At 75.3% G+C, this 112,913-nt stretch carries 107 protein-coding genes, 3 pseudogenes and 2 riboswitches (2 of these 112 cut by a window edge); of the genes and pseudogenes, 60 read left to right on the plus strand and 50 right to left on the minus strand.

The window, feature by feature from the left end; genetic code table 11:
• The 5 genes from RMN56_RS23735 to RMN56_RS23755 form a co-directional block, all read right to left on the minus strand.
• Positions 1 to 305, minus strand: partial view of an amino acid ABC transporter ATP-binding protein gene (locus tag RMN56_RS23735; protein ID WP_313719748.1) — the 5' portion only. Its footprint begins 439 nt before the window's first position; only the first 305 of its 744 coding nucleotides appear in the window; it begins with the start codon at positions 303 to 305; the stop codon falls past the left edge of the window.
• Positions 302 to 1,081 (minus strand): amino acid ABC transporter permease, encoded by a 780-nt coding sequence (locus RMN56_RS23740; protein WP_313719749.1) that lies wholly within the window; start codon positions 1,079 to 1,081, stop codon positions 302 to 304. The genes RMN56_RS23735 and RMN56_RS23740 overlap by 4 nt, the downstream gene beginning before the upstream one ends.
• A gap of 37 nt (positions 1,082 to 1,118) precedes the next feature.
• Entirely contained in the window at positions 1,119 to 1,976 is an 858-nt protein-coding gene (locus RMN56_RS23745; RefSeq protein ID WP_313719750.1) for an ABC transporter substrate-binding protein, read from the minus strand.
• Positions 1,977 to 2,076: 100 nt separating this feature from the next.
• Complete coding sequence (locus RMN56_RS23750) at positions 2,077 to 2,208, minus strand: hypothetical protein (RefSeq protein WP_255474577.1); 132 nt, start codon at positions 2,206 to 2,208, stop codon at positions 2,077 to 2,079.
• A 32-nt stretch (positions 2,209 to 2,240) separates the two neighbouring features.
• A riboswitch (SAM riboswitch) is annotated at positions 2,241 to 2,351 on the minus strand.
• A 68-nt stretch (positions 2,352 to 2,419) separates the two neighbouring features.
• Complete coding sequence (locus RMN56_RS23755) at positions 2,420 to 3,895, minus strand: NAD(P)/FAD-dependent oxidoreductase (RefSeq protein ID WP_313719751.1); 1,476 nt, start codon at positions 3,893 to 3,895, stop codon at positions 2,420 to 2,422.
• A gap of 200 nt (positions 3,896 to 4,095) precedes the next feature.
• Here RMN56_RS23755 and RMN56_RS23760 point away from each other — a divergent pair, with 200 nt between their 5' ends.
• From RMN56_RS23760 to RMN56_RS23790, 7 genes are all read left to right on the plus strand, one after another.
• Positions 4,096 to 5,367 carry a hypothetical protein gene (locus RMN56_RS23760; protein ID WP_313719752.1) on the plus strand — a complete coding sequence of 424 codons (1,272 nt, stop codon included), beginning with the start codon at positions 4,096 to 4,098 and terminating at the stop codon, positions 5,365 to 5,367.
• Positions 5,368 to 5,410: 43 nt separating this feature from the next.
• Entirely contained in the window at positions 5,411 to 5,875 is a 465-nt protein-coding gene (locus RMN56_RS23765; protein WP_313719753.1) for a hypothetical protein, read from the plus strand.
• A 32-nt stretch (positions 5,876 to 5,907) separates the two neighbouring features.
• A complete protein-coding gene (hflX, locus tag RMN56_RS23770; RefSeq protein WP_313719754.1) occupies positions 5,908 to 7,056 on the plus strand; it encodes a GTPase HflX in 1,149 nt (382 codons plus the stop codon).
• A gap of 48 nt (positions 7,057 to 7,104) precedes the next feature.
• Positions 7,105 to 7,680, plus strand: a complete 576-nt coding sequence (locus RMN56_RS23775; RefSeq protein ID WP_313719755.1) for a PadR family transcriptional regulator — start codon at positions 7,105 to 7,107, stop codon at positions 7,678 to 7,680.
• A complete protein-coding gene (locus RMN56_RS23780; RefSeq protein WP_313719756.1) occupies positions 7,677 to 9,398 on the plus strand; it encodes an acyl-CoA dehydrogenase family protein in 1,722 nt (573 codons plus the stop codon). Before RMN56_RS23775 ends, RMN56_RS23780 begins: the two co-directional genes overlap by 4 nt.
• A gap of 51 nt (positions 9,399 to 9,449) precedes the next feature.
• Positions 9,450 to 9,998 carry a GNAT family N-acetyltransferase gene (locus RMN56_RS23785; RefSeq protein ID WP_313719757.1) on the plus strand — a complete coding sequence of 183 codons (549 nt, stop codon included), beginning with the start codon at positions 9,450 to 9,452 and terminating at the stop codon, positions 9,996 to 9,998.
• 66 nt (positions 9,999 to 10,064) lie between these two features.
• A complete protein-coding gene (locus RMN56_RS23790) occupies positions 10,065 to 10,475 on the plus strand; it encodes a type II toxin-antitoxin system Phd/YefM family antitoxin (RefSeq protein ID WP_313719758.1) in 411 nt (136 codons plus the stop codon).
• 43 nt (positions 10,476 to 10,518) lie between these two features.
• Here RMN56_RS23790 and pgi read toward each other — a convergent pair whose 3' ends face one another.
• Positions 10,519 to 12,153: a glucose-6-phosphate isomerase gene (pgi, locus tag RMN56_RS23795; protein ID WP_313724843.1), complete on the minus strand. Its 1,635-nt coding sequence runs from the start codon at positions 12,151 to 12,153 to the stop codon at positions 10,519 to 10,521.
• Between the two features lie 249 nt (positions 12,154 to 12,402).
• Between pgi and RMN56_RS23800 the strand changes: the two genes are divergently transcribed.
• The 4 genes from RMN56_RS23800 (at position 12,403) to RMN56_RS23815 (ending at position 17,281) form a co-directional block, all read left to right on the plus strand.
• Positions 12,403 to 14,340: an ABC transporter ATP-binding protein gene (locus RMN56_RS23800; protein ID WP_313719759.1), complete on the plus strand. Its 1,938-nt coding sequence runs from the start codon at positions 12,403 to 12,405 to the stop codon at positions 14,338 to 14,340.
• Between the two features lie 87 nt (positions 14,341 to 14,427).
• The gene (locus RMN56_RS23805; RefSeq protein ID WP_313719760.1) at positions 14,428 to 15,477 is read left to right on the plus strand and encodes an aldo/keto reductase; all 1,050 of its coding nucleotides are present in this window, start codon (positions 14,428 to 14,430) and stop codon (positions 15,475 to 15,477) included.
• Between the two features lie 145 nt (positions 15,478 to 15,622).
• Entirely contained in the window at positions 15,623 to 16,690 is a 1,068-nt protein-coding gene (locus RMN56_RS23810; RefSeq protein WP_313719761.1) for a hypothetical protein, read from the plus strand.
• A gap of 42 nt (positions 16,691 to 16,732) precedes the next feature.
• Positions 16,733 to 17,281 (plus strand): RNA 2'-phosphotransferase, encoded by a 549-nt coding sequence (locus tag RMN56_RS23815; protein ID WP_313719762.1) that lies wholly within the window; start codon positions 16,733 to 16,735, stop codon positions 17,279 to 17,281.
• A 73-nt stretch (positions 17,282 to 17,354) separates the two neighbouring features.
• On the opposite strand, the gene RMN56_RS23820 is transcribed toward RMN56_RS23815, so the two are convergent.
• The 3 genes from RMN56_RS23820 to ybiA form a co-directional block, all read right to left on the minus strand.
• Positions 17,355 to 18,626, minus strand: a complete 1,272-nt coding sequence (locus RMN56_RS23820; protein ID WP_313719763.1) for a sulfite oxidase — start codon at positions 18,624 to 18,626, stop codon at positions 17,355 to 17,357.
• A gap of 175 nt (positions 18,627 to 18,801) precedes the next feature.
• Positions 18,802 to 19,317 (minus strand): NUDIX domain-containing protein, encoded by a 516-nt coding sequence (locus RMN56_RS23825; RefSeq protein ID WP_313719764.1) that lies wholly within the window; start codon positions 19,315 to 19,317, stop codon positions 18,802 to 18,804.
• A 40-nt stretch (positions 19,318 to 19,357) separates the two neighbouring features.
• Entirely contained in the window at positions 19,358 to 19,915 is a 558-nt protein-coding gene (ybiA, locus tag RMN56_RS23830; RefSeq protein ID WP_512699739.1) for a riboflavin biosynthesis intermediates N-glycosidase, read from the minus strand.
• 121 nt (positions 19,916 to 20,036) lie between these two features.
• Between ybiA and RMN56_RS23835 the strand changes: the two genes are divergently transcribed.
• Positions 20,037 to 20,384 carry an ADP-ribosylation/crystallin J1 gene (locus RMN56_RS23835; protein ID WP_313719765.1) on the plus strand — a complete coding sequence of 116 codons (348 nt, stop codon included), beginning with the start codon at positions 20,037 to 20,039 and terminating at the stop codon, positions 20,382 to 20,384.
• A 48-nt stretch (positions 20,385 to 20,432) separates the two neighbouring features.
• Here the strand turns inward: RMN56_RS23835 and RMN56_RS23840 are convergent, their stop codons facing one another.
• The 5 genes from RMN56_RS23840 to RMN56_RS23860 form a co-directional block, all read right to left on the minus strand.
• Entirely contained in the window at positions 20,433 to 21,074 is a 642-nt protein-coding gene (locus RMN56_RS23840; RefSeq protein WP_313719766.1) for an SRPBCC family protein, read from the minus strand.
• Positions 21,071 to 21,433 (minus strand): ArsR/SmtB family transcription factor, encoded by a 363-nt coding sequence (locus tag RMN56_RS23845; protein WP_262285596.1) that lies wholly within the window; start codon positions 21,431 to 21,433, stop codon positions 21,071 to 21,073. The genes RMN56_RS23840 and RMN56_RS23845 overlap by 4 nt, the downstream gene beginning before the upstream one ends.
• A 119-nt stretch (positions 21,434 to 21,552) precedes the next feature.
• On the minus strand, positions 21,553 to 22,227 hold the full coding sequence (locus tag RMN56_RS23850) for a peptidoglycan recognition protein family protein (protein ID WP_313719767.1): 675 nt from the start codon (positions 22,225 to 22,227) through the stop codon (positions 21,553 to 21,555).
• 98 nt (positions 22,228 to 22,325) lie between these two features.
• A complete protein-coding gene (locus RMN56_RS23855) occupies positions 22,326 to 23,072 on the minus strand; it encodes a lysozyme (protein ID WP_262285598.1) in 747 nt (248 codons plus the stop codon).
• Positions 23,073 to 23,184: 112 nt separating this feature from the next.
• The gene (locus RMN56_RS23860; RefSeq protein WP_313719768.1) at positions 23,185 to 24,510 is read right to left on the minus strand and encodes a flavin monoamine oxidase family protein; all 1,326 of its coding nucleotides are present in this window, start codon (positions 24,508 to 24,510) and stop codon (positions 23,185 to 23,187) included.
• A gap of 122 nt (positions 24,511 to 24,632) precedes the next feature.
• Between RMN56_RS23860 and RMN56_RS23865 the strand changes: the two genes are divergently transcribed.
• The 8 genes from RMN56_RS23865 to RMN56_RS23900 all read left to right on the plus strand — a co-directional run bounded on the left by RMN56_RS23865 (position 24,633) and on the right by RMN56_RS23900 (position 32,112).
• Positions 24,633 to 24,983, plus strand: coding sequence for a YciI family protein (locus RMN56_RS23865; RefSeq protein ID WP_313719769.1), 351 nt, complete (start codon positions 24,633 to 24,635; stop codon positions 24,981 to 24,983).
• The gene (locus RMN56_RS23870) at positions 24,980 to 26,200 is read left to right on the plus strand and encodes an RNA polymerase sigma factor (RefSeq protein WP_313719770.1); all 1,221 of its coding nucleotides are present in this window, start codon (positions 24,980 to 24,982) and stop codon (positions 26,198 to 26,200) included. The genes RMN56_RS23865 and RMN56_RS23870 overlap by 4 nt, the downstream gene beginning before the upstream one ends.
• Positions 26,201 to 26,448: 248 nt before the next feature.
• A complete protein-coding gene (locus RMN56_RS23875; RefSeq protein WP_313719771.1) occupies positions 26,449 to 27,270 on the plus strand; it encodes an ABC transporter ATP-binding protein in 822 nt (273 codons plus the stop codon).
• The gene (locus RMN56_RS23880; protein ID WP_313719772.1) at positions 27,267 to 27,983 is read left to right on the plus strand and encodes an ABC transporter ATP-binding protein; all 717 of its coding nucleotides are present in this window, start codon (positions 27,267 to 27,269) and stop codon (positions 27,981 to 27,983) included. The genes RMN56_RS23875 and RMN56_RS23880 overlap by 4 nt, the downstream gene beginning before the upstream one ends.
• Before the next feature lie 27 nt (positions 27,984 to 28,010).
• Entirely contained in the window at positions 28,011 to 28,889 is an 879-nt protein-coding gene (locus tag RMN56_RS23885) for a branched-chain amino acid ABC transporter permease (protein WP_262285604.1), read from the plus strand.
• The gene (locus RMN56_RS23890; RefSeq protein ID WP_313719773.1) at positions 28,886 to 30,025 is read left to right on the plus strand and encodes a branched-chain amino acid ABC transporter permease; all 1,140 of its coding nucleotides are present in this window, start codon (positions 28,886 to 28,888) and stop codon (positions 30,023 to 30,025) included. Before RMN56_RS23885 ends, RMN56_RS23890 begins: the two co-directional genes overlap by 4 nt.
• A 52-nt stretch (positions 30,026 to 30,077) precedes the next feature.
• A complete protein-coding gene (locus RMN56_RS23895) occupies positions 30,078 to 31,349 on the plus strand; it encodes an ABC transporter substrate-binding protein (RefSeq protein ID WP_313719774.1) in 1,272 nt (423 codons plus the stop codon).
• Between the two features lie 136 nt (positions 31,350 to 31,485).
• Entirely contained in the window at positions 31,486 to 32,112 is a 627-nt protein-coding gene (locus RMN56_RS23900; protein ID WP_313719775.1) for a TetR/AcrR family transcriptional regulator, read from the plus strand.
• 60 nt (positions 32,113 to 32,172) lie between these two features.
• On the opposite strand, the gene RMN56_RS23905 is transcribed toward RMN56_RS23900, so the two are convergent.
• Positions 32,173 to 32,592 (minus strand): MarR family winged helix-turn-helix transcriptional regulator, encoded by a 420-nt coding sequence (locus tag RMN56_RS23905; RefSeq protein ID WP_313719776.1) that lies wholly within the window; start codon positions 32,590 to 32,592, stop codon positions 32,173 to 32,175.
• 84 nt (positions 32,593 to 32,676) lie between these two features.
• Between RMN56_RS23905 and RMN56_RS23910 the strand changes: the two genes are divergently transcribed.
• Positions 32,677 to 34,470 carry an ABC transporter ATP-binding protein gene (locus tag RMN56_RS23910; protein WP_313719777.1) on the plus strand — a complete coding sequence of 598 codons (1,794 nt, stop codon included), beginning with the start codon at positions 32,677 to 32,679 and terminating at the stop codon, positions 34,468 to 34,470.
• Positions 34,471 to 34,497: 27 nt separating this feature from the next.
• Here RMN56_RS23910 and RMN56_RS23915 read toward each other — a convergent pair whose 3' ends face one another.
• Positions 34,498 to 37,248, minus strand: coding sequence for an AAA domain-containing protein (locus RMN56_RS23915; RefSeq protein WP_313719778.1), 2,751 nt, complete (start codon positions 37,246 to 37,248; stop codon positions 34,498 to 34,500).
• A 158-nt stretch (positions 37,249 to 37,406) separates the two neighbouring features.
• Between RMN56_RS23915 and RMN56_RS23920 the strand changes: the two genes are divergently transcribed.
• Entirely contained in the window at positions 37,407 to 37,964 is a 558-nt protein-coding gene (locus RMN56_RS23920; protein WP_313719779.1) for a M23 family metallopeptidase, read from the plus strand.
• A gap of 571 nt (positions 37,965 to 38,535) precedes the next feature.
• Positions 38,536 to 38,676: a hypothetical protein gene (locus tag RMN56_RS23925; protein WP_313719780.1), complete on the plus strand. Its 141-nt coding sequence runs from the start codon at positions 38,536 to 38,538 to the stop codon at positions 38,674 to 38,676.
• 724 nt (positions 38,677 to 39,400) lie between these two features.
• On the opposite strand, the gene RMN56_RS23930 is transcribed toward RMN56_RS23925, so the two are convergent.
• Positions 39,401 to 39,679 (minus strand): DivIVA domain-containing protein, encoded by a 279-nt coding sequence (locus tag RMN56_RS23930; RefSeq protein ID WP_313719782.1) that lies wholly within the window; start codon positions 39,677 to 39,679, stop codon positions 39,401 to 39,403.
• A gap of 314 nt (positions 39,680 to 39,993) precedes the next feature.
• Here RMN56_RS23930 and RMN56_RS23935 point away from each other — a divergent pair, with 314 nt between their 5' ends.
• From RMN56_RS23935 to RMN56_RS23960, 6 genes are all read left to right on the plus strand, one after another.
• Complete coding sequence (locus RMN56_RS23935) at positions 39,994 to 40,233, plus strand: winged helix-turn-helix domain-containing protein (protein ID WP_313719783.1); 240 nt, start codon at positions 39,994 to 39,996, stop codon at positions 40,231 to 40,233.
• Between the two features lie 71 nt (positions 40,234 to 40,304).
• Positions 40,305 to 41,237: an HNH endonuclease gene (locus tag RMN56_RS23940; protein WP_313719784.1), complete on the plus strand. Its 933-nt coding sequence runs from the start codon at positions 40,305 to 40,307 to the stop codon at positions 41,235 to 41,237.
• A 146-nt stretch (positions 41,238 to 41,383) separates the two neighbouring features.
• Positions 41,384 to 44,314 carry a M36 family metallopeptidase gene (locus RMN56_RS23945; RefSeq protein WP_313719786.1) on the plus strand — a complete coding sequence of 977 codons (2,931 nt, stop codon included), beginning with the start codon at positions 41,384 to 41,386 and terminating at the stop codon, positions 44,312 to 44,314.
• A 213-nt stretch (positions 44,315 to 44,527) separates the two neighbouring features.
• Positions 44,528 to 45,754 (plus strand): cellulose-binding domain-containing protein, encoded by a 1,227-nt coding sequence (locus RMN56_RS23950; protein WP_313719787.1) that lies wholly within the window; start codon positions 44,528 to 44,530, stop codon positions 45,752 to 45,754.
• 179 nt (positions 45,755 to 45,933) lie between these two features.
• Positions 45,934 to 46,386: a ribonuclease domain-containing protein gene (locus tag RMN56_RS23955; protein WP_313719788.1), complete on the plus strand. Its 453-nt coding sequence runs from the start codon at positions 45,934 to 45,936 to the stop codon at positions 46,384 to 46,386.
• 61 nt (positions 46,387 to 46,447) lie between these two features.
• Positions 46,448 to 46,879, plus strand: coding sequence for a barstar family protein (locus tag RMN56_RS23960; RefSeq protein WP_313719789.1), 432 nt, complete (start codon positions 46,448 to 46,450; stop codon positions 46,877 to 46,879).
• A 71-nt stretch (positions 46,880 to 46,950) separates the two neighbouring features.
• On the opposite strand, the gene RMN56_RS23965 is transcribed toward RMN56_RS23960, so the two are convergent.
• Positions 46,951 to 47,676 (minus strand): HD domain-containing protein, encoded by a 726-nt coding sequence (locus RMN56_RS23965; protein ID WP_313719790.1) that lies wholly within the window; start codon positions 47,674 to 47,676, stop codon positions 46,951 to 46,953.
• Between the two features lie 64 nt (positions 47,677 to 47,740).
• The gene (locus RMN56_RS23970; protein ID WP_313719791.1) at positions 47,741 to 48,184 is read right to left on the minus strand and encodes an ATP-binding protein; all 444 of its coding nucleotides are present in this window, start codon (positions 48,182 to 48,184) and stop codon (positions 47,741 to 47,743) included.
• Between the two features lie 181 nt (positions 48,185 to 48,365).
• On the opposite strand from RMN56_RS23970, the gene RMN56_RS23975 reads away from it, so the two are divergent.
• Complete coding sequence (locus RMN56_RS23975) at positions 48,366 to 48,995, plus strand: DedA family protein (RefSeq protein WP_313719792.1); 630 nt, start codon at positions 48,366 to 48,368, stop codon at positions 48,993 to 48,995.
• Positions 48,996 to 49,055: 60 nt separating this feature from the next.
• On the opposite strand, the gene RMN56_RS23980 is transcribed toward RMN56_RS23975, so the two are convergent.
• The 7 genes from RMN56_RS23980 to RMN56_RS24010 form a co-directional block, all read right to left on the minus strand.
• Entirely contained in the window at positions 49,056 to 50,660 is a 1,605-nt protein-coding gene (locus tag RMN56_RS23980; protein WP_313719793.1) for a pectate lyase family protein, read from the minus strand.
• Positions 50,661 to 50,734: 74 nt separating this feature from the next.
• Positions 50,735 to 52,072: a pectate lyase family protein gene (locus RMN56_RS23985; protein ID WP_313719794.1), complete on the minus strand. Its 1,338-nt coding sequence runs from the start codon at positions 52,070 to 52,072 to the stop codon at positions 50,735 to 50,737.
• Positions 52,073 to 52,255: 183 nt separating this feature from the next.
• Complete coding sequence (locus RMN56_RS23990) at positions 52,256 to 53,434, minus strand: Gfo/Idh/MocA family oxidoreductase (protein WP_313719795.1); 1,179 nt, start codon at positions 53,432 to 53,434, stop codon at positions 52,256 to 52,258.
• Positions 53,431 to 54,915, minus strand: coding sequence for a mannitol dehydrogenase family protein (locus tag RMN56_RS23995; RefSeq protein WP_313719796.1), 1,485 nt, complete (start codon positions 54,913 to 54,915; stop codon positions 53,431 to 53,433). The genes RMN56_RS23990 and RMN56_RS23995 overlap by 4 nt, the downstream gene beginning before the upstream one ends.
• Entirely contained in the window at positions 54,906 to 56,207 is a 1,302-nt protein-coding gene (locus tag RMN56_RS24000; protein WP_313719797.1) for an enolase C-terminal domain-like protein, read from the minus strand. Before RMN56_RS24000 ends, RMN56_RS23995 begins: the two co-directional genes overlap by 10 nt.
• Entirely contained in the window at positions 56,204 to 57,634 is a 1,431-nt protein-coding gene (uxaC, locus tag RMN56_RS24005; protein WP_313719799.1) for a glucuronate isomerase, read from the minus strand. The genes RMN56_RS24000 and uxaC overlap by 4 nt, the downstream gene beginning before the upstream one ends.
• 15 nt (positions 57,635 to 57,649) lie before the next feature.
• Entirely contained in the window at positions 57,650 to 58,978 is a 1,329-nt protein-coding gene (locus tag RMN56_RS24010; RefSeq protein ID WP_313719800.1) for a Gfo/Idh/MocA family protein, read from the minus strand.
• A 240-nt stretch (positions 58,979 to 59,218) separates the two neighbouring features.
• On the opposite strand from RMN56_RS24010, the gene RMN56_RS24015 reads away from it, so the two are divergent.
• The 8 genes from RMN56_RS24015 to RMN56_RS24050 all read left to right on the plus strand — a co-directional run bounded on the left by RMN56_RS24015 (position 59,219) and on the right by RMN56_RS24050 (position 66,666).
• Positions 59,219 to 60,265, plus strand: a complete 1,047-nt coding sequence (locus RMN56_RS24015) for a LacI family DNA-binding transcriptional regulator (RefSeq protein WP_313719801.1) — start codon at positions 59,219 to 59,221, stop codon at positions 60,263 to 60,265.
• A gap of 97 nt (positions 60,266 to 60,362) precedes the next feature.
• Positions 60,363 to 61,703 (plus strand): ABC transporter substrate-binding protein, encoded by a 1,341-nt coding sequence (locus RMN56_RS24020; protein WP_313719802.1) that lies wholly within the window; start codon positions 60,363 to 60,365, stop codon positions 61,701 to 61,703.
• Between the two features lie 27 nt (positions 61,704 to 61,730).
• Positions 61,731 to 62,711, plus strand: a complete 981-nt coding sequence (locus RMN56_RS24025; RefSeq protein ID WP_313719804.1) for a carbohydrate ABC transporter permease — start codon at positions 61,731 to 61,733, stop codon at positions 62,709 to 62,711.
• Entirely contained in the window at positions 62,708 to 63,577 is an 870-nt protein-coding gene (locus RMN56_RS24030; protein WP_313719805.1) for a carbohydrate ABC transporter permease, read from the plus strand. Before RMN56_RS24025 ends, RMN56_RS24030 begins: the two co-directional genes overlap by 4 nt.
• Complete coding sequence (locus RMN56_RS24035; protein WP_313719806.1) at positions 63,574 to 64,182, plus strand: hypothetical protein; 609 nt, start codon at positions 63,574 to 63,576, stop codon at positions 64,180 to 64,182. Before RMN56_RS24030 ends, RMN56_RS24035 begins: the two co-directional genes overlap by 4 nt.
• A complete protein-coding gene (locus tag RMN56_RS24040; protein WP_313719808.1) occupies positions 64,179 to 65,018 on the plus strand; it encodes a DUF6807 domain-containing protein in 840 nt (279 codons plus the stop codon). Before RMN56_RS24035 ends, RMN56_RS24040 begins: the two co-directional genes overlap by 4 nt.
• A 20-nt stretch (positions 65,019 to 65,038) precedes the next feature.
• A complete protein-coding gene (locus tag RMN56_RS24045) occupies positions 65,039 to 66,061 on the plus strand; it encodes a sugar kinase (protein WP_313719809.1) in 1,023 nt (340 codons plus the stop codon).
• Positions 66,058 to 66,666 (plus strand): bifunctional 4-hydroxy-2-oxoglutarate aldolase/2-dehydro-3-deoxy-phosphogluconate aldolase, encoded by a 609-nt coding sequence (locus tag RMN56_RS24050; RefSeq protein WP_313719810.1) that lies wholly within the window; start codon positions 66,058 to 66,060, stop codon positions 66,664 to 66,666. Before RMN56_RS24045 ends, RMN56_RS24050 begins: the two co-directional genes overlap by 4 nt.
• Before the next feature lie 63 nt (positions 66,667 to 66,729).
• Here the strand turns inward: RMN56_RS24050 and RMN56_RS24055 are convergent, their stop codons facing one another.
• From RMN56_RS24055 to RMN56_RS24070, 4 genes are all read right to left on the minus strand, one after another.
• Positions 66,730 to 67,737 carry a LacI family DNA-binding transcriptional regulator gene (locus RMN56_RS24055; protein ID WP_313719811.1) on the minus strand — a complete coding sequence of 336 codons (1,008 nt, stop codon included), beginning with the start codon at positions 67,735 to 67,737 and terminating at the stop codon, positions 66,730 to 66,732.
• An 84-nt stretch (positions 67,738 to 67,821) separates the two neighbouring features.
• Positions 67,822 to 68,592, minus strand: a complete 771-nt coding sequence (locus tag RMN56_RS24060) for a hypothetical protein (RefSeq protein ID WP_313719812.1) — start codon at positions 68,590 to 68,592, stop codon at positions 67,822 to 67,824.
• A 48-nt stretch (positions 68,593 to 68,640) separates the two neighbouring features.
• Positions 68,641 to 69,117: a hypothetical protein gene (locus tag RMN56_RS24065; protein WP_313719813.1), complete on the minus strand. Its 477-nt coding sequence runs from the start codon at positions 69,115 to 69,117 to the stop codon at positions 68,641 to 68,643.
• The gene (locus tag RMN56_RS24070) at positions 69,114 to 70,034 is read right to left on the minus strand and encodes a carbohydrate-binding protein (protein ID WP_313719814.1); all 921 of its coding nucleotides are present in this window, start codon (positions 70,032 to 70,034) and stop codon (positions 69,114 to 69,116) included. Before RMN56_RS24070 ends, RMN56_RS24065 begins: the two co-directional genes overlap by 4 nt.
• A gap of 110 nt (positions 70,035 to 70,144) precedes the next feature.
• On the opposite strand from RMN56_RS24070, the gene RMN56_RS24075 reads away from it, so the two are divergent.
• Entirely contained in the window at positions 70,145 to 71,356 is a 1,212-nt protein-coding gene (locus tag RMN56_RS24075; protein WP_313719815.1) for an RNA-guided endonuclease InsQ/TnpB family protein, read from the plus strand.
• 14 nt (positions 71,357 to 71,370) lie between these two features.
• On the opposite strand, the gene RMN56_RS24080 is transcribed toward RMN56_RS24075, so the two are convergent.
• The 14 genes from RMN56_RS24080 to RMN56_RS24145 form a co-directional block, all read right to left on the minus strand.
• Entirely contained in the window at positions 71,371 to 71,916 is a 546-nt protein-coding gene (locus RMN56_RS24080) for a phage tail protein (RefSeq protein WP_313719816.1), read from the minus strand.
• Positions 71,897 to 74,515, minus strand: coding sequence for a putative baseplate assembly protein (locus RMN56_RS24085; RefSeq protein ID WP_313719817.1), 2,619 nt, complete (start codon positions 74,513 to 74,515; stop codon positions 71,897 to 71,899). The genes RMN56_RS24080 and RMN56_RS24085 overlap by 20 nt, the downstream gene beginning before the upstream one ends.
• Complete coding sequence (locus RMN56_RS24090) at positions 74,512 to 74,949, minus strand: GPW/gp25 family protein (protein WP_151465564.1); 438 nt, start codon at positions 74,947 to 74,949, stop codon at positions 74,512 to 74,514. The genes RMN56_RS24085 and RMN56_RS24090 overlap by 4 nt, the downstream gene beginning before the upstream one ends.
• Positions 74,946 to 75,284, minus strand: a complete 339-nt coding sequence (locus RMN56_RS24095) for a hypothetical protein (protein ID WP_313719818.1) — start codon at positions 75,282 to 75,284, stop codon at positions 74,946 to 74,948. Before RMN56_RS24095 ends, RMN56_RS24090 begins: the two co-directional genes overlap by 4 nt.
• Entirely contained in the window at positions 75,284 to 76,855 is a 1,572-nt protein-coding gene (locus RMN56_RS24100; protein WP_313719819.1) for a contractile injection system protein, VgrG/Pvc8 family, read from the minus strand. Before RMN56_RS24100 ends, RMN56_RS24095 begins: the two co-directional genes overlap by 1 nt.
• On the minus strand, positions 76,852 to 77,601 hold the full coding sequence (locus RMN56_RS24105; protein ID WP_313719820.1) for a CIS tube protein: 750 nt from the start codon (positions 77,599 to 77,601) through the stop codon (positions 76,852 to 76,854). The genes RMN56_RS24100 and RMN56_RS24105 overlap by 4 nt, the downstream gene beginning before the upstream one ends.
• Positions 77,601 to 77,795 (minus strand): hypothetical protein, encoded by a 195-nt coding sequence (locus RMN56_RS24110; RefSeq protein ID WP_313719822.1) that lies wholly within the window; start codon positions 77,793 to 77,795, stop codon positions 77,601 to 77,603. Before RMN56_RS24110 ends, RMN56_RS24105 begins: the two co-directional genes overlap by 1 nt.
• A gap of 1,441 nt (positions 77,796 to 79,236) precedes the next feature.
• On the minus strand, positions 79,237 to 79,719 hold the full coding sequence (locus RMN56_RS24115; RefSeq protein ID WP_313719823.1) for a phage tail protein: 483 nt from the start codon (positions 79,717 to 79,719) through the stop codon (positions 79,237 to 79,239).
• Position 79,720: 1 nt separating this feature from the next.
• A complete protein-coding gene (locus tag RMN56_RS24120; RefSeq protein WP_313719824.1) occupies positions 79,721 to 80,938 on the minus strand; it encodes a phage tail sheath family protein in 1,218 nt (405 codons plus the stop codon).
• Between the two features lie 17 nt (positions 80,939 to 80,955).
• Positions 80,956 to 81,636: a carboxypeptidase-like regulatory domain-containing protein gene (locus tag RMN56_RS24125; protein WP_313719826.1), complete on the minus strand. Its 681-nt coding sequence runs from the start codon at positions 81,634 to 81,636 to the stop codon at positions 80,956 to 80,958.
• A complete protein-coding gene (locus RMN56_RS24130) occupies positions 81,633 to 82,241 on the minus strand; it encodes a glycine zipper family protein (protein WP_313719827.1) in 609 nt (202 codons plus the stop codon). The genes RMN56_RS24125 and RMN56_RS24130 overlap by 4 nt, the downstream gene beginning before the upstream one ends.
• A 14-nt stretch (positions 82,242 to 82,255) precedes the next feature.
• The gene (locus tag RMN56_RS24135; RefSeq protein WP_313719828.1) at positions 82,256 to 82,600 is read right to left on the minus strand and encodes a hypothetical protein; all 345 of its coding nucleotides are present in this window, start codon (positions 82,598 to 82,600) and stop codon (positions 82,256 to 82,258) included.
• A gap of 110 nt (positions 82,601 to 82,710) precedes the next feature.
• Positions 82,711 to 83,484, minus strand: coding sequence for an LppM family (lipo)protein (locus tag RMN56_RS24140; RefSeq protein ID WP_313719829.1), 774 nt, complete (start codon positions 83,482 to 83,484; stop codon positions 82,711 to 82,713).
• A gap of 152 nt (positions 83,485 to 83,636) precedes the next feature.
• Positions 83,637 to 84,791, minus strand: a complete 1,155-nt coding sequence (locus tag RMN56_RS24145) for an FAD-dependent monooxygenase (protein ID WP_313719830.1) — start codon at positions 84,789 to 84,791, stop codon at positions 83,637 to 83,639.
• 71 nt (positions 84,792 to 84,862) lie between these two features.
• Here RMN56_RS24145 and RMN56_RS24150 point away from each other — a divergent pair, with 71 nt between their 5' ends.
• Positions 84,863 to 85,486, plus strand: coding sequence for a TetR/AcrR family transcriptional regulator (locus tag RMN56_RS24150; RefSeq protein ID WP_313719831.1), 624 nt, complete (start codon positions 84,863 to 84,865; stop codon positions 85,484 to 85,486).
• Between the two features lie 110 nt (positions 85,487 to 85,596).
• Positions 85,597 to 86,775: an FUSC family protein gene (locus RMN56_RS24155; protein ID WP_313719832.1), complete on the plus strand. Its 1,179-nt coding sequence runs from the start codon at positions 85,597 to 85,599 to the stop codon at positions 86,773 to 86,775.
• A gap of 6 nt (positions 86,776 to 86,781) precedes the next feature.
• Here the strand turns inward: RMN56_RS24155 and RMN56_RS24160 are convergent, their stop codons facing one another.
• Positions 86,782 to 87,477, minus strand: coding sequence for an alpha/beta hydrolase (locus tag RMN56_RS24160; protein WP_262285656.1), 696 nt, complete (start codon positions 87,475 to 87,477; stop codon positions 86,782 to 86,784).
• Positions 87,478 to 87,545: 68 nt separating this feature from the next.
• Positions 87,546 to 88,535: a LacI family DNA-binding transcriptional regulator gene (locus RMN56_RS24165; protein ID WP_313719833.1), complete on the minus strand. Its 990-nt coding sequence runs from the start codon at positions 88,533 to 88,535 to the stop codon at positions 87,546 to 87,548.
• 145 nt (positions 88,536 to 88,680) lie between these two features.
• Between RMN56_RS24165 and RMN56_RS24170 the strand changes: the two genes are divergently transcribed.
• Together RMN56_RS24170 and RMN56_RS24175 are read left to right on the plus strand one after the other, a co-directional pair.
• The gene (locus RMN56_RS24170; RefSeq protein ID WP_313719835.1) at positions 88,681 to 89,898 is read left to right on the plus strand and encodes an MFS transporter; all 1,218 of its coding nucleotides are present in this window, start codon (positions 88,681 to 88,683) and stop codon (positions 89,896 to 89,898) included.
• Positions 89,899 to 90,005: 107 nt separating this feature from the next.
• Complete coding sequence (locus tag RMN56_RS24175; protein WP_313719836.1) at positions 90,006 to 90,338, plus strand: hypothetical protein; 333 nt, start codon at positions 90,006 to 90,008, stop codon at positions 90,336 to 90,338.
• 12 nt (positions 90,339 to 90,350) lie between these two features.
• Here RMN56_RS24175 and RMN56_RS24180 read toward each other — a convergent pair whose 3' ends face one another.
• Positions 90,351 to 91,061, minus strand: a complete 711-nt coding sequence (locus RMN56_RS24180) for an MBL fold metallo-hydrolase (RefSeq protein WP_313719837.1) — start codon at positions 91,059 to 91,061, stop codon at positions 90,351 to 90,353.
• Between the two features lie 308 nt (positions 91,062 to 91,369).
• Positions 91,370 to 91,499, plus strand: a riboswitch (cobalamin riboswitch).
• 45 nt (positions 91,500 to 91,544) lie between these two features.
• Here RMN56_RS24180 and RMN56_RS24185 point away from each other — a divergent pair.
• The 14 genes and pseudogenes from RMN56_RS24185 to cobA all read left to right on the plus strand — a co-directional run bounded on the left by RMN56_RS24185 (position 91,545) and on the right by cobA (position 109,154).
• The gene (locus tag RMN56_RS24185) at positions 91,545 to 91,679 is read left to right on the plus strand and encodes a hypothetical protein (RefSeq protein ID WP_313719838.1); all 135 of its coding nucleotides are present in this window, start codon (positions 91,545 to 91,547) and stop codon (positions 91,677 to 91,679) included.
• Positions 91,680 to 91,831: 152 nt separating this feature from the next.
• Positions 91,832 to 95,500: a cobaltochelatase subunit CobN gene (gene cobN / locus RMN56_RS24190; RefSeq protein ID WP_313719839.1), complete on the plus strand. Its 3,669-nt coding sequence runs from the start codon at positions 91,832 to 91,834 to the stop codon at positions 95,498 to 95,500.
• Positions 95,497 to 97,820 (plus strand): annotated as a pseudogene (locus RMN56_RS24195) (VWA domain-containing protein). The gene cobN and the pseudogene RMN56_RS24195 overlap by 4 nt, the downstream one beginning before the upstream one ends.
• Positions 97,820 to 98,431 carry a cob(I)yrinic acid a,c-diamide adenosyltransferase gene (gene cobO, locus RMN56_RS24200; protein ID WP_313719840.1) on the plus strand — a complete coding sequence of 204 codons (612 nt, stop codon included), beginning with the start codon at positions 97,820 to 97,822 and terminating at the stop codon, positions 98,429 to 98,431. Before RMN56_RS24195 ends, cobO begins: the two are co-directional and overlap by 1 nt.
• Positions 98,425 to 99,779: pseudogene (locus RMN56_RS24205) on the plus strand (cobyrinic acid a,c-diamide synthase CobB). Before cobO ends, RMN56_RS24205 begins: the two are co-directional and overlap by 7 nt.
• The gene (gene cobI, locus RMN56_RS24210; RefSeq protein WP_313719841.1) at positions 99,776 to 100,534 is read left to right on the plus strand and encodes a precorrin-2 C(20)-methyltransferase; all 759 of its coding nucleotides are present in this window, start codon (positions 99,776 to 99,778) and stop codon (positions 100,532 to 100,534) included. The pseudogene RMN56_RS24205 and the gene cobI overlap by 4 nt, the downstream one beginning before the upstream one ends.
• Positions 100,531 to 101,385, plus strand: coding sequence for a precorrin-4 C(11)-methyltransferase (gene cobM, locus RMN56_RS24215; RefSeq protein WP_376787223.1), 855 nt, complete (start codon positions 100,531 to 100,533; stop codon positions 101,383 to 101,385). The genes cobI and cobM overlap by 4 nt, the downstream gene beginning before the upstream one ends.
• On the plus strand, positions 101,382 to 102,527 hold the full coding sequence (locus tag RMN56_RS24220; protein ID WP_313719842.1) for a cobalt-precorrin-5B (C(1))-methyltransferase: 1,146 nt from the start codon (positions 101,382 to 101,384) through the stop codon (positions 102,525 to 102,527). The genes cobM and RMN56_RS24220 overlap by 4 nt, the downstream gene beginning before the upstream one ends.
• A complete protein-coding gene (gene cbiE, locus RMN56_RS24225) occupies positions 102,515 to 103,729 on the plus strand; it encodes a precorrin-6y C5,15-methyltransferase (decarboxylating) subunit CbiE (protein ID WP_376787224.1) in 1,215 nt (404 codons plus the stop codon). Before RMN56_RS24220 ends, cbiE begins: the two co-directional genes overlap by 13 nt.
• Before the next feature lie 83 nt (positions 103,730 to 103,812).
• A complete protein-coding gene (gene cobJ / locus RMN56_RS24230; protein ID WP_313724847.1) occupies positions 103,813 to 105,597 on the plus strand; it encodes a precorrin-3B C(17)-methyltransferase in 1,785 nt (594 codons plus the stop codon).
• Positions 105,585 to 105,743: pseudogene (locus RMN56_RS24235) on the plus strand (4Fe-4S binding protein); the annotation flags it as partial. The gene cobJ and the pseudogene RMN56_RS24235, both read left to right, overlap by 13 nt.
• A 26-nt stretch (positions 105,744 to 105,769) precedes the next feature.
• Positions 105,770 to 106,846 carry a HoxN/HupN/NixA family nickel/cobalt transporter gene (locus RMN56_RS24240; RefSeq protein ID WP_313719843.1) on the plus strand — a complete coding sequence of 359 codons (1,077 nt, stop codon included), beginning with the start codon at positions 105,770 to 105,772 and terminating at the stop codon, positions 106,844 to 106,846.
• Positions 106,843 to 107,436: a precorrin-8X methylmutase gene (locus RMN56_RS24245; protein WP_313719844.1), complete on the plus strand. Its 594-nt coding sequence runs from the start codon at positions 106,843 to 106,845 to the stop codon at positions 107,434 to 107,436. The genes RMN56_RS24240 and RMN56_RS24245 overlap by 4 nt, the downstream gene beginning before the upstream one ends.
• On the plus strand, positions 107,433 to 109,154 hold the full coding sequence (gene cobA / locus RMN56_RS24250; protein WP_313719845.1) for a uroporphyrinogen-III C-methyltransferase: 1,722 nt from the start codon (positions 107,433 to 107,435) through the stop codon (positions 109,152 to 109,154). The genes RMN56_RS24245 and cobA overlap by 4 nt, the downstream gene beginning before the upstream one ends.
• An 18-nt stretch (positions 109,155 to 109,172) precedes the next feature.
• Here the strand turns inward: cobA and crcB are convergent, their stop codons facing one another.
• The 3 genes from crcB to RMN56_RS24265 all read right to left on the minus strand — a co-directional run bounded on the left by crcB (position 109,173) and on the right by RMN56_RS24265 (position 111,457).
• On the minus strand, positions 109,173 to 109,535 hold the full coding sequence (gene crcB / locus RMN56_RS24255) for a fluoride efflux transporter CrcB (protein WP_313719846.1): 363 nt from the start codon (positions 109,533 to 109,535) through the stop codon (positions 109,173 to 109,175).
• On the minus strand, positions 109,532 to 110,026 hold the full coding sequence (locus tag RMN56_RS24260) for a FluC/FEX family fluoride channel (protein ID WP_313724848.1): 495 nt from the start codon (positions 110,024 to 110,026) through the stop codon (positions 109,532 to 109,534). The genes crcB and RMN56_RS24260 overlap by 4 nt, the downstream gene beginning before the upstream one ends.
• Before the next feature lie 207 nt (positions 110,027 to 110,233).
• On the minus strand, positions 110,234 to 111,457 hold the full coding sequence (locus tag RMN56_RS24265; RefSeq protein ID WP_313719847.1) for an MFS transporter: 1,224 nt from the start codon (positions 111,455 to 111,457) through the stop codon (positions 110,234 to 110,236).
• Between the two features lie 137 nt (positions 111,458 to 111,594).
• Here RMN56_RS24265 and RMN56_RS24270 point away from each other — a divergent pair, with 137 nt between their 5' ends.
• The 3 genes from RMN56_RS24270 to paaK all read left to right on the plus strand — a co-directional run.
• Positions 111,595 to 112,044, plus strand: coding sequence for a MarR family winged helix-turn-helix transcriptional regulator (locus RMN56_RS24270; RefSeq protein ID WP_151465640.1), 450 nt, complete (start codon positions 111,595 to 111,597; stop codon positions 112,042 to 112,044).
• 128 nt (positions 112,045 to 112,172) lie between these two features.
• On the plus strand, positions 112,173 to 112,610 hold the full coding sequence (locus RMN56_RS24275; protein WP_313719848.1) for a DUF6766 family protein: 438 nt from the start codon (positions 112,173 to 112,175) through the stop codon (positions 112,608 to 112,610).
• 108 nt (positions 112,611 to 112,718) lie between these two features.
• Positions 112,719 to 112,913: the 5' end (the start) of a phenylacetate--CoA ligase PaaK gene (gene paaK, locus RMN56_RS24280; protein WP_313719849.1), read on the plus strand. It continues 1,113 nt past the right edge of the window; the window shows 195 of its 1,308 coding nt (coding positions 1-195); its start codon is at positions 112,719 to 112,721; the stop codon falls past the right edge of the window.

Below are 112,913 nucleotides of genomic sequence, written 5' to 3' on the forward strand. Positions count from 1 at the left end.
AGCACGGTCATGTGCGGGAACAGGTTGAACTGCTGGAACACCATGCCGATCCGCTGGCGCAGCGCGTCCGGGTCGTCGCCCAGCACGCTGCGCCCGTCCAGCAGCACGTCACCCCGGTCCGGCTCGATGAGCCGGTTGATCGTCCGCAGCAGCGTCGACTTGCCGGAGCCGGACGGGCCGATCACGCAGGCCGTCCCGCCCCGGGCCACGTCCAGGTCGGCGCCGCGCAGCACCTGGTGCGGCCCGAAGGCCAGGTGCACGTCGCGGACGGCCAGGCTGACCGAGGTGGCGGTGGCGGTGCTCATCGCGGGTCCTTTCCGGTCGGCGCGGGCGCGCCGGCGGGGTCGAGCTCGACGTCGAGGTCGGGGGCGGCCACCGGGCGGCCCTGCCGCAGCCGCCGGTCGATCCAGTTGACCGCGTGGGTCAGCGGCACGGTCAGCAGCAGGTAGAACAGACCGGCCAGCAGCAGCGCGGACTCGTTGCCCGTGGTGGCCGCGTAGTCCTGCCCGATCCGGAACAGCTCCCGCTGGCTGGCCACCAGGCCGAGGAAGTAGACCAGGCTGGAGTCCTTGATCAGCGCGATGAGCTGGTTGACCCAGGCCGGCAGCACCCGGCGTACGCCCTGCGGGACGATGACCAGGCGCATGGCCTCACCCCAGGAGAAGCCGAGCGCCCGGGCCCCCTCCAGCTGGGCGGCCTCCACGCTCTGGATGCCGGCCCGGAAGATCTCTCCGATGTAGGCGGCGGCGATCAGCGACAGCGCCAGCACGCCCAGCGGGTAGGGGTTAGGACCCCAGACCTGCATGCCCAGCGGCGCCAGGCCGACGCCGATGAGCAGGATGGTCGCCGCCGCCGGCAGGCCGCGGAACACGTCGGTGTAGACCCGGGCCGGCCACCGCAACCAGCGGGTACGCGAGATGCCCGCGACGGCCAGCAGCATGCCCAGCACCGAGCCGAGCAGGGCGGCGGAGACCGCCAGGATCAGCGTGTTGGGCAGCCCGACGGTCAGCATCTCGGGCAGCGCCTCGCGCATGGCGTCCCAGTCGAAGAAGGTCTCCCACAGGGTGCTCAGTGGATCCATGTCTCGCCTCCGCCCCGCTCGTCCGTGTCGTTGCGGGTCAGGAAGCCGCCGACGGCGACGGCACGGCGACCGTGCCGCTGCCCGGCGTGAAGTCGGCCGGGATGGGCCGGCCCGGGTAGTACTGCGCCTGGAGCCGGCTCCAGGTGCCGTCGGCGATCACCTCGTCGAGGCCCTTGTTCAGCGCCTCGCGCAGCTTGTCGTTGCCCTTGGCCACCGCGTACGCGGTCGGGGCCGGGCTGAGCTGCTTCGCGGCCACCTTGATCTTGCCCTTGCTGTCCGCGGCGGACGTGTCGCCGATCTCGGCCGGGGCGATCCAGGCGTCGGCCGTGCCGGCCTTGAGCTGGTTGATCGCGCCGTTGTAGTCGGGCACCCGCACCGGGTTCAGCTTCTCCCGGGTGGCGTAGTCGTCCTGCACGGTGCCCTGCACGACGACCACCCGCTTGCCGGCGAGCTGCTCGAAGCCGCTGATCGGGGAGCCGGCGGGCACGTCCAGTCCGAAGTAGCCGAAGTCGTAGCCGTTGCCGAAGTCGACGGTCTTCTTCCGGGCCTCGGTGATGGTGATGGAGGAGCTGCCCACGTCGAACTTGTGGTTGTTGACCTGGGCGAGCAGGGCGGAGAAGTCGGTGCCGACGAACTCCACCTTCAGGCCGACCTTCCCGGCGACCGCGGTGAGCAGGTCGTTGTCGAAGCCGGTGAACGTGCCGTCCTTGAGGTACACGTTCGGCGGGGCGTCGGTGAGCGTGCCGGCCCGCAGCACGCCGGCCTGCAGCAGGCCGTACGGGTTGGCGGCCTCGCTGGTCGAGCCGTCGTCGCCGCAGGCGGTGAGGGCGGTGGCGGCGAGCACGGCGGCGGCGCCGAGCGCGGCGGCGCGGGTCAGGGCGGAACGGAATCGCACAGGTGTCTCCAGGGTCCGGGGCGGCATGGGCGTACGCCGCCGACGGCGCGCCCGGGGCGGGCGAGCCGGAGGGATGGTGCGGAAGGTGGGGGAGTGGCGCTCAGCGCGCGTCGGGGCGGCGACAGGCGTCGCTGCACACCCGCATCAGGTCGACGTGCCGCCGCTTGACCAGCGCGAAACGCGCCGGGTAGGCGATGCCGTCGGCGGGCGGGGTGCGGAGCTGAGCAGACATGGTTCCCTCGGGTCGGTGATGACCTGGGTACCAGGCCACGCTTGCACCGGCGGCTGCCGGTGCCTGGTCCTCACCCGGGGCACCCCACCGCGGAGGAGGGTTGCCGGCCAGCGAGCCGGGGCTTGGCGCTGGCGCTCATGACCTGCCGAGAAGGCTAGCAGGAGGGCGGCCCGGGCCGTCCAGCCGTTATGACCACCCTCACGCCCGCGCCTTACCGGCGGGCCGGCATGACCGGGGCGTCCCGGCCGGTGCCGTGCCGCGACGGCGTGCGCTGCTCGTGGTAGTCCTGCTCGACGTTGACCGTCCAGACGTCGTGGCCGGCGTCGAGGGCGATGTTCTCGGCGGCCAGCATGGCGGTGAGCATCGAGTGGTCGGCGTTGTTGTAGCGGTGCATCCCGTTGCGCCCCACCGGGTGCACGTTCGGCACCTCGCGGGCCAGCCAGTCCCGGATCACGTCCACGTTGTGCTGGTAGCGCTCGTCGTAGACCGGGTACGCCTTCGGCATCCGGACCACGTAGCCGGCCTCCACGCAGCCGGGCCGGACCAGCCCCAGCCGCTCCAGCTCGGCGGTGGCGAAGGCGACCAGGTCCGCGTCCGGGGTCCGCCACATCTCGTCGTCCTCGAACACGAAGTACTCCAGCCCGAGGCAGGTCCGCCCGTCCTTCACGAGGTACGGCGACCAGGAGCCGAAGTTCTGGATCCGGCCCACCCGGGCGGCCGGGTCGTGCACGTAGATCCAGTTGTCCGGGAAGGAGAACTCCTCCGGGACCACCAGCGCGACGGTCAGGAAGTCCCGGTACCGCAGGTCGTCGGCGGCGGCCCGGACCTCCGGCGGGGCCTCCGGGCGCATGGCCCGCACCAGCGCCGAGATGGGCATCGAGGAGATCACGTGGTCGGCCGCCTCGGTGCGCTCGCCGTCGGCGCCGACCACCGTGACGGCGGTGGCGCGCCGTCCCGCCGGGTCCCGGTGCACCTCCGTCACCCAGGTGTTGGTGCGTACCGTGGCGCCGCGCTTCTCCACCTCCTCGGTGCAGCGCTCCCACATCATCCCGGGGCCGTGCTTCGGGTACTGGAACTCCTCGATGAGGCTGGTCACGTCCTTGCGGTTGCGCTTGGGCAGCAGCGCGTTGAGCACCGCGGTGGACAGCGACAGGTTCTTGATCCGCTGGGCGGCCCAGTCGGCCTGCAACTGGTCGGCCGGCATCCCCCAGACCTTCTCGGTGTACGTCTTGAAGAACTTCGAGTAGAGCCGCCAGCCGAACCGGGCCGACACCCACCCCTCGAAGTGCGACTGGTCCTTCGGCGGGCGCAGCCGGGCCCGCCCGTACGACCCGACGCAGCGCAGCGCCTCCACGAGGCCGAGGTTGCGCAGCGCGTTGCCGGCGTTGAGCGGGTAGTCGTAGAGGGCGCCCCGGTAGTAGATCCTGCTCATCCGGGGCCGGAGCAGGAAGTCCTCGTCGGGCAGGATCTCGTGCCAGAAGTCCTCGACGCGGGAGACCTTGGTGAAGAACCGGTGCCCGCCGATGTCGAACCGCCAGCCGTCCCGCTCCACCGTGCGGCTGATCCCGCCGACGACGTCGTCGGCCTCGTAGACCCGAACCGGCTCGCCGTGCCGCAGCAGCTCGTACGCGGCGGTCAGCCCCGCGGGCCCCGCCCCGATGACCACGGTCCCGTTGCCGTCACCCATGCCGTCCGCGCCCCCCGCCGCCAGCCTGCCGATGCGGCAGCGCCCTTACCCGTCCTGCCGCCCGACTCACCTGCGCCCGCGATCCGCGACGCCCGGGTCACCCGTTCGGGGTCCGGCGGGTGTGAACCGGGGCGGAACGGGGATGCGGGGTCGGTTTCCCGGTCCGGGGGTCGGTCGCGGGGGCGACCGGCGGGAGCGGGATGGCGGACGAGCGGCGGGCCGGAACGGCGGAAGTACCCGGCCCCGACCTGCGGCCCAGCGCACGCGCCCGGCTGGGTTCGGCGGGCGGGCGGCTGGCCGCGCGGATTCCCGCGCCCTGGGGCTTCGTGCTCGCCGTCTTCGTCGGCTCGAAGGTCGTGCTCAGCCTGGTCGGCGTGCTGGTGCTGACGGCCTGGGACGGGGTGCCCGGCGCGCCGCCTGAGGACGAGGCGATGATGCGGTCCCAGCAGGACGCGATCTCCTCGCACCGCTGGTTCTCGCTCTGGTTCGCCTGGGACTCGTTCCTCTACGACCACCTGGCCCGGGTGCCGCTGGACCGGCCGTGGCACGACTTCGGTTTCCCGCTGCTCTACCCGTTCCTGGCCCGGCCCCTCGCGCCGCTGCTCGGCGGGCACACCGCCTGGGCGCTGCTGGTGGTCGCCAACGTGGCGCTGCTGTTCCAGCTCTGGTTCGCGTACCGGCTGGGGGCCCGGCTGCTCGGCGGCGGCGACCCGGACGCGGCCGGCGCGGACGGCCGGCGGGCGGTGCGGTACCTGCTGCTCCTGCCGACGGCGTTCCTGTTCCAGGCGGCGCTGACCGAGTCGCTCTTCGTCTGCCTCGCCCTGGCCGCCTTCTGGTACGCCGAGCAGCGCCGCTGGCTGGTGGTCGGGATCATCGGCTACTTCCTGGCGATGAGCCGCTCGGTCGGCTTCGTGGTGGTGATCCCGCTGGCCCTGGTGCTGCTGCGCCAGCACGACTGGCGCCTCGACCCGCGCAGCCTCGCGCGCTACCTGCGGCGGGGCTGGCCGCTGCTGCTGGTGCCGGCCGGCTGGCTGACCTTCATGGCGTTCTGCCGCTGGCAGGGCGGCGACTGGTTCGCCTACCAGCACGCCCAGGAGAAGGGCTGGGGCATCAAGGTGCAGAACCCGCTCGGGGTGGCCGGGTCGGCGCTGATCGGCGACAACTCGGCCAACGCGTTCCGGGTCTGGATCGCCGTGGCCATGCTGCTCGTGGCGGGCGTCGGCCTGCGCCGGCGGGCCGACTGGCCGTACCTGGTCTACACGGTGATCGTGGTGCTCGTGCCGCTGTCGATGGGCCCGCCGGTGTACAAGAGCCTGCTGCGCTACCTGCTGGCCGCGTTCCCGGTGGCGTTCGTGCTGGCCCGCTGGGCCCGCCGGCCCGGCCTCGACGGCTGGCTCACCGCCGGGCTGGCGCTGCTCCAGGGTGCGTTGTTCGCCGTGTGGCTGACCTACTGGACCCACCTCATCATCTGACCGCCGCCGGGCACGGCGGCCGGCCGGGCCGCAGAATGGCCGGATGAGCGACCGGCGGGTGACCCTCGACGACCTCGGCGCCTGGCTGATCAAGGGCAACGCGGACGCCGTGGACCTGACCGGCCGCTTCGCCGCCGACCCGGCGGTGCCGACCTGGTGCGTCCGGCCGGGCTACCGGGTCCGGCTGATGCGGGCCGGGCAGCCCGTGGTGTTCTGGGCCAGCGGCAGCCGCGGCCGGGCGCCGTACGGCGTGTGGGGCGTGGGCCGGGTCGCCGCCGCGCCGCGCCCCGGCCCGCCGGGCGAGCCGTGGACCCTGCCGCTGGACCTGACGATCCTCGACGAGCCGCTGCGGGTACGCCGGGAGCTGCTGCGGGCCGACGGGCGGCTGGCCGGGGCCGAGGTGTTCCGGCAGCCGCAGGCGGCGAACCCCTCGTACCTGACCGTCGCGCAGTTCGCCGCGCTCCGCGACCACCTCCCCGCACCGCATGGTCCGGCCCGGCCCGGGTAGATCGGACCGATGCCGGATTAGCGAGGTGGGCGATGGCGGGTACCTGGTTGATGGGCGCGGGCGCCACGGCGTCGGGGCGACGGCCGACCGCCGTCCTGGTGGCGGTGCACCCCGAGGACGGGGACGGCAGCGGCCCGGGAAGCGCCACCTCGCTGGCCGAGCTGAGCCGCCTGGCGGACACCGACGGGCTGGCCGTCGCCGAGTCGGTGGTGCAGAACCGGACCCGGCCCGACCCGGCCACCTACGTCGGCTCCGGCAAGGTGGACGAGCTGGCCGCGGTGGCCGAGCGGACCCACGCCGACGTGGTGATCGCCGACGGCGAGCTGAGCCCCGGTCAGGTGCGCAACCTGGAGGAACGCACCGGGGTGCGGGTGGTCGACCGGACCGCGCTGATCCTGGACATCTTCGCCGAGCACGCCCGCACCAGCGAGGGCCGGGTGCAGGTGGAGCTGGCGCAGATCGCGTACCAGCTGCCCCGGTTGCGCGGCGACGGCCGCGCGCTGTCCCGGGTGGGTGGTGGCCGGATGGCCGGCGGCGCCGGCATGGGCGTCCGCGGCCCCGGTGAGATGAAGCTGGAGACCCAGCGTCGCCGGCTGCGGCAGCGGGCCACCCGGCTGCGGGGCAACGTCCGCGAGCTGGCCCGACGGCGGGAGCGCAACCGCGGCCGGCGGGCGCGGAACCGGGTGCCCTCGGTGGCCATCACGGGCTACACCAACGCCGGCAAGTCGGCCCTGCTCAACCGCCTCACCGGGGCGGACGCGCAGGTCCAGGACGTGCTCTTCGCGACGCTCGACCCGACGGTGCGGCGGATCTCCACGGGCGACCTCACCTACACGGTCACCGACACGGTCGGGTTCGTCCGGCACCTGCCCCACCAACTGGTCGACGCGTTCCGCTCGACGCTGGAGGAGGTGAGCGGCAGCGACCTGGTGCTGCACGTGGTGGACGCCGCGGCGCCGGACGCGCTGGAGCAGATCACCACGGTGCACGGCGTGCTGCACGAGATCGGCGCGGGGGACGTGCCCGAGCTGCTGGTGCTCAACAAGATCGACGTGGCGCCCGCGGAGTGGGTGGACGCGCTCTGCCGCGCCTGCCCGGGGGCCGTGCCGGTGTCGGCGCTGACCGGCGAGGGCGTGGACCGGCTGCGCGCCGCGCTGGCCGCCCGACTGGGTCGCCACTGAGCCTGCCGGGTCTTGCTATGCAACTCGTTGCATAGCAAGATGGCCGGCATGTCGCTGGAGCACGCCATCCTCGTCTCGCTCCTGGAGCGACCCGCCTCCGGCTACGAGCTGGCCCGGCGCTTCGACCGCTCGATCGGCCGCTTCTGGACCGCCACCCACCAGCAGATCTACCGGGTCCTCAAGCGGATGGAGCACGACGACTGGCTCACCGCCGAGGAGATCGGCCAGGAGGGGTTGCCGGACAAGAAGGTCTGGTCGGTCACCCCCACCGGGCGATCCGCCCTGGTCACCTGGCTGCGCGCACCGGTACAGCCGGAGGCCGTCCGGCACGAGCTCGCCGTCAAGATCCGCGGCGCCGCGTTCGACGACGCGGCCGGCCGCGCCGCCCTGATCGCCGAGGTCGAGCGCTACCGCGCCGACCACGAGGCCACCCTCGCCGGCTACCTGGCCGGCGAGCGCCGCGACTTCCCCGACCCCACCGCGTCGGACGCCCACGCGGCCCTCCAGCACGTTGTCCTGCGCGGCGGCATCGCGTACGAGCGCATGGTGCTGGCCTGGCTCGACGACGTCCTCGACACCCTGCGCCACCTCGACCCCGCCACCGGTAGGAAGGCAACCCCGTGACCGACCCGCTGCTGTTCCACCCGCACCGCTACGACCCCGCCCACCTCGACGAGACCTCCCGGCGGCTGCTGCGCGCCACCGTCGACTGGTTCGAGTCCCGCGGCAAGCGGGCCCTCGTGGACAGCTACAACCACCGCGAGTGGTACGCCGACTTCCTCGACTTCGCGGCCAAGGAGAGGCTCTTCGCCACCTTCCTCACCCCGGCCGCCGACGGCGGCGGCGACCCGGACAAGCGCTGGGACACCGCCCGCAACGCGGCGCTCAGCGAGATCCTCGGCTTCTACGGCCTCGGCTACTGGTACACCTGGCAGGTCACCGTGCTCGGCCTCGGGCCGGTCTGGCAGAGCGGCAACGCCGCCGCCCGGGCCCGCGCCGCCGCGCTGCTCGACGAGGGGCACGTCATGGCGTTCGGCCTCTCCGAGCGACCGCACGGCGCCGACATCTACTCCACCGACCTGCTGCTCACCCCGGACGCCGACGGCGGCTTCCGGGCCACCGGCGGCAAGTACTACATCGGCAACGGCAACGTCGCCGGGCTGGTCTCCGTCTTCGGTCGCCGCGCCGACGTCGAGGGCCCCGAGGGGTACGTCTTCTTCGCCGCCGACAGCCGGCACCCCGCGTACCGGCTGGTCCGCAACGTGGTCAACGCGCAGATGTACGTCAGCGAGTTCCGCCTGGAGGACTACCCGGTGCGCGCCGAGGACGTGCTGCACACCGGCCCGGCCGCCTTCGACGCCGCGCTCAACACGGTCAACGTCGGCAAGTTCAACCTCTGCACCGCCTCCATCGGCATCTGCGAACACGCCATGTACGAGGCGGTCACCCACGCCCACCAGCGGATCCTCTACGGCCGGCGGGTCACCGACTTCCCGCACGTGCGCCGCGAGCTGACCGACGCGTACGCCCGCCTGGTGGCCATGAAGCTGTTCAGCGACCGCGCGGTCGACTACTTCCGCTCGGCCGGTCCGGACGACCGGCGGTACCTGCTGTTCAATCCGATGACCAAGATGAAGGTCACCACCGAGGGCGAGAAGGTCATCGACCTGCTCTGGGACGTGATCGCCGCCAAGGGCTTCGAGGCCGACACCTACTTCGACAAGGCCGCCAAGGACATCCGTGGCCTGCCGAAGCTGGAGGGCACGGTGCACGTCAACCTGGCGCTGATCCTGAAGTTCATGCCCAACTACCTGTTCCGGCCGGCCGAGCACCCGCCCGTGCCGACCCGGCAGGATCCGGCCGACGACGAGTTCCTCTTCCGGCAGGGCCCGGCCCGCGGCCTCGGCGCGATCCGCTTCCACGACTGGCGCACCGCCTACGACGCGCACGCCCACCTGCCCAACGTGGCCCGCTTCCGCGAGCAGGCCGACGGGCTGGTCGCCCTGCTCGCCGCGCACGCCCCGGACGAGGCCCAGCAGCGGGACCTGGACTTCCTGCTCACCGTCGGCCAGCTCTTCGCGCTGGTCGTCTACGGCCAGCTGATCCTGGAGCAGGCCGAGCTGACCGGCCTCGACGCCGACCTGCTGGACGAGATCTTCGACCTGCTGGTCCGGGACTTCTCCGCGTACGCCACCGAGCTGCACGGCAAGGCGGCCACCACCGAGGCGCAGGCCGCCTGGGCGCTCGCCCACCTGCGCCGCCCGGTCACCGACGCCGACCGCACCGCCCGGGTGTGGCAGCGGGTGGTCGCTCTGGCCGGCGCGTACGAGATGCACCCCTGACCGGTGGAAACGGGGGCGCGCCGCGGCGCCCCCGGCCGGTAGGTTGCTCGGATGTTCGCCCTCGCCCTGACCGACGACGCCGAGCTGCGCCCGCTCATGCCGTGGCACGCCGACGAGTTCCTCGCCAACCTCGACCGCTGCCGGGAGCACATCACCCCCTGGGTGGGTGCGTCCTTCGTGGCCACCGACGCCGAGTCCGCGCGCCGGGTCCTGCAGAACTACGCCGACCGGTGGGCCCGCGACGACGGCGGGATCTGGGGCATCTGGCGGCACGGCACGCTGGTCGGCGGGGTGATGTTCGTGTCGCTCAGCACCACCACGGGCGTCGCCGAGGCCGGCTGCTGGCTGGAGCCCGGCGCCGAGGGCCAGGGCCTGGTCACCCGCGCCGCCCGGGTGATCATCGGCTGGGCGATCCGGGACCGCGGCATCCACCGGGTGGAGTGGGTCACCAAGGCCGACAACGCGCGCAGCATCGCCGTTGCCCGGCGGCTGGGGATGAGCCGTGACGGTGTGCTCCGCGAGGCCGCACCGGGGCCGGACGGCCGGGCCGACCTGGAGGTCTGGTCCGTCCTGGCCCCGGAGTGGAAGCCGGAGGGATAGCCGGGAGGGACCCCGGCGATCGGCACGCGGCGCAGTTCTGTCGTACCCGGACGTCAACATGTGTCCATGGCTGTCCCCGCACTGGCCGACCGGTCCCCCCAGCCGCGCGCCCTGCCGCTGCGCGAGGTCCGCACCCGGCTCACCCAGCTCGTCTCCCTCGCCGAGCTGACCGACACCGTCACCGTCGTCACCCGCGACGGCGACCCGCGCCCGGTCGCCGCGATCGTGCCCGCCGCGGCGGCACGCACGGCGGCGCAGGCCCGCGCCGACGCCGACCGGATCGCCGCGATCAGCGCCGGCTGGTCGCGCCGGCTGGAGGAGCTGCACCGGCAGAGCAGCCGGCGGCACGCCGCCGAGCTGCGCACGCTCACCGACGCCCTCGCCGAGGTCTGGGCCGAGCTGGACCGCCGCGCCCCGGCCGGCGACCCGGCGCTCGCCCGGCTCCGCGCCGCCCACGCCGACCTGCTGCGCGGCTGACGCACGGCCTCCGACCACTCGGGCCGGAGGCCGCCGGCGTACGTCAGTCCCGGCCGCGCTGGGCGCGGTAGCGCCGGATCAGCGCGGCGGTGGACGAGTCCACGTCGCCGAGGTCCGCCCCGGCCCCGGTGAGCTTCGGGGCGAGCTGGTTGGCCATCACCTTGCCCAGTTCCACGCCCCACTGGTCGAAGGCGTTGATGTCCCAGACCGCGGCCTCGGTGAAGACGATGTGCTCGTAGAGGGCGATGAGCTGGCCCAGCGTCGCCGGGGTCAGCTTCGGCGCGATGATCGACGTGGTCGGGTGGTTACCCGGCATCACCCGGTGCGGCACCACCTCAGGCGCGGTGCCCTCGGCCTCGACCTGCTCCTTCGTGCGACCGAAGGCCAGCGCGGCGGTCTGCGCGAAGAAGTTCGACATGAACAGGTCGTGCATGTCGCCCAGGTCGTGGTTGGGCTGGCTGAACGCGATGAAGTCGGCCGGGATCAGCCGGGTGCCCTGGTGGATGAGTTGGTAGAAGGCGTGCTGACCGTTGGTGCCCGGCTCGCCCCAGAAGATCTCCCCGGTCGGGCAGGTGACCGGCCGGCCGTCCCGCGTCACCGACTTGCCGTTGCTCTCCATGGTGAGCTGCTGCAGGTAGGCCGGGAACCGGTGCAGGTACTGGGCGTACGGCAGCACCGCGTGGGTCTCCGCGCCGAGGAAGTCCGTGTACCAGACGTTGAGCAGGCCGAGCAGCGCCGGCACGTTCCGCGCCACCGGCGTGGTCCGGAAGTGCTCGTCCACGGCGTGGTAGCCGGCCAGCAGCTCCCGGAACCGCTGCGGCCCGACCGACAGCATCACCGACAGCCCGACCGCGGAGGGCAGCGAGTAGCGCCCGCCCACCCAGTCCCAGAAGCCGAACATGTTCTCCGGGTCGATGCCGAAGTCGCGGACCCGCTGCTCGTTGGTGCTGACCGCGACGAAGTGCCGGGCCACCGCGCTGTCGTCGGCGTCCAGCCCGGCCAGCAGCCAGCGCCGGGCCTGGTCGGCGTTGGCCAGGGTCTCCTGCGTGGAGAAGGTCTTCGAGACCACCACGAACAGCGTGCTGGCCGGGTCCAGGTCGGTGGTCTTGTCGTGGATGTCGGTCGGGTCGATGTTGGACACGAACCGGCAGCTGATCCCCGCGTCCCGGTATGCCTTCAGCGCCTCGTACGCCATCACCGGCCCGAGATCCGAGCCGCCGATGCCGATGTTGACCACGGTGCTGATCCGCTCGCCGGTGTGGCCCCGCCAGGCGCCGGAGCGGACCCGCTCGGCGAACGCCGACATCCGGTCCAGCACGGCGTGCACGTCGGCGACGACGTCCTGACCGTCCACGGTGAGCGACGCCTCGCGGGGCAGGCGCAGGGCGGTGTGCAGCACGGCCCGGTCCTCGGTGGAGTTGATGTGCTCCCCGGCGAACATGGCGGCGATCCGGTCGGCCAGCCCGACCCGTTCGGCGAGCGCGGCCAGCAGGCCCAGCGTCTCGTCGGTGATCAGGTTCTTGCTGTAGTCGACGTGCAGGTCGGCGACCTCGCCGGTGAGCCGTTCACCCCGTTGCCCGTCCGCGTCGAACAGCTCCCGCAGGTGCATGCCGCGCATCGCCTCGGCGTGCTTGCGCAGGGCCTGCCATTCGTCCGTGGTGGTGACGTCCACAGCCATCGGGTCGATCTTCTCCTTCACGACGGGTCTGCCGGCCGGGCCGGCGTCGCCCCGCTGCCGGCGACCCCACCAGCCTGCCACCCGGAGCGGGCACGCGCGACGCGACCCGACATCGCCCACCCGGTGGGCCCCGTGGCGCCGCCACGGTGACACACCCCTGGGACACCTGTTCGACACGCCGGACACGGGGAGACACCGACTGGTCGCGGATCGTAAGCTCCGGAAGCTGACCGTACCGGAGGAGGGCCCATGGCGACGGTGATCGGCCCCCGACACCCGTCCGACGAGGACGAGGCGGCGGAAGAATCGCCGCTGCCCGAGCTGGCGGACGGCCACTGGATGAACCGGGCCACCGAGTTCGCGCACACCAGCTTCTGGGCGGTGGCCCGCCGGCTGCCCGCGCTGGTCCGCGAGGCCGTCGGCCTGGCCTGGGCGACCAGCCGCCGGGACACCATCGCCTCGATCGGGCTCAACATCGCCGCCGGGGTGCTCACCACGCTCGGCCTGCTGGCCACCACCGGGGTGCTCCGACAGCTCTTCGCGGCCGGCCCCACGCCCGACCGGATCCGCGCGGCGCTGCCCGCCCTGCTGCTCGCCGCCGCCGCGGTGACCATGCGGGGGGCGCTGACCATCGCCGCCGGCTGGGCGCAGGCCCGGCTCATCCCGCAGATCAACTACCAGGTGGAGCTGCGGCTCTTCGAGACCACCACCGCGGTCGAACTGGCCGCCTTCGACGACGCCGGCTTCGCCGAGGAGATGGACCGGGCCCGGGACCGTGGCATGGAAGAGGCGGCGTCGATCGTGGACCACACCGTCAACCTGGTCACCGGACTGGTGGGGGTGCTGGCCACCGCCGCCGCGGTCACGGTGATCCAGCCGGTGCTGCTGCCCTGCCTGCTGCTCGCGGCCGTGCCGGAGGCGGCCACCGCGGTGAAGATGGCCCGTCGGCAGTACCTCGCCCTGCTGGCCTGGATCACCCGGCGCCGCCGGATGTACCTGCTGGCCCGGCTGATGGCCGACCGGCACACCGCCGCCGAGATCCGCTCCTACCAGATGCGTGACTTCCTGCTGGCCGAGTACCACCGGATGATGACCGTGGAGACCCGTGCCCAGCTGCGGCTGGCCCGCTCGCAGACCGTCACCCGTGCCATCGGCCTGTCGGTGACCGGGATCGCCGCGTTCGGCGTCTACGCCGTCCTGGGTGGCCTGCTGCTCGGCGGTGTGGTGGCGCTGGCCGCCGCGGCCACCGCGCTGCTCGCCCTCCAGTCCGCCCGGTCCAGCATGCGCATGGCGGTGTTCGCCACCAACTCGCTCTACGAGGACGCGCTCTACTTCCAGGACTACCGCGACTTCCTGGACCGCGCCCGGCACCGGGTGCCCGCCGGCGGCACGCGGCCGGTCGACGGCTTCGACCGGATCGACCTCGACGGGGTCAGCCTCCGCTACCCGGACACCGAGACGGCCGCCGTCGACGAGGTCAGCCTGACCGTCCGGCGCGGCGAGGTGATCGCGCTGGTGGGGGAGAACGGCTCCGGCAAGACCACCCTGGCCAAGCTCATCGCCGGCCTCTACCGGCCCACCGCCGGAGTGATCCGCTGGGACGGGGTGGACGCCGCCGAGCTGGACCCCCGGCAGACCGCCGCGCAGGTGGCGGTGATGAGCCAGGACTGGTGGAGGTTCCCGTTCACCGCCCGCCAGAACATCCGCATCGGCCGGCATGACCGGCCCGCCGACCGCCCCGGCCCGGACGTCGAGGACGCGGCCCGGGACGCCGCCGCGCACGACATGATCAGCGAGCTGCCGTTCGGGTACGACACGCTGCTGGACCGGCAGTTCAAGGACGGCCAGGACCTCTCCGGCGGGCAGTGGCAGCGGCTCGTGGCCGCCCGCGGTCTCTACCGCGACGCCCGCCTGCTGATCTGTGACGAGCCCTCGGCGGCCCTCGACGCGCGGGCCGAGCACGCCCTCTTCCAGCACCTGCGGCGGCACCCCGACCGGGCCGTCGTGCTCATCACCCACCGGCTGGCCAACGTCCGGCACGCCGACCGGATCTTCGTGCTGGACCACGGCCGGATCGTCCAGCAGGGGGACCACGACGAGCTGATGGCCCAGGAGGGCCTCTACCGGGAGCTGTTCGAGCTGCAGGCGGCCGGCTACCTGGCGCAGGCCGGGGAGGCCGGCGGCTGAGGGTTTGACCTCGAGCGCGCTCGAACTCCTACGGTGACCGCACCGGCCGCCGCCCGGTCAGCGCGGCGTCACTTCCAGGGAGCCCCCATGCGTCACCGTGTCCTCGGCGGCACCGGCATCCAGGTCAGCGTGCACTGCCTCGGCACCATGATGTTCGGCGCGGTCGGCAACCCCGACCACGACGACTGCGCCCGGATCATCCACACCGCCCTCGACCGGGGGATCAACTTCGTGGACACCGCCGACATGTACTCGGCGGGCGAGTCGGAGGTGATCGTCGGCAAGGCGCTGCGGGGCCGGCGCGACGACGTGGTCCTGGCCACCAAGGTGCACTTCCCGATGGGGGAGGGGCCCAACCGCGGCGGGAACTCGCGGCGCTGGATCGTCCGCGCGGTCGAGGACAGCCTCCGCCGCCTCGGCACCGACTGGATCGACCTCTACCAGGTGCACCGGCCCGACCACACCACGGACGTCGAGGAGACCCTCGGGGCGCTCACCGACCTGGTGCGGGCCGGCAAGATCCGGGCGTTCGGCTGCTCGACCTTCCCGGCCGAGGAGATCGTCGAGGCGCAGCACGTGGCGGAGCGGCGGGCGCTCGGCCGGTTCCGCACCGAGCAGCCGCCGTACTCGATCCTGGCCCGCGGGATCGAGACCGCGGTCCTGCCGGTCTGCCGGCGGTACGGGATGGGCGTGCTGGTGTGGAGCCCGCTGGCCTCCGGTTTCCTCACCGGGCGGTATCGGCAGGGTGCGGCCGTCGACCTCACCGCCGGCCGGCCGGCGCGCACCCCGGCCCGGTTCGACCCGGCGCTGCCCGGCAACGCCGCCAAGTACGCCGCCGTCGAGGAACTGGTCGCGCTCGCCGAGGACGTCGGCTGCTCGCTGCCCGAGCTGGCCGTCGCGTTCACCGCGGCGCACCCGGCCGTCACGTCGACGATCATCGGGCCGCGCACGCTGGAGCAGCTGGAGGGGCTGCTCAAGGGTGCGGCGCTCACGCTGGACGACGCGGTGCTGGACCGGATCGATGAGATCGTCCCGCCCGGCACGAACCTCTACCAGCCGGACGGCGTCTGGTCCCCGCCCGCGCTGACCGACCCGGCACTGCGCCGCCGTCCCCTGGCGGAGCGCGCCGCCGCCTGACCCGACCGGGACAGGCGCCGTCCCGCGGCCGGGCGTGCCGCCGCCGGACCGGAGCGGGACCGCCGGAGCGCCGGGGCGCGCCGGCGGTGGCCGGTGGGCCGAGACGGCGTTGCCGCCGTCGCCGTCCTCGGGCAGGATGCGCGGAATGGCCCGCCCGTCCGTCCGCCACGCCACCGCCGTCGCGGCCGTGCTCGCCCTGCTCGCCGCCGGCTGCGCCGAACCGGCAGGCCCGCCGGCCGCCGCGCCGACGCCCACCGGCGGGGTCGCCGCGACGCCGGCCCGGCCGGCCGTGCCGTCGCCCGTCCCGGCCGCCCGCGCCGGGCTCGGCGGCCGGCCGAGCCCGAGCGCCCGGCCGTGCGGGGTCTTCCCGGCGGACAACGTCTGGCACGCCGACGTCTCCCGGCTGCCGGTGCACCCGCGCTCGGCCGCGATGGTCGGCACGATCGGCGGCGGCGCCACGGTGCACGCCGACTTCGGCTCCGGCCGCTGGGAGGGCGCGCCGATCGGCATCCCGGTCACCGTCGTCCCCGCCGGCCAGCGGCGGGTCCCGGTCAGCTTCGAGTACGCCGACGAGAGCGACCCGGGGCCGTACCCGGTCCCGCCGGACGCGGCGGTCGAGGGTGGACCGAACGGCACCGGCGACCGGCACGTGATCGTCTGGGACCGGGCGGCCTGCCGGGCGTACGAGCTGTTCGACGCGCACCGGTCCGGCGCCGGCTGGCGGGCCGGCTCGGGCGCCGTCTTCGATCTGCGGTCGAACAGGCTGCGCCGGGCCGGCTGGACCTCCGCCGACGCGGCCGGACTGTCCATCCTGGCCGGGTTGGTCCGCTACGACGAGGTGGCCGCCGGCCGGATCGACCACGCGCTGCGGGTGACCGTGCCGCGCACCCGGACCGGCTGGACCTGGCCGGCCACCCACTCCGCCTCGTCGGCGACCGACCCGGCGCTGCCGCAGCTCGGCCAGCGACTGCGCCTCAAGCGCTCGGTGGACCTGTCCGGGCTGCCCCGGCAGGCCCGGATCGTCGCCGAGGCGATGCGGCGTCACGGGCTGATCGTCGCCGACCACGGCTCGGCCTGGTTCGTCTCGGGCGCCCCCGACCCGCGCTGGGACAACGACGCCCTGCACGCCCTCGGCGGTCTGCGCGGCAGCGACTTCGAGGTGGTGGACGCCGCGGGGCTGATGGTGAGCGGCGGGTCGGGCGCCACCCGCTGATATCCCTCGCCGGACCCGGGCCGGTCGGGTCACACTGTCCGGGTGGATCATCGTGACCTGGTACGGGTCAGCAAGCGGATGTCGCTGGCTCTGCGCCACCGCCCCGACCGGTTCCACCTGGCGCTCGACGGGGCCGGCTGGGTGCCGGTCGCCGACCTGCTCGCCGCGCTGCGGATCACCCGGGCCGACCTGGACGCCGTGGTGGCCGGCAACGACAAGCAGCGCTTCGCCGTCGAACGCGGCCCCGACGGGGTCGACCGGATCCGGGCCAGTCAGGGCCACTCCGTCCCGGTCGACCTGGGCCTGGCCCCGACGACCCCGCCGGACCGGCTGTTCCACGGCACCAGCGAGGCCGTCCTGCCCGCGATCCGCGCCGAGGGGCTGCGCCGGGGGCGCCGCCACCACGTGCACCTGTCTCCCGACGAGGAGACCGCCCGCCGAGTCGGCGCCCGCCGCGGCGACGCCGTGGTGATCCTCACGATCGACGCGGCCGCCATGTCCGCCAACGGCTACCCCTTCTACCGCAGCGCCAACGGCGTCTGGCTCACCGACACCGTCCCACCCGCCTACCTCACGGCCCCGGCCGGTTGATCATGACGATGACCGCCGACCGCGGCGTGTCGGGGCGAGAACGTCATGGTCGACGCGGTGACGGTGGGGTGGGTCAGTGCGCCGTGACCGGGTGGTGGACGACGGCGTCGAAGAGGTAGGCGAGGGTGTTCGGGGCGGCCCGGTCGGGCTGGGTCGCGCCCGTGGTGTCGGTGGCGCGAGCGCGGAGGGTGAACCGGCCCGGCGCCGGGGGGCGCCAGCGCACCGTCCAGCGCTGCCAGGCCCCGCCCCGGTCGGCCGCCACCAGGTCGGCCGGGCGCCAGCCGTCGCCGGTGTCCACCTCGACCCGCTCGATCGGGCCGTTGCCGGACCAGGACCGGCCGTGCAGCAGCACCTCGGCGCCGGCCGGCACGCGGGCGTCCCAGGCCAGCTCGAACGCGCTCTTCACCAGCTGCGCGCCCAGCACCGTGCCCCCGGCCGGGTGCCCCGGGCCGAACATCCGGTAGAACCGGGTGTTCCACGGGGAGAAGAGGGGTGTGGTGGAGACCTCGACCGGGCCCACCCACTTGATCGAGGCGATGCCGATCCAGCCGGGCACCACGAGGCGGACCGGGAAACCGTGGTCGGGCGGGAGCGGCTCGCCGTTCATCTCGTACGCCAGCAGCACGTCGTCGAGGGCCTTGGCGATCGGCAGCGGGCGGCGTACGCGGCCCAGGTTGATCCCGCCGGTCACGTAGTCCGGGTCCAGCCCCTCGGGCATCACGTCGACCGCGTCGTCCCGCAGCCCGGCCAGGCGCAGCACGGTGCCCAGCCGGACGCCGCGCCAGCGGGCCACGCCCACCCCGCCCAGCCCCCAGGCCACCCCCGGGGCCGGCTCGCCCTGCTGCTCGGCGAAGTAGCGCCGCCCGTTACCGGCGCACTCGAGGAGCGCGTCGCTCTCCTCGGCGGGCAGCCGGCGCAGCTCGTCGAGGCTGAACTCGACCGGGGTGTCCCGGGTGGGCGCGCCCCGCAGCCCGGTGCCGAACAGGCGCAGCCGCCAGGAGTCGGCGTCCAGCCGGGGCGTCTCGGTGTGGTTGCGGACGAAGAACCGGTCGTTCGGCACCACGTACCCCTGCCCGGCGAGCGCCGTCCAGCGCATCTCGGCGTTGGTGTCCAGCGGGCGCAGCAGCTCCGGCGGCAGCGGCTTGGCGATCGGCGTACCGGGATCGACGCCGACCGGCGCGGACGCCATGGCGACCGGCTCGCGCTCGGCCGCGGCGGCGGTCAGGGCGGCCATGGCCGCCCCCAGCTCCAGCAGCCGGTCGCGGTCCACGCCCGCGCCGCGGGCCTCCCCGGCGAGCCACTGCCGGCTCCGGCGGGTGTCGTGGTCGGCTTCGGCGTGGGACACGGGTAACCTCCGGAGGCTCGGCGACGCTGCCATTCCTATTCAATCAGTGGGACTTTTCGTCGATATCTCGCAGGTCGGGGTCAGGCGGTGGGCACGCCGAGGTGGTCGAGCAGCCGCCGCAGCAGCGGCCCGACGCTGAGCGGGGCAACCGCCTCCGCCGGCGTGCTGGCCGGGGTCAGTCGCCGTGGTGGCCGGCGAGGAAATCGGCCAGCACCCGGGTGTGCGTGGAGAACGCCAGCTCGACCGGCTCGGTGAGGACCAGCCACTCGGTGGCCTCCTCGGTCGGCGCCGACGGAGGCAGGTCACCGACCGGCCGCTCGGGCAGCACGCCGAAGACCATCATGGTGCCGCCGGCCGGCGCCCCGTGCACCGCGAACAGCCGCGCCTCCTCGGCCTCGGCGAGCAGGCCGGTCTCCTCCCGCAGCTCGCGGACCAGCGCCTCGGACCACTCCTCGCCGTACTCGATGAAGCCGCCCGGCAGGGCGAGTTGGCCGCGGGCCGGCTCGATGTCCCGGCGGACCACCACCACGCCGACGCCGTCCGGGGTGCGGACCGGCAGCACGGCCACCGCGACGGGCAGCGGGTTGCGCCACACCGTCTCCCCACAGGCCGGGCAGACGCGCGGCCACCCGGCCTCCGCCGGGTAGGCCACGCCGCAGGACGAGCAGTGCGAGTACGCGGCGGAGGTCACGCCGCTGCACGTTACCCGCCCGGCCGCCCGGCTGCGCCCGTCACCCGTCCGCGCGGAGGGCGGCCCGGGCCTCCATGAGGGCGAAGCCGAGCAGGTTGTCGCCCCGCCACCGCGCCGGGTCCGCGGCGCGCGGGTCGTCGGCCGCCAGCCCGATGCCCCAGATGCGGTCCACCGGGCTCGCCTCGACCAGCACCCGCTCGCCGGTGCCGAGCAGGAAGCGGCCCAGCTGCTCGTGCTGGCCGAACTTCGCCACGCTGCCGGCCACCACGACGTCGTAGCGGCGGGCCGCCCAGATCGCCTCGTCGAAGCCGCGGACCTGCCGGCCGAGCGCCTTGGCCCGCTGCGGGTGCGTGGCGGTCAGCACCCGCTCGGCGATCCCGTCGTCGCCGAACAGGGTGGCCTTGTGCCACATCATCCAGTGCTCGGCGGTGGCGTACGTGCGGCCGTCGACCGTGAACGGCGCGGGCCACCACTGGCTCAGGCAGCCGGCGCCGACGCTGCCGTCACGCTGCGGGCGGTGCCCCCAGAAGTGCAGGTATCTGACCGGGGCTCCGGAGTGGACGGCGGCGGTCAGCTCGGCGACGGATCGGATCGGCACGCTCGCCAGTCTGCCCGAGGGCACCGACAGGTCGCCGCCGCATTTCCCCGGGCCGGAATCCCGTCGCGGCGCCACGTCGCCACCGATAACCTGCCCGGACCTGACGTGGAAGGAGGAGACGGTGGAGACCATCACGCTGTGGCGACCGACCGGGCCGGAGGAACTGGCCCTGGTGGAGGCGTCCGGCTGGCGCGCGTGGCCGCCCCGCCTCCCGGACCAGCCCATCTTCTACCCGGTGCTCACCGAGGAATACGCCGTCCTGATCGCCCGGGACTGGAACGTCCCGGCCTCCGGCGTCGGCTACGTGACCCGGTTCGCGGTGCGGCGCGACTTCGCCGACCGCTACCCGGTCCGCCAGGTCGGTGGCCGGGAGATCCGGGAACTCTGGATCCCCGCCGAGGACGTCACCCTGCTCAACGCCCACCTCGTCGGTCGCATCGAGGTCGTGCACGAGTTCCACCCTGCCTGACCCCGCGATCGTGCCCGGGCACGGACACGGGCACGATCGGCGGGCGGGTCAGGAGGTGGGGATGCCCGTGTAGGCGGCGGTGACCCGGTCGCCGGCGGCGCGGGCCTCGTCGGCCGGGGTGCCGGCGGCGATGCTCGCCTCGGTCCAGCGGGCGCTGGCCTCCGTCATGAAGCGCCGGCCCTCGTCGGAGCCCACCCAGGCGGCGGCCTGGTCCGGGCTGATCCCGCTGCCGTCGGCCGCGAGGTGGGAGGCCAGCCCGAGCAGCGCCGAGTCCCAGCCGACGCCGACCGCGCCCGGCCCGTACTCGGCCCACCGCTCGTCGTCGACGTGCGCCACGTGCTCCAGTTCGAACCGGGTACGCCCGGCGCCGGCCTCGGTGAGCCGCACCTCGATCCAGCTCACCTCCCCGCCGAACTCCCAGGTCGCGGCGAAGCTGTGCGGCGGGTCGCAGCGCTCGACCGTGCCCCCGGCGTTGCCCTCCAGCTGGTAGCGCCCGCCGAGCTTCAGCTCGCCGGAGACCGGCAGGAACCAGCGGGGGATCCGCTCGGCGCTGGTGCAGGCGTCCCAGACGTCCTCCACCGGCGCGTCGTACGTCTGGCTGACGGTCAGCACCCGGGCCTCGCCGGCGGGGAGCGTGCGGCTGCCCAGCCGGCGCTCCACGTCGCTGATCTGCCCGATTACGTCGATCATGATGTGGTCCTCTCGTCGGAGTCGCTTCCGCGCAGCCGCCGTTCGCGCCGGCCCCGGGCCAGTTCGGTGGCGAGCGCCGCCAGCGGCGGCGTCCAGAACCGGCGGAAGCCCGCCAGCCACTCGTCCATCTCGCGCAGTGGGCGCGGGTCCACCGCGTAGAGGCGGCGGGTGCCCTGGGCGCGCACGGTCGCGAAGCCGTGCTCCCGTAGCACCTTGAGGTGCTGCGACACGGCGGGCTGGCTGATGCCGAACTCCCGCTGGACGGTGGCGCCGAGCGCGCCGGCCGGCTGCTCGCCCTCGGCGAGCAGCTCCAGGATCCGGCGTCGGACCGGATCCCCGAGGACGTCGAAGGCGTGCACGACCCCTTTCTATCAGACCCGACTTATATAAGCCAGCGCTGTAGGAGCGACGTCGCCCGAGGCGAGCGGCGAGCGGCGAGCGGAGGGACGGGACGCCGCTGGGGGTCCCGCCCCTCCGGTCAGGCGCCGAGGCGGGCGGCGACGGTGCTGCGCAGCTCCGGGAGCCGGTCGTGCAGCAGGCCGGGGCACTGGGTGCTGTTGAAGTCCTTGTGCCCGTAGATCTCGGACGGCGGGATGCCGTACTGCTGGCAGGTGAAGGCGCAGAACCACACCAGACTGTTCCAGAGCGCCTGCGGGGGCTGCACGTCGAGATAGATGCCGTCGTTCTCGATGCCGATGGCCTGGCTGTTCTGGCCGACGCAGTGCGCGCCCTGCACCATGGTCTGCCCGTGCAGCAGCCCGTACAGGCTGCCGTGCCGGCCCTCGGTGAGGTAGCCGCCGCGGCTGTTGGTGAAGTGCTGACCGGAGTCGAGCCAGCCGTTGCTGTCCATGTGCAGGTTTTGAATGTCGCGCGAGTTCCGGTAGGCCTGCGCGAGGCTGTAGTCGGTGGTGTTCGGGAACGCCGTGTGGTGGATGATGATCTTGTTGGGCCGGTTCTGCACCACGCTCACCGCGGAGGACGGCGGGCGGGCGCCCCAGGTCGCACAGTTGGCGATGGTCGGCTGGTCGATCCGGGCGGCGACGGCCCGGGCGCCGTGGTCGGCGCCGAACTGGGTCAGCGCGGTGGCGCCGGCGGCGGCGCCGAGCAGGACCGCGCCGCGCAGCACGGCCCGCCGGGGAACGGGAACGGACATCGGGGCCTCCTCGTCGGGGACGGACGCCAGGTGGCGGGCGGTTCCGGGTGCCGGCGCGCGGACGCCGGCCGGACGGGACCGCCCGCCACCGAGGCGGATCAGCAGGGTCCGTTGCAGGCCAGCACCTTGAGCCGGTCCAGGGTGCCGTTCCAGACGTTCTGGTCACCGGGGAAGACGCCCGAGGAGGACCACTGCCAGAACGAGTACGTCCCCCAGCCGGCCGGCAGCGTGCCGACGCTGCTGGAGTAGCGGGCGATCCACAGCGGGTTGTTCGCGGCGAACTGCGAGGTGTTGCCGGTGCAGGTGCTCCACCAGTCGGTGGTGGTGTAGATGGTGGCCCACCGGCCGGTGCGCGCGTAGTACTGGTTGACGAACGAGGCGATCCAGCTGCGCATCGAGGCCTGGCTCAAGCCGTAGCAGGTGGCGCCGTACGGGTTGTACTCGATGTCGAGCGCGCCGGGCAGCGTCCTGCCGTCCTTGGACCAGCCGCCGCCGTGGTCGACGAAGTAGTTGGCCTGGGTGGCGCCGCTGGAGTTGCCGGGCAGCGCGAAGTGGTACGAGCCGCGGATCATCCCGACGTTGTAGGAGCCGTTGTACTGCTGGGCGAAGTACGGGTTGATGTAGCTGGTGCCCTCGGTCGCCTTCACGTACGCGAACCGGGCGCCGTTGTTCCAGGCGCCGGACCAGTTCACGTTGCCCTGGTGGCTGGAGACGTCCATGCCGGGCAGGCCGGCCGGCGCGGCGCTGGCGGGAGTCGCGCCGACGACGGCCGAGGCGGCCAGGGTGACGGTGGCGAGCAGGGCCGTGGCGGCCGTACGCAGCGCCGATCGCAGGGGACGGTTCATCTTTCCTCCCTGGGGGTTGGGGGAGTGCGACGAAAGGAACTGTCAACATTAGGTCACAGGATGGAGAAACTTTTCAATAGAGACATGGAAGTTTTTCTTTGTCTTCTGGGGGTCAGCGGAGGTCGTTCAGCACCTCGGCGGCAGCCCGCTCGCCGGCCGCGACCGCGCCCTCCAGGTAGCCGCTCCACCGGCTGGCGGTCTCGGTGCCGGCCCAGTGCACCCCGCCCACCGGCCGGCGCAGCTCCGGGCCGTAGTCCCGCCACGAGCCGGGCGGCAGCATGCCGCAGAAGCAGCCCCGGGTCCACGGGTCGGCCGACCAGTCGTACTCGACCAGGTCGTCGGGGCGGGCGGCGGCCGGGCCGACCAGCGCGACGAGGGCCTCCAGCAGTGCGGCCCGCCGCGCGTCCGGCGCCATCCGACGCAGCTCACGGGCCTCCGCGCCGTAGCTGAACGCGGTGAGCACCCCGCGCGGCGAGCCGGGCAGCGAGTTGTCCACCGTCTCGGTGACCGGGCCGTCGTCGGCGGTCGCCACCCCGGAGCGGCCGTCGGCCCGCCAGAACGGCTCCGGGTAGAGGGCGTGCACTTTGATCGCCGCGCCCATCGGCATCCGCTGGGTGAGCCCGTCGCGCAGCGCGGGCAGCGGCGGGTCGTACCGGATCCGCCCGGCCAGCGCCGGTGCCACCGCGACCACCACGGCGTCGGCGCGGTACGCCGCGCCGCCCGCGTGGACCCGCACCCCGCCGTCGTCCTGGGCGATCCGCTCGACCGGGGCGCCGAGCCGCAGGCAGCCCGCCGGCAGGGCGGCGGCCAGCCGCTCGGCCAGCGCCGCCGGGCCGCCCACGATCCGGTCCTGCTGGGCGCCGCCGGCCATCCCCAGCAGGATCCCCGTGCCGCCGCCGCTGCACAGGTAGAACAGCATCTGCAACAGCGACACCTCGTCCGGCGAGGCGGCGAGCAGCCCACCGGCCAGCAACCGCCCGGCGTAGCGGGCGGTGACCGGGTCGGGCGCGGTGGCGGCCAGCCAGCCACCGAGCGTGGTCCGGTCCCACTCCGCCGCCTCGGCCGCCCGCCAGGGCGCGGCCGGGTCGAGCCGCGCGGCGAGCCCGTCCAGCGTGTCGAGGACCGCGGCCACCGGCGCGGGCGCCTCGGCCAGCCGCTGCCCGGCCCAGCGCAGGGTCGGCGCGCCCCGCGCCGGTGACGGGAAGGTGGCCAGGCCGTGGGCGGCCACCAGCGCGTACATCCGGTCCTGGGTCGGGCCGATCCACTGCGCGCCGAGGTCGAGCCAGCCGCCGTCGGGCAGCGGCCGGGAGAGCGTCCGGCCGCCGACCCGGTCCCGGGCCTCCAGCAGGTGTACGGCGCAGCCGGCCCCGGCGAGCGCGAGTGCGGCGGCCAGGCCGGAGAACCCCGCCCCGACCACGACCACCCGGTTGCCGCGCACGGCGGGGGATACCCGGATCCCGGTGGAATTCTCTCCGGCGGCGTGTCGATACCGGAGGCCGCCGTTCGTGTGGAGGGTGGAGGGGGCGGCACCGGGTCGCTGCCGCGGGTGAGGAGAAGCGCGTGAAGCAGTACCTGATCAGCATGTACCAGCCGGCCGGCGCCGGCCGGCCGGACCCGGAGTTCCTGGCCGGGGTGATGCGCGAGGTCGACGCCATCGGCCGGGACCTGAGGGAGGCCGGCTGCTGGGTGTTCGGCAACGGCCTGCACGCCCCGGAGACGGCCACCGTGCTGCGCCCGCAGGGCGACGAGTTGCTCGTCACCGACGGCCCGTACGTCGAGGGCAAGGAGTACCTGGGCGGGTTCACCATCATCACGGCCCCCGACCTCGACGCCGCGCTCGACTGGGGCCGCCGGTACGCCCTGGCCACCACCCTGCCGATCGAGGTGCGCCCGTTCCAGGGCGAGGGATGACCGGCCCCATCGACGTCGAACGGGTCTTCCGCGCGGAGTACGGCCGCGCGGTCGCCGTCCTGGTCCGCCTGCTCGGCGACATCGACCTCGCCGAGGAGGCGGTCCAGGAGGCGTTCGCCACCGCGGTCGACCGGTGGACCGTCGACGGGCCGCCGCCGAGCCCGGCCGGCTGGATCATCACCACCGCCCGGAACCGGGCGATCGACCGGCGGCGCCGCGAGGCGTCCCGCGCCGACCGGCACGCCCAGGCGGCCCTCCTGTACGCCCCCGAGCCGCCCGCCGAGGAGGGTCCCGTGCGCGACGACCGGCTCCGACTGATCTTCACCTGCTGCCACCCGGCGCTCGGCCCGGCGGCCCGGGTGGCGCTGACCCTGCGCCTGCTCGGCGGGCTGAGCACCGCCGAGATCGCGAGGGCGTTCCTCGTGCCGGAGCCCACCATGGCGCAGCGCCTGGTCCGGGCCAAGGCGAAGATCCGGGACGCCGGCATCCCGTACCGGGTGCCCCGGGACGCCGACCTGCCCGACCGGCTGCGGGGCGTGCTGGCCGTGGTCTACCTGATCTTCACGGAGGGGCACACCGCCAGCGCGGGGGAGCGGCTGGTCCGCGACGAGCTGTGCGACGAGGCGATCCGGCTGGGCCGGCTGCTCGCCGCGCTCATGCCGGACGAGCCGGAGGTGCTCGGCCTGCTCGCGCTCATGCTGCTCACCGACGCGCGGCGGGGCGCGCGGACCGGGCCGGACGGCACACTGGTGCCGCTGGGCGCGCAGGACCGCAGCCGGTGGGACCGGGCGCTGATCGCCGAGGGGCAGGCCCTCGTGCGGCGCTGCCTGCGGCGGGACCGCCCCGGCCCGTACCAGATCCAGGCCGCGATCAACGCGGTGCACAGCGACGCGCCGACCGCCGCGGACACCGACTGGCGGCAGATCCTCGCCCTCTACGACCAGCTCCTGGCGCACGCCCCCGGGCCGGTGGTGGCGCTGCACCGGGCCGTCGCGCTGGCCGAGGTGGCCGGACCGGCCACCGCGCTGGCCGAGGTCGACCGGCTGGACCTGGCCGGCTACCACGTGCTGCACGCCGTCCGGGCCGACCTGCTGCGCCGCCTCGACCGGCACGCCGAGGCGGCGGCCGCGTACGACGCGGCGATGGCGCGCACCGACAACGCCCCCGAGCGGGAATTCCTCCGCCGCTCCCGCGACCTGCTCAGGAGTCACCCGTGAGCGCACCGGAGATCCTGGTCGACGGCCTCGCCCTCGGTGGCCCGGACGGGCGCACCCTCCCCCTCGTCACCGCACAGTGGAGCCCCGCGGCGACGCGCGCCGGAATCGTGATCGCGTCGATATCGCCGCGGCCCTCGGGAGGCATTGACGAACCCCCGCCGAAAAGTACACTCCCGGTGTAATAAGTTTCCCGCTTCGCCCGAGCCGCACCGCGCACCCCCGACGCCGCGTCCTCTCCCGAGGTGAAGATGCCCCCACCCCCCACTCCCGCGGACGGAATCGACCTGGCGCTGCACGGTGTCGGCGTCCGGTTCGGCGGCCTCGTCGCCCTCGACGACGTCTCGCTGCGGGTCCCGCCCGGCCGGATCGTCGGAGTGATCGGCCCGAACGGCGCCGGGAAGACCACCCTGTTCAACGTGGTCTGCGGCTTCGTCCCGCCGACCAGCGGATCGCTCACCCTGGACGGTCGCCCGTTCCGGCCCCGCCCGCACCGGCTGACCCGGCTCGGCATCGCCCGCACGCTCCAGGGCGTCGGCCTGTTTCCCGGCCTCACCGTGCTGGAGAACGTGGTGGCCGGCGCCAGCCACGCGGCCCGCGCCGGCTTCGCCACCGCCCTGTTCGGCCTGCCCCGCAGCGACCGCGACGAGCGGCGGCTGCGCCAGGAGGCCCTCGACCTGCTCGCCGAGCTGGGCGTCGCCGCGCACGCCGGCGCGGCCCCGGCCACCCTGCCGTACGCGGTGCGCAAGCGGGTCGCCCTGGCCCGCGCCCTGATCGCCCGGCCCCGCCTGCTCCTGCTCGACGAGCCGGCGGGCGGGCTGGGCGCCGACGACGTCGACGAGCTGGCCGAGCTGGTCCGGACCCTGCCCGAACGGGCCGGCGGCGCCTGCTCGGTGATGCTCGTCGAGCACCACATGGACCTGGTCATGGCCGTCTGCCAGGAGCTGGTGGTGCTCGACTTCGGCCGGGTCATCGCCGCCGGCACCCCCGACGAGGTCCGCGACGACCCGCTGGTCACCGAGGCCTACCTCGGCGCCGACGTGCCGGCCGAGGCCGCGGGGGCCGGGTCGTGACCGCGGTGCTGGAGGTCGAGGCGGTCAGCGCCGGCTACGGGCCCGTGCCGGTCCTGCGGGACGTGACCTTCGAGGTGCCCGCCGGGACCATCGCCGCCGTGCTCGGCGCCAACGGGGCCGGCAAGACGACCCTGCTGCGTACCCTGTCGGGTCTGCTCCGGCCCACCGGCGGCCGGGTCCGCTTCGACGGCGCCGACCTGCGCGGCGTCCGCGTCGAACGGCTGGTCCGGCGCGGCCTGGCGCACGTCCCCGAGGGGCGGGGCGTGGTGGCCGAGCTGACCGTGGAGGAGAACCTGCGCCTCGGCGGCCTCTGGCGCAGCGACCGGGCCGACGCCCGCCACGCCCAGGACGAGGTGTACGAGCTGTTCCCGGCCCTGGCCCGCCGGCGCCGGCACGCCGGGCACCAGCTCTCCGGCGGGGAACGGCAGATGCTCGCCCTCGGCCGGGCGCTGATCGCCCGCCCCCGGCTGCTGCTGCTCGACGAGCCGTCGCTCGGCCTGGCCCCCAAGGTGACCGCGCAGATCATGGCGCTGCTGCGCCGGCTCTGCGACGAGCGGGGGCTGACCGTCCTGCTGGTCGAGCAGAACGTGCGCAGCGCCCTCTCGGTCGCCGACCAGGGCGTGGTGATGTCGCTCGGCCGGGTGGTGACCGCCGCGCCGGCGGGCCGGCTGCGCGACGACGACCAGCTCCGGCACGCGTACCTCGGGTTCTGACGGCCCGGCGAGCAGGAAGGATCCGCATTGGACCGGTTCTTGTTCCTCACCTTCGGGGGGCTCTCCACCGGCGCGGTCTACGCCGCGTTCGCCCTGGCCCTGGTGCTCATCTGGCGGGCCGCCCGGCTGGTCAACTTCGCCCAGGGCGCGATGGCCGTGGCCACCGCGTACGTCGGCTACGCGGTGGCATCCGCGACCGGCTCCTACTGGCTGGGTCTGGGCGCGGCCGTGGTCGCCGGCCTGCTGCTGGGCGCGCTGGTCGAGCGGGTGCTCATGCGCTTCGTCGGGCACGCCAACCCGCTCAACGAGGTGATCGTCGCCCTCGGCCTGGTGCTGGTCATCCAGGCGGTGCTCGGCATGGTCTTCGGCAACGGCTACCGGCCGGCTCCCGCCCCGTTCGACACCGACGCGCTCACCGTCGGCGGGGTCGCCGCGCTGTCCCCGTACGACCTGTGGGTGCTCGGCGCCGTGCTGGTGGTCGTGGTGCTGCTCGCCCTGCTGTTCACCCGCACGCCGATCGGTCTGCGGATGCGGGCCGCCGCGTTCGCCCCCGAGGTGTCCCGGCTGCTCGGCGTCGACGTCGCCCGGATGCTCACCCTCGGCTGGGCCCTCGCCGCCGCGGTCGGCGCGCTCGCCGGCATGCTGGTCGTCCCGACCGGGCTGGGGTTGCACCCGCACGCCATGGACCTGGTCTTCGTCGTCGCGTTCACCGCCGCCGTGGTCGGCGGCCTGGACAGCCCGGCCGGCGCGGTGGTCGGCGGCCTGCTGGTCGGCTTGATCCTCTCGTACGTCACCGGCTACCTGGGCCCGGACACCACCCCGCTGGCCGTCCTCGTCCTGCTGCTGGCCGTCCTCCTGGTCCGCCCCGGCGGGCTCTTCTCCAGCGCGAAGGCGAGGCACGTGTGACCGCCACCCGCCCCTCCACGCGGTCCGACGTGGACCGGCCCGCCCGGCCGTCCCCGCTGCGCCGGCTGCTGCCCGGCGCGCCCGCCACCACCGGTCCGCGCGGGTCCACCCTGCTGCGCCACCTGGCCGGGGCGGTGCTAGCCGGCGCCCTGGTCGTGCTGCTCACCAACCAGCTCCCGCCGTACCAGAACCTTCAGGTGGCGCGGGTCTGCGCGTTCCTGTGCGTCACCGCCGGCTACACGGTGCTGGTCGGGCTCAACGGCCAGCTCTCCCTCGGGCACGGGGCGCTCATGGCCACCGGCGCCTACACGGTGGCGCTCGTGCAGCGGGGGTTCGACGAGCGGGGCGTGCAGGGGCGGTGGATCCTGCCGCTGTCGCTGCTGGCCGCCGTGGCGGCCACCGCGCTGGCCGGTCTGGTCATCGGGCTGGCGGCCGCCCGGCTGCGCGGGCCGTACCTGGCCGGCGTGACCCTCGCCGTGGCCACGCTCGTGCCGGCCGTCAGCACGATCTTCACCGGGGTGTTCAACGGCGAGCAGGGCCTGCGCTTCCCGGCGGAGACCCCGCCGGCGTTCCTGGGCGCCTACTTCCAGCCGGAACGGTGGCTGGCCTGGATCGCGCTGCTCGCCGCGCTGCTGACCGTGCTGCTCCTGGCCAACCTGGTGCGCAGCCGCTTCGGCCGGTCACTGCGCGCCGTGCGCGACGACGAGGTGGCCGCCCGGCTCGCCGGCATCCACGTGGCCCGCACGCAGGTGCTCGCCTTCGTGGTCAGCGCCGGCTGCGCCGGCCTCGGCGGCGGCGTGTACGCGGTGCTCACCGCCACCGTCGCGCCGGGCAAGTTCCCCCTGGAGCTGTCGCTGTTCCTGCTCATGGCCATCGTGATCGGCGGCCTGGGCAGCCTCACCGGCGCGGTCTGGGGCGCGGTGCTGCTGGTCGCGCTGCAGGACCTGCCGAGCCTGCTCACCGAGACGTTCAGCCTGTCGGGCGGCCTGGCCCAGCGGCTGGAGGGCAACCTCGCGCTGGCCGTGTTCGGCCTGATCCTCATCGTCGTCATGCTCGCCGCGCCGGGCGGCCTGCACGGCGCCGTCCGCACCGTCGCCGCCCGGCTGCGCGCCCGTCGCCGCGCGCCGGAGCACTGAGCCACCCCGGTTCCACCCACCCGTTCGCACCGCCGCACCGGAATGGAGAACCATGCGTCCCACCACCCGCCGCATACTCGCGGCCGCCACCGGCCTCGCCCTGCTGGCCGCCGTGCCGGCCTGCGCCGACGACGAGAAACAGGCCGCCGAGAACGTCCCCGGCGTCACCGACACCGAGATCGTCATCGGCACCCACCAGCCCCTCACCGGCCCCGCCGCGCCCGGCTACTCGAAGATCTCCGCCGCCACGAAGGCGTACTTCGAGCACATCAACAGCAAGGGCGGGGTGAACGGCCGGAAGATCGTCTACAAGGTCATGGACGACGGCTACAACCCCGCCAACACCGAGAACGTGGTCCGCAAGCTGGTGCTCGACGACAAGGTCTTCGCGCTCCTCGGCGGGCTGGGCACCCCGACCCACACCAACGTGCTGGAGTTCGTCAAGACCCAGAAGGTGCCCGACCTGTTCGTCTCCTCCGGCAGCCGGAACTGGAACCAGCCCGACAAGTACCCGACCACCTTCGGCTGGCAGCCCGACTACACGGTCGAGGGCAAGATCCTGGCCACCTGGGTGAAGCAGCAGTTCCCCGGCGCCAAGGTCTGCCACTTCGGGCAGAACGACGACTTCGGGCGGGACTCGCTGGCCGGGGTCGAGAAGGTCCTCGGCCCGGTGGCGGCCAAGCAGACCTACACCACGACCAACCAGCAGGTCGGCCCCGCCATCGGGGCGCTCAAGGCGGCCGGCTGCCAGGTGGTGATCTCGGCGAGCATCCCGGGCTTCACGGCGCTGGCCATGGGGCAGGCCGCCGGGCAGGGCTTCCGCGCGCAGTGGGTGGTGTCCAACGTGGGCGCCGACTACACCACGCTGTCGAACCAGCTCGGCGACAAGAAGGTGATCCTGGAGGGCATGGTCGCCGACAACTACCTGCCGATGGTGGGTGACACGGCGAACCCGTGGATCCAGGAATACACCAAGATCCACCAGAAGTACAACGCGGCCAACCCGATCGACGGCAACGCGATCTACGGTTACTCGATGGCGTACACCTTCGTGCAGGCGCTGCTCGCCGCCGGCAAGGACCCGACCCGCGAGAAGCTGGTGGAGGCGGTGCAGAAGGGCGGCTTCCGGGGGCCGGGGCTCACCCCGTTCCGGTACAGCGACGACGTGCACGCCGGCTACAGCGGGGTGCGGCTGAACAAGGTCCAGAACGGCGCGCAGGCGTACTTCGGCCCGACGTACACCACGGACGACGGCGACGCCGCGGTCACCGAGTTCACCGAGCCGCCGACCACCCCGCCGGCGGACGCCATCCCGACGACCTGACCACCGCCGCGGGCCGGGCGGCCGTCACCGCGGTGGCGGCCGCCCGGCGACGCGCACGTAGAGTGCGACATTCCGGCGTGACGCCACCGGGGCGGCGGGTGACGCCGGCCAGGAGCTACGCACAGGGGGCGCACGCATGATCGAGGTGGACGCCGACGCGCCGGCGCGGGTGGACGGCCGGTCGGCGCGGGCCGAGCGGACCCGGGCCGCCATCGTCGAGGCGCACCTGGCGCTCATCGACGAGGGCGACCTGCGGCCCACCGGGGAGCGGATCGCCGAGCGCGCCGGGGTGTCCCTGCGCACGCTGTGGACCAACTTCAAGGACATGGAGACCCTGTTCGCCGCGACCGGGCTGCGGGTCAACGAGCGGCTGGACGCGCTCTGGCGGCCGATCCCGCCCGAGCTGCCGCTCACCCGGCGGATCGCGGAGTTCTGCGACCAGCGGGCCGAGATGCTGGAGGTGCTGGCGCCCTCGGCGCGCGCCTCGGCGCTGCGGGAGCCGTTCTCCCCGCAGCTGCGGCGCAACCGCGAGGTGGCCATCGCCCGGGTCCGCCACGAGATCGAGCTGGTCTTCGAGCCGGAGCTGGCGCACGCGGGGGAGGGGCGCGAGCAGTTGCTGGACGCCCTGACCGTGGCCTGCACCTGGGCGGCCTGGGCCATGTTGCGCGACGCCATGGGCCTCGACGTGGCGGCGGCCCGGGCCACGCTGGCCCGCACTCTCGGCGCGCTGCTGGTCGACGCCATCGCCTCCGGCCTGCGCTGACCGCCGCCGCGCGGCGCAGCCGCCGGCGCTGACCTGTCCGCGCCCGGCCGGCGGTGCCGCTCAGTCGTCGCGCAGCCGGCGCAGGATCCGGGTCAGCTCGTCCCGGTCGGCCGGGTCGAGGGCGCCGAAGAAGCGTTCCGCCTCGGCGGCCCGGGCCACGCGGATGGCCTCGCCGACCCGGTCGCCCTCCGCGGTGAGCGCGACCAGGGTGGCCCGCCGGTCGACCGGGTCGGGCCGGCGCTCGACCAGCCCCCGCTCCGCCAGGCCGTCGACCACCTCGGTGGCGGAGCGGGGCGCGATGCGCAGGTGCTCGGCGAGCGCGCTGAGCCGGACCGCGCCGTGCCGCATGAGCACGGCGAGCGCCCGGGCGTGCCCCGGGTTGATCTCCCAGGGTTCGAGCGTGCGCTTGGACTGGTGGCGCAGCCGCCGGGCCACGGCCCAGAACGTCTCGGCCAGGCTCTCCTCGTCGCTGCCGGTCACCGGAATACGGTAGCAGCACATACTGTTGTTACCTCATGATGAGGTAACCTCAGCAATGTCCCCCCGACGAGAGAGAGCACCCCCTTGGACGGATTCCGAGACGGCCGCGGCGGCGGCCGGACCACCGTGACCCCCGCCGAGAAGACGCAGGCCCGCCAGGTGTCGCTGCGCCGGATCGGCGGCCTCTTCACCGCCCACCGCGGCCCCCTCGCCGCCGTGGTGGCGATCATCGTGGCGTCCTCCGTGATCGCGATGGCGTCGCCCTTCCTGCTGCGTACCGTGATCGACCGCGCCCTCCCGGAGCGGGACCTCACCCTGCTGGCCTGGCTGGTCGCGGGCATGGTCGGGGTCGCCGCGGTGACCGCCGTGCTCGGCGTGGCGCAGACCTGGATCTCCACCAGCGTGGGGCAGGAGGTCATGCACCGGCTGCGCACCGACGTCTTCACCCACCTCCAGCGCCAGTCCATCGGCTTCTTCGTCCGCACCCGCACCGGCGAGGTGCAGTCGCGGATCACCAACGACATCGGCGGCATGCAGGCGGTGGTCACCTCCACGGCCACCTCGATCGCCGCCAACCTCACCACGGTCGTCGCCACCGTGATCGCCATGGTCGCGCTGAGCTGGCGGCTCACCCTGGTCTCGGTGATCGTGCTGCCGCCCGCCATCTGGCTGACCCGGCGGGTCGCCCGGCTGCGCCGGGAGATCACCGCCCACCGCCAGCGTGAGCTGGCCGACCTCAACGTCACCATCGAGGAGGGGCTGTCGATCAGCGGCGTGCAGCTGGCCAAGACCCTCGGGGCCGCCGCGACCCTGGTCGAGCGGTTCACCGCCTCCTCCGCCCGCCTCGTCGACCTGGAACTCCGCTCGGAACTGGCCGGCCGCTGGCGGATGGCCACCATGACGGTGATCTTCGCCGCCATCCCGGCCGTCATCTACCTCGGCGCCGGGCTGCCCGGCACCGCCGGCACGCTCACCATCGGCACCCTGGTCGCCTTCACCGCCCTCCAGGGCAACCTGTTCCGGCCGCTCATGGGCCTGCTCAACGTCGGCGTCTCGCTGACCGCCTCGATGGCGCTGTTCGCCCGGATCTTCGAATACCTGGACCTGCCCGTCGAGGTGGCCGACCCGGTGCGGCCGGTGGCCGTCGACCCGGCCCGGGTGCGCGGGCACCTGCGCTTCTCCGACGTCACCTTCAGCTACCCGGGCAGCGACACCGCCGCCGTGGCCGGCGTGAGCCTCGACGTCCCGGCCGGCACGAGCCTGGCCCTCGTGGGCGAGACCGGCTCCGGCAAGAGCACCCTCGCGGCGCTGATCAGCCGCCTGCACGACCCCGACGCCGGCCGGATCACCATCGACGGCGTCGACCTGCGCGACGTGCGCCTGGCCGACCTGGCCGCCGTCGTGGGCGTGGTCAGCCAGGAGACCTACCTGCTGCACGCCACCGTGCGGGAGAACCTCCGGTACGCCCGCCCCGACGCCACCGACGCCGACATCGAGGCCGCCGCCCGCGCCGCGCAGATCCACGACCTGATCGCCGCGCTGCCCGACGGGTACGACACCGTGGTCGGCTCCCGCGGCCACCGGTTCTCCGGCGGCGAGAAGCAGCGCCTGGCCATCGCCCGGACGCTGCTGCGCAACCCGCGGATCCTGGTCCTGGACGAGGCGACCAGCGCCCTGGACACCGAGACCGAGCGCGCCGTGCAGCGGGCCTTCGACGAGCTGGCCCGCGGGCGCACTGTCATCACCATCGCGCACCGCCTCTCCACCGTCCGCGACGCCGACCAGATCGCCGTGCTCGACCACGGGCGCATCATCGAGTCCGGCACCCACGACACCCTGCTCGATCGCGCCGGCCGGTACGCGGCGCTCGCCGCCTGAGCGCCGCGCGTGCCGGCCGGTGGGCCGTCACCGCCCCCTGAGGCGGGACGCCAGGTCCAGGGCGGCCCGGATCGGGTCGTCCGCCCAGCGGCTGGCGAACACGTCGTGCAGCCGCCATCCGGCCCGGGCCAGCGTGCGCTGCCGTTCCAGGTGCGCCGCGACCCCCTCCGGGTGCACCGCGCAGACGACGCCGACCGCGTCCGCGTCCGTGCCCACGCAGAGGTCGACCCGCCAGCGGCCCACCGGGTACCCGGGCCGCACCGGCAGCCCGAGCCGGCGCAACTCCTCCGCCAGGTCGGCGGTCCAGCCCGTCACCGGTTCCGCGTCCGGTGCGACCGGCGGGCGGCCCGCGTACGCCAGGTAGTCACCCACCAGGCCCTCGGGCGACCGCAGGGAGGTGACGACGGCCAGCCGCGCGCGGGCCCGGGTGACCAGCACGTTGAACAGGTTGGGCTCGGCCACGAACCGGTGCCGCGACGGCGGGTCGCCGTCGACCAGCCCCAGCGAGGCGATCACCACGTCCGCCTCGCTGCCCTGGAACGCGTGCACGGTGCCCGACCGCAGGCCGAGGCGCTCGATCTCGTCGACGTCGAACGCGGCCAGCAGCGCCGCCTCCAGTGCGTCCGCCTGCGCGCGGAACGGGCTGACCACCGCGATCCCGCCCGCCGGTGCGTCGCCCGCGAGCCGCCGCACGAGGTCGAGGGCGGCGGTGACCTCGGCCTGGTTGACGCCGTCGACCACGGTCGCCCCAGCAACGGTCAGCACGTCGATGACGTCGGCGCGCTCGTTGCGCGGATGGCGGGTGACCAGCTCCAGCCGATCACCGTAGAACCGGCGCGCGGAGAACTGGATCAGGTGCGGGACGGACCGGTGGTGCTCGCCCAGCCAGGTGACCGGGGCGGCGCCGGCCGCCACGTCGAAGGCGCTCGACCGGCGCACGTCGAGCCGGTCGCCGAACCGGTCCAGACCGTGCCGGCGCAGGGTGGCGGCCACGTCCACGTCGGCCACGAACGACACGAACCGGAGCTGCCGGGGATCGCCGGCCACCAGCGCGCGCCGCGCCCGGGCCAGCGCCGGCGCGGCCCGCAGCTGGTCGATGTGCGCGGCCTCGTCGAGCACCACCAGGTCGAACATCCCGGGCACCGGCGGCAGCAGGTCCTCGACGTCGGTGACCGTACCCACCCACAGCGGCAGGGCCCGCACCAGCGCCTCCGCGTCCAGCCCGGCGAGCAGCTCGCGGCGGCGGTTCCGGCCGGCCCGCAGCGCCGCGCCGAGCCCGCTGGTGGCACGCCGCGCCGCGCCGGTCCACCGCCGGGCGCTGGCGGCCCGGTGGCGCATCGCCGTGCCGACGGCGCCGGCCAGCGCGGCGTCCGCCTCCGCGAGGCTGCGCCACGCGGCCGCCAGGTCGGTGCCACCGGTGGCGGCCAGCCGCGCCGCCGCCCGTACCGCACTCGCCGCCTCCACGGCCGCCCGCACCCGCTCCATAGGTACGTCGCCGCCCGCGAGCCGGCGCAGCCGCCGTCCGGCACGCGCCCGCCGCCAGCGCCGCCACCAGCCGGCGCCGGCCGATGTGGCGTCGGCCAGCGCGGAGCGGACCGCGTCCAGGTCGGTGTCCGGGTCGAACAGGCCCGGGGCGTCCCGGCTCAGGGCGGGCAGCAGCGGCTGCCAGCCCGGCAGCGTGGCGGCCCGGCGTTCCTCGTCGAGGGCGGCGGAGACGCCGGCCGACACGGCCGCCACTCGGTCCCGGGCGGCGGCCACGGCGGCCTCGTCGGCCCGCAGCGTGGCGTCGTCCGCCCCCGCCGCCGCGCCGCCGGCCAGGTCCGCGGCGATGGTCTCGCGGCGCTCCGCGTCGCCGAACAGCACGGGCGTCGGCCCGGGGTGGCGGCGCAGCAGCTCGCCCAGCACGTCCGCGGCGTGCACCGACTGGGTGGCCACCAGCACGGATCCGCCCCGGTCGACCGTGTCCAGCGCGGCGGCGACCAGGGCGTGGCTCTTGCCGTTGCCGGGTGCGCCCGTGACGACCACGACCGGCTCGGTCCTGGTCCGCCGGACCACGTCGCGCTGGGCGGTGTTCAACGGCAGGGGCGACAGCACCTCGGCGTCGTCGGCCGGGACGTTCCCACCGTCGGCGGCCCGGTCGCCGTAGAGCCGGCCCAGCGCCGTGTCCGCCAGCCCGGGGCGGCCCGCCCAGCCGAGCAGGATGTCGCGCAGCCGGCCGGCGAGGACGTCGCGGGTGGTGAAAAGCGCGGCGGCGGCGACCCCGGTCAGCGTGCTCTCGTCGATGCGGCGGGGCGGCCCGGCCAGCACCGCCTCCGGCTTCAGCCCGGCGGCCTCGGCCGCGGCGGTGATCCACGCCGTGGTGCCGGGCGCGCCGAGCCAGCCCGGCCCGGCGAGGCCCGGGGCGGCCTCGAGCCGGGCGGCCAGGTCCCGGTCCTCGATCAGCGAGGTCAGCTCCAGGTCCCCGGCCGGCACGATCCGGTAGCCCCGGAGGGTGCGGTCCAGGCGTACCGGCTGGGCCAGCAACGGCACGCGGACCCGCCGGCGGCCCCCGTCGAGGTCGGCCCCGCCGACGACGAAGGCCAGGCCCCGGCGCAGGATCCGCTCGTCGCGGTGCAGCGCGTCCAGGGCCGCCAGCCGGTCCAGCTTGGTGCCGCGCGGCCCCCGTTCGGGCTCGGGCAGCCAGACCAGCGGACGGCCGGCGCCGGACACGTCGAAGGTCCGCTCGGCGCCGGCCGGGGCCAGGTCGGCGAGCGCGGTGAGGATCCTCGCCGCCTCCATCGCCCGCCGATTCTGCCGTACGCGGGCGCGGACGACCTGCCGCCTGTGACGGGGTTGTAGGAAACTTTTGCCTGTGCATTCATGCGTGTAGCTATTTACCTCAGGCGACGGGCACCCATAGCATCGATCCACATCGCTGATCGTGGGAGAGGGGACCGATGTCCTTGACGTTCACCGCCGCCCGATGGCGCGCCCTCGCGCTGCTCACGGTTGCCGCCGTCGCCGGGGCGCTGACGGGGGTTCAGCCCGCGCAGGCCGCCCGGCCGGGCTTCCGGATGCCGTTCCTGTGCGGCCAGACCTGGCAGGGCAACAACTGGAACGGGCACAGCCCGGCACACTCCATCGACTGGAACCACTACGACGCGAACGGCAGCCCCGACGACCTGAGCCGTCGGGTGGTCGCCAGCGCCGGCGGCACCGTGCTGGAGTCGTACTACTCGACCACCACCGGCTACGGGAACACCATCGTCATCGGGCACGGCGACGGCTGGCGCACCCGGTACGCCCACCTCAGCGAACGGCTGGTCGCCAAGGGCGACACCGTGAACCAGGGCACCGTCATCGGCAAGGTGGGCGCCTCGTCGGCGAAGTACGACCTCAGCCCGCACCTGCACTACGAGCAGATCCACGACGGCAGCGTCGTCGTCTCGGTGGTCCAGGGCGTCACCTGGTCCGACTACCTCAAGCGCAACCAGACCAGCACCAACAACTGCTGAACGCTCAGGCGTCGGGCGGCCCGGAGCTGTCCGGGTCGCCCGACGGGGATCGCCGGGCTGCGGTGGCGCCGGTCGCGGCCCGGGAGCGGGATGCGCGGTCGGCGGGAAGAGGGGTTCCAGCGGGGTGTTCTGCTCCACAGGGGAGTCCGGCGGCCGGGGCCCCCGCCGCGCGCCTTTCGGGCGGGCCTCCCGCTGGCCCTGCTCGGCCGGACGGCGCCCCGCCCCGCCCGCCCCGGCCTCCCGCTGGCGCGGCGGGTGCTCCTCCCGGAGCGCCTCCGGCATGCCGGTGCCCGGCGCGGCACCGTTCTCCGGTGCCTCCGCGGGACGGCGCGCGCGCTGCTCCTCGGCGTACTCCGCGCGGCGGCGTTCGAGGTCGCGCTTCCACTCCAGGGCGATCCGCTTGTCCCAGTACGGCCGGAGCAGTTCGCGGACCGGCTCGTCCAGGTGGACCGACACGTCCGGCTCGCAGGTGAACGTGACATCGCCGCGCTCGTAACCCCAGGGGAGGGCGTCGTCGCCGGTCATCGCGTCCTCCAGCGCGACCGCGAACGCCCGCGGGCGGTCCGGCGGGATGTCCGCGGCGCACCGGACCGCGAGGCGCCGCAGCCGCTGCATGGCCTGCGGCTGGAACTGGTCGACGTACCAGCCGAAGAGTTCCGGCCGCGCGGTGTTCGAGGTCCAGGCGAAGGTGGTCTGGACCACGAAGTGGTAGACCTGCCCCTGCGCCGGCACCAGCAGGGTCGGTGCCGCTCGCCGGTCCACGAGCGTCACGGATGAGGCCTCCGTCTCGGCCCACCGCAACTGGTCCAGCACGGGCCGGGCCGCCGCCCACAGCCGCTTGGCCCCGCGCCACGCGGCTGCCCCGAGTTCCCGCGCCCGGGCGAGCCACCGCTCCCACTGGTCCGGGACCTGCCCGCTCGCCGGGGTGTCGCCGGTGTCGGCCGCTGGGCCGGTGTCGTCCGTCCCGCCGTCGTGGTCGCCGGGCGTCCCGGTCATCGCACCCCTCTCCGGTCGAGCAGCGACGCGTCGCCCCGGCCGCATTGGTGCGCGGCCGGTGTGGTCCGGTGAGGGGTATGGGGAGGCGCCCGTCGGCGCCTCAGTCGTCCCACGCTAACAAGTCGGCACGGCGGCGGACGGCAGCCGCGCGGACGGCGGGGCAGACCGAGGCGCGACGGCAGGGCTGCCTCGGGGTCGGCCAGCCCGGGTCGGCACAGTTGCATCGACCCGACGCAGGCCGGCGAGCTGGACGAAGACCTCGCGCCGGTCGATCGCTTGGCCGCGCCGGTCGAGGACGTAACCGGTCAGCCAGACCCAGCCGGCGTACGTCGGCCGGGGGCACACCGAGACGACCCGGAACGTCAGGGCGCGGTCGCCCGCGAACTGCACTGAGGCGCGGCCGTCGATCCGCAGCAGGTCGCCGGGCTCGGGGTGCACCACTACCAGCGGCCCTGGTTCGGTGGCCGGCACTCCCGGGCATGCCTGGCCTGCCAGTCGCGCAGCGCCCGCTTCAGCCGGTCGTTCTCCTCGCCGAGCAGGCGTAGCCGCCGCTGGAGATCGGTCAGCTCGTCGGCGACCCGGCCCTGGAAATCGCGTACCTGATCGGGGTCGACGCCCCGGCGGCGCGGGTCGAACGTGCGGGTCCGTACCTCGTGCGCGGTCAACCGGGTCGGAAGGCCGGTCCCGTAGAGCTGGCCGGATCGATTCACCTGGGCCACGACGGTCCTTTCGGGGGGCAGGGGGAGCGCGGAGGGTCGGTGCGGTGGGTTTGGAAGGGCGGGCCGTCCACATGCCGGCCGCGGGCGGCCCGCCCGCTTCGCCGCCGCAGCTTGCGTTCAGCGGTACGACGACGGAGCAGTCCGGTGGGACGGGCACGCGCACCCGCCCCGACCAGGGGGATGCCTCTGCTCCTTGTTGCCACGCAAGGGGAGAGGCGGTGTTCAACTTAGCTGTCCCAGTCGCCTGAGTCAAACGAAGAGTTGTTGCGGGGTGTCGTTGCGTGATCGAATTGGCGTGCCACGCAGGGGGAGTCATGCCGATCACCGCCGACTACATCCGCATCGCCGACGAGATCGTCGCCGACATCAGGACCAACAAGCTCAAGCCGGGGGACAAGCTGCCCTCGATCGCTCAGCTCGCCGCGATGTACGAGGTCAGCCCTTCGACCGTCAAGCAGACGTACGTGCGGCTTGAGGCCCTGCGAGTGATCTGGCGTCACCAGGGCAAGGGCATCTTCGTGAACGATCCGAAGCTCTGGATGCGCGAACCCTGACGGCTGCGATCGTCCCAGATGCCGACTTTCAGGGGTGGCGGAAAGGATCAAGGTCATGCACGCTTACCGGTGTGCGGACCTTCGTCGGAGTGACGGACGAGAAGTGGTACCGGTTTCTGGCCGCGCGACCCGGCCTGACGGAGGTCAACTTCTGGCGGCCTTCGGGCGGGGGGTTCCGTGCTCTCACCCCCGGCGAGCCCTTCTTCTTCAAGGCGCACTACCCACTCAATCGGATAGTCGGCGGAGGCTTCTTCAGCGGCTTCACTCAGTTGACGATTTCCGAGGCGTGGGAGCTGTTCGGTGAAGCCAACGGCGTGGCCAGCCTGGACGAGATGCGCCGGAGCGTCGGTCGCTACCGCAAGCAGCCGATCGGGCTGGACGAGGATCCCACCATCGGCTGCATATTTGTCCGAGACAGCGTCTTCTTCCCCGATGATTCGACTGTCGATCCACCCCCTGGGTTCGCCTCCAACGTGGTCCAGGGCAAGACTTACGACCTGGCCGAACCGTCCGTGGCCGGGTACTTCGACCTCCTGCTGCACCGCCTGTTGGGCATGACCGTCGAACTGGATGCCAGCACGCCCTGGCACCGACCTGGACCGGTGTACGGTGACCCGCGCCTCGTGCCGCAGCGCCTTGGTCAGCAGTCGTTCAAGGCCGTGGTGCTCGGTGCCTACGCCCGGCGCTGCGCCATCACCGGGAACAAGGTCCAGCCTGTGTTGCAGGCGGCGCACATTCGGCCGCTGCCGCAGGGTGGGGAGCACCGGATCGACAACGGCCTGCTGCTCAAGTCGGACGTCCACATCCTCTTCGATCGGGGCTATCTGGGAGTCGACCCGCAGTACCGATTGATGGTCAGCCCTCGATTGCGGAGCGAGTTCGGGAACGGCGACCAGTTCTACGCCAAGGCCGGCATGCCCATCGCTGTGCCGGAACGGCGGGGTGACAGGCCCAGAGGCGAGTTCCTCGAGTGGCACTTGGACACGGTCTTCAAGGCGACCTGATCTGCGCTGGATGATCGCCCGTCGCCCGCCGACTGCGTGGCTGCATCGACGTAGCGCAATCTATGGATGTTCGGCGGGTGTCGGCGGTCCACTCGGGCTGGTCGGATGGCAGGACGGACATTGCCGTTCGACACACAGGAGGGACCGTGCGCACACCATCGCGTGCGACGACGGGGGCCACCGCGCTGCTACTCGCGGCCGGAATGGTCCTGACCGCGGGAGCCGGCGGTCAGGCGGCGCCCCGGGACGAGAACCCGATCCAGGCGCAGCCCGGCCACCTGCCGGGCGACCGCCACGACAGCAAGACCAGGGACAACCGGAAGGGACGGACCGCTCCCGACGCGCGGCAGCGGGACCGGGCCGCGGCGCTCGGAGCGCGCGTCCGCTGGTCCGACTTCGGCACCCCCGCCACCCTGACCTCGACCGATCGGCCGCTCGCCGCCGGCCTGCCCGCCGACCCGGCGGCCGCCGCGCGGGCGTACGTGGCCGCGAACCGGGACGTGCTGGGGCTGACCGCCGAGGGCGCCGCCGCGCTGGAGCAGTTGACCGTCGCGCCGATGGGTGACGGCGCCACCGTGCTGTTCCGGCAGCGCTTCGGGGACCTGCCCGCCGCGGTCGACGGCATGCTGGCCGTCGGCGTCCGGGACGGGCAGGTCTGGCACGTCACCTCGTCCCTGGCCCGGGACGGTGGGGCGCCCGCGCCGGCCACGATCAGCGCCGACGAGGCGCGGCGGGCCGCGGCGGCCGACGCCGGCCTGACCGGGCCGACGGTTCTGCGTACCTCGCTGGTCGCGGTGCCGACCGCGGACCGGGGGCCGCGGGCGGCGTACGAGGTGGTTCTCGGCGCGGACGTCACCGGCGCGGACCCGGCGGCGTTCGCCACCTACGTGGATGCCCGCGACGGCAGCGTGCTGGTCCGCGAGGACCTGGTGGACCACGACGTAAACAACCCGTCGTGGGAGGTCTTCCCGAACTCCCCGTCGGTCGACAAGTCCTCCACCGACACGCGCGTGCGCTGGTGCGCGCAGCCGGCGACCGGCTGCGCCGAGGTGGTCGGCGTGCCCGGGCACCCGGCGTGGGACGTGGACCCGGCCACCGGGGCGTCCACCACCACGACCAACGGCAACAACGCGATCGCCGTGCAGAACTGGTTCAGCAACGACCCGTTCAGCGTGGGCACCGAGACGGCCACCCCGCGCCCCGGCCGGAACTACGCGTACCCGTGGACCAACCAGTGGTACGAGCGGAAGTGCAGCCCGGACGTCTTCACCTCGCCGCAGGCCAACGACATCGACGCGGCCCGGGCGAACCTGTTCGCGATGCACAACCGGATGCACGACTGGTCGTACCACCTGGGCTTCACCGAGGCGACCTGGAACATGCAGCGGGACAACCTCGGCGGCGGCGGGTCGGCCAACGACCCGGAGCAGGGCAACGCCCAGGCCGGCGGGGTCAGCGGCGGCCCGCCGACCTTCGCGGCCCGCAACAACGCCAACCAGATCACCCCGCCGGACGGCATCGCCCCGACCACCAACATGTACCTGTGGCAGCCCAGCGCCGGCTCGTTCTACGCGCCCTGCGTCGACGGTGACTTCGACATGTCGGTCATCGCCCACGAGTACGGCCACGCGATCAGCGGCCGCATGATCGCCGGACCGAACGCCGGGGTCAGCTCCCCGCAGGGAATGAGCGAGAGCTGGTCGGACCAGCTCGCCATGGAGTACCTCTACGAGCACGGGTACGCGGCGCCGGGCCGGCGCGGCTTCACCATCGGCGAGTACACCACCGGCGACCCGCGGGCCGGCATCCGCAACTACAACATGAGCGCCAGCCCGCTCAACTACAGCGCGATCGACTACGACTTCGTCGGCCTCCAGGTGCACGCGTCCGGCGAGGTCTGGAGCGCCACCAACGCGGACATCCGCACGGCCATGATGCGCCGCTACGGCGCCGGGAACGCGGCCCTGCAGAAGTCCTGCGCCACGGGCGCGACGCCGGTGACGGCGTGCCCGGGCAACCGGCGGTGGATCCAGCTCGTCTTCGACTCGTTCCTGCTCATGGCGGTCAGCCAGGTCAGCATGGTCGACGCCCGGGACGCCATGCTCGCGGCCGACCGGATCCGCTTCGGCGGGGCCAACCAGGACCTGCTCTGGAACGCCTTCGCCGCCCGGGGCCTCGGTGAGGCGGCGGCCAGCGTGGGCAACGCCGACGCCGACCCGACGCCCGGCTTCACCTCCCCGTACGCCAGGGAGGGGACCCTGCGGTTCACGCCCGAGGGCGACCACGGGGTCGTGCCGGGGGCGCAGCTCTTCGTCGGCCGCTACCAGGCCCGGGCCGTGCCGGTCGCGGACACCGACGCGGCCACCCCGCTGACCGACCGGGTGAGCCTGGTTCCCGGCACGTACGAATTCGTCGTCCGGGCGCCGGGTTACGGGCACCGCCGGATCGGTCCGGTCACCGTCCGGGCCGGGCAGGCCCGGGAGCTGCCGGTGCAGTTGCGCCGGAACCTGGCCTCCACCAGCGCCGGCGCGGCGGTCAGCGGCGACGGGATCAACCTCGCGAGGATCGCCGACGACGACGAGGCCACCAACTGGGCGTCGCTCGGCGCGCCGGTGGCCGGCCGGCGGGTCACCGTCGACCTGGCCGGTGGCGCCCAGCAGGTCCGCCGGGTGCAGGTCAGCGCGATGCTGCGCCCGCCGGTCACCGGTGACCCGGACGCCGGCACGCAGAGCCGGTTCTCCGCGGTGCGACAGTTCCGGGTGCTCGCGTGCGCGGCGAAGCAGGCCGTGACCTGTGCCGACCCCGCCGACTTCCGGGTGGTTTACACGAGCCCGGCGGACGCCTTCCCGTCGGTGGCGCCCCGGCCCCGGGCGCCCGAACTGATCATGCGGTCGTTCGACATCCCGCGGACGAAGGCGACGCACCTGCGCGTCGAGGTGCTGACCAACCAGTGCACCGGCGCGCCGGCGTACGCCGGTGAGCAGGACGCCGACCCCCGGGCGGCGACCGACTGCGCCACCGCCAGCCCGCAGGCGCAGAACGTGCGGATCGCCGAGTTCCAGGCGTTCGCCCAGTAGGTGAGGTGGGTGCGGGCGGGTCGCGTCCGCCCGCACCCCTTGCCACCCATCGTCAGACATCACTACATTGACCGGCGGGCGCCGCCGTACGGCGGCTGAACGTCCCGCCCGAGCCGGGCAGGTCCGGTACGCGCTTCGCGCGCGTCGGCACGCGAGGTCCCCGTAGCTCCGCACCGCCGGTCGATCGGCCGGCGGTCCGCCGAGAGGACCCCGATGAGGATCACCCACGCCCGTCTCGCCCCGGTCGTGGCGGCCGTCACCACCCTGGCCGCCGCCGCCGTCGTCACCCCGCTGGTGGCCGGCCCGGCCGCCGCCGCGCAGGGCTGCCAGGTCGACTACCGCCCCACCGTGTGGCCGGGCGGGTTCACCGCCACCGTCCGCGTCAGCCCCGGCGACACCGCCCTCAACGGCTGGACGGTCAGCTGGACCTACCCCGGCGATCAACGGATCACCGGCGCCTGGAACGCCGTGGTCAGCCAGTCCGGCGCCACCGTCACCGCCCGCAACGCCACCTGGAACGGCAGCGTGCCGGCCGGTGGCGCCACCGAGTTCGGCGTCCAGGGCACGGTCGGTGCGGCCGCGCCGGCGCCGACCGGCTTCGCGCTCAACGGCGTGCCCTGCAACGGCGCGCCGCCCAGCCCGACCACCGCGCCGCCCTCGCCGTCCGGTTCCCCGACGGTGTCGCCGAGCCCGACACCGACCAGCTCCCCGAGTCCGACGGTCTCGCCGAGCCCGACCGGACCGCCGCCGGCCGGCTGTGGCGGCGCGGCGCTCTGCGACGGCTTCGAGAACCAGACCGGGTCCACGCCTTCGGGTGACTGGACCGTGGTGCATCCGGACTGCGCCGGCACCGGCGCCGCCGCCGTGGACACCGCGAACGCCCACGGCGGAAGCCGGTCCGTCCGGATCGACGGCGGGGGCGGCTACTGCAACCATGTCTTTGTCCGCGCCAACCGCGACCTGTCCGCGGTGGGGGCGGCCCGCTACGGCCGGCTCTGGGTCCGCCATGCCACCGCCCTCCCGGCCGACCACGTCACCTTCCTGGCCATGACCGATGCCGCCGACGGCAACCGTGACCTGCGGATGGGCGGGCAGAACGGGGCCTTGCAGTGGAACCGGGCCTCCGACGACGCGACCCTGCCCGAGCAGAGCCCGGCCGGGGTGGCGTTGAGCGTGCCGCTACCCACCGGCCGCTGGTCCTGCGTGGAGTTCCTGGTGGACGGGAGCGCCGGGGTGTTGCGCACCTGGCTCGACGGCGTGGCGGTCGCCGGGCTGACCGCCGACGGCGTGCCGACCCACGACGTCGACGGGCAGTGGTACGGCCGGACCTGGCGTCCGCAGCTCACCGACCTCAAGCTCGGCTGGGAGAGCTACGGCGGCGCGGGCGACACCCTCTGGTTCGACGACATGGCGCTGGGCGCCACCCGGATCGGCTGCTGACCAGCCCGGGCCGGGCGGTCCCGAAAGGCCGCTCGGCCACGGTCGATCATCGAGCGTTCACCCGGCATTCGCGGCACGGTCGCCGCGCGGGGCTGTACGCCGGAGAGGATCACCGCCAGACTGGGCGCGATCGGACAACGACACCGATCGATACCGTCGCCCAGTTCAGGGAGGACCCCTTGACCAGTCTCGCGACCCCGCTCCGCGCCACCCGCGCCCGCGTACGGCGCGCTCTCGGCGCGGGCGCCCTGCTCACCGCCCTGGTCGCCGCCGCGCTCGTCGGCCCGCCGGCCGCCTCCACCCGGCTGGCCGAGCCGGCACAGGCCGCCGTCTACAGCTCCTGCACGATGACCCGCTGCGCGGACGCCCGCACGGCGCGCTCCGGCTGGTCCGCGAAGAGCTTCCCGACCAGCCGCGGCTGGTACTCCTGGAGCGGCGGCCTGTGCAACTTCGCGGGCGGCCGGTTCTACAACTACGAGGGTCAGCTGCCCACCAACGCCACCTACTACGAGTACGACGTCTACCCGCGCGCCTGCAATGCCGCGCGGGACGCGTACCGGATCGTGGTCAACAAGAGCACCGGGGCCACCTGGTTCTCACCCGACCACTACGCCAATTTCTACCGGCTCTGAGCGGTGTCGGGGCGGGTCGAGCCGGCGGGCCCGGCCCGCCCCGACCGGGAAGGATGGATCGATGGGCGCAGCGTCCCCGCAGCCGCCGGCGTGGCTCGCGTTCGACGCCGGGGCGGAGGCCGAGCCGGCCGGGGTGGCCCTGGCCGGGGCGGACGCCCGGACCCGGGCGGGTCTGCACGAGGCGCTGGCCGCGGCCCTGCCCCTGCCCGCCTGGTTCGGGCGCAACTGGGACGCGCTCGCCGACGCGCTGGCCGACCGGCTCGACGCCGGCCCGCTGACCCTCGTCGTGCGGGACGCGGCGGGCCTGCTCGCCGACGAGCCGCCGGCCCAGCTCGGCACCCTCCTCGACGTGCTCGGCGGGGTGGCGGCCGGCGGCCGGCACTCGCTGTGCGTGGTGCTGCGCGACCACCCGGACCGGCTGGCCGCCCTGCGGACCCGGATCGCCGCCGCCCTGGGCGGCCGGGTCGGCGCCCCACCACCGGACGCTGGCTGACCGAGCGCTGGCTCACCGGACGCCGGCGAACCGAGCGCCGCCGGACGGCACGCCGGGAGCGGAGTCGCCGGTCAGTTCGGCTGGTCGAGAATCGCGCTGAACCGCTCCTCGGCCAGGTCGAGCTGGGCGAAGATGTGCCGCTTCACCGGCGCCGACAGCGGCGTGTCCGGCCGGGCGATGAGGTCGCGGAAGACCGGCACGAGCGGCCGGTACTTGGCCGCCGAGCGGGCCACCTTCGGGCCGACCGTGTGGATCACGCCCACCCCGTTGTCGGTGAAGTCCGACACCTTGATCACCCGGGCCCAGGGCTCCCGGTCGAGGCTCGCCGCCACGTGCTCCCGGTACTGGACGTGGGGGTCACGCCCCGGGTCGTACACCGGGTTGGTGACCGCCCCGACCAGCCGGGCGACGCGCGGGCCGAACCGCGCGGCCAGGGCGGCCAGCGCGGCCGGCGTGGGGTCGACGGCCGCCGTCGCGTCGGGGCCGGCCAGCTCGGCCGGGTGGTCCTCCACGGCGTCGTGCAGCAGGCCCGCCACGATCACGTCCACGTCGCGCACCTGGTAGTGGTGCATCATCCGGATCGCCACCCGGAGCAGGTGGTTCAGGTACGGCTCGCGCACCCGCCGGTCCTCCCGGTGCAGCTCGGCGGCGAGGTCGAGGGCGGCGGTGAGCCGCTCCCGGGCGGGCTCGTCGAACGCCTCGACCTCCAGCCGGAAGCGGGCCAGCAGGCCCGGCTCGCCGTGGATCTCGGTAATCGCGTGCATCGGCATGGTCGCCAGGTACGCCGGGAACTCCATGCGTCCCTTATAGCTGATCTTCGCCAGGAAGGGTCGCCCCGGTCGGCCTCCCGACCGTGGCCGGTCAGCTGCCGGTGAGGCGCTTGACCAGGCGGACCGTGGTGCCCTCCGGGGTGCCGACGATGCTCGCCTCGTCCATCACCCGGTTCATGATCAACTGTCCCCGGCCCCGGTCGGCGCCGTTCCCGCCGACGTCCGCCCGCCAGCCGCCGCGATCGCGTACCTCGACCACCAGGTGGTCGTCGCGCAGCTCGGCGCGGAGCGTGGTGATCCCCTCGGGGGCGAAGCGGTAGCCGTGCTCGATGGCGTTGGCGCACGCCTCGCCGGTGGCCATGAGCACCGTCTCGACGTCGAGTTCACCGACCCCGTGGGCGCGCAACCAGCCGCGCAGCCGTTCCCGGGTGGGGGCGAGCCGCCCCGGGTCGGCGGGCAGGTCGGCGGTGAACACCGGCGCCGTCCCGGCCGGATCGTCGCCCGGCACCAGCCCGGCGGCAGTCCCACCCTCCACGTCCGGCCCCCCGTCCCGCGCACCTCCCGGGCCTGGGCGCTCGTCGTCACCGTCCCGTCCTGTCGGTCATTGTCCCCGGTACGGGCCGGCGATATTCCTCGACCCGGCCGTTGGTTCCGACCGGATGTCCGATCCTCCCGCACCGGCACTCCGGCGGTGGGCCGCGGGTCACAATCGGCGGGTGGACCGGGTGCTGGACCTGCTGGTGGCGCTGCCGCCCGCACTCGTGCTGGCCCTGGTGTTCCTGCTGCCGGCGCTGGAGGCGTCGACCTTCCTCGGGCTGGTCGTGCCGGGGGAGATCGCCGTACTGGTCGGCGGGGTGCTCGCCCACGAGGGACGCCTGCCGCTCTGGGCGGTGATCCTCGCGGCGGTCGCCGGCGCGGCGGTCGGCGACCAGGTGGGTTACCTCGTGGGCCGCCGCTACGGGCGGCGGCTGCTGGCCCGGGTGCCGCAGCGGTTCGCCCGCTCGGGAGAGCTGTCGCGGGCGTTGGCGCTGGTCCGCCGCCGGGGCGCCGCCGCGGTGGTGCTCGGCCGGTGGGCGGCGGCGCTGCGCGCCCTGGTGCCCGGGCTGGCCGGGATGAGCGGCATCCCGCACCGCGCGTTCACCGTGGCGAACCTGGCCGGCGGCGCGCTGTGGGCGGTGGCCGTGGCGCTGCTCGGCTACCTGGCCGGTGCGTCGTTCCGGCTGCTGGAGCGACGGCTCGGCTGGGGCGGCGAGGCGCTGCTCGCCCTGGTGGTGCTGGTGGTGGCGGTGCGGCTGGTCCGGGCCCGGCGGGCCGCCCGCCGCGAACGGGACGCCGCGTCCCGCTGACCGCCGGCCGGGCCGGCGCCCCGCGAGGAGGGGCGCCGGACCGGTGCGCGTGCTGGGCGGTCAGCCGCTGATCTTCCCGGTGCCGGCCCCCGCGGTCACCGTGGCCTTCACCGTGCTCGCCGCGTCGAGCGTGTACGCGTACGGGACGGCGGCCACGCTGCCGGCGGTCTGCGGCGCGCCCGAGTTGACGTAGAGGTTGTTCCGCTCGACCAGGTTGCCGGCCGGCGAGGAGCCCTCGCCGACGTGCGTCGGGTCGGTCATGTTCTCGAACGAGTTCCCCTCGACCAGCACCCCGGCCCCGCAGGTGCTGGCGACGCCGTAGCTGTAGGACGGGTTGGCGGTGTTCACGTAGTAGTTGTTGAACACGTGCACGGGGTTGCCGAAGCGGACCCGCGGGTTGCGCTGGAAGCAGTTGCTGAACACGTTGTGGTGGTAGGTCACCTTCAGCTTGCCGCTGTCCTCGCCGGAGTTGCTGTCGCTGTGCCCGACCAGCGAGCACTTCACGTGGTCGTGCAGCCGGTTCCAGGAGACGGTGACGAAGTTCGACCCGTGGGTGACGTCGAGCAGCCCGTCGTAGTAGTCGGTGCCGCTCGTGGTGTCGCTGGACAGGTCGTTGTGGTCGATCCAGACGTTGGTGGAGTTGTCCAGGTGGATGGCGTCGCCGTTGCCGACGCCGGCGCGTACCTTGGCGATCCGCAGGTTGCGGACGACGATGTTGCGGGCGTCGCGCAGGTTCAGGCCGCAGCCGGTCAGCCCGGAGCTCGCGCCGACCCCGATGACGGTCTTGTTCGAGCCGACCCGGATCTCGGTGGAGCAGGTGAAGGTCCCGTTCACCCGGACGGTGGTCGCCGCGTCGCCCTCGGCCGCGTCGGCCAGGGCCGCCGGGTCGCTCACGGTCACCGTGCCGCCGCCGGCCCCGCCGGTGGTGCCGCCGTTCTGCGTGGCCCAGCCGACCAGGCCCGTGGTGGGCGGCGGGTTGGTGGGCGGCGGCGAGGTCGGCGACGCCGTGGGGGAGGAGGAGGTCGGCGGCGTGGTCGGGGTGCCGCCGACGCCGTCCACCGCGACGTCGTCGAAGACCGCGCTGGCGTACGCGGTGACCAGCGCGATCCGGCCGGCCGCGTACGCGGTGTCGGTGCCGGCGGCGATCTGGGCGCCGTTGACGAAGCCCCGGATCGTGCTGCCGGTGGCCTCGATCCGCAGGGTGTACCAGGTGCTGGTGGTGACGGTCAGCGCGGCGGAGCCGAGCACGGAGATCTGGCTGCCGTTGACCATCTGGAGTTCGGCCCGGTTCGCGTTGGTCAGCGCCAGCCGGTACATCTTCGTCGAGCTGGTGGAGCGGGACGCCAGGCCGACCAGCCGGTTGGCGCCGTTGAACGACAGCGGCCTGACCCGGGCCTGCACCCGGTAGTCGGTCCAGCCGGTCTGGCCGGCGAAGGCGCGGGCCAGCTCGCTGGCGGTGTTGCCCTGCCCGTACGCCGGTGAGCCGTCGGTGACCACCGACCAGTCACCGCCGGACTTGGACCAGCCGTCGGCGGTGCCGTCGTCGAAGGTGTCGCCGAACAGGGTGGCCGCCGCGGCGTTGCCGGTCAGGCCGACGGCGAGCAACAGGGCGGTGAGGCCGGCGCCGGCCGCGGCCGCCGCTCCTCGGTGGTGTCGGAGTCGCACGGTGCTTCCTCCCGGGGGTGGTGGGGTGGGGGTGGTGGTCCGGGCGCCGCGCGGGGGACGGCGCGGCCCGCGGCTCAGAGCGGCAGCCGGCCGGCGCCCGCGAACGCGCCCACGGCGAGCGGCACCAGCGGCGTGGGCAGCACGGGTGCGGCGCGCAGGGTGGGCGTCCAGCCGGCATCGCCGCCGAGGTCCGGGTCGTGCGCCGCGTTGTACGCGCCGAGCAGGTCGACCGGGCGCGCCGGGCCGCCGCCCTGGCGCAGCCAGCTGCCCCGCTCGGTGAGCGCGGTGCCGCCCCAGTCGCGGATGAGGTCGGCCGGGTCGACGTCGCCGGCCAGGGTGAAGAAGTTGTTCTCGGCGTGGATGGCGGACTGCACGCCGACGCCGAGGGCGTACTCGAAGCCGGGCCCGCCGAGCCGGTAGTGGTTGTCGTAGACGTCGACCTGGCCGAACCGGACCCGGGGCAGCCGCTGGAGGTCGCCGTCGAAGAGGTTGTGATGCACGGTGACCTTGAGCCGGCCCACATCCGGGCCGACGGTGTTGGACGAGCCGATCAGCATCAGCTTGTCCCGCCCGACGAACCGGTTCCAGGAGGCGGTGACCAGGCTGGCCGTGTGCGTGACGTCCAGCGACCCGTCGTGCACCTGGTAGGGGCGGCCGAAGTGGGTCGGCTGGCCGCTGTCCGGGTTGTCGCCGTCGGTGAACGTGTTGTGGTCGACCCAGACGTGCTCGCTGCGCCGGACGGAGATCTGGTCGTACTGGGAGTTCCAGTTGCCGGCGTCGCCGTCGGTGGGGGACCAGGCCGGGAAGCAGTCCCGGGCGTCGGCGAGGGTGAGGTTGCGGACGATCACGTTGCTGACCCGGTCGATCATCAGGGTCAGCCCGGTGAGCCGGGCGCCGCGCAGCCCCACGATCGTGGTGTTGGCGCCCACGTTGATCTGGGTCTGCCGGGTCTGGTTGGCCACCGAGCGCACCCGGGCCGCCTCCAGGGGCCCGCTCGGGTCCACCCGCCCCCAGACCGCCGGGTCGTACGCGGCCAGGTAGCCGCCGAGCGAGTAGTCCGGGTCGGCCAGGTCGGCACAGTCGAGCAGGCTGCCGTCGGGCCGCTCGAAGCCGTCGACCGCGCCCGCCACGTACACGATCTTCGGGGTGGCGTCGCCGGCGTTGGTGGCGTTGTCCCCGCCGAGCGCCTCGACCAGCTCGGCCCGGGTGCGCACCACCCGGATGCGGTCGGGGGCGGCGGCCGCGCCGCCGGTGGTGCCGGCGCCCTCGGCGGCCCAGCCGTCGTTCGCGGGCAGCGCCTGGCGGCCGATCTCCCGGGCGAGCCGGGACAGGGCCGGGTCGGCCGGCGCGGGGGCGCCGGTGACGGCGAGCGCGGCGGCGACGAGCGCCGCGCCGACTGCTGTTCTACGCATGACTCCTACCGTCCTGTCAGCTACTGGTGGCCGATATCTGTGACGGTAGAGTCATTGTTTTATATGGGTCAATGCGTACTGTGTGCAGGTTTGTTGCAATAGCGAGAGCCGTGCGGTATTGCCCCGATCGGAGGCGTCGGGATAGGCGGGCATGTGTCCGGATCGTCCGGGCCGGGGTTTGCACTACCGTTGCGGCGCCTCCCCGTCGGGCAGCTCGATCCGGTACGGCGGGACCGCCCACGGCACCCCCGACTCCGACGGCAGCGCGCCGGACTCGGCGGCCCGGCGCAGCACCGCGTCGACGCCGCGGATCACCCGCACCCGCCGCGGTCCGTCACCCTCGGTGCGCACCAGCGCGCCGTCGAGCAGGGTCGGCTCCGGCGCGTCCCGCAGCGCCGCCACGATCGCCGTGAACGGCGCGGTACGCGCCAGCGGCGCGATCAGCGGGGTGCCGGCGGCCCGGTGGTCGAGCAGGTTCTCCAGCAGCCCGCGCCGGCCGGGCACCTCGCGCAGCGCCGGGTCGCCGGGCAACCGGAGCCGGTCGGTCGGGTACTCCAGGACGGCCCGGTCCCGGTCGCCGGTGACGTGCACCTCGCCGGCGATGTACTCCTCGCCGGCCAGGGTGACCGCGGCCAGCACCGGCGGTCCGGTCCGCGGCGTCACCCGCAGCACGGCCGTGTCGTCCACCTCGATGGGCCGTACCCGGTAGCGCTCCACCTCGATCCGGGCCGGCCGGACCGGCGCTCCGGTCACCGCCTCGGCGACGGCCAGGCACTGCATCACCGCGTGCGCCAGGGGGTTGGCCAGCGCCCCGTCGAGCGCGGGCCGCCCGTCGAGGCTCCGCCGGCCGGCCCACGGGGAGCGGGCGTAGTAGGCGTCGGGCCGTTGCCAGGCGGCCACGGTGGCGACGGCGGTGACCGTGCCGAGCCGCCCGGCCGCGAGGGCGGCGGTCAGCTCGGCCAGGGCCGCCGAGCCGAGCGCCTGGAAGCCGACCTGCACGGCCCGGCCGGCGTCCCGCGCGGCCGCGGCGAGCCGCCGGTGTTCGGTCAGGTCGAGCACCGGCGGCTTCTCCAGCAGCAGGTCCGCCCCGGCGGCGAGCGCGTCGAGGGCGATCGGCAGGTGGGTGTGCGGCGGGGTGCAGACCACCACGACGTCGGGCCGGACGGCGGCCAGCATGGCCCGGTGGTCGGTGAAGATCCCCGCCCCGGGCGGGACGGGGGCCGCCGGTTCGTCCTCCAGCGGGTGGAGGTCGACCAGGCCGACCAGGCGCGCCCGGCCGGCGGCGTGCAGCGGGGCGATGGCCCGCCGGTGCCAGCGGCCGTGCCCGTTCGCCCCGACGAGCGCCACCCGCGGCGGCGTCATGCCGCACCGGCCAGGGTGGCCCGGACGCCGTGCCGTTGCAGCGCGGTCAGCCAGCCGGTCACGTCGGCCCGGACCTCGTCGTCGGCGGCCAGGTCGGCGGGGAAGACCTCGCGCAGCGCGAAGAGCGCGTCGACCGTGCCGGCCGGGGTTCCCGGTGCGGCGGCGAGGGCGGCCCGGATCCGGTCGGCGAGCGGGTCGTCCAGCGGCAGCGGCCGGCCGTCGTCGGCGTGCCCGCCCAGGAAGCGCAGCCACGCCGCGACCACCAGGGCGCCCCAGCGGGCCGGGCGGCCGGCGGCGCGCAGGTCGGCGATGGTGTGCAGCACCCGCTGCGGCAGCTTCTGCGAGCCGTCCATGGCGATCTGCAGCGTGCGGTGCCGGATCGCCGGGTTGGCGAACCGGGCCAGCACCTCCTCCCCGTACGCCGGCACGGAGACGCCGGGCGGCGGGGCGAAGCTGGCCGCCACGTCCTCGGCGACCAGCCGGCGCAGCACGGCGTCCAGCCGCGGCAGCGTCAGGGTCTCGGCGACGGTCTCCGCGCCGGCCAGGGCGCCCAGGTACGCCGTCGCCGAGTGCACCCCGTTGAGGGTGCGCAGCTTCAGCCGCTCCCACGGGCCGGCGTCGCCGGTGAGCACCGCCCCGGCCCGTTCCCAGGCCGGCCGCCCGCCGGGGAAGTCGTCCTCGACCACCCACTGGGAGTACGGCTCGGCGGCCACCGCCGCCAGGTCGGTCACCCCGAGCGCCCGCCGGGCCGTGTCCAAGGTGTCCGGGGTGGGCGCCGGCACGATCCGGTCGACCATCGTGCCGGGGAAGGTGACCTGCCGTTCGATCCAGCCGGCCGGCCCGTCGGGCACCCGGGCCAGCGCGAGCGCCTGGGTGACCAGGCCGCGCAGCCGGCGGCCGTTGGCCGGCAGGTTGTCGCAGCTGACCAGCGCGACCGGGCCGGCGTCGGCGGCGGCCCGGGCGAGCAGCCCGCGGACCAGCAGCCCCGGCACGGTGCGCGGGGGCCGGTCGGTGGTGAGGTCGGCCAGGAGGTCCGGGTCGGCGCGCAGCGCACCGGTCACCGGGTCGAGCTGGTACGCCTTCTCGGTCACGGTCAGCGTCACCACCCGGATCGCCGGGTCGGCGAGCAGGCGCACCACGGCGGCCGGGTCGGCGGGCGCGTGGCGTACGCCGGCCAGCGCGCCGACCACCCGGGTGGCGGCGCCCTCCGGGGCGAGGGTGGTGACGCTGAACAGGGCGTCCTGCTCGGCGAGCGCGTCGACCACGGCGGTGCTGCGCGGGGCGACCCCGACGATGCCCCAGTCTCCGCCGGCCGCGCCGACCGCCGCCTCGGTGTGCACGGCCTGGTGGGCGCGGTGGAACGCGCCCAGCCCGAGGTGGACGATGCCCGCCGGGACGGTGCCGGGGCGCAGCAGCGGCCGGCACTCGACGGGCAACCGGCGCAGGGTGGCCAGGCCGAGGCGGTCGGTGGTCACCGCCATGCCGGGCCGTCCGGGAAGCGGAACTCGGCGATCGACTCGGCTCTCATGGTGCTGCTGTAGCCGGGGGCGGTGGGCAGCAGGTAGCGGCCGCCGCGGGTGCGCACCGGGTCGGTGAAGTACTCGTGCAGGTGGTCCACGTACTCGATCATCCGCCCGTCCAGGCTGGCGCCGACCCGGAGGAAGTCGAAGATCGCCAGGTGCTGGACGTACTCGCAGAGGCCGACGCCGCCGGCGTGCGGGCAGACCGGCACACCGAACTTCGCCGCCATGAGCAGCTCGGCCAGGACCTCGTCGACCCCGCCGACCCGGCAGGCGTCGACCTGCATGACACCGATCGCGTCGGCCTGGAGCAGCTGCTTGAAGATCACCCGGTTGGCGGCCACCTCGCCGGTGGCGACCCGGCACCGGCCGCCGGTCAGCTCGGTGACGGCACGGGCGATCCGGGCGTGGCCGAGCACGTCGTCGGCGTGCGTCGGCTCCTCGATCCAGTACGGGTCGACCTCGGCCAGCGCGGTCATCGCGGTGATCGCCTCGTCCACGTCCCAGACCTGGTTGGCGTCCATCATGAGCAGCGCGTCCGGGCCGATCTCGGCGCGGATGGCGCGGGCCCGGCGGAGGTCGTCGTCGAGCGGGCCGCCGACCTTCATCTTCATGGCCCGCCAGCCGTCGGCGTACGCGGCGCGGGTCAGCGCCCGCACCTTGTCGTCCGGGTAGCCGAGCCAGCCGACCGATGTGGTGTACGAGGGGAAGCCGTCCCGCTCCAGCGCGGCGAGCCGGTCGGCCAGCCCGTCGCGCCCCTTGTCCAGGATGGCCGCCGCCTCGTCGGGGGTGAGCGCGTCGGTGATGTGGTGGAAGTCGACGGTGGCCACCAGGTCGTCGGTGGGCAGCTCGGCGAGGTACCGCCACATCGGCTTGCCGGCCAGCTTGGCGCGCAGGTCCCAGACGGCGTTGACCAGCGCGCCGGTCGCCATGTGGATGACGCCCTTCTCCGGGCCGAGCCAGCGCAGCTGCACGTCGGCGGTGAGCGAGCGCCAGAACGCCACCGGCTCGGCGGCGATCTCCGCGACGGTCCGGCCGCGCACGTGGTGGGCCAGGGCCCGCACGGCCGCGCAGGTGATCTCGTTGCCCCGGCCGTTGGTGAAGGTGAATCCGGCGCCGGTGGGGCCGCCGTCGGTGGCCAGCTCGACGTAGGTGGCCGAGTAGTCGCCCCGGTTGATCGCGTCCGAGCCGTCCCCGCTGGCGGCCGTGGGGAACCGCACGTCGTGCACGTGGACGTCGGTGATGGTGGTCATGATTCCCCTCCGAACTTGAAGACCCGCTTCGGCAGCCGGTACGCCAGGTCCACGATGGTCTCGGCGGCCTCGTCGGCGGGTAGCCGGTGCTCGGCGACGAGGCGGGCCAGGAAGCCGGCGTCGACCCGGCGGGCCACGTCGTGGCGGACCGGGATGGAACAGAACGCGCGGGTGTCGTCGACGAACCCGGCGGTGTTGTAGAAGCCGGCGGTCTCGGTGACCGCCTCCCGGAACCGGCGCAGCACCTCGGGTGAGTCGAGGAACCACCAGGGCGCGCCCAGGTACAGGGCCGCGTAGCCGCCGGCGAGCGGGGCCAGCTCCCGGGTGAAGGTGTCCTCGTCCAGGGTGTAGAGCACCACCCGCAGCCGCGGGTCGTTGCCGTGCGCGTCGAGCAGCGGGGCGAGGCCGTGCACGTAGTCGGTGGCCTGCGGCACGTCGCCGCCGACGTCCCGGCCGTGGCGGGCGTGCAGCCAGCGGTTGTGGTTGCGCACGGCGCCCGGGTGCAGCTGCAGCACCAGGCCGTCGTCCAGCGACATCCGGGCGAACTCCAGCAGCATGTGCGCCCGGAACGCCTCGGCGTCGGCGGCGTCGGCCCGCCCGCGCCGGCCCCGGTCGTAGAGCGCCGCCGCCTCCGCCGGCTCCAGGGCGTGGGTACGGGCGGTCGGGTGCCCGTGGTCCGACGAGGTGGCGCCGGCCGCGATGAAAGCCTCCCGCCGCCGCCGCAGCGCGGCCAGGTAGCCCGCGTACGTGCCGGTGTCCTCGCCGGACACCTCGGCGAGCCGGTCCACGTTGGCCGACCAGTTGCCGAACTCCATGTCCACCACGTCGTCCGGGCGGAACGTGGTGACCACCCGCCCGCCCGGTCCGCCCCAGCCGTCGGCGGCGAGCTTGGCGTGCCGGCCGAGGTCGTCCAGGGGCGACTCGGTGGTGGCGAGCACCTCGATGCCGAAGCGTTCGAACAGCGCCCGGGGCCGGAACTCCGGCTCGGCGAGGCGCGCGGCCAGCTCGTCGTAGACCGCGTCGGCGGTCGCCGGGGAGAGGGCGGTGGTCACCCCGAACACGTCGCGGAAGGTCTGCTCCAGCCAGAGCCGGGACGGGGTGCCGCGGAACAGGTGCCAGTGCGCGGCGAAGCGGCGCCAGATGGTCCGACCGTCGGTCTCCACCGGGCTGCCGTCGACGCTGGGCACGCCGAGGTCGGCGGGCGGCACCCCCTGGCTGAGCAGCATCCGGGTGAGGTAGTGGTCGGGCACGATGAGCAGCCGGGCCGGGTCGGGGAACGGGCGGTCCTCGGCCAGTAGGCCCGGGTCGACGTGGCCGTGGGGGGAGATGATCGGCTGCTCGGCCGCCAGGGCGTACAACTCGCGGGCCAGGGCCCGCTGGCCGGGTTCGGCGGGCAGCAGCAGGTCGCTGCGGGGGACGGTCGGCACGGCGTGACTCCTCGGTCAGGGGAGGGTGAGCAGGTCGGCGACGCGGACGGGAGCGCCGGTGTCCAGCGAGCGGTTGGCGGCCAGCCCGGTGAGCAGGGCGAGCGCCCCGTCGTACGCGGTGGCCGCCCGGCCGAGCGGGTCGGGCTCGCCGCCGAGCAGCACCCGGGTCATCCGGGCGTCCGCGCCGCCGTGGCCCTGCCGGGTCCAGCCGTCGACGGGGACGTCCACCGGTGGCGCCCAGAACGGCCGCAGGGTGAGGCGGGCCGCGCCGCGCTCGGCCGCCGCCTCGTCGCCGTGCAGGGCGGCGCCCTTGAGCGCGCCGGCCACGGCGGGGGAGACGTGGTCGCTCTCGGTGACCTCCAGTTCGAGCCGGCCCCGGCTGCCGTTGACCATCACCCGGTAGCCCTCCCAGGGGGCGTACGCGGTCAGGTGGTAGGTCATCGTGGCGCCGGTGGAGTAGCGGGCCAGCACGGCGAGGTCGTCCTCGATGGTCACGCCGGGGCCGAAGACGTTGCGGTCGCGCTGGTAGCCGTCCTCGGTCTCGGCGTCCAGGTACAGCTCCCGCAGCCGGGGATGCTCGGCCAGCCGCAGCGCGAACGGGTCGTCGGCGGCGGCCGGGGAGCCGTGCGCCCGGTCGTAGTCGCGGGCGTAGCCGTGCCGGCGGCCGGACTCGCCGTAGAAGAACAGCCGGCCGGCCGCGTGTACCTCGACCGGGCGGGCGTTCAGCCACCAGTTGACCAGGTCGAAATGGTGGCTGGCCTTGTGCACGAGCAGGCCGCCGGAGACGGCCTTGTCCCGGTGCCAGCGGCGGAAGTAGTCGGCGCCGTGGCGGACGTCGAGCAGCCACTCGAAGTGCACCGAGCCGATCTCGCCGACCGCACCGTCGGCGAGCAGCCGGCGGACCTGCTCGTGCAGCGGGTTGTAGCGGTAGTTGAAGGCGACGGTGACCGAACGCCCGGTCCCGGCCACAGCGTCGAGGATCCGGCGGCAGCGGGGGGCGTCGACGGTCATCGGCTTCTCGGTGACCACGTCGCAGCCGGCGCGCAGGGCGGCGGTCACGTACTCGTCGTGGGTGACGTCCACACTGGTCACCAGCACCACGTCGACCCGCTCTCTGGCCAGCATGGCGTCGAAGTCGGCGGCCCGGTAGGTGGGCACCGGCGGGTGGCCCAGCTCGGCCAGCCAGCGGTTGTGCGCGTCCATCCGCGCCTGGTTGACGTCGGCGAGGGCGACCAGCTCGGCGGTGTCGGCGTGGTCGAGGGCGAGCGCCCGGACGAACATCTCGGCCCGCGCCCCGGCACCGACGAGCGCGTGCCGGACCCGTTCCCGGGCGGGTGGTGACATGGCGTCGGCCTCCCCGGAGGAGTGCAAAGGTTTGCAGCCGAAGAAACCACGCCGACGAAGACCGCGTCAACGATCGATGGCAAACCCGCCACTTAGATCCGCTTTGGTGGCGAAAAGTGGGTGTGCTGGGAGCGGTGCCGCAATCGATCCGTGACGAAGTCCCGTTGACACGGGAGCAACCGTTTGCATTAATTGGCGGCACCCGAGTGACCGCCACCACACTGGACGAGGGAGCCCGCCGTGCCAGCCACCATCCGGGACGTCGCGCGGGCCTCGGGCGTGCACATCTCCACCGTGTCCCGCACGTTCTCGGCACCGCACCTGGTCAACCCGGAGACCCGGGTCCGGGTGCTGGCCTGCGCGGAGGACCTCGGCTACCGGCCGAACCGGGCCGCCCGCGCCCTCATCACCGGCCGTACGCACAACATCGGCCTGATCGTCGCCGACATCGCCAACCCGTTCTTCCCGCCCCTGATCAAGGCGGCCGAGGGGCAGGCGCGGCACCGCGACTACCACGTCTTCGTGGCCGACACCAACGAGGACCAGGCCGCCGAGGAGGAGCTGGTCCACGCCCTGGCCAAGCAGGTCGACGGGGTGCTGCTGTGCAGCCCCCGGATGAGCAACAGCCTCATCGAACAGGTCAGCCGGGAGGTCCCGGTGGTGGTGATAAACCGCCAGGTCACCGGCCTGCCCTGCGTGATGATGGACGTCGGCCAGGGAGCGCGGCTGGCCGTCGAGCACCTGCTCGGCCTGGGCCACCGGCGGATCGCGCTGCTCGGCGGCCCGCGCGGCTCGTGGACCAACCGGGAGATCCGCCGGGCGGCCGGGACCGCCGCCCGGACCGGGGGCGCCGAACTGACCGTGCTCGGCCCCAACCACCCCACCGAGACCGGCGGCGGCGCCGTGGCCGACCAGGTGCGCCGCAGCGGCGTCACCGCCGTGCTCGCCTACAACGACCTCATGGCGATCGGGCTGATCGAAGGGCTCGACGCGCTCGGCCTGCGGGTCCCGGCCGACGTCAGCGTCGTCGGCATCGACGACATCGCCCTGAGCCGGCTGACCCGGCCCAAGTTGACGACGGTGGCCACGCCGACCGCGGCCGCCGGCCGGACGGCCGTCGACATGCTGCTGCAACACGACTCCGACGCGCCCCGCGGCGCCCGGGGCCGGGTCGCAACGGCCGGCGACCGTCGCACCACCGCACAGGTAATGCTCCAGACCGAACTGGTCGTCCGCGACTCGACCGGGCCCGTCCCACCGCCCGGCCGGGACGGCACCGGGGCCTGACGTGGTGGCCCGGGCCCGCATCGCCGTGCGGACCCGGGCGACCCGTGGACGGCCGCCGGTGACGTCGTCGCCTCCCACAGCCGAGGAGTGAGCGCAGATGCACCCCGCAACGTCCCCCACCGCCGGCGTGCCCGCCGGGCGGGATCACCGTACCCCCCGGACCCGACCTCGGTTCCTGCGCGGCCTGACCGCCGTCGCGCTGGCCGTGCCGCTCGCCCTGGGCGCGGCTGCCTGCGGCGGCGACGAGGCCGCCGACGACGGCCCGGTGAAGCTGTCCGTCTTCTGGTGGGGCGGCGACGCCCGCGCCAAGCTCACCGAGGACGCCCTGGCCCTCTACACGAAGAAGCATCCCGAGGTCACCTTCGAGAAGACCTGGCAGGCCAACCAGGGCTACTTCGACAAGCTGGCCACCCTGACCGCCGGCGGCAACCCGCCCGACCTGTTCCAGATCGACGACAACTACCTCGCCGAGTACGCCGGCCGCAGCACCACGCTCGACCTGACCAGCTTCACCGACTCCGGCAAGCTCGACGTGTCGAAGTTCCCCAAGAGCCTCCTGCAGTACGGCGTGGTCGACGGCAAGCTCGCCGGCGTGGCCGCCGGGGAGAACACCCAGGGCCTCGTCTACAACAAGACCCTGTTGCAGAAGCACGGCCTGCCCGAGCCGACCACCGGGATGACCTGGGAGCAGCACATCGCCTGGGCCGAGCAGGTGGCGAAGAAGACGAAGGTGCCCGGCACCCAGGACCCGAGCGCCGACTACAAGGCGTTCTGGGTCTGGCTGCGCCAGCAGGGCAAGGACCTCTACGACGGCAAGGAACTCGGCTTCACGGCCGACGACGTGACGAAGTGGTTCGACCTGTGGAAGGGCGCCCGCGACCGGGGCGCCACCCCCACGCCCGACGTGATCCACGAGGGCAACGCCACCGACATCACCAAGCAGCTCGTGGTCACCGGCAAGGCGGCGACCTCCTGGGTCTGGGCCAACCAGATGCCGGACCTGAAGAAGAACACCAAGGACGAGCTGGGCGTGGTGGCGTACCCGGGTGACCCGAGCGCCCAGTGGGCCCGGGCCTCCATGTACTGGTCGGTGTTCAAGGGCAGCAAGCACCGGGACGTCGCCGTCGACGTGATCAACTTCCTGAACAACGACCCGGAGGCGGTCGCCCTGCTCGGCACCGACCGCGGCCTGCCGTCCAACCTCGACCTGCGCGCCAAGGTCAGCGAGACCGCCACCGACCCGGCCATGAAGCAGTCCATCCAGGTCGAGTCGGAGCTGGCGCAGAAGTTCGGCGAGTCGCCGCAGGTGCCGATCAAGGGGCACAGCAAGGTGAAATCCGAGCTGACCAAGGCCGCCGAGAACGCCCAGTACGGCCGGGCCACCCCGGCCCAGGCGGCCGAGCAGTTCATGGCCGCCTGCAAGTCCGCGATCGGCTGACCACGCCCGACGGAAAGGAGCCGGCCCGTGGCCCTCACCACGGCGCCCGGCCGGACCGCACGCACCGGCCCGACCGGCCCCCGCCGCACGCGGCGCGGGGCCGGCCGGGCCCGGCTCGGCGAAGGTCTGGCGGGGTACGTCTTCCTCTCGCCCTGGCTCATCGGACTGATGGGCGTCACGGCGATCCCCATGCTGCTCTCGCTCTGGCTGAGCTTCACCGACTACGACATCCTCACGCCGCTGTCCGAGGTGCGCTGGGTCGGGCTGGCCAACTACGAGCGGATGTTCACCGGCGACCCGTCGTACTGGCACGCCGTCCGGGTGACCCTGACCTTCGCGCTGGTGGCCGTGCCGCTCAAGCTGGCCGCCGCGCTCGGCGTGGCGCTGCTGCTCAACCGCACCTGGCGGGGCGTCGGGCTGTTCCGCGGCCTGTTCTACCTGCCGTCGCTGCTCGGCGGCAGCGTCGCCCTGGCCATCGTCTGGGTGAACATGTTCAACCGGGACGGGGCGTTCAACTCGTTCCTCGCCCTGTTCGGCATCGAGGGGCTGCCCTGGGTCAGCGACCCCGACTGGGCCCTCGAAACGCTCATGGTGCTGGCGATCTGGCAGTTCGGCGCGCCCATGGTGATCTTCCTGGCCGGGCTCAAGCAGATCCCCACCGAGCTGTACGAGGCGGCGGCCGTCGACGGCGCCGGCGCCTGGCGGCGGTTCCGGGCGGTCACCCTGCCGATGCTCTCCCCGGTGATCTTCTTCAACCTGGTGCTGGAGACCATCCACGGCTTCCAGGGCTTCACCGCGGCCTTCGTGCTCAGCAACGGCACCGGCGGTCCGGTCGACTCCACCCTCATGTACACGCTCAAGCTCTACATCTCCGGCTTCACCGACCTGGAGATGGGCTACGCCTCCGCGATGGCCTGGGTGTTCCTGCTCGCCATCGCGCTCATCACGGCCGTCTTCTTCGGCACCGGCCGGTTCTGGGTGCACTACTCCGACGGAGATGACCGATGACCGCCCTCGCTCCCGCCCGCCGTCGCCCCGGCGGCAGCCGCCAGGCCGTGCGCCTGCTGGTGCTGGTCGTGATCGTCGCGGTGGTGCTCTACCCGCTCGTCTGGATGGTCGGCACCTCGGTGAAGAGCCAGGCGGAGATCGTCAACAACATCGGGCTGCTGCCGGAGCGGTTCACCCCCGGCAACTACGCCGACGGGTGGACGAACTTCGACGTCGGCTTCGGCCGGTTCTTCCTCAACAGCGCGATGGTCAGCCTGCTCACCGTGGTCGGCAACGCGCTGTCCTGCCTGCTCGCCGCGTACGCCCTGGGGCGGCTGCGGTTCCGGCTGCGCAAGGTCTGGTTCACCGTCATGATCGGCACCCTGCTGCTGCCCGGGCACGTGCTGATCGTGCCGCAGTACATCCTGTTCCGCAGCCTCGGCCTGGTCGGCGGGGACTGGCCGTACCTGCCGCTGCTCATCCCGCACTTCCTGGCCACCGAGGCGTTCTTCGTCTTCCTCATGGTGCAGTTCATGCGGGGCATCCCGCGCGAGCTGGACGAGGCCGCCAAGATCGACGGTGCCTCCCCGTACGGGGTCTTCCGCCACGTCATCCTGCCGCTGAGCCGGCCCGCGCTGGTCACCACCGCGATCTTCTCGTTCATCTGGACCTGGAACGACTTCTTCCGGCAACTGGTCTTCCTGTCCAACCTGGACGGCTACACGGTTCCGGTGGCGCTGACCCTGTTCATCGACTCCACCAGCCAGAGCGCGGTCGGGCCGATGTTCGCCATGTCGGTGCTGTCGCTGCTGCCGGTGTTCCTGTTCTTCCTGGCCTTCCAGCGGATGCTGGTCGAGGGCATCAACACCAGCGGGCTGAAGGGATGAGCGCCGAGCCGGCCCGCCGGGACTGGCGGGACACCGCGCGCGAGGCGAGCGACCTCGCGCTGCTCGGCTTCGCCGTGGCCCTGGCCGCGCTGCCGCTGCTCACCCTGGCCCCGGCGGTCGCCACGGCCAGCGCCGCGCTGCACGACCGGGGCGTCACCGGCAGCTGGCCGCCGGTGCGGACCACGCTCGCCCGGTTCGGCCGCGCGCTCCCCGCCGGGCTGGCGGCCAGCGCCGTCGGGCTCGCCGTGGCCGGCGCGCTCGGCGCCGACCTGCTCGCCCTGGCCGGCGGCCGCGTCCCCGGCGGCGGGCCCGCCACGGTCCTCACCGCCGGGGTCGCCGCCGCCCTGCTCGGGTACGCGGGCCTGGTCGCCGTCGCCGTCGGGCGCACCGGTGGCCGGGGCTGGCGGGACGCGGCCCGGGCGGCGGCCGGCACCTGCGCGCGGCGGCCCGGCACCTGGGCGGCCGCCACCGGGGTGTGCTGCCTGGCCGGGCTGCTCGCCGTGCTGGTCACCCCGGTCGCCGTGCCGATCCTCGCGGGCTACGCCCTGGCCGCCCTGCACGCGGTCGCCGCCCGCCACCCGGTCACCCGCCCGGAGGCGCCGTGACCGAGTGCCTGGTCGTGGCCGGCGCCGAGGTGGCCCGGTACGTGGTCCACCCGGATCTGGACGCGCGGCACGGCCGGCGGCCGTACCTGCATCCGGTGCGCACCCGGGCCGGCACCCCGGTCACCGACGCGCTGCCCGCCGACCACGTCTGGCACCTCGGCGCCTCCCTCGCCGTGCAGGACGTCGACGGCGCCAACCTCTGGGGCGGGCGCACCTACGTCCGGGACGCCGGCTACACCTGGCGGGACGACCACGGGGTGATCACCCACACCGGCTGGCGCGCCCGTGCCGCCGACCGGCTCGACCACGACCTGGAGTGGCGGGACGCGGCCGGCCGGCCGCTGCTGCGCGAGCGGCGGCGGCTCGCCGCCACCCCGGCCGGCCCCGACGCCTGGTGGCTCGACGTCGACGCCACCCTCACGGCCGCCACCGGGCGGGACGTGCACCTGGGCAGCCCGGCCACCAACGGCCGGCCCGGCGGCGCCGGCTACGGCGGCTTCTTCTGGCGGGCGGTGGCCGACGGCGAGCCCGAGGTGTTCACCGGGGACGCCGAGGGGGAGGAGGCGGTCAACGGCTCGGCCGCGCCGTGGCTGGCGCTCACCGGGTCAGGGCCGGGCGACGGCGCGTACACCCTGGTCTTCACCGGCCTGGGGCCCGGCGACCGCTGGTTCGTGCGGACCGCCAGGTACCCGGGCGTCTGCGTCGCGTACGCCTTCGAGCGGCCGGCCGTGGTCGCGGCCGGGCGGCCCCGGCGCAACCGGCACCGGGTGCTGGTGGCCGACGGCCGGCTCGACCGCGCCGCGGTGACCGACCGGCTCGCGACGGGGCCGGGGTGACCGGGCCGGAGGTGGCCTGCGTGGGCGAGACCATGGTGGTGCTCGCCCCCGCCGCCCCCACCCCGCTGGAGGACGCCGACCGGCTCGCCGTCGGGGTGGGCGGCGCCGAGTCCAACGTGGCCATGGCACTGGCCCGGCTCGGCTACCGGGCCGCCTGGGTGAGCCGGGTCGGCGACGACCCGTTCGGCCGCCGGGTGCTCCGCGAGGTCGCCGCCGCCGGGGTGGACACCAGCCTGGTCGCCGTCGACCCGGCCGCGCCGACCGGCGTCTACCTGAAGGACCCCGGCCCGGACGGCACCCGGGTGCACTACCACCGGGCCGGCTCGGCCGCGTCCCGGCTGACCGCCCGCGCCCTCGACGACCCGCGGCTGGCCGGGGTGCGGCTGCTGCACCTCACCGGGATCACCCCGGCGCTCTCCCGGAGCTGCCGCGACCTGGTCGCGCACGCGCTCACCGCCCGCCCGCTGCCCGCCGCGCGGATCAGCTTCGACGTCAACCACCGGCCCCGGCTCTGGCCGGCGCGCCGGGCCGCCCCGGTGCTGCGCGACCTGGCCGACCGCGCCGACGTGGTGCTGGTCGGGCTGGACGAGGCGGCCGCCCTCTGGGGCGTCACCGCGCCGGCCGCCGTCCGCGCGCTGCTGCCCGGCCCGGACCTCGTGGTGGTCAAGGACGGCGGGGTCGGCGCGACGGCGCTGCCGCGTACCGGGGCGGGGGTGTTCGTGCCGGCGCTGCCGGCGCCGGTGCGCGAGCCGGTCGGCGCGGGGGACGCCTTCGCCGCCGGGTTCCTGGCCGGCCTGCTGCGCGGCCTCGACCCGGCGGCCTGCCTGCGGCTCGGGCACCTCACCGCGGTACCGGCGCTTGCCGCCGCCGGGGACACCGCGCCACCGCCCGATCCCGACTGGACGGCCCGTGCGCTGGCGCTGCCCGACGCGCGGTGGGCCACCCTCGTGCCACCGGAGCCCGCCGGTCCACCGCAGTGGGCGCCGGATCGGGCCGGCAGGGAGCAGAATGCGGGCGGCCACGGAGGAGGGAGCGGGCGATGAACGGGCACGACTTCGAGCCGATCTTCGGGCCCGCGCGGGTCATGGTGATAGTGCGCGACCTGCCGCCCGACGAGACCGTCCGGCTCGCGGAGCAGGCCTGGGACCTCGACATCGACGTGGTGGAGGTGCCGATCCGCACCTCCGACGCGGTCCCGGCGCTGCGCGCCGCGGTGGCGGCGGGCCGGCGGCGGGACCGCCTGGTCGGCGCCGGCACGGTCCGCACCCCCGCCCAGGTCCGGCAGGCCGCCGGGGCGGGCGCCGCGTTCACCGTGGCCCCCGGGCTGGACCTCGCCGTCGCCGACGCGGCGGTCAGCTACGGCATCCCGCACCTGCCCGGGGTGGCCACCCCCACCGAGGCGCAGCGGGCGCTCGACCACGGCCTGCTCTGGTTGAAGGCGTTCCCCGCGGTCAGCCTCGGGCCGGCCTGGTTCCGGGCCGTCGCCGGGCCGCTGCCCGAGGCGCGGTTCGTGGCCACCGGCGGGATCGACGCCGACAACGCGGACGACTTCCTGGCCGCCGGGGCGCGGCTGGTGGCGGTCGGGTCGGCGCTGTCCGACCCCCGGCAGATCCCCCGCCTCGCCGCCCTGGCGGCCGGCCCCGGCTGAGCCCGCCGGGCGCGCACCGGCCGTCGAGCCGGCGTGAGCCGGGTCGGCCCGGGTCGCGGCCGGTCAGGCCGGGGCCGGGCCGAGGCTGTCCCGGTGAACCAGTTCGGCCGGGAGGGTCTCCACCCGGTCGCGGCCGTCGGGCGCGTCCAGGGCCAGGGTCATGGCGCGGGCGCCCAGCTCGGCCAGCGGCAGCCGGACCGTGGTCAGCGCCGGGGTCACGTCGGCGGCGATCGGCATGTCGTCGAAGCCGACCACGGAGACCTCCGCGGGCACCCGCACGCCGCGGGCGCGCAGCAGGTTCAGCGCGCCGACGGCCATCGAGTCGTTCATCGCCACGATCGCCGTCAGCCCCGGTGCGGCGTCCAGCAGCTCGGCCGCGACCCGGGACCCGCCGTCGCGGGTGAAGTCCGCGTACCGGATCCGCGCCTCCGGCAGCGGCTCGCCCAGGCCGGCGGCGAGCCCGGCGAGCCGGTCGCTCGTGGTGGTGAGGGAGCGCGGACCGGCGAGCACGCCCACCGCCCGGTGGCCGAGCCGGCGCAGCTCCGCGCCGAGCAGGCGGGCACCCTCCTCGTTGGCCGGCAGCACGGCGTCGCCCCGGTGCCGGTGCCGGCCGATCACCGCGACCCGCCCGCCGGTGGCCGCGTACGCGGCGAGCCGCTCGTCGAGCAGGGCGTTGACCGTGGCGTCGTGGTAGCCGGAACCGGCCAGCACGATGGCGGCGACCTGCTGGGCGCGGAGCAGGTCGACGTACTCCACCTCCCGCTCCGGGTCGCGGTAGCTGTTGCAGATGATGACCAGCCGCCCCCGCTCGGTGGCGACCCGCTGCAACCCCCGGGTCACCTCGGCGAAGTACGGGTCGGAGACGTCGTGCACCAGCACGCCGACCACGCTGCGCTGCGGCCGGGCCAGGAGCTGGGCGTGCGCGTTCGGCACGTACCGCAGCTCGGCGACGGCTTGCAGCACCCGCTCGCGCAGCTCGGCGGCGACCGGCTTGCTGCTGCCGTTGATGACCCGCGACGCGGTCGCGGGCGAGACGCCCGCCCGGCGGGCGACATCGGCCAACGTCGCCATGCGCACCCCCTCGCACACCCCGGTGGCCGAGAGGCTACCGCAGCACCGCCGGGAAAGCCGTGCCCGGAACGGCGGAGGCGGCGCTCACCGGGCCCGCGTGGTGGGGCGGGAGGTGGTCGCGGTGGTCCGGACGGCCTTGACGATGGCGGGGATCGAGCCGATCAGCAGGACCAGCGCCCAGATCAGCGCCACCACGGCGAACACGACCGCGCCCAGGTCGTCGGTGATGCTGACCAGGATCCCCGGCACGAACTGGTGCAGGAACTCCAGCACCACCGTGCACAGCAGGGTGGTCAGCGCCAGCAGCGCGAGCCCCTTGTTCTGCAGGAAGCGCGGCTGGGCGAGCAGCAGCAGCGCCGCCCAGACCAGCTTGAGCAGCAGCACCAGGCCGAGCAGCACGGCGGCGTCGCCCACCGGGAAGAACCCCCACACCGCCAGGTACGCGAGCGTGCCGAACGGCGCGGCCAGGAACAGCGACACCATCACGGTCAGCTCGACGAAGGCGACGATCAGCAGGACCAGCGACGCGAGCAGCAGCAGGATCGAGAAGACCAGGGTGGCCACCCCCTGCACCCGGCCCTGGATCCGGTCCGGCACCACGAGGCTCAGGGCGAACAGCCCGGTGGTCCAGAGCGCCACCACGTCGACGAGCGCCAGGTGGCCGGTGCCCCGGCCGGACGGCTCGGTCACCGCGCCGACGTCGCCCAGCTCGACGCCGAGCCGCCCGGCGCTGTCCCGCAGCGCGCCGCCGGCGTCGCCGCCGCCGGTGAGCGCCGCCGCCCCCAGCTCCAGCCCCACGACTAGCGCGATCGCGAGCAGCGCCAGCAGCAGGAACGGTTTCCGCAGCTCACCCATGGCACGCCTCCCCACCGGCCGGCTCCGGCCGGCCCGGCCCGCGTCCGGTCAGGACCGGGCGACGGTGACCACGCATCCGCCACCTCCCGGGCATCGCAGGGCGACCTCGGTCGCCCCGTCCACCGCCACCTTCGCCACCGCCGTGCCGTCGTCGCCGGGCGTCACCTCGTCGGTCACCGTGACGTCGGCGTCCCCGGGCGCCGGGGCGCTCACCACGAACGGCGCCCCGCTGCGCAGCACCAGGCTGCGCAGGCCGCCCGGGTCGGCCACCCGCAGCCGGCAGGCGATGCCGAAGCCGACCACCAGACCCTCGGCGGACGGGCTCGGCTCGGCGGCCGGCGGCACGCACGCCACGGTCACCGTGGCCGGGTCCACCGTGCCGGCGTTCCCGCCGAACCGGGCCAGCCAGCCGGGCCCGGCGGCCGGGTCGCCCCGGTCGTGCCGGCCGCCGCCCACCGCGACCAGGTAGAGCACCGCGAGCAGCCCGGCGAGGGCCGCCAGCAGCACCTTCTGCCGCCCGCTCACGGCGCGAGGAGCTGGGTGAACCGGATCTGGTCGACCCCGGCGAAGTACCGGTCGGTGCCCTGCGTCCGGCTCACCGCCACCAGGGTCAGCTTGTGCGGGCCCCGAGCCAGCTCCACGGTGCCCACGTCCACGAAGTCGGTGCGCACCACCGTCGGGGTGAAGCCGAAGAAGGTGTCCCCGACCTGCCGGCCGTCCACCAGCCAGATGGTGTTCGCGTAGTCGAACGAGGTGGTGCGCACGGTGGCGAGGCGCCACGTGCCGTCGGCGGGCAGGTCCACCGAGACGGTCACCCGGTCACCCACGGCCCGACCCTGGAAGAACAGCTGGGCGTCGCCGGACCAGACCACCTCGCAGCAGTTCGGCTGGGACACCACCCGCGCGGCCGCCGCGGAGGTCGACTGCACCGTCGCGCCGGCGACCAGGCTCTCCGCCTCCACGGTCACCACCTGGGCCCGCGGCGGGGGCGGCGGATCACCGCCGCGGGTCACCAGCCAGGCGACCACCCCGCCCACCACCAGCAGCAGCGCCGCCGCGGCCGCGAGCCACGGCCACGGCGCGCGCTTCGGGGGTACGACGGCCCGCACGTCGTACGTCACCCGGCCGCTGGACCGGGAACTCTCCTCGGGGGCGGTGTTCGCCGAGTACGCGAAGCCGCTCATGTCGTAGCGCCGGGGCGGGGTGCCGGACGGCACGGCGAGCCGGACCAGGAACGACACCGAGCCCTGCCCGGGCACCACCCGCTGCGGCTCGGCCACGGTGAACCAGCCGCGCTGGCTGCCCTCGCCGGGCGCGACGTCGAAGACCACGGTGTCCGGCGCCTCGCCCGGGTTGGAGACCGTGAAGGTCAGCTCGCCGCAGTTGCGGGCGTCCAGGGTGAACTGCTCGGCGGCGGCGACGACGGCCCATTCGGTGGTCATCGAACTCCTTCGTGGAGACCCCTGGCTGTAGCCGTGGGGAGGAAACGAGGGCCACGGCCGGCCGGCACGTCGCCCAGGTGTTCACAAGATGGTCGGCTAGGTTGTGAGGCATGACCGTGAAGACGGTGAAGCGGGCGTTCAAGTACCGCTTCTACCCGACCCCGGAGCAGGCCGGCGAGCTTGCCCGGACGTTCGGGTGCGTCCGGCTGGTCTACAACATGGCGTTGCAGGCTCGCGCCGAGGCGTGGACGCTGCGCCAGGAGCGGGTCAACTACAACGCCACGTCCGTGCTGCTCACCGGTTGGAAGAAGACTGAGGAACTGGCATTCCTCAACGACGTCTCCTCCGTGCCGTTGCAACAGGCGCTGCGGCATCTGCAAGTCGCGTTCACCAACTTCTTCGCCAAACGGGCGAAGTACCCGACGTTCAAGAGCAAGAAGAAGTCCCGCCGCTCGGCGGAGTACACCACCAGCGCGTTCCGCTCGCGCGATGGTCGGCTGACCCTGGCGAAGATGACCGCGCCCCTGCACATCGTGTGGTCGCGGCCGCTGCCCGACGGCGCGTCGCCGTCCACGGTGACCGTCTCGCAGGACGCGGCCGGACGCTGGTTCGTGTCCCTGCTCTGCGACGACGTGATCCACGCCACCCCGGCCGTCAACGCCGCTATCGGTATCGACGCCGGCCTGGACAGCCTGCTCACCGTTTCCACCGGGGAGAAGATCACCAACCCGAAGCACGAACGCCGCGACCGGGTCGCTCTCGCCCGCGCCCAGCGCAACCTGGCAACGAAGGAGAAGGGCTCCGCGAATCGGGCGAAGGCACGGGTCAAGGTCGCCCGCGTCCACGCCCGAATCACCGACCGCAGATGGGACCACCTGCACAAGCTGACAACTCGGCTCGTTCGTGAGAACCAAACGATCGTGATCGAGGACCTGACCGTGCGAAACATGATCCGCAACCACCGCCTGGCCCGCGCCATCAGCGACGCGGCCTGGCGGCAGTTCCGCACCATGCTGGAGTACAAGGCCGACTGGCACGGCCGGAACCTGATCACGATTGATCGCTGGTTCCCGTCGTCCAAGTTGTGCTCCGCCTGCGGCGCGCTCGCCGAGAAGATGCCGCTGACCGTACGGAACTGGACATGCCGCTGTGGTACCACCCACGACCGCGACGTCAACGCGGCCATCAACATCAAGGCCGAAGGGCTTTCGGTCTCTGCCTGTGGAGGCGGTGTAAGACCTCAACGGACGAACGCCCGGACGAGGCAGTCGCCGGTGAAGCAGGAAACCCGTGGGGCGACCCAGGGATTCCCCCGCCTTTAGGCATGGGGAGGAAGTCAAGACGGCTCCTCTGACGGCTGGTCCTGGGGTTCGGGGGTCGGGTCGGTGGTGACCTCGACGGTGACCGCGGCGGGCTTCTCCGCCTCGACGATGCGGGTGACCAGGGCGAGCCGGTCGGCGGCGGCCGGCGGCACCCGGACCACCACGTGGAACGGCCGCTCGGCCGGCTCCTCCAGCACGAAGCCGGTCACCCCGGTGGCCAGCTCCAGCGCGGTGCGCATCCCGTAGGGGGTGCCCCGCCACCGGGCCAGCAGCGCGCCGTGCGCCACCAGGTCCCGCAGCCGGCCGAGCGGCAGCGGCAGCGGCGCGTCCGCCCGGGGCGCGGCGACCACGTGGTCCATGGCCACCCACCGGGTCAGGTACGCCACGAACCCGTCCGGCGTGCGGTACGGCGCGAACAGCGCGTCGACGTCGGCGAGCACCGCCTCGTCGGGGGCGTGCAGCGCCTCCATGACGTCCAGCAGCGCGCCCAGCACGCTGCCCGGGCCGGCGGCCCGCTGGTACGCGGCCGGCAGCAGCCGCTCAATCGCCGCTCGGCGCATCCTGCCGCACCACCTCGATGTCGTGCTCGCCGGAGCAGAGCAGCCAGGTGCCGGGGACGGTGACCACGTCGGCGGTGGCCTGGTTGGCGCTGGCCGTCCAGTCCGCCGCGTCGCCGCTGCGGTACACGCCGCGCTCGCCGCCGGCCAGGACCAGCCGGGTGGCCCCACCCGGGCCGGAGGGCGCGGTGGCGGCGATCGCGTCGACCGGGACGAACCGGGTCCGGTCGCGCAGCGGCAGCCCGCAGTTGACCATCACGGGTTGCCACTGCGGCTGCGCGGCCAGGGTGTCCAGCCGGACCACCCCGCCGCTCTGCGTGGCGGCCAGCGCCAGGGTGCCGCTGAACGCCAGGTCCCGGCAGGTGCCGCCGATCCAGCCGCCCGCCACCGACTGCCACTTCACGTCGGACTCGAACAGCCGGGTGCGGTGGCAGCCCTGCCCGGGCTTCTTCGGGTCCGGCTCGCCGGCGCCGCTCCAGAGCAGGGTGGCCGGGCCGTCGTACTGCACGGCGAGCACCCGGTTGTCGACGTTGGCCAGGCCGACGTGCGCGAACGTGCCGGGGCGGCCGGCCGCGGTGGACAGGTAGACGCCGAAGCCGGCCTGCGCGGCCACCGCCACACCGGGCGCGCCGCGCTCGGAGACGAACGACCGGACCGCGTAGAAGCCGCGGTCGGCGTCGGCCGGGTCGACGAGGATCTGCAACGGCACCGCGCCGGGCAGCAGGGACACCTCGTAGAGGCCGGCGTCGGTGGCCAGAAGCAGCGCCGCGGCGCCGTCCCGGTCGATCCAGGCCAGGTCCCGCACGCCGGAGTCCAGGTCGGTGAGCAGCGTCCACGTCTCGCCCAGGTCGGTGCTCAACCGGACCCGGGAGCCGCCCGCGTCGCGCGCGGTCACCACGGCCACCGAACCGGCCCGGGGCACCACGCCGGGGCGGACCGGGGCGGGGGCGGGCACCACCCGGACGACGCTCTCGCCGTCGAACCGGCCGGCCGGCTCCCACCCCGCGCCCGCGTCGGTGGAGCGGAACAGCACCGGGCCGCGCCCGGCGTACCAGGTGCCCGGCTGGTACTGGTCGACGGCCACGGTCCGCACCTGCGCGTCCGGCGCCTCGTCGACCACGAACCGGACCGACTCGACGTAGCGCACGCCCGGCTCGGCGTGCTCCAGCATCCGGTACACGTTGGAGGCCCGCAGCGGCTCGCCGAACGCCCAGCCGGCCGGGTTGAGCGGGGTGGGCAGCGGGCTGAGGGTCTGGTGCAGCCGGTCGTGGACGCGCCGCCGGACCGCCTCGACGTCCTCCTCGCGGCGGACCACCACCCGGGCCCGGATGGAGACCGCCTTGTAGCGCGCCCAGCCGGCCCGCACCGCCGTGCCGAGCGCCCGCCGCCGCTCCAGGTCGGCCTCCACCCGGCGGCGCGCCTCCTCGACCTCGTGCTCCCGCAGCACCGCCACCGGCAGCCGGCCGCCCGGGCGGGCCTGCTCCGGCACGTACGGCACCAGGACCACCTCGACCTCGCCGGGTCGGGCGAAGCTGTACACCGACGCCCGGGTGAACGCCCGGGCCCGGGCCACCGCACCGGAACCGGCCGCCAGGATCTCGTAGTCCCGGGCGGTCACCGCGCGCTGCTGGGCGAAGAACTCGTACGGGCCGCGCGCCAGGGCCGACTCCATCGACTCCAGGTCCCGGCCACCGGCGGCCGGGACCGGGTTGTCCACCCGCAGCCCGGGCAGCGGGTCGCGCAGGCTGGTCAGCGTCCCGGCCGCCACGTTGCCGGCCGGCCCGCCGCCGCACCGGTACCACAGCCGGATCTGCCGCCCGGCCGGCGGCACCGCCGCCACCGGGCCGGGCGCCCCCTCGACACCCGGCCCGGCGCCGTCCGCCGGCCGCAGGTCCAGCGCGGGGGCGAAGGTGACCACCCCGGACGCGCGGTCGACCAGGTAGACCTTGGCCTGCGGGCCGACGCCGGCGAAGCTGCCCACCGGCCGCCAGACCTCGTACGTGCGGCCCTCGTGCTCCCGGGCGGCCGCGCCCAGCTCCACCGACCCGGCCGGCACCTCCACCCCGAGCAGCAGGTCCAGCGCCTCGGTGGTCCGGGTCAGCGGCGCGCGGGCCGCGCGGAACACCTGCCCGGCCTGCCCGGTGCCGGTGCCCAGCAGCTCCGCCTCGACCGGCTCGCAGTGGTGCACGCGTACCGTCACCTCGGTCTCGCCCGCGGGCAGCACGGCCGGCTCGGTGGTCACGAAGACGACCGGCCGGGGGTCGGCGCCCCGGGCGGCGGCGACCCGGGTGCCGGCCGGGACGCGGACCGCGCCCCGGTCCGCGCCGGTCCGGGTGAAGCGGACATCCGCCCAGGCGGCGGCCGGCGGGTGCCGGGTCACCCCGAGCAGGTTGAGGAAGGACACGTACGCCTTCTCCGGCAACTGGTTCAGCCGGTAGATCATCACCTCGGTGAGATAGGCGAACGCCTCCAGCAGCGCCATCCCCGGGTCGTGCGCGGAGAGGTCCGTCCAGTCCGGGCAGGACCGGCGGATCCGTTCCCGCGCCTCGGTGACCAGGTCGAGGAAGGCGCGGTCGTCCAGGTGCGGCACCGGCAGCGTCATGCGGGACCCTCCTCGCCGGGTTCGTCGTCGACGGGCAGCAGGTCGACGGAGAAGACCAGCTGGCCGGGGGAGAGGCTGGCCCGGACCCGGTAGTCCAGCCGGATCACCAGCCGCCACGGGTCGTCCGGGTCCGGCCCGGCGTCCACGTCGAGCACCTCGACCCGCGGCTCCCAGCGCCGGATGGCCTGCCGCACGTAGTGGATGGCCAGCCCGGCCGTGGTGTCGTCGTTGGGCGCGAAGACCAGCCGGTGCAGCCGGGAGCCGTACCCGGGGCGCATCAGCCGCTCGCCCGGCGTGGTGGACAGCAGCAGGAACAGCGCCTGGCGCACGGTCTCGTCGCCCTCGGTCATGGCCAGGCCGCCGGCGGCGGTCAGCGCGAGGCCGCCGGTGCGACCCGCGTCGAAGCCGGCGCCCACGAACCGGAAGGCCCTCATGCGTCCGCCCCCAGGAACGTCTGCCGCGGGTCGCGGACGGTGTGGTGGACCAGCCCGGGCGGGGTGCCGTCGGTCAGCCCGTCCAGGTGCGACAGCACCACGCGGTGGCCGTCCACCCGCAGCCAGGCGCTGTAGCCGACGGTCACCGTCAGCGTCTTCGCGCAGGGCTTGATGGTCGGCCCGTAGTTGGGGCAGGCGGTGATGTCCCGCCCCTCCGGGTCGGCCTCGACCAGCACCGGCACGCCCCGCACCGTCACCCACCGCTGCGAGGGGCGGTTGGACACCCGCCCGTCGTGGTCGCAGGTGATCAGCGAGTCGCGGTGGATCCAGCGCATCAGCCACCTCCGTGGGCGCGGGCGAGGGTACGGGCCTGGGCGGCGGCGGTCTCGGCGTCCTCGGCCGCCTCCGCCTGCAGGAAGTCGACGGTGCGGGCGCGCACCACCATGGCCCGGCCCGGCGCGGAGAGCACCAGGTCGCCGGCCGCGTGCACGGTGGTCAGCTCGGGGCGCAGCTCGACGAAGCTGCCGCCGTCGGTGGCCAGGCGCAGGCTGCGCCCGTCGTCGTCGATGACGATCGACTGCCCGGTGCCGGTCCGCATCGACCAGCGCCGGGACCGGCCGGACACGATCCCCGCGTCGTACGGCTCGACCGCGCCGAACAGCGAGCCGAGCACGACGCCCGAGGCGGGCTCGCCGCCGGGCAGCGCCACGAGCACGGTGTCCTCCGGGTCGGGCAGCGCCACGATGCCCTTGCCCCGGCCCGCGCCCGGGCAGAGCACGGCGAGCCAGCCGGCGTCCAGGTCCCCGTACGCGGGCAGGGTCACCCGGGCCCGGCCCAGCCCGTCCGGGTCGTCCACGTCGGTGACCGTGCCGAGGGTGACCGTGGCCGCGACGGGCGCGGCGGCCGGCGGCGGTCCGGGTGGGACGGTGGAGAAGCGGGTCAGGTGCCCGTTCGCGTCGAGGGTGTGCACCACCTCGGTGAGCACGTACACGCCCGCGACCGGCTCGGGCACGCCGGTCAGGGCGATCCGCCGGCCGGGGCGCAACGCCGGGTCGCCCTCGGCCGTGCCCTCGGCCGTCACCAGCGCCGCGACTCGGGCGTCCAGCCCGGCCTGGGCCAGGGCGGCCAGCTCGTCGTCGCTGCGGCCCGGCTGGTCGACGGCCGTGCGGACCGCGTCCGCGCCCACCCCGCCCGGGTCCGGGCGCAGCGGGATGCGCCGCCCGGAGCGGGCCTCGCCGGCCTCCTGGCGCAGCGGCTCGGCGCGCTGCGGGTGCCAGCCCAGCGCGGCGCACCCGCCGCCGGCCCGGTCCAGGTTCTCCGCGATCCGCAGCGCGTGCACGCTCCCGCCGAGGGTGAGCGGGACCGGGTCGCCGTGACCGTCGAGGGTCAGCAGGCGCAGCCGGTCGCCCTCGACGGTCAGGTGCAGGCCGGCCCGGCCGGCCACCTCGCGCAACAGCTCCAGGTCGGTGTGCCGGTGCTGGAGCAGCCGGTCCAGGCGCGGCCCGTCGGTGTCGGCGTCGACGGTGAGCCCCACGTCGGCGCAGAGCTCCCGGGCCAGCTCGGCGGCGGTCACCGACTCGAACACCCGCAGCTCCTGCCGCTTGCGCAGCCGGTGCAGCGGGTCGTACGCCCGCAGCCGCAGCAGCGCCGCGCCGTCGCCGGCGTACTCCACCTCGACGCCGGTCACCTCGCCGGTGAACAGGGCGTCGGGCTGGCCGTCCAGCCGCAGGTCGAGGGCGGCGCCGGGGCGTACCGGGGGGTCGAGGGCGGCGGCGCCCGGTGCGGTGGCCAGGGTGAGCTCGCACTGGGTCGGCTGGTCCAGTCGGGCGGCGACCCGGACGCCGCGCAGCCGTCCGGGGTCGGCCAGTGGGATCCCGTCGATCGTGACGGCGGCGGCCCGGATCACGGCGCACCTCCGGCGTCGGCGGGGAGCGGCGCGGCGGCGGCGGTCGGCACGGCCAGGGCGGTGCCGGCCGGCACGGTCAGCGGGTCGGTGATCCGGTTGTGCTCGGCGAGCAGCCGCCAGCGCAGCGGCGAACCGAGCGCGTCGTGGGCGAGCAGGTCGAAGCGGACCCCGGACCAGCCCGGCTCGGCCGCCCCGTCGGCCGCGGCGACCACCGCCGATCCGGGCGGCACGGTCGGCGTGCTCGCCGCGGCCAGCTCCTCCTCGAAGCCCGCCCGGGCCGCCTCGGCGGTCTCGGCCACCCGGACCAGCTTGAGCCGCAGCCAGGAACGGCGCGGGGTGCCGGTGAGGGTGAACGCGTCGAAGCGCTCCGCGATGGCCACGATGACGCCGGGCACGTTCCAGGTCTTGCCCCACACCAGCCGGATCAGCGGAGGCCGCAGCCAGCCGTGCTCGGTCGCGGAGTTCTCGGCCAGCATCCACAGCGGACGGGTGAGCGCGCGGACGTCCTCGGGGCGTACCGGGGATTCCACGAAGTCGGTGTCGAAGAGCAGGTCCAGCACCAGCTCGGTCCGCCCGCCGCCGGTGAAGACCAGGGGGTCGTCGGCGCGGCCGGCCCCGGTGAGCGGTCCGCCCGGCGCCCCCCGGGGCCGTACGCCGGCCAGCCGGGTCACCTGCACGGTCTCCGGGTTGAGCAGGCAGTCCACCCGGGTGCCGGACTCGTCCACGAGGAAGGCGACGCGTTCCATCAGTCACCCGCCTGTTCCCGGTCGAGCCGGGCCAGCCGGTCGGCGTCGCGTGCCGGGACGGCCGGCGCCCGCAGCTCCCGGTCGTCGGGCAGCGCCGGCCACGGGTCCCGTTGTGGCACGCCCGCGGCCCGGTCGCCGGCGGCGTGCGGCAGCGTCCGCCACGACCCGTCGTCGCCGGCCTCGGGCGGGAGCACTGGCCACGGCCCTGCCGCCGCAGCCGTCCACTCCCGCGTCGGCCGCCTCGCCGTGCTCGCCTCCGGGTTCGGGTGCGTTTGTTGTCGTCCCAGCGACAACAGATGCACCCGACCGTCGCCGGCGGGGGAAGCCGTCGTCCAGGCGGGGCCGAGTTCCGCTCGGTCGGCCGGACGTTCGGGCCGGGTACGGCCCGTGGCCGGGTCGGTGAGCGGGACGGCTGGCCCAGCTGCGCTGGCCGGTGCCGGGAACCGCATGGTGCGGCCGATCATTCCAGGCTCGGCTCCGCCGGCCGCGACACCGCTCCACCCCGACCGGCCGCTGCTGGAACGGCCAGGCCCGGAACCCGGTGGGGTGCCCGCCCGGCCGGCTGACGAGGCCGGCGGGGCACCGGGTCCGCCGGGCGACGATCCCCGGGGGCTGCCGGTCTGCCGGTGCGGTGAGCCGGCGTGGGCCCCGATCGCGCCGTGCGGTGATCCGGGTTGGGCGCCGATTGCGCCGTGCGGTGATCCGGGTTGGGCGCCGATCTCGACGGCCGACCAGTCCGGCGGCCCGCCGCCCTTGCCGGCCGTCCGGTGCGGCCGTGCGGCCTGACGGGACGACGAACTGCCCGGAAACGAGGCGTCGCCCCGCGACCCACCCTGGCCGGCGTCCTCGGCCGACGAGGTGTCCGTCGGTCCGACGAGTGACCCGTGCGTGGTGTCGGGCGTGGCCGACTCCCAGCCGAAGCCGAGGGGCCGGCGTCGGGCCTTGCGGTCGCCCGGCGTGAATCCGCCCCGGCCGGCGTCGCCGCCCGACGGCGCCACGCGCCCCGCGATCCCGCCCCCCGACGTGGTCGGATACCCCGACGTGCCCGCACCCCGCGCACCAGGGCCGGCACGCCGGCCGGAGTCGGCAAGCCCGCTGGGGCCGGGATGCCCGCCGAGGCCGGGATGCCCGCCGGGGTCACGGCGTCCGGCGATACTGGCGGCCCCGGTTCGACCGAAACTGACCCAGGCCCGGAGGCGCGACCCGGCGAAGCCCCCCGCCACCCCAGCGACCCTCGCCCCGGAGAACCTGCCTGCCTCATCGCCCCACCCGGGCAACCCGAACGCCCCCGGAACCGAAGGCCGCAACCGCAGCCCCCGCACAGACTCCCCGACCCCAACCCCCCGACCACCGCCCTCAACCCCGCCACGTCCCACCGCCCCCTCCTCGTCGATCAAGAGGTTTGCGTCGGCGGAGGCGTCGGATCCGACGCAAACTTCTTGATCAACAGGGAAGGCGGGGGCGGGGGCGGGGTGGGGGAGGTCGTGGAGGAGGCCGGGGGCGTGGGTGGCGACCAGGTGGAGCCAGTGCTCGGGGGGTTCGCCGGGGCGGCGCGGTGCGGGCGCCTCGGCGGACGCGGTGGTGGGCCCGGTGGTGAGGCGGTCGGCGGTGGCCCGGAGCAGGCGGGCCAGCCGCTCACGCGGGCGCCGGGGCGGCGGCACCGCCGGACTCCAGTTCCAGCCCCTCGTACGCGAGGGTCAGCGCCTCGATGGCGATCTCCTGGGACAGGGTGTTCAAGTGCGCGCCCCGCCACCGGGTCGGCCACGCGTTGATCATGTTCCAGCGCAGCACCTCGGCGGTGCCGGCCGGGTCGAGCAGCACCACCGAGACGTTGCGCCGGTTCACCGTGCCCTTCGCGGCCGCGTTCACCCAGTCCCACAGCTCGCGCGACGCGGTCAGGCCGAAGTGGAGGGTGACCGGGGCGTACTCGACCTGGCCGGGGACCGCCCGGATCCGCTCGTTGCCGGCCTCCCGGTACGCCAGCGACGGTATGGCCACCTCGAAGCCGCTGACCTCGGTGAAGTGCCCGTTGGTGACGCCGTTGATGAGCAGCTTGAAGTGGTACGCCCGGTAGGGGTCGACGGGCGCGCCCGGCTGCGGGGTGGCCGTGGTGGGCATGTCAGCCTCCGATCGTCTCGGTCTCGGTGCCGCCGGCCCACTGGCTCAGCTTGAACACCACGAACTCCGCGGGCTTGACCACCGCGATGCCGATGTGGGCCACCACCATCCCGGCGTCGCGCACGTCGGCCGGGTTGGTCTCCTCGTCGCACTTGACGAAGAACGCCTCCTCGGGCGTGCGGCCGAGCAGCGCGCCGTCCCGCCACACCCGGGTGAGGAACGCGCCGATGTCCCGCCGGATCGAGCGCCACAGGGTGTAGTCGTTCGGCTCGAACACCATCCACCGGGTGCCGCCCGCGATGGCCAGCTCGATGGCGATGGAGAGCCGCCGCACGTTCAGGTAGCGCCACTCGCTGGCCTCGGCGGCGAGCGTCCGGGCGCCCCAGAGCCGGATGCCCTCGCCGGAGAAGAAGCGGATCACGTTGACGCCCTTGGGGTTGAGCACGTCGTGCTCCGGGCGGGTGACCCGGTACGCCAGGTCCACCGCGCCGCGTACCGGCTCGTTGGCCGGCGCCTTGTGCACGCCGCGCAGCGCGTCGGTGCGGGCCCAGATGCCGGCCACGTGCCCGCTCGGCGGGGTGAGGACCAGGTCGCCGCTGAGCGGGTCGCGGACCCGGATCCAGGGGAAGTAGTACGTGGCGAAGTCCGACTGCCGGGGCCGGTCGCCGCCGGGCGGGTCGTCGTCGGGCTTCGGCGTACCCTCGGCGGGCTTGCCGGACGACGGCTTGCCGGGCGTGGCGACCCGGGTGAGCCGGGAGATGTCGGCCACCTCGGGCGGCGGGTCGCAGATCGCGACCATGGTGCGCAGCCGCTCGGCCATGCTGATGAGCGCCTCGTGTGAGACCGGGTCGTGGTACCCGGGCGCGGCCAGGATGGAGATCTCGTCGATGGCCTCCAGCAGTTGCAGGCCGCTGCGCCGCCCGCCGGTGCCGGTGAGTTGGCCACCCTCGCCGACGTTCACCACCCAGCAGCGGGTGCCGCCGTTGTCGAGGAAGCCGAAGACCGCGCGGGCCAGGGGCGTGCTCTCCAGGTGCTCGCCGTCGGCGTAGAGCCGGAGGAACTCCGACCAGCTGTTCACGGCGAGCGCCTCGTCGACGTGGGCGGCGCGGTTCGGCGCGAGCCCGACGAAGGCGGCGGTGCTCGTGCCGACCGGGCCGATCGGGCGGGCCCCGCTCGGCACCTCCTCGACATAGATGCCGGGGGAGAAGTAGGTGGGCATCGGTCCTCCTTGAGGAGTCAGTCGGGGGCGCAGACGACGACGTGGTCTCCGTCGGCGGGGTGCAGCTCGGCGGTGTGGGTGCGGCCCCGGCCGATCAGCCGGATCCGCACCGGCCGGTCCGGGGCGTCGGGGTCGTGCGGGACGCCGACCAGCCGGAACCGGCCGGCCGCGTCGGTCTCGGTGGCCTGGGCGGTGCCGACCAGCTCGACCCGCATGGCGGCGAGCGGTTGGCGCTCCGGCCCGACCACCCGGCCGTCGAGGGTGCGCATGTCGAGCTGCCGCAGCCGCAGCGGCTGCCGCACGGGCGGCGCGGACGGCGCCGGCCGGTCGATCCGCGCCGGCACGTCGAGCAGCAGCGCGGGCCGGGGCGGCACGCCGAGGGCCCGCCAGAGCGCCGGGTCCCCGGCGGCCAGCACCACCTCGGGCTGGCCGGCCGCGGTGGCGGCGGCCAGCACCCGGTCCAGCGCCGGCAGCGCCGCCGGCCCGCCGCCGCTGACCAGCAGCCGGACCACAAAGCGGTACGGCTCGCGCGCCCCGCCGCTGGCCGCGGTCTGCCGGGCCGGCCGCAGCTCCAGCGGCCAGACGGTGAGGCCGCCGTCGGGGTCGTCGCGGGGCGGGCCGACCGGGACGGGGTCGCCCGCCGCCCCGGTCAGCCAGGCCGCGAGGTCGCCGACGGCCGCCTCGATGGCACCGGTCATCGCGGCGGCGTCCCCTGGATCCGGTACGCGATGGCCTCGTTCCAGACGTGCGGGTAGACGCCGATCTCGAAGTAGCGGGTGAACCGGTTGATCGGCGCGTTGCTGTGGTCGTGCCAGAGCAGCCACACCGGGGCGATGGTGAACAGCACGTAGTTGAGCGCGACCAGCGGCAGGTAGAGCGGGCCGAGCAGCCGCGCCTGGAGGACGTGCACGTCCTCGTGCCGCTGGATGCCGAGGCTGGAGCCGGCGCAGACCGTGCCGATGGTGGTGGCGTAGCGGGGCGAGACCCCCTCGACCACGTTGACCCGCCCGCTGCCCTGCGAGACCACCCGGTCGAGCTGGTGCCCGAAGACCAGGTGCAGGGTCAGGTAGAGCGCGCCGGTGACGGTGTTGAGCAGGCTCCAGGTGTGGTCGACCACGAAGAGGAAGATGCCCTTCGGGTCGGCGCCGTAGGTGCCGGCGGAGGCGACCGCCCAGCCGAACGGCGCGCCGACGAGCAGCCCGACGACCGCGCCGATCAGCAGACCGACGGTGCCGCCCGCCGCACCGCCGAGCACGACGCCAAGGACGATGTGGACGGCGGCGCTGATGATGCCGAGGACCATGGGGGTCACCTCTCTCAGACCCAGGAGCGGATGTAGCGGGGCTCGCGGCCCTGCGCGAGCTGGGTCGGCGACGCGTTCGTCGCCTGTCGGTTGCCGGGCGGCAGCTGGTTGATGCCGAGGGCGGCGGAGAAGATGACCAGCGCGTTGAAGAACGCAATGATCCACTTTTCGGATCCCGCGTCGTCGGCGAAGGCGGCGGTCAGGTACGACAGGACGAGCGCGAAGCCCAGGGCGATCCACTTGCGCGCCTTGTCGCCGCTCGGCCCGATGAGGCCGCCGATGACGTTGGTGGCGAGCAGGGTGGCGGCGCTGGCGCCGGTGAGGCTGCCCAGGGCGGCCCAGGTGAAGAGATCGTTCACGGCGATCCCCCTCTTCGGTTGGTGCGGTGGCGCGGTCGGGGTGGGTGGTGCGGCGGCCCCGGCTGGTGCGGCTCCGGGTGCCGCCCGGGTGGTGACTGCGCCGCGCCCGCTCAGGCGGGCCGGCCGGCCGGGGGAGTGGGCGCGGGGGTGGGTGTGGCCGGGGCGGCGGCGACCGGGCCGCGCGGGCGGCGGAGCAGGAGGACGACGACCACGGCGACCAGCAGCAGCACGACGACCCCGCCGACGACCAGCAGCCAGGGGAACGCGCCGCCGCCGGCAGGTTCCGCGCCGGTGACCGAGGGGCGTGGCGGCGCCTCCGCCTCGGCGACCAGTTCGGCGGGCTTGGCCTGGTTGGTGGTGAGCTTCCAGCTGACCGAGCGGCCGATGATCGTGCCGTTCGCGCTGAGCACCCGACCGGGGAAGGTCACCGATATCTCGATCGACATCAACGTGATGTACGCCCGGACCGTTTCCAGATTTTGTTCGGGTACTTTTCCGGCGTAACTCTCCGGGTTCAGCGGAAATGAGAAGCGATAGCGGTCGCCGATGCGGATCAATTTCACGCTGTCGCTGGTGAACTGTGACAATGGCTTCTTGCGATACGTGACCTGCACGCCGTAGAACTTGGCGCCCTCGTAGCGGCTCTCGTTGCCGGCGGGAAGAGTGGGCAGCTGACGCCGCATGTCGACGAAGGCGGTATGGACGTCCGGGTTCTGCCCTTCGAGCAGGGCCCTGTCGGCGGTGACCAGGAGTTGGCCGGTGACGGTGTCGTCGGGGTTCACGGTCAGCCCCAGATTGAGCTGCATGCAGCCGCTCAGTGCCGCCACGAGGGCGAGACACACCGCGAGGCGGAACGCCCTGCTGCGGCCGAGTCTCGTATTCATGGGCACAGTGTGTGTGATCGCCGTCACGTCTCGCAGTCAGCGATCAGTCACAGGCTTGTCGCCGATCTTACCGGCCCGCTCTCCCATTCGGCCGACCCGGAAAAGCGCGCCCGATCGATATTCTGGAGGATTGTGCGCGGCACAATTTCCGCTCAGCCCGGCGGCCGCCAGTCGGCGTACCGGGCGGCGGCGCGCAGGGCCGCCCTCGCCGGGGTCAGCCGGAGCACGCCGTCGCGCAGGGCGACCGCCGCGGGGTGGCGCAGCTGCTGGCCGTACCGCGCGGCGCGGGCGGAGGCCCGGGCGATCGCCTGGCTGCGGGGCCGCCGCTGCCGGTCGTACGCGGCCAGCGCCCCGGCCAGCTCGTCCGTTCCGCCGGCGCAGGCCGCGCCGAGCACCACGGCGTCCTCGATCGCCTGCCCCGCGCCCTGCCCCAGGTGCGGCGTCATGGCGTGCGCCGCGTCGCCGAGCAGGGCCACCCGGCCCCGGACGTACGACGGCAGCGGGGTCGCCAGGTGGAACAGGTCGGTCCGGAGCACCGCCCCGGGCGGCGTGGCCGCCAGCAGCGCCGGTATCGGCTCGTGCCAGCCGCCGAAGCGGTCCCGGACGGCCGCCAGCTCGTCCGGCTCGCGACCGCCCGGCGGGGCCGTCTCCGCCGCGTACCAGTAGAGCCCTCCATCGCCGAGCGGGACGGTGCCGAACTCCCGGCCCGGCCCCCAGGTGACGGCCGTCGCCACCGGCGCGGTCCAGCGGATCGCCGCCCGCCAGGCCGTCGAGCCGGAGTACGCCGGGGCCGGCAGGTCGGGCCAGAGCCGCCGGCGCAGCACGCTGTGCAGCCCGTCGGCCCCGACCACGAGGTCCGCCGGCAGCGTGGTCGGCGTGCCGTTCCGCTGGTACGTCACGGCGGGCAGGTCGGCGTCGACGTCGACCACGTCGGCGCCGGTGACCAGTGTCGAGGCCGGCAGGGCGTCGCGGAGCAGCCGGTGCAGCGCGGTCCGGTGGATCCCGAGCGCCGCGGTGCCGAGGGTCCGTTCCAGCGCGGCCCCGTCGATCCGGGACAGCCAGTGGCCGGCGCTGGTCCGCAGCCCGCCCGGCGAGTCCGGTACGCCCTGCCGGCGGATCGTGTCGCCCACGCCGAGCGCGTCCAGACCGCGCAGCGCGTTGGCCATGAGGGTCAAGCCGGTGCCCAGTTCGCGTGGCGCGGCGGCGCGTTCCAGCACCGTCACCCGCCAGTGCCGGCGGTGCAGGGCCAGCGCCGCGGCGAGCCCGCCGATGCCGGCGCCGACCACGATCGCGTGCGGCTCGCCCATGGCCGACCACCCCTTCTACGCCTGTAGAACGCCATACTACATCCGTAGAACGTCGGTGAGGAGGGGCGACAGTGAGTGGACGGGCGGCCCGGGTGGCGCGGCTGGCCGACGCGGCGGTGGAACTGCTGGCCGAGGGCGGCATGCGGGGCCTGACCCACCGCGCCGTCGACGCGCGCGCCGGGATGCCGCCGGGCACCACCTCGGCGTACCTGCGGACCCGCCAGGCGCTGATCGAGGCCGTGGTCCAGCGCCTCGCCGACCTCGACCGCGCCGACCTGGCGGCCCACGAGCTGCCCACCGCGCCACCCCACGCCGCCGCGGCGCTCGGGCCGGACGGGCTCGACCAGCTCGCCGCCGGGGTGGCCGACGTGCTCGACCGCTGGCTGACCACCGGCCGCAGTCGCGCCCTCGCGCGGTACGCCTGCCTGCTGGAGGCGGTGCACCGGCCCGAGCTGCGCCGGATCCTGGACCACGGCACCGTGCTCCGCGTCCAGGCCCGGGACCTGCTGGCCCGGGCCGGCGCGCCGGATCCGCGCCGGCAGGGCGACCAGCTCGTCGCGTTCATCGACGGGCTGCTCTTCGACCGCCTGGTCGGCGCCGGGGCGCTCAGCGCGCCGCCGCCCGGCACCCCGGCCAGTCGGGAGGACCTCCGGGCCGGGGTGCGTACCCTGCTGCGGGCGTTCACCGGAGCCTGACCCGACGCCCGGCCGTGACCGCCGCCACCGGTCCGGGGTGGCGCCCACCGCTGCCGACCGGCGCGACCAGGCCGCAGGATGGGTGGGCGGGCGCGACAGGAAGGCAGGCCATGGCGGGGTGGAGCGCGGTCCGGCTACGACGGCGCGGCGGGTCGGACGCTCCGCCGCGACCGGGAGCAGCCGTCCGGGAGGCGGCCGGGCGGCTGCGGCGGGGCTGGCTGCCGGTGGTCGAGGCCACCCTGGCGGCCACCGTGGCGTGGATCCTCGCCACCCGGTTGGTCGGCCACACGCAGCCGTTCTTCGCCCCGGCCGCCGCGCTGATCGTGCTCGGCCAGGCGCGCGGCCAGCGGATGCGCCGGGCCGTCGAGGTGGTGCTCGGCGTCGCGGCCGGCGTGCTCGTCGCCGACCTGGTGGTGCAGGCGCTCGGCCCCCGGAGCACCTGGACGGTGCTCACCGTCATCCTGCTCACCGTGGCCCTGGCGGTGGCCGTCGGCGCCAGCTCGGTCACCGTGGTGCAGGCGGCCGTCTCCGCGCTCTACCTGGTGGTGGTCTCCCCGCCGACCGAGTCGCTGGTGCCGTTCCGGTTCGTCGACGCGCTGATCGGCGGCGCGGTGGCCGTGGTGGCCAGCCAGCTCGTCGACGCCCGCCGGCCGCTCGCCCCACTGGTCAGCGAGTTCCGGCACACCTTCGCCGAGCTGGCCGGGGTGCTCGACGAGATCGCCGACGCGCTCGACCGGGGCGACGACGCGGCGGCGCTGGCCGCGCTGGAGCGGGCCCGGCACGCCGACGCGGGGGTGGAGCGGCTGCGCGGCGCCGTGCTGGCCGCCGGCGAGGCGCTGCGGCTCAACGTGCGCCGCCGCCGGCACCTGGGCCGGCTGCGCTCGGTGGAGGGCTCCATCCGGCAGATCGACTACGCGGTCCGCAACATCCGGGTACTCGCCCGCGCCGCGGTCACCCTGACCCGGGGACCGGCACCGGTCCCGGCCGAGCTGGGCGGCGCCGTGCGGACCCTCGCCGAGGCGGTGCGCTCGGCCGGTGACGCGCTCGCCGCCGACCTGACCGGGCAGGACGGCGTCGCCGACGCCCACGCCGAGCGGGTCGAGGTCGCCGCGCTGGAGGCCGTCCGGGCCGCCGGTCGGCTCTTCACCCCCGGCGAGACGCTGCCGCTCGCCATGATCATCGGGCAGGTCCGGGCCACCGCGATCGACCTGCTGCGCGGCGTGGGTGGCGACGACGACGCCACCGTGCTCGCCCGGGTCGACGCGGCGGTCACCGGGCCGGGGCACTGACCCGGCTCACCCCACCAGCCAGTCCACCGCCCGCCGCCGGATCTCCGCCGGCACCTCGTGCCCGCCGGCGAACTCGGCGTACTCGGCCGGGTAGCCGAGCCCGTGCAGGCGGGGCACCAGCCGCCGGCTGCACACGTCGACCGGCAGGACCCGGTCGTCGGTGCCGTGCGAGACGAACAACCGGGGCCGGCCGTGCGTGACCAGCGGCGCGGCGAAGCCGGGGGAGAAGGCCAGCACGGCGTCGACCAGGTCGCCGTTGGTCAGGCCCAGGGAGAGGGCGTACGAGGCGCCGTCGGAGAAGCCGCCCACGGTGACCCCGGCCACCGGGTACGCGCGGAACGTCGCGGCCAGCAGCGCGTCGATCCGGGCCACGTCCGGGCCGTACCCGGCGGCGATCAGGTCCCAGGTGCTGGCGAGCGCCTGCGGGGCGAGCAGCAGCAGCCGGTGCGCGTCGGCCAGCGGCAGCAGCAGGTCGAGGCCCTGCCGGGCCGAGCCGCCCGCGCCGTGCAGCAGCAGCACCAGCCGGTACGGTCCCTCCCCGCCGGTCGGCACGTGGCGCAGCGCGGGCGGCCCGCCGGCCGGGTCGGTGACCTCGGCCGGACCCGTCGGGCCGGGCGCGGTCACGGTGGTGGGGCGGGCGGTCAGCCGGCCGTGCCGGTATCCCTCCTCGGGCTGCCGGTGCGGCGGTGCTGGTTCGGTCACCTCGGCCCCCTGTCGTCGGTCGGGTCGGGCGGCGGATACCCGCCTGCCGGCCGCTCAACCACCGGCGCTCAGGCGCTCTCGCGGGCCACCAGCGTCGAGGGGAACGCGGTCACCGGCGGCACCGGGCGGCCGTCCAGGACCGCGGTCGCGGCCGCCGTGGCGATCCGGGCCACCGGGTGGGTGGCGGTGGTCAGCGCCGGGCTGCTCACGGCCGCGTACGGGATGTCGTCGAACCCGGCCACCGCCACGTCGTGCGGCACCCCGATCCCGCGCCCGCGCATCGCGGCGATCGCGCCCAGCGCGGTGGCGTCGCTGGCCGCGTAGATCGCGTCGGTGTCCGGCCAGCGGGTCAGCGCCTCCAGCGCCGCCCGGCCGCCCCGCGCGGCGGTGAAGTCGCCGTCGACCAGCCGCACCGGCAGCCCGGCCGCCCGCATGAGCCGCTGGTACGCGGTCACCGAGCGTTCGGCGCAGCTCAGCCAGCGCGGGCCGGTGACCATGGCGATCCGGCGGCGCCCGCCGGCGTGCAGGTGGCGCAGCACGGCGTCGGCGCCGCCGGCGTTGTCCACGTCGAAGGAGGGGACGGCCGGTGAGCCCGTGCCGATCGAGACGACCCGCCCGCGCAGCCCGGGGGGCACCGCGTCGAGGACCGGCGCGGTGGTGTTGACCAGCAGCACCCCGCAGACGCTCCGGTCGTCGCCGAGCCGGCGCAGCCCGGCCGGGGCGTCCAGGGGCAGCCACTCCAGGGCGACGCCCACCCCGTGCGGGGCGCACACCCGGGCGGCCGCGCTCACCAGCCGGTCCACGTACGGGTCGTCCAGCACGGTGGCGTCGGTGCCGGAGACCGCCACGACGAGGCGCACGCCGGCGCCCCGGACCAGCGCCCGGGCCGTGGTGTTGGGCACGTAGCCGAGCCGGTCGGCGGCGGCGCCGACCCGCTCCCGGGCGTCCACCGAGGCGAACCCGTAGCCGCCGAGCACCCGGGACGCGGTGGCCCGGGAGACCCCGGCCGCCCGGGCCACGTCGTCGAGGGTCGCCGGGCGGGTGGTGGGCGTCTCCATGTCTGGTCCTCCCCGTGCTGGCCGTTCTGTCGGCATCATGCCCGGTCGGGCCCGCCCGGGGTAAGGGGTGGGAGCGTTTGTGGTGGTAGCGCTCTCAGGTGTGCGATGGTCGTCGGACCAACCTGGGGGAGAGGACGACACCACGGTGAGCAGCACCATCGACGCGCCGGCCGACGCCGGCGCCACGACACCACGGGCGGTCCTGGCCGCCCGCAACGGCGTGGCGGTCGTGTTCGCCCTCAACGGGCTGGCGGTGGCGACCTGGTTCGCCCGGGTGCCCGCGATCCGCGAGTCGCTCGGGCTCAGCGCCGGGCGGCTCGGCCTGCTGCTGCTGGCCATGTCGGCCGGCGCGCTGGTCGCCATGTCCACCGCCGGTCTGGTCACCCTCCGGCTCGGCCCGGCCCGCACCGTGGCGGCCTCGACCGTGCTGGTCGCCCTCGGCCTGACGGCCGCCGGTCTCTCCGCCAGCCTGGCCGGCTCGCTGGTCGGCGTGGTGGTCGGGCTCTTCGCCGTGGGGTACGGCTCCGGGGCCTGCGACGTGGCCATGAACGTCGAGGGCGCGGCCGTGGAGAAGCGGCTCGGCCGGACGATCATGCCCCGGTTCCACGCCGCCTGGAGTCTCGGCTCGGTCGCCGGGGCCGGGCTGGGCGCCGGGGCGGCCCGGCTGGGCGTACCGGTCGGCTGGCACCTGCCCGTGATCGCGGTGGTGGTCCTGGCCGGCACGCTGCTCGCCGCCCGGGCCTTCCTGCCCGCGCCGGCCGAGACGGCCGGCCCGGCCGAGCCGGCCGCGCACCGGCGCGCGCTGCTGGCCACCTGGCGGGAGCCGCGGACCCTGCTCATCGGCCTGTTCGTGCTGGTGATGGCGTTCACCGAGGGAAGCGCGAACGACTGGCTGGCGGTGGCGTTCGTCGACGGGTACGGGGTGAGCGAGGCGGCCGGCGCCGCCGTCTTCGGGGTCTTCGTGGTCGGCATGACGATCGGCCGGACCGCCGGCACCGTGGCGATCGACCGGTGGGGCCGGGTGCCGGTGCTGTTCGGCACCATCGCGCTGGCCGCCACCGGGGCCACCTGCGCCGTGCTGGCCGGCTCCGGGCCGCTCGCCGTGGCCGGCGTGGCGCTGTGGGGCGTCGGGGCGTCGCTCGGCTTCCCGGTCGGGATGAGCGCCGCCGCCGACGACGAGGACCGGGCGCCGACCCGGGTCAGCGTGGTCGCCATGATCGGCTACACCGCGTTCCTCGCCGGCCCGCCGCTGCTCGGCTTCCTCGGTGACCACCTGGGCATCCTCGACGCCCTCGGCGTGGTGCCGCTCCTGCTGCTGCCCACCCTCGCCCTGGTCCCGATCCTGCGCCCGCCGGCCCGCTGACCCGCGGCCCGGCACGCCGGCCGGCTCAGCGGACGTCCACCCGGCTTCCAGCCGGTTGCCAGGTACGGGTGCTGCACTGGGTGGGACGCCGAGGAGAGGAGGCGGGCATGGGCTGGTTCACCCGACGGGCCGCCGACCCGACGACCCCGACGAAGCTCGACCGCGAGGCGAACCGGGACGACCTGGCCGCGCTGGAGGCGTTCGTGACCAGCCGGCGCGGGGTGGAGTTCTACCTGGAGCCGGAGACCACCGCCACGGACACGACGGTGGTGGCCGTCGCCCACGACGGTGAGTGGATCCGGCGCCGCACCGGCACGCCCCGGGCCGCCGGGAAGATCGCCCGGAAGCACGCGGTCCCGCTCTACGAGGCCGCCCGCACCGGCTACCCGGAGCGGATGCGCGCCTGGAACCGGGCCCACCCGGAGCGGCGCGCCCGCTGACCCCGGCGTGGCTCAGCCGGCGCCGGCCAGCACGGCCCGCGCCTCGGCCAGCCGCAGCGGTTCCTCGTGGGCCGAGACGAACCAGGCGAGGTCGTCATCGAGCAGGCTCGCCGCGAGGGCCAGGTCCGGCCCGTCCTCGGGCGTCCGCAGGTGCGCCGGCGGCGGGTACCAGCAGTCGCCGAGCAGCAGCACCCCGGAGTCCGGCACCCGCACCACCGCGGAGTCCGGCGCGTGCCGGCCGCCCACGTGCCGGACCACCACGCCGGTGGGCAGGGTCAGCTCGTCGGCGAACGTGCGGGTGGGCGGGAGCACGGCGAAGCCGTCCCAGGAGTCGACCGCCAGGGCCCGGGCCCGGAAGCTGTGCCCGAGGCGGGGGTCCTCGCGGACCTGCTCGCGCAGGTAGCGGTGACTCCACGGCCGGGCCGCCTCGGCGCGCAGCAGGGCCACCGCCGACTCGTGCCCGACGATCTCCACCTCCGGCCAGGCGCAGGCGCCCCAGACGTGGTCCCAGTGGTGGTGGGTGTAGACCAGCCAGCGCGGCTCCGGCAGCCCGGCCGCCGCCAGCGCGGCCCGGATCTCCCGGGCGTGGGCGGGGCTCTGGCCCGCGTCGACGATCACACTTCCGCGGTCGTCGGCCACCACGGCCACGGTCGGCCGGACCGCGAGCGGGTCGGGATCGCCGGGAAACAACCAGACCCGACCGTCGAGGTGTCGCAGCGTCACCGGCAATTCCTCCCCGCTCCGTGGCAGCTCATCCACAGTCGACCGCGATGCTATCCGCCGGCCGCCGCCCCGGGCCGCCCCGGCTGCGGCGACGCGGGTCGTCCGGGGTGGCGGGCGGCCGGCGGGAACGCTCGCCACGGACCGTGGAAATGCCGCCGCTGCCATCGATTCACGCCATTGCCATCGGAGCTGGAGGATGCCACTCGCAGATCGACTGCTGCGGATGTCGAGGGCCGGGCGGAGGCCGGGGGACCCGGCGTTGACCCGCGCCGGGCGGCTGTGGCAGCATTCGCGGCCTGACGGCAGTGAAGGAAGCCGGTGCGATTCCGGCGCGGTCCCGCCACTGTCACCGGGGAGCGATCCCCCCTCGTGAGTCACGGCCGTGCGTGCGCGGTTGGAAGGCCGGGGGTGAGCGTCGATCCGGAAGCCAGGATACTTCGGCCGTCGGAGAGCCCCAGGGCGTGGACACCCGAGGAGGACCCGATGCACGGCCTTTCCGCCATCGACGACGATCGTCGTTTCCGGCCGGCGCGCACCGACGCGCCGCTGACCGCTCGCCCCGCCGCCCCGCCGGCCGCCGTGCCGCGCGCCGGGCTGGCCCGCGCCGTCCGCCGCTGACCGCCCCGGCGGGTCCCGCACCCGGCCGGGCGCCCCTGCCGACCCGCCGTCGGTGAGCCGTCCGCCGGACCCGCGTACCCGCCGCACCCGCACCCACCCCCGCCCGCCGCCGGCCCTGCCGCGCCGTCGGGCGTCACGCTCCGGAGCCGTCCGTGCGCATCCTGCTGCTCTCCACCGCCGACACCGACCTGCTCGCCGCCCGGGCGAGCCGCGCCGACTACCGGCTGGCGAACCCCGCCCGGGTCGCCGCCGACGCCGTGCCCGCGCTGCTCGACGGCGTCGACCTGGCCGTCGTACGCCTGCTCGGTGGCCGGCAGGCGTGGCCGGACGGCCTCGCCGCGGTGCTCGGCTCCGGCGTGCCCACGGTCGTGCTGGGCGGCGAGGCGGTGCCCGACGCGGAGCTCATGGCGGCGTCCACGGTGTCCGCCGGGGTGGCCGCCGAGGCGCTCGCCTACCTGGTCGAGGGCGGCCCGGAGAACCTCGCCGAGCTGGCCCGGTTCCTCTCCGACACGGTGCTGCTCACCGGCGAGGGCTTCGCCCCGCCCGCGCCCACCCCGCCGCACGGCATCCTCGGCGCCGACCCAGCGCCCGACGGCCGGCCGGTGGTCGGCATCGTGTTCTACCGGGCGCACGCCCTGGCCGGGAACACCGCCTTCGTCGAGACCCTCGCCGACGCCGTCACGGCGGCCGGCGGTCAGCCGCTGCCGGTGTTCTGCGGCTCCCTGCGCGGCCTCGCCCCGGGCGCCGGCCCGCTCGAGGAGTTCGCGCGCTGCGACGCCCTCGTGGTCACGGTGCTCGCGGCCGGCGGGACGGTCGCCGCGGACGCCTCCGGGGGCGGCGACGAGGACGCCTGGGACGTCGGCGCGCTCGCCGCCCTGGACGTGCCGATCGTCCAGGCGCTCTGCCTGACCAGCGACCGCGACCGCTGGGCGGCCAGCGACGCCGGACTGTCCCCGCTGGACGCCGCCATGCAGGTGGCCATCCCCGAGTTCGACGGCCGGATCGTCACGGTGCCGTTCTCGTTCAAGCGGATCGACGCCGACGGGCTCTCCGTCTACCAGCCGGACCCGGAGCGCGCCGCCCGGGTCGCCGGCATCGCCGTCCGGCAGGCGCGGCTGCGGCACGTGCCCAACGCCGACAAGCGCCTGGCCATCGTCCTCAGCTCGTACCCGACGAAGCACTCCCGGGTCGGCAACGCGGTCGGCCTGGACACCCCGGCCTCCGCGGTCCGGCTGCTCGCCGCCCTGGCCGAGGCCGGCTACCACCTGGGCGACGCTCCCGTGCCGGACGACGGGGACGCGCTGATCCACACCCTGATCGCCGCCGGCGGGCACGACGTCGAGTGGCTCACCCCCGAACAGCTCGCCGCCGCCGAGGCGCGGGTGCCGGGGGAGACCTACCGGCGCTGGTTCGACGCGGTGCCCGCCCCGCTGCGGGAGCGGATGCGGGAGCACTGGGGCGAGCCGCCCGGCCGCCTCTACACCGACGGCGGCGACCTCGTCCTCGCCGGACTGCGCTTCGGCAACGTGGCACTGCTCATCCAGCCGCCCCGCGGCTTCGGCGAGAACCCCGTGGCCATCTACCACGACCCGGACCTGCCGCCCAGCCACCACTACCTCGCCGCGTACCGGTGGCTGGCCGCCCCGGTCGCCGACGGTGGCTTCGGCGCGGACGCCGTGGTCCACCTCGGCAAGCACGGCACCCTGGAATGGCTGCCCGGCAAGGGCCTCGGACTGGCCGCCGACTGCGCCCCCGACGCGGTCCTCGGTGACCTGCCGCTGGTCTACCCGTTCATCGTCAACGACCCCGGCGAGGGCACCCAGGCCAAGCGCCGCGCGCACGCCGTGGTCGTCGACCACCTGGTGCCGCCGATGGCCCGCGCGGAGACGTACGGCGACCTGGCGAAACTCGAACAGCTCCTCGACGAGTACGCCACCGTGCAGGCCCTCGACCCCGCCAAGGCGCCCACCGTGCAGCGGCAGATCTGGGACCTGGTCCGCGCCGCCGAGCTGCACCACGACCTGCACCAGGCGGAGATGCCCGGCGCGGACGACTTCGACGACTTCGTGCTGCACCTCGACGGGTACCTCTGCGAGGTCAAGGACGTGCAGATCCGCGACGGCCTGCACATCCTCGCCGAGGCGCCCGCCGGACAGGCCCGGGTCAACCTGGTCCTCGCCGTGCTGCGCGCGCCGCAGGTCTGGGGCGGCGCCCGCGTGCTGCCCGGGCTGCGCCAGGCTCTCGCCGCGCACGCCGGCCTGGACGAGGCGGCGCTGCTCGCCACGCCCGGCGCGCGGATCGCCGTGCCGGCGGCGCTCACCGACGCCGTCGACGGGCCGGCCGCCACCGCCGCCGACGCGGTCGACCTCATCGAGGCCCTGGCCCGCCGGCTCGTGCTCGGCATGGAGACCCTCGGCTGGGACGCCACCAAGGCCGGCGCGGTGGTCGAGGAGGTGGTCGGCGGGCCGGTGCCCGAGGCCGCCGAGGTGCTCGACTTCGCCGCCCGCGAGGTGGTGCCCCGGCTGGACCGGACCACCGACGAGATCGGCCGGGTGCTCGGCGCGCTCGACGGCCGGTTCGTGCCGCCCGGCCCGTCCGGCTCGCCCACCCGGGGGCTGGTCAACGTGCTGCCCACCGGCCGCAACTTCTACTCCGTCGACCCGAAGGCCATCCCCAGCCGCAACGCCTGGGACGTCGGGGTGGCTCTCGCCGACTCGCTGCTGGCGCGGCACCTCGCCGACACCGGCGCGTACCCGCGCTCGGTCGGGCTCACCGTCTGGGGCACCAGCGCCATGCGCACGCAGGGCGACGACATCGCCGAGGTGCTGGCGCTGCTCGGCGTCCGTCCGGCGTGGGACGACCGGTCCCGCCGCGTCACCGGCGTCGAGGTGGTGCCGCTGCCCGAACTGGGCCGCCCCCGGATCGACGTCACGGTGCGCATCTCCGGCTTCTTCCGGGACGCCTTCCCGCACGTGGTGGCCCTCATCGACGACGCCGTCCGGCAGGTCGCCGCGCTCGACGAGCCGGCCGCCGGGAACTTCGTGAAGGCGCACGTCGACGCGGACGTCGCCGAGCACGGCGACGCGCGCCGGGCCACCGCCCGCATCTTCGGCTCCAAACCCGGGGCGTACGGGGCGGGGCTGCTGCCCCTCATCGACGCCCGGAACTGGCGCACCGACGCCGACCTGGCCGAGGTGTACGCCGTCTGGGGCGGCTACGCCTACGGGCCGGGGCTGGACGGGCGGGAGGCGCGGGCCGACATGGAACGCTCCTTCGCCCGGATCGCCGTCGCCGTGAAGAACCAGGACACCCGCGAGCACGACATCGTCGACTCCGACGACTACTTCCAGTACCACGGCGGGATGGTGGCCATGGTCCGCCACCTCACCGGCGGTGCCCCGGCCGCGTACGTGGGGGACTCGGCCATGCCGCACGACGTCCGCACCCGCACCCTCGGCGAGGAGACCCGCCGGGTGTTCCGGGCCCGGGTGGTCAACCCCCGCTGGATCGCCGCCATGCGCCGGCACGGCTACAAGGGTGCCTTCGAGCTGGCCGCCACCGTCGACTACCTGTTCGGCTACGACGCCACCGCCGGGGTCGTCGACGACTGGATGTACGAGCGGCTCGCCGAGGCGTACCTGTTCGACCCGGAGACCCGGGAGTTCCTGGAGCGGTCCAACCCGTGGGCGCTGCGCGGCATCACCGAACGGCTGCTGGAGGCCGCCGACCGCGGACTGTGGGCCGCCCCCGAGCCGGTCACCCTCGACCGGCTGCACGAGACGTACCTGGCCAGCGAGGGCGACCTGGAGGACCGGCTGTGAGCGCGAGGAGTGAGCCGGTTCTGCGAGCCCCGCAGTCGCGAACGAAGGAGCCGCAGTGACCAGCTATCCGTTCAGCGCGGTGCTCGGGATGGACGAGATGCGGCTCGCGCTGCTGCTCAACGCGGTCAGCCCGGCCATCGGCGGGGTGCTGGTCCGGGGCGAGAAGGGCACCGCCAAGTCCACCGCGGTGCGCGCCCTCGCCGGGCTGCTGCCCCCGGTCGACCGGGTGGCCGCCTGCCGCTTCGCGTGCGACCCGGCCGCGCCCGACCCGGGCTGCCCGGACGGGCCGCACCCGGCCGGGTCGGCGGGAGAGCGCCGCCCGGCCCGCCTGGTCGAGCTGCCGGTGGGCGCCGCCGAGGACCGGGTGGTCGGCTCGCTCGACCTGGAGAAGGCCCTCGCCGAGGGGGTACGCGCCTACGAGCCCGGCCTGCTCGCCGCCGCCCACCGGGGCGTGCTCTACGTCGACGAGGTCAACCTGCTCCACGACCACCTGGTCGACCTGCTCCTGGACGCGGCGGCGATGGGTCGCTGCCACGTCGAGCGGGAGGGCGTGTCGGTCAGCCACGCCGCCCGGTTCCTCCTGGTCGGCACCATGAACCCGGAGGAGGGGGAGCTGCGCCCGCAGCTGCTCGACCGATTCGGGCTCACCGTCGAGGTGGCCGCCAGCCGCGACCCCGCCGTACGCGCCGAGGTGGTCCGCCGCCGCCTCGCCGCCGACGCCGACCCGGCCGGTTTCGCCGCCGGCTGGGCCGAGGCGGACGCCGAGGTGGCCCGCCGGGTCGCCGCCGCCCGGCGCCGGCTGCCCGGGGTGGCGCTGCCCGACGCGGCGCTGCGGCAGATCGCCGAGGTCTGCGCCGCGTTCGACGTGGACGGCATGCGCGCCGACATCGTCACGGCCCGCACCGCCGTGGCGCACGCCGCCTGGCGGGGCCGGGAGCGGGTGGCCGCCGAGGACGTCCGAGTCGCCGCCCGCCTGGCCCTGCCGCACCGCCGCCGCCGGGACCCGTTCGACACCCCGGGCCTGGACGAGCAGCGCCTGGACGAGGCGCTGCGCCGCGCCCGCGAGCAGCACCCCGACGACGACCCGGACGACGGCCCGGACGGCGGCGGCCCGGCCGGTGGGCCCGGCGGTGGGCCGGAGCCGGACCGCGGGCCGGACTCCGCCGGCGGGCCCGGCGGAACCGGGGCGGACGTTGGCGGCGGGTCCGACCCCGACGGTCCCGGCCGGTCGGCCCGCGGGAAGGGCGGCGCCGGTGGCCGGGACCGGTCCGGGGGGTCCGACGACGCCGGACGCCCCGGGCCGCCGGACGACGGGCGTGGCGGGGCCGGCCACGACGGCCCTGCCGCCGACTCGGATCCGTCCGGCCACCCGGACGACGACGGGAGCGGCGGTGGCCACGACCCCGACGGCGCGCCGCCCGGTGGCGGCCACCGGGGGCGGCCGCACGCCCGACGGTCCCGTCCCGGCGCCCGGCCGGGGGACCCGGACCATGCGGAGGGAGGGACCGTGGCCGTACCCGACGGGGGGCTGCGTGCCCGGCTGCTCACCGCGCCCGGCATGGGCGAGGGTGTGCCCGGCCGGCGCTCCCGGGCCCGCACCGGGCGGGGCCGCACCACCGGCGCCCGGGTGCCGGCCGGCCCGGCCGGCGCGCTGCACCTGCCGGCCACCGTCCGGGCCGCCGCCCCGCACCAGGCCGCCCGCGGCCGGGCCGGCGGGCCGCTGCGGCTGCGCCCGTCCGACGTGCGCGAGGCGGTCCGCGAGGGACGCGAGGGCAACCTCGTTCTCTTCGTGGTCGACGCCAGCGGGTCGATGGGCGCCCACCAGCGGATGTCCGCCGTCAAGGGCGCCGTGCTGGCCCTGCTCACCGACGCGTACCAGCGGCGGGACAAGGTCGCCGTGGTCGCCTTCCGGGGCGCCGGGGCACAGACCCTGCTGCCGGCCACCTCCTCGGTGCTCGCCGCCTCGGTCCGGCTGGCCGAGCTGCCCACCGGCGGGCGTACCCCCCTCGCGGAGGGGCTGCTCGCGGCGGCCGACCTGCTGCGGGTGGAGCGGCTGCGCGACCCGAAGCGCCGCCCCCTCGTGCTGGTGGTCACCGACGGCCGCGCCACCGCCGGCCACCGCCCGCTCGACCGGGCCGCCCGCGCCGCCGCGGTGCTCGCCGCCACCGGCGCGCCCTGCGTCGTCGTCGACTGCGAGTCCGGCCCGGTCCGCCTGCACCTGGCCCGCCGCCTCGCCGCCCACCTGCACGCCCCGCACCACCACCTCGCCGACGTGGCCAGTGACCCGCTCGTCGGCCTCACCACGAGGAGCGCCGCCTGATGCCGCAGGGAAAGCCGACCCACGTGCCCGCCGACGGGCTGACCACCCGGCAGCGGCGCCACCGGCCGCTGCTGATCGTGCACACCGGACAGATGAAGGGGAAGTCGACCGCCGCGTTCGGGCTGGCGCTGCGCGCCTGGACCGCCGGGCTGCCGATCGGCGTCTTCCAGTTCGTCAAGAGCGCCAAGTGGCGGGTGGGGGAGGAGAACGCCTTCCGGGCCCTCGGCGAGGTGCACGGGCGCACCGGGCAGGGCGCCCCGGTCACCTGGCACAAGATGGGCGAGGGCTGGTCCTGGATCCAGCGCGGCGGCGCGGCCGACCACGCCGAGGACGCCCGCGAGGGCTGGCGGCAGATCCAGCGCGACCTGGCCGCCGAGCGTTACGGGCTCTACGTGCTCGACGAGTTCACGTACCCGATGAAGTGGGGTTGGGTCGACGTGGACGAGGTCGTCGCCACCCTGCGCGACCGGCCCGGCTTCCAGCACGTGGTGGTCACCGGACGGGACGCGGACCCGCGGCTGGTCGAGGCGGCCGACCTGGTCGCCGAGCTGACCAAGGTCAAGCACCCGATGGACGCCGGTCAGAAGGGCCAGAAGGGCATCGAATGGTGACGCCCTGGGCGCTGCCCCGGCTGGTCGTCGCCGCCCCGGCCAGCGGGCACGGCAAGACCACCGTGGCCACCGGGCTGCTCGCCGCGCTGCGCCGCCGCGGCCTGGCGGTCAGCCCGCACAAGGTCGGCCCCGACTACATCGACCCCGGCTACCACGCGCTCGCCGCCGGCCGCCCCGGCCGCAACCTCGACCCCTGGCTGGTCGGCCCGGAGCGGATCGCCCCGCTGCTGCGGCACGGCGCCAGCGTGCCCACCCCGGCCGACGTGGCCGTGGTGGAGGGGGTGATGGGGCTGCACGACGGCGCGGTCGGCCACGGCGGGTACGCCTCCACGGCCCACGTGACCCGGCTGGTCGAGGCGCCGGTGCTGCTGGTGCTCGACACCACGGCGCAGGGCCGCTCCGCCGCCGCGCTGGTGCTCGGCATGCGCGCCTTCGACCCGGCGGTACGCATCGGCGGGGTGGTCCTCAACCGGGTCGGCTCGCCCCGGCACGAGACGCTGCTGCGCGACGCGCTCGCCGAGGTGGACGTGCCGGTGCTCGGCGCGGTGACCCGGGCCGCCGAGGTGGCCGCGCCGTCCCGTCACCTCGGGTTGGTGCCGGTCGCCGAACGCGCGCCGGAGTCGGTCGCCGTGGTGGCCGCCCTCGCCGACCTGGTCGAGGCCACCGTGGACCTCGACGCCGTGCTGGCGCTGGCCCGCACCGCGCCGCCGCTGACCGCGCCCGCCTGGGATCCGGCCGCCGCGGTCGGCGGCCCGCCGGCACCGCCCGCCCGGTCGTGGCGGTGGCCGGCGGGGCGGCGTTCACCTTCTCGTACGCGGAGACCGCCGAACTGCTCACCGCGGCCGGCGCGGAGGTGGTGACCCTCGACCCGCTGCGCGACGAGGCCCTGCCGCCCGGCACCCGGGCCCTGGTGATCGGCGGCGGCTTTCCCGAACTGCACGCCGACGCCCTGGCCGGCAACACCGCGCTCCGCGCCGAGCTGGCCGGCTTCGACGGCCCGGTGGTCGCCGAGTGCGCGGGGCTGCTCTACCTCGGCCGCTCCATCGACGGGGTGCCGATGTCCGGGCGGCTCGACCACACCGCCCGGATGACCGGCCGGCTCACCCTCGGCTACCGCGACGCGGTGGCCGCCGCCGACTCCCCGGTGCACCGCGCCGGCGACCCGGTACGCGGACACGAGTTCCACCGCACCGTCACCGACCCGGGGCACGGCGACCGCCCCGCCTGGCACTGGGACGGCGCCCCGCACGGCTTCGTGGCCGGCCGGGTGCACGCGTCCTACCTGCACACCCACTGGGCCGGGCACCCGGCGGCGGCCCGCCGGCTGGTCGAGGCGGCGAGCGGGTGAGCCCGCCCGCCGCCGTGCTGACCGGGATCGGGGTCGGACCCGGCGACCCGGAACTGCTGACGCTCAGGGCCGCGCGGCTGCTGGGCGAGGCCGACCTGGTGTTCGTACCCGTGCTGGACCGGCTCGCCGCGGACCCGGACGCGCCCGCCGGGCGGGCCGAGACCACCGTGCGCGCGCACGTGCCTGCGGACCGGCTGCGCCGGCTGCCGTTCGCCCTGGACGACCGGGGCGGGGTGACCGCCCGCCGGGAGCGGGCCTGGGACGCCGCGGCGGCGGCCGTGGTGGCCGCCGTCGACGGCGGCGCCCGGTCGGTCGCCTTCGCCACCATCGGCGACCCCAACGTCTACTCGACCTTCGGCTACCTGGCCGACGGGGTCCGGGCCCGGCGACCCGGGGTCGCGGTGCGGACCGTGCCCGGCATCACCGCCATGCAGGACCTGGCCGCCCGCGCCGGGGTGGCGCTCTGCGAGGGCCGGGAACCGCTCACCCTGCTGCCCGCCACGGCCGGCCTCACGCCGGTCGCCGACGCGCTCGCCGGCCCCGGGACCGTCGTCGTCTACAAAGGCTGGCGCCGCCACCCCGACCTGGTCGACGAGCTGCGCCGGCAGGGCCGGCTGGCCGACGCTGTGCTGGGCCGGGCGCTGGGCCTGCCCGGCGAGCGGATCGGGCCGGTGGACGCCATGGCCGGCGACCTGCCCTACCTGTCGACGCTGCTCGTCCCGGCCCGCCGGGACGGCCGGGGAGGAAAACTGTGACCACCATCGGCAAGGTCTGGTTCGTCGGGGCCGGCCCGGGCGCGGCCGACCTGCTCACCCTGCGCGCCGCCCGGGTCATCGCCGAGGCCGACGTGGTGATCTGGGCGGCCAGCCTCGTGCACGCCGACGTGCTGGCCCACGCCCGCCCGGACGCCGAGATCGTCGACTCCTCCCAGCTGCCCATCGAGGGCGTCCGGCCGCTGTACGAGCGGGCCGCCGCCGACGGGCGGACCGTGGCCCGGATCCACTCCGGCGACCCGGCCCTGTGGGGAGCCGTGCAGGAGCAGTTCGACCTGTGTCGCGACCTCGGTCTGGCCGTCGAGGTGGTGCCCGGGGTGTCCTCGTTCACCGCGGTCGCCGCGCTGGTCGGCCGGGAGCTGACCATTCCCGAGGTGGCCCAGTCGGTGATCCTCACCCGCCTGGAGGGCGGCAAGACGCCGATGCCAGCCGGCGAGCGGGTCCGCGAGTTCGCCCGCCACGGCACCACCATGGCGCTGTTCCTTTCCGCCGCCCGCTCCGGGCAGGCCCAGGCGGAGCTGCTGGCCGGCGGCTACCCGCCGGAGACGCCGGTGGTGGTCGCCTACCAGGCGACCTGGCCGGACGAGCTGGTCGTCCACTGTGCGCTGGGCGAGCTGGAGGCCACCGTCAAGGCGCACCGGCTGTGGAAGCACACCCTGTTCCTCGTCGGGCCGGCGCTCGCCGCCACCGGCACCCGCTCGCACCTGTACCACCCGGGGCACTTCCACACCTACCGGCGGGCCGAGCCGGGCGCCCGCGCCGCGCTGCGCCGTGCCCGCGCCGACCGGCCCGGCGACGGCCGGCCCGGTGACCCCACCGGGGACGGCCGGTGACGTACGCCGAGCCGCCGCTGCGCGAGCCGGACCTGCCGCGCACGGCGAAGGTCCGGCCCACCGCGCTGCGTACCGGCTGGACCACCGGCGCGTGCGCCACGGCCGCGACCAAGGCGGCGCTGACCGCACTGGTCACCGGCGAGCCGCAGCGCCAGGTGGAGATCGGCCTGCCGGCCGGCCGACGGGTCACCTTCGCGGTGGCCCGCTGCGACCTCGACCCGTCCCGCCGGGCGGAGGCCGTCGTGGTCAAGGACGCCGGCGACGACCCCGACGTCACCCACGGCGCCGAGCTGACCGCCACGGTCACCTGGCGGGACGAGCCGGGGCTGCGCCTCGACGGCGGGCCGGGCGTCGGCACGGTCACCCGGCCGGGGCTCGGCCTGGCGGTGGGCGGCCCGGCCATCAACGAGACCCCGCGCCGCATGATCGGCCAGGCCGTCGCCGAGGTGGTCGACCTCGGCGAGACCGGCGTCCGCGTGGTGATCAGCGTGCCGCGCGGCGAGATCATGGCCCGCAAGACCACGAACCGGCGGCTCGGCATCCTCGGCGGCATCTCGATCCTCGGCACCACGGGGATCGTCCGGCCCTTCTCCACCGCCTCCTGGCGGGCCAGCGTGGTGCAGGCCGTGCACGTGATGGCCGCCCAGGGCGAGCGGACCGTGGTGCTGTGCACCGGCGGGCGGACCGAGCGGGCGGCCCGGGCGCTGCTGCCGGAGCTGCCCGAGGTGTGCTTCGTCGAGGTCGGCGACTTCACCGGCGCGGCCGTCACGGCCGCCGTCGGCGACGGGATGACCGGGGTGGTCTTCGTCGGCATGGCCGGCAAGCTGGCCAAGCTCGCCGCCGGCATCCTGATGACCCACTACACCCGGTCCAAGGTGGACCTGTCGCTGCTCGGCGCGGTGACCGCCGAGGCCGGCGGCGACCCGGACCTGGTCGCCGCCGTCACCGCGGCCAACACCGGCCGGCACGCGTACGAGCTGTGGGCGGCCGCCGGACTGCTCGGCCCGGCCGGGGACCTGCTCTGCCACCGGGTCCGGCAGGTGCTGCGCCGCTTCGCCCGGCACGCGGTCAGCGTCGACGTCGCCATGGTGGACTTCGCCGGCGAGCGGATGGTCGCCTCCTCCGGGCGGTGGGCCGCGTGACCCCGACCGTGCTCGTGGCGGGGATCGACGCCGCCGGCCGGCCGGCGCACCCCGCGCTCGTGGCGGCGCTGGCCGGCGCCGGGCTGGTCGTCGGCGCCGCCCGGCACCTGGCCGCCGTGCCCGTGCCGCCCGGCTGCGCCACCGTCGTCCTCGGCCCGCTCGCCCCCGCCCTGGACCGGCTCGCCGCCGCCGTCACCGCCGGCACACCCGCGGTGGTGCTGGCCAGCGGCGACCCCGGCCTCTTCGGCATCGTCCGCCGGCTCCGCGCCGCCGGCCTGCCGCTGCGGGTACTGCCCGCCGTCTCCAGCGTGGCCGCCGCGTTCGCCCGCGCCGGGCTGCCCTGGGACGGCGCCGCCGTGGTCACCGCGCACGGCCGGGACCCGCGCCCCGCGGTCAACGCCTGCCGCGCGCTGCCCGCCGTCGCGGTGCTCACCGCACCCGGAGCGGGCGCGGCCGAGCTGGGCGCCGGCCTGGCCGGCTGGGACCGCCGCCTGGTCGTCGCCGAGCACCTCGGCACCACCGACGAGCGGGTCACCTGGACCACGCCGGCCGAGGCCGCCGCGACGGCCTGGACCGACCCGCACGTCGTGCTCAGCCTCGCCCCGGACACCGCGCCGGCCGGGATGCGCGCCGACGACCAGCCCGCCGCCGCGCCGGCCGGGGGGTGGGCGCTGCCCGAGTCCGCGTACGCCCACCGGGACTCGATGATCACCAAGGCCGAGGTCCGGGCCCTCGTGGTGGCCCGGCTGCGGCCCCGCCTCGGCCGTCTCGTCTGGGACGTCGGCGCGGGCAGCGGCTCGGTCGGCATCGAGTGCGCGCTGCTCGGCGCCGCGGTGCTCGCCGTCGAACGCGACCCCGCCGCGCCGATCCGGGCCAACGCCGCCCGGCACGGCGTCGACGTGCGGGTGGTGACCGGCACGGCCCCGGCGGCCCTGGCCGGGCTGCCCGACCCGGACGCGGTCTTCGTCGGTGGGGGCGGCGTGGACGTGCTCGCCGCGGTGGCCGACCGCCGCCCGCCCCGGGTGGTGGTCACCCTGGCCGCCCTCGACCGGGTCGCGCCGGCAGTGCACCTGTTCCGCGCCGCCGGCTACGCGGTCGACGGCTGCCAGCTCGCCGCCGCCCGCCTCGCCGACCTGCCCGGGGGCTCGCTGCGCCTGGCCGCCACCAACCCGGTCGTCGTCCTCACCGCGGAACACCGATGACCGCCCACCCGGAGGAACCCGTGACCACACCCTCGGACCTGTCGGAGCCCTGCGCGACCGGAGGCGTCGACAAGGAGCCGCTCCTGGTCGGACTCGTGGCGGCGACCGCCGCTGGGCGGCGACATGCGCGTACCGTCGCCGCGGCCTGGCCGCACGCCCGGCTCGTGGAGGCGGGGAGCGTCGCCGACGCGCTGCGGGTCGCCTGGCGGGAGTGCGACGCGGTGGTCGCCTTCCTGGCCACCGGCGCGGTGGTCCGCATCCTCGCCCCGCTGCTCGGTGACAAGCACACCGACCCGGCCGTGGTGGTCGTCGACGAGGCGGCCCGGCACGCCGTGGCCCTGCTCGGCGGGCACGCCGGCGGCGCGAACGACCTCGCCACCGAGGTGGGCGCGCTGCTCGACGCCCGGCCGGTGGTCACCACCGCCACCGACGCGGTCGGCCTGCCCGGACTGGACACCCTCGGCTGGCCGGTGGAGGGCGCGCTGGCCGCGGTGTCCCGGGCGTTGCTCGACGGCGAGCCGGTCCGGCTGGTCGCCGACGCCACCTGGCCGCTGCCCGCCCTGCCGGAGCACGTGCACGTCGAGGTCACACCCCCGCCGGCCGGCGGAGGCACGCCGGCCGCCACCCCGACGGCGACCGGCGGACCGGCGACCCCGACGCCGACCGGGGGAGCGGCCACCGCCGGGACGGGCGAGAGCGCGGACGGCTGGCGGATCCTGGTCACCGACCGGGTCGTCCCGGTCGACGGGCGGACCGTGGTGCTCCGGCCGCCGTCCCTGGTCGCCGGGGTCGGCTCCAGCCGGGGCGTGCCCGCCGCCGAGGTGATCGACCTGCTGCGCCGGGCGCTCGCCGACGCCGGCCTCAGCCCGGCCAGCCTGCGCTGCCTGGCCAGCGTGGACCTCAAGGCCGACGAGGCGGGCATCCGGGCGGCCGCCGACGCGCACGGCGTACCCCTGGAGACCTGGCCGGCGGCGGACCTGGCGGCGGTCGACGTGCCGCACCCCAGCGAGGTGGTCCGCGCCGCGGTCGGCACGCCGAGCGTCGCGGAGGCCGCGGCGCTGCGCGGCGGCGGCACGTTGCTGGTGCCGAAGACCGCCTCGGCGATGGCCACCGTCGCGGTGGCCCGGCACGCCCCACGCGGCCGGCTCGCGCTCGTCGGCCTCGGCCCGGGCGCGGCCGACCTGCGCACCCCGCGCGCGGTGGCCGAGCTGCGCCGGGCCGCCGTGGTGGTGGGCCTGGACCAGTACGTCGACCAGGTCCGTGACCTGCTCCGCCCCGGCACCCGGGTGCTGGCCAGCGGGCTCGGCGCGGAGGAGGCGCGAGCCCGGGCCGCCGTCGCCGAGGCCACCGCCGGCCACGCGGTCGCCCTGGTCGGCTCGGGCGACGCCGGGGTGTACGCGATGGCCAGCCCCGCCCTGGAGTACGCCGACGACCGGATCGACGTGGTCGGCGTGCCCGGGGTGACCGCCGGGCTCGCCGCGTCCGCGCTGCTCGGCGCGCCGCTGGGGCACGACCACGTCTACCTGAGCCTGTCCGACCTGCACACCCCGTGGGAGGTGATCGCGGGCCGGATCGCCGCCGCGGCCGGGGGTGACCTGGTGGCGCTGCTCTACAACCCGCGCAGCCGCACCCGCGACTGGCAGCTCGGCGCGGCGCTGGACGCCTTCGCGGCGCACCGCCCGCCGGACACCCCGGTCGGCGTGGTGCGCAACGCCAGTCGCCCCGGCGAGCGGGTGCACCTGGCCACCCTGGCCACCCTCGACCCGGCCCTGGTCGACATGTACAGCGTGGTGGTGGTCGGCAGCTCGCAGACGCGGGTGGTCGCCGGCCGGATGGTGACGCCCCGGGGGTACCGGTGGCGGTCGTGACCATCGGCGCCTGCCAGGGCTGCGGCGCCTGCCTGCTCACCTGCCCGACCCACGCCATCCGCCCCACCCCCGCCGGCCTGCGCGTCACCGACCGCTGCACCGGCTGCCTCGAATGCCTGGAGATCTGCCCCGTGGACGCGATCCGCGTCGACCCCGAACCCGGAGGAGAGCGATGACCTCGACCCCGACCGCCGTCCCCACCATCGGCAGCTGGAGCCGCGCCGAACGGGCCCGCCTCGGCGGCATCGTCTGCGCGATCGCCGCGCTGCACGTCGCCGGCGTGACCCTCTACCTCTACTGGAACCACCAGCCGGTGGCGGCCGGCGGGCTGGCCGGCGCCGGCACCCTGGCCTACGTGCTGGGGGTGCGGCACGCCTTCGACGCCGACCACATCGCCGCCATCGACGACACCACCCGACTCATGCTGCTGCGCGGCCGGCGGCCGGTCGGCGTCGGCTTCTTCTTCGCCCTCGGGCACAGCGCCGTGGTGCTGCTGCTCGCCCTCGTGGTCGGGCTCGCCTCCACCCGGCTGACCGGCGACCGGATGGCCGGCGTCCGCGAGGTCGGCGCCACCGTCGCGATCGTCACGGCGACCGGCTTCCTGCTGCTCGTGGCGGCCCTCAACGCGGTGGTGCTGGCCGGGCTGGCCCGGCTCTGGCGGCGGCTGCGCGCCGACGCGCTGGACGAGACCGAGCTGGACCTCCTGCTGCTCAACCGGGGGCTGATGCACCGGATCCTCGGGGCCCGGGCCCGCACCCTGGTCCGCTCCTCCTGGCACATGGCCCCGGTCGGCTTCCTCTTCGGGCTCGGCCTGGAGACGGCCAGCGAGGTGACCCTGCTGGCGCTGTCGGCGAGCACCGCCGCCGCCGGCGGGCTGCCCGTGCTGGCGCTGCTCACCCTGCCGCTGCTCTTCGCCGCCGGGATGTCCGCCATGGACACCGCCGACAGCCTGCTGATGAGCCGCGCCTACTCGTGGGCGTACCGGCAGCCGGCCCGGCGGCTCTGGTACAACCTGGCCACCACCACCATGACCGTGCTGGTCGGCGGCCTGGTCGCCAGCGTCTACCTGGCCGGGCTGCTCGCCGACCACCTCGGGCTCACCGTCCTGGCCGCGTACGCCTCGATCGCCGACCACTTCGAGCAGCTCGGGTACGCCGTGGTGGGCCTCTTCGCCCTCGCCTGGGGCGGCGCCGTGCTGCTCTGGCGGCTGCGCGGCCTCGACCGCCGCTTCGGGCGGGCGGAATCATGACGCGGACCGTGCATCCCATCGAGGCGGAGTCCTACCGGATCCTGCGCGGGCGGGTCGACCTGTCGCACCTGCCGCCGCTGACCCGGGCGGTCACCGAGCGGGTGGTGCACGCCAGCGCCGACCTCGACTACGTCGCCGACCTGGTCTGCGACGAGGACGGGCTGGCCGCCGGGCTGGCCGCGCTGCGGGCCGGCGCGCCGATCGTCACCGACGTGTGGATGGTCGCCGCCGGCATCACCCGGGCCGGGCGGGAGATCGTCTGTCCGGTCGCCGAGCCGGCAGCCGCCGAGCTGGGCCGCGCCGCCGGCATCACCCGCTCGGCCGCCGCGGTGCGGATCGCGTCCGAGCGGGTCGGCCCGGGCGCGGTCTGGGTGGTCGGCTGTGCCCCCACCGCGCTGGTCGAACTGATCGCGCTCGACGCGGCCCCGGCGCTGGTGGTCGGCCTGCCGGTCGGGTTCGTCGGCGCGGCCGAGTCCAAGGCGGCGCTGCGGGCCAGCGGCCTGCCCGCCGTGTCCAACGTGGGCGAGAAGGGCGGCTCCGCGGTGGCCGCCGCCGCCCTCAACGCCCTGCTGTACCTGGAGGAGAAGTGAAGGACCGGACCCCGCTGCTGATCGTCGGGCACGGCACCCGCAGCGCCGCCGGCGTCGCCCAGTTCGCCGCGCTGGTGGAGCGGATCCGCCGCCGGGGCGCGGTCGCCGACGTCGAGGGCGGCTTCATCGAGCTGTCCCGCCCGCCGCTGACCGACGCCGTCGGCGCGCTCGTCGGCCGGGGCCACCGGTCCGTCGTGGCGCTGCCGCTGGTGCTGGCCGCCGCCGGGCACGGCAAGGGGGACATCCCCGCCGCCCTCGCCCGGGAGAAGCAGCGCCACACCGGCCTCCGGTACGCCTACGGGCGGCCGCTCGGCCCGCACCCGCTGCTTCAGGAGACGCTCGCGCGGCGGATCGACGCGGCGCTCGACGGGGCCGACCGGGCCGGCACGTGGGTAGCCCTGATCGGGCGCGGCTCCACCGACCCGGACGCCAACGCCGAGGTGACCAAGGTGGCCCGGCTGCTCTGGGAGGGGCGCGGCTACGCCGAGGTGGAACCCGGCTTCGTCTCGCTCGCCGAGCCGTCCGTGCCGGCCGTGCTGGAGCGGCTGCGCCGGCTCGGCGCCCGGCGGATCGTGGTCGCCCCCTACTTCCTCTTCGCCGGGGTGCTGCCGGACCGGATCGTGGCGCAGAGCCGGGAGTTCGCCGCCGACCATCCCGGCCTGGACGTGCGGGTGGCCGAGGTGATCGGCGACTGCGATCCCCTCGCCGACCTGGTCCTGGAGCGGCACGCCGAGGCGCTGCGCGGTGACATCCGAATGAACTGCGACACCTGCGCGTATCGGGTGGCGCTGCCCGGGTTCGCCGACAAGGTGGGCCGGCCGCAGACCCCGCACCACCACCCCGACGACCCGGCCGACGGGCACGGCCACCACCATCACCACCACCACGCCGGCCACCACGACGAGCCGGCCCTGCGCCCCGGACAGGTGGCCGTCGTGGGCGGCGGGCCCGGCCCCGACGACCTGATCACCGTACGCGGCCGGGCGCTGCTCGACGCCGCGGACGTGGTGGTGGCCGACCGGCTCGCTCCGGCCGGGCTGCTGCGCCGGCTGCGCCCCGGCGTGCTGGTGGTGGACGCCGCCAAGGTGCCCCGGGGCCCGTCGATGGCCCAGGACACCATCAACGACACGCTGATCGCGCACGCCCGCGCCGGGCGCCGGGTGGTCCGGCTCAAGGGCGGCGACCCGTACGTCTTCGGCCGGGGCCACGAGGAGGTCCTCGCCTGCGCGGCGGCCGGGGTGGAGACAGTGCTCGTGCCCGGGGTGAGCAGCGCGGTGGCCGCGCCCGCCCTGGCCGGGGTGCCGGTGACCCACCGGGGCGTGGCGCACGAGGTCACCGTGGTGTCCGGGCACCTCCCGCCCGGGCACCCCGACTCCCTGGTGGACTGGGCCGCGCTGGCCCGGGCGCGGGGCACGCTGGTGCTGCTCATGGCGGTGGACACCGTCGGGCGGATCGCCGCCGAACTGCTCGCCAACGGGCGGGCGCCGGAGACGCCGGTGCTGGCGGTCCGCGACGCCGGACACCCGGAGCAGTGGACGGCCCGGTGCCGGCTGGACGAGGTCGGCGCGCTCGCCGCGCGGGACGAGGTCCGGCCGCCGGCGGTGTTCGTGGTCGGGCCGGTGGTGGGGCTCGCCGCCGACCCCGCCTCGCTCGCCGGGGCCGATCCGGTGCCGGCCGCCGCCGGCCCCGCGTCCGTCGCCGTCACGGTGCGGGGGTGAGCGCGGCAGCCCGGGGGATCAGCCGGTGACGGCGCGGGCCAGGACGTAGCCCAGGGTGGCCGCCGCGAGTCCGGCGGTCACGCTGCCCAGCGCGTTGGCCAGCGCCGGGCCGCGGTGACCCGAGCGGTGCAGCCGAACGGTCTCGTAGCCGAGGGTGGACCAGGTGGTCAGCGCGCCGCAGAAGCCGGTGCCGACCAGGGCGGTCACCGCGGGGGAGGCGGGCACGGCGGCCACCGCGCCGAGCACCAGCGACCCGACCACGTTGACGGTCAGCGTGCCCCACGGGAACAGGGAGCCGTGCCGGGCCTGCACGGCCCGGTCGGTCAGGTAGCGCAGCGGCGCGCCCACCGCCGCCCCGAGCGCGATCAGCAGGACGGTCACCGGGCCACCCCGCCCCGGGCCCGGGCCAGCACCCGGCCGGCCACCGCGTCCCCGGCCCCGACCGCCAGCAACGCCCCGGCCAGGGTCGCCGCCAGGTACGCCAGCGCGGTGCCCGGCGCCCCGGCGGCGATCGCCCGCTGGGCGTCCACGGCGTAGGTGGAGAAGGTGGTGAAGCCGCCGAGCACGCCGACGCCGAGGAACGGCCGGACCAGCGGCCCGGCCGGGCGGGCGGTGAGCACCGCCATGAGCGCGCCGATCAGCAGGCAGCCGGTGACGTTGATGCCGAAGGTGGCCCACGGGAAGCCGGTGGGCGGGTGCGGGAACGCGGCCTGCAGCCCGGCCCGGCCCAGCGCGCCGAGCACCCCGCCGGCGGCGATGACCCCGAGCACCGCCGCCGGGTGGGCGGGCAGCTCCCGCCGGTCGGCGGGGACGCGCAGGTCGACGTCGGGGTCGACGCGGAACTCGGACGGTCCGGTCACGGTGCCTCCCACCAGGACGCGCAGCACTGGCAGGGACCGTTGGCGAGCGGGTCGCGGTTCTCCCGGCCGTTACCGGGACGGCGGGCCCCACCGCCGGTTTCCGCCCGAGCATAACGCCGTCCCTCGGGCCGGCCCGGTCCGCGGCCGCGCCCGCCGGCCCGGCCCCGGGGCGGGGACGACCGCCCGGCCGGCCCGGCCGGCCCGGCCGGTCCGGGCCGGTCAGGCCGCGACGTCGGCCAGCTCGTGGGTGGCCGCGGCGTCGCCCGGGGTACGCCGGGCACGCCGCTCGGCCACCAGGAGCACCGCGAGGCCGAGCAGGGTGAGCCCGGCGCCGGCCCAGATCGGGGCGGTGAAGCCGAGGCCGGCGTCGATGGTCAGCCCGCCGAGCCAGGCGCCGAGCGCGTTGCCGACGTTGAACGCGGCGATGTTCGCCCCGGAGGCCAGGGTCGGGGCCTGGCGGGCGTACTTCATGATCCGCATCTGGAGCGGCGGCACGGTGGCGAAGCCGAACGCGCCCATCAGCACCAGCGCGACCACGGTCAGCGCCGGGCTCGCGGCGGTCAGCGCGAAGCCGACCAGCACCAGGGTGAGCACCGCCAGGACGGTGACCAGGGTCCGGGACAGCGACACGTCGGCGGCCCGGCCGCCGGCCAGGTTGCCGGCGAACAGCCCGACCCCGAAGAGCACCAGCAGCCACGGCACGGTGCCGGCCGCGAAGCCGCTCACCTCGGTGAGCGTGTACGCGATGTAGGTGAACGCGCCGAACATGCCACCGAAGCCGAGCACGGTGACCACGAGCGAGAACCAGACCTGGGCGTGGGTGAAGGCCCGCAGCTCGCCGCGCAGCCCGCCAGTCGGTGCGGCGTCGGTGGCCGGACCGCGACCGGGCACCAGGACGGCGAGGCCGACCAGCGCGACCAGCCCGATGCCGGTGATCGCCCAGAACGTGGCGCGCCAGCCGAGGTGCTGGCCGAGGAGGGTGCCGAACGGCACGCCGAGGACGTTGGCGATCGTGAGGCCGGCGAACATCATGGCGATCGCGCCTGCCCGGCGGGCCGGCGCGACCAGGCCGGCTGCCACGACCGCGCCGATGCCGAAGAACGCGCCGTGGCAGAGTGCCGCGACGATCCGGCCGGCCAGCATGGTGCCGTAGTCGCCGGCCAGCGCCGAGAGGAGGTTGCCGGCGATGAAGAGCACCATCAGGCCGAGCAGGACCGGCTTGCGGCGCAGCCGGGTGACGGCGGCGGTGAGCGCCACCCCGCCGACGGCGACGCTGAGGGCGTAGCCGGAGATCAACCAGCCGGCCACCGACTCGCTGACCGCGAAGTCGGCGGCGACCTGGGGGAGCAGCCCCATGATCACGAACTCGGTCAGCCCGATGCCGAACGCCCCGATCGCCAGGGCGATCAGGCCGCCGGGGAGGGCCGAGGTGCGCTGTGCCATGCCGTACCCAATCCATGCGTTCGAAACAAAAGGCGCATGCAACTACCCGCGCCGACAACGAAGATAGTTGCACGCGCTGTATACCGGCGCAAGGGTGGTAGTCTGGGGGGCGTCCAGGTCACACCGGAGGGGGCGTCATGGGGATCGCCGACGACGCGGTCGAGATCCGCGCGCAGGGCTGGCGCACTCTCGCCGCGCTGCACGGCCTCATCGAGACCGCGCTGGAGCGCGCCCTCCAGGGCGAGCACGACCTCTCCGTCGTGGAGTACACGGTGCTCGACGCGCTCTCCCGGCAGGACGGCTGGCACATGCGGATGCGGCAGCTCGCCCGCGCCGCCGCGCTCTCCGGCAGCGCCACCACCCGCCTGGTCACCCGGCTGGAGGAGCGCGGCCTGCTCACCCGCGTGCTCTGCGCGGACGACCGGCGCGGCATCTACACCGAGCTGACCCCGGCCGGCTCGGAGCTGCTCGGCCGGGCCCGCCCCACCCACGACCGGGTGCTCGCCGACGCGCTCGCCGAGGCCGAGCGCACCCCCGAGCTGGCCCCGCTGGTCGACGCGCTGCACCGGCTCCCCGCCGCCCGCTGAGGCGCAGACACACCGGCGCGGTTGCGTCGATTCCGTGGTCCCTGCCCACCCGGCCGCGGGTTGCGTCGGTTTCGACCGCGCCGCTCCGGGGCACTTCCCGACCGACCTGCGACGGAAGGGGGTTCGTGATGGCCGGAGGGAACAGCACGGCCGGCACACGGTCGGCGCGGTCGCGCGCCGCGAGCAACGGAGGTAGCGGCGGCAGGCGGCCCGACGGTCCACCGTTCCGCAAGCCGGGGTGGTCGAAGGCGTACTCCTTCGCGCTGGTCACCGGGGCGCTCTTCCTCTTCTCCTGGCTCGGCCAGTTCCTCTTCCAGATGGCCGTGGAGAGCAACGAGGCCAGCCAGCACGGCCAGAGCTTCGCCTGGAGCGAGTTCCTGCCGCAGTTCTTCGCCAGCACCTTCGAGAACTGGCAGTCGGAGTTCCTCCAGCTCATCTGGCAGGCCGCCGGCCTGGCCATCTTCTACTACTGGGGCTCCTCCCAGTCGCGGGAGTCCGACGACCGCATGGAGGCCAAGCTGGACGCGCTGCTGCGCGAGCGAGGGCTCGACCCGGACCACCCCTGACGGCCGCATCGGGGACCTGACCTGGCAGGACGGGCCGTACGGGCGTACGGTGATCGCACCCGCCCGGCGTGACGCGGCGCCGGCGCACCCGTCGCGCAGGAGGCCACCGTGCAGGACCGCACCCCTCGTCCGGACGAGCTGGAACCCGTCGAGCGGGCCGGCGTCGACGAGCTGCGGGCGCTGCAACTCGACCGGCTGCGCTGGTCGCTGCGGCACGCGTACGACAACGTGCCGCACTACCGGCAGGCCTTCGAGGCGGCCGGCGCGCACCCCGACGACCTGCGCGAGCTGGCCGACCTGGCC

It is taken from the genome of Micromonospora halotolerans, assembly GCF_032108445.1.
GTDB lineage: Bacteria > Actinomycetota > Actinomycetes > Mycobacteriales > Micromonosporaceae > Micromonospora > Micromonospora halotolerans.

Excerpts from the sequence above, each read along its gene's own strand:
- RMN56_RS23925 (WP_313719780.1), top strand. The coding sequence starts at position 38,536 with ATGTCCGCGGCGCACCGGACCGCGAGGCGCCGCAGCCGCTGCATGGCC.
- RMN56_RS23870 (WP_313719770.1), top strand. The coding sequence starts at position 24,980 with ATGACCGGCCCCATCGACGTCGAACGGGTCTTCCGCGCGGAGTACGGC.
- RMN56_RS23895 (WP_313719774.1), top strand. The coding sequence starts at position 30,078 with ATGCGTCCCACCACCCGCCGCATACTCGCGGCCGCCACCGGCCTCGCC.
- RMN56_RS23750 (WP_255474577.1), bottom strand. The coding sequence starts at position 2,208 with ATGTCTGCTCAGCTCCGCACCCCGCCCGCCGACGGCATCGCCTACCCG.
- RMN56_RS23775 (WP_313719755.1), top strand. The coding sequence starts at position 7,105 with ATGTCGCTGGAGCACGCCATCCTCGTCTCGCTCCTGGAGCGACCCGCC.
- RMN56_RS23985 (WP_313719794.1), bottom strand. The coding sequence starts at position 52,072 with ATGCGTAGAACAGCAGTCGGCGCGGCGCTCGTCGCCGCCGCGCTCGCC.
- RMN56_RS23935 (WP_313719783.1), top strand. The coding sequence starts at position 39,994 with ATGCCGATCACCGCCGACTACATCCGCATCGCCGACGAGATCGTCGCC.
- RMN56_RS24270 (WP_151465640.1), top strand. The coding sequence starts at position 111,595 with ATGGGGATCGCCGACGACGCGGTCGAGATCCGCGCGCAGGGCTGGCGC.
- RMN56_RS24060 (WP_313719812.1), bottom strand. The coding sequence starts at position 68,592 with ATGGGTGAGCTGCGGAAACCGTTCCTGCTGCTGGCGCTGCTCGCGATC.
- RMN56_RS24055 (WP_313719811.1), bottom strand. The coding sequence starts at position 67,737 with ATGGCGACGTTGGCCGATGTCGCCCGCCGGGCGGGCGTCTCGCCCGCG.
- RMN56_RS23995 (WP_313719796.1), bottom strand. The coding sequence starts at position 54,915 with ATGGCGGTGACCACCGACCGCCTCGGCCTGGCCACCCTGCGCCGGTTG.
- RMN56_RS23850 (WP_313719767.1), bottom strand. The coding sequence starts at position 22,227 with ATGTCCGTTCCCGTTCCCCGGCGGGCCGTGCTGCGCGGCGCGGTCCTG.
- RMN56_RS23960 (WP_313719789.1), top strand. The coding sequence starts at position 46,448 with ATGGGCGCAGCGTCCCCGCAGCCGCCGGCGTGGCTCGCGTTCGACGCC.
- RMN56_RS24155 (WP_313719832.1), top strand. The coding sequence starts at position 85,597 with ATGGCGGGGTGGAGCGCGGTCCGGCTACGACGGCGCGGCGGGTCGGAC.
- RMN56_RS24245 (WP_313719844.1), top strand. The coding sequence starts at position 106,843 with ATGACGCGGACCGTGCATCCCATCGAGGCGGAGTCCTACCGGATCCTG.
- RMN56_RS23755 (WP_313719751.1), bottom strand. The coding sequence starts at position 3,895 with ATGGGTGACGGCAACGGGACCGTGGTCATCGGGGCGGGGCCCGCGGGG.
- RMN56_RS24240 (WP_313719843.1), top strand. The coding sequence starts at position 105,770 with ATGACCTCGACCCCGACCGCCGTCCCCACCATCGGCAGCTGGAGCCGC.
- RMN56_RS24035 (WP_313719806.1), top strand. The coding sequence starts at position 63,574 with ATGAGCGCCGAGCCGGCCCGCCGGGACTGGCGGGACACCGCGCGCGAG.
- RMN56_RS24175 (WP_313719836.1), top strand. The coding sequence starts at position 90,006 with ATGGGCTGGTTCACCCGACGGGCCGCCGACCCGACGACCCCGACGAAG.
- RMN56_RS23855 (WP_262285598.1), bottom strand. The coding sequence starts at position 23,072 with ATGAACCGTCCCCTGCGATCGGCGCTGCGTACGGCCGCCACGGCCCTG.
- RMN56_RS24010 (WP_313719800.1), bottom strand. The coding sequence starts at position 58,978 with ATGTCACCACCCGCCCGGGAACGGGTCCGGCACGCGCTCGTCGGTGCC.
- RMN56_RS23785 (WP_313719757.1), top strand. The coding sequence starts at position 9,450 with ATGTTCGCCCTCGCCCTGACCGACGACGCCGAGCTGCGCCCGCTCATG.
- RMN56_RS24075 (WP_313719815.1), top strand. The coding sequence starts at position 70,145 with ATGACCGTGAAGACGGTGAAGCGGGCGTTCAAGTACCGCTTCTACCCG.
- RMN56_RS24080 (WP_313719816.1), bottom strand. The coding sequence starts at position 71,916 with ATGCGCCGAGCGGCGATTGAGCGGCTGCTGCCGGCCGCGTACCAGCGG.
- RMN56_RS23915 (WP_313719778.1), bottom strand. The coding sequence starts at position 37,248 with ATGGAGGCGGCGAGGATCCTCACCGCGCTCGCCGACCTGGCCCCGGCC.
- RMN56_RS24125 (WP_313719826.1), bottom strand. The coding sequence starts at position 81,636 with ATGACCGGTGCCATCGAGGCGGCCGTCGGCGACCTCGCGGCCTGGCTG.
- RMN56_RS23760 (WP_313719752.1), top strand. The coding sequence starts at position 4,096 with ATGGCGGACGAGCGGCGGGCCGGAACGGCGGAAGTACCCGGCCCCGAC.
- RMN56_RS24140 (WP_313719829.1), bottom strand. The coding sequence starts at position 83,484 with ATGAATACGAGACTCGGCCGCAGCAGGGCGTTCCGCCTCGCGGTGTGT.
- RMN56_RS24120 (WP_313719824.1), bottom strand. The coding sequence starts at position 80,938 with ATGCCCACCTACTTCTCCCCCGGCATCTATGTCGAGGAGGTGCCGAGC.
- RMN56_RS23765 (WP_313719753.1), top strand. The coding sequence starts at position 5,411 with ATGAGCGACCGGCGGGTGACCCTCGACGACCTCGGCGCCTGGCTGATC.
- RMN56_RS23900 (WP_313719775.1), top strand. The coding sequence starts at position 31,486 with ATGATCGAGGTGGACGCCGACGCGCCGGCGCGGGTGGACGGCCGGTCG.
- RMN56_RS24030 (WP_313719805.1), top strand. The coding sequence starts at position 62,708 with ATGACCGCCCTCGCTCCCGCCCGCCGTCGCCCCGGCGGCAGCCGCCAG.
- RMN56_RS23950 (WP_313719787.1), top strand. The coding sequence starts at position 44,528 with ATGAGGATCACCCACGCCCGTCTCGCCCCGGTCGTGGCGGCCGTCACC.
- cobO (WP_313719840.1), top strand. The coding sequence starts at position 97,820 with ATGCCGCAGGGAAAGCCGACCCACGTGCCCGCCGACGGGCTGACCACC.
- RMN56_RS24275 (WP_313719848.1), top strand. The coding sequence starts at position 112,173 with ATGGCCGGAGGGAACAGCACGGCCGGCACACGGTCGGCGCGGTCGCGC.
- RMN56_RS23740 (WP_313719749.1), bottom strand. The coding sequence starts at position 1,081 with ATGGATCCACTGAGCACCCTGTGGGAGACCTTCTTCGACTGGGACGCC.
- RMN56_RS23790 (WP_313719758.1), top strand. The coding sequence starts at position 10,065 with ATGGCTGTCCCCGCACTGGCCGACCGGTCCCCCCAGCCGCGCGCCCTG.
- RMN56_RS24090 (WP_151465564.1), bottom strand. The coding sequence starts at position 74,949 with ATGAGGGCCTTCCGGTTCGTGGGCGCCGGCTTCGACGCGGGTCGCACC.
- RMN56_RS24000 (WP_313719797.1), bottom strand. The coding sequence starts at position 56,207 with ATGACCACCATCACCGACGTCCACGTGCACGACGTGCGGTTCCCCACG.
- hflX (WP_313719754.1), top strand. The coding sequence starts at position 5,908 with ATGGCGGGTACCTGGTTGATGGGCGCGGGCGCCACGGCGTCGGGGCGA.
- RMN56_RS24130 (WP_313719827.1), bottom strand. The coding sequence starts at position 82,241 with ATGGTCCTCGGCATCATCAGCGCCGCCGTCCACATCGTCCTTGGCGTC.
- RMN56_RS24145 (WP_313719830.1), bottom strand. The coding sequence starts at position 84,791 with ATGGGCGAGCCGCACGCGATCGTGGTCGGCGCCGGCATCGGCGGGCTC.
- RMN56_RS23810 (WP_313719761.1), top strand. The coding sequence starts at position 15,623 with ATGGCCCGCCCGTCCGTCCGCCACGCCACCGCCGTCGCGGCCGTGCTC.
- RMN56_RS24185 (WP_313719838.1), top strand. The coding sequence starts at position 91,545 with ATGCACGGCCTTTCCGCCATCGACGACGATCGTCGTTTCCGGCCGGCG.
- RMN56_RS23805 (WP_313719760.1), top strand. The coding sequence starts at position 14,428 with ATGCGTCACCGTGTCCTCGGCGGCACCGGCATCCAGGTCAGCGTGCAC.
- RMN56_RS23990 (WP_313719795.1), bottom strand. The coding sequence starts at position 53,434 with ATGACGCCGCCGCGGGTGGCGCTCGTCGGGGCGAACGGGCACGGCCGC.
- RMN56_RS24095 (WP_313719818.1), bottom strand. The coding sequence starts at position 75,284 with ATGCGCTGGATCCACCGCGACTCGCTGATCACCTGCGACCACGACGGG.
- RMN56_RS24165 (WP_313719833.1), bottom strand. The coding sequence starts at position 88,535 with ATGGAGACGCCCACCACCCGCCCGGCGACCCTCGACGACGTGGCCCGG.
- RMN56_RS23965 (WP_313719790.1), bottom strand. The coding sequence starts at position 47,676 with ATGGAGTTCCCGGCGTACCTGGCGACCATGCCGATGCACGCGATTACC.
- RMN56_RS24105 (WP_313719820.1), bottom strand. The coding sequence starts at position 77,601 with ATGGAACGCGTCGCCTTCCTCGTGGACGAGTCCGGCACCCGGGTGGAC.
- RMN56_RS24020 (WP_313719802.1), top strand. The coding sequence starts at position 60,363 with ATGCACCCCGCAACGTCCCCCACCGCCGGCGTGCCCGCCGGGCGGGAT.
- pgi (WP_313724843.1), bottom strand. The coding sequence starts at position 12,153 with ATGGCTGTGGACGTCACCACCACGGACGAATGGCAGGCCCTGCGCAAG.
- RMN56_RS24265 (WP_313719847.1), bottom strand. The coding sequence starts at position 111,457 with ATGGCACAGCGCACCTCGGCCCTCCCCGGCGGCCTGATCGCCCTGGCG.
- RMN56_RS23840 (WP_313719766.1), bottom strand. The coding sequence starts at position 21,074 with ATGATCGACGTAATCGGGCAGATCAGCGACGTGGAGCGCCGGCTGGGC.
- RMN56_RS24070 (WP_313719814.1), bottom strand. The coding sequence starts at position 70,034 with ATGACCACCGAATGGGCCGTCGTCGCCGCCGCCGAGCAGTTCACCCTG.
- RMN56_RS24115 (WP_313719823.1), bottom strand. The coding sequence starts at position 79,719 with ATGCCCACCACGGCCACCCCGCAGCCGGGCGCGCCCGTCGACCCCTAC.
- RMN56_RS24050 (WP_313719810.1), top strand. The coding sequence starts at position 66,058 with ATGAACGGGCACGACTTCGAGCCGATCTTCGGGCCCGCGCGGGTCATG.
- RMN56_RS23920 (WP_313719779.1), top strand. The coding sequence starts at position 37,407 with ATGTCCTTGACGTTCACCGCCGCCCGATGGCGCGCCCTCGCGCTGCTC.
- RMN56_RS23875 (WP_313719771.1), top strand. The coding sequence starts at position 26,449 with ATGCCCCCACCCCCCACTCCCGCGGACGGAATCGACCTGGCGCTGCAC.
- RMN56_RS24085 (WP_313719817.1), bottom strand. The coding sequence starts at position 74,515 with ATGACGCTGCCGGTGCCGCACCTGGACGACCGCGCCTTCCTCGACCTG.
- RMN56_RS23800 (WP_313719759.1), top strand. The coding sequence starts at position 12,403 with ATGGCGACGGTGATCGGCCCCCGACACCCGTCCGACGAGGACGAGGCG.